Source organism: Hyphomonas neptunium ATCC 15444 (genome assembly GCF_000013025.1).
Classification (GTDB): Bacteria; Pseudomonadota; Alphaproteobacteria; order Caulobacterales; family Hyphomonadaceae; genus Hyphomonas; species Hyphomonas neptunia.
The window spans coordinates 670072-783718 of sequence record NC_008358.1; the positions used below are offsets into that span (position 1 = coordinate 670072).

At 63.0% G+C, this 113647-nt stretch carries 107 protein-coding genes and 1 tRNA gene (2 of these 108 running past the window's edge); 64 read left to right on the forward strand and 44 right to left on the reverse strand.

The features are described from left to right. Positions 1 to 1259, reverse strand: the beginning of a protein-coding gene (locus tag HNE_RS03325) for a peptidoglycan-binding protein (RefSeq protein ID WP_011645695.1). The gene continues 2458 nt to the left of window position 1, outside the view; the window shows 1259 of its 3717 coding nt (coding positions 1-1259); the start codon lies at positions 1257 to 1259; its stop codon lies off the left edge, out of view. 275 nt (positions 1260 to 1534) lie between these two features. On the opposite strand from HNE_RS03325, the gene HNE_RS03330 reads away from it, so the two are divergent. The 6 genes from HNE_RS03330 to HNE_RS03355 all read left to right on the forward strand — a co-directional run bounded on the left by HNE_RS03330 (position 1535) and on the right by HNE_RS03355 (position 9130). Further along, entirely contained in the window at positions 1535 to 2014 is a 480-nt protein-coding gene (locus HNE_RS03330; RefSeq protein WP_011645696.1) for a MerR family transcriptional regulator, read from the forward strand. A gap of 110 nt (positions 2015 to 2124) precedes the next feature. Then, a complete protein-coding gene (locus HNE_RS03335) occupies positions 2125 to 3909 on the forward strand; it encodes an acyl-CoA dehydrogenase C-terminal domain-containing protein (RefSeq protein ID WP_011645697.1) in 1785 nt (594 codons plus the stop codon). A gap of 112 nt (positions 3910 to 4021) precedes the next feature. Further along, positions 4022 to 5197, forward strand: a complete 1176-nt coding sequence (locus tag HNE_RS03340; protein ID WP_011645698.1) for an acyl-CoA dehydrogenase family protein — start codon at positions 4022 to 4024, stop codon at positions 5195 to 5197. A gap of 7 nt (positions 5198 to 5204) precedes the next feature. Continuing rightward, positions 5205 to 5645, forward strand: coding sequence for a PaaI family thioesterase (locus HNE_RS03345; protein WP_011645699.1), 441 nt, complete (start codon positions 5205 to 5207; stop codon positions 5643 to 5645). Between the two features lie 18 nt (positions 5646 to 5663). Beyond that, positions 5664 to 6869, forward strand: a complete 1206-nt coding sequence (locus HNE_RS03350; protein ID WP_011645700.1) for an acetyl-CoA C-acetyltransferase — start codon at positions 5664 to 5666, stop codon at positions 6867 to 6869. A 29-nt stretch (positions 6870 to 6898) separates the two neighbouring features. Continuing rightward, positions 6899 to 9130: a 3-hydroxyacyl-CoA dehydrogenase NAD-binding domain-containing protein gene (locus tag HNE_RS03355; RefSeq protein ID WP_011645701.1), complete on the forward strand. Its 2232-nt coding sequence runs from the start codon at positions 6899 to 6901 to the stop codon at positions 9128 to 9130. 97 nt (positions 9131 to 9227) lie between these two features. Here the strand turns inward: HNE_RS03355 and HNE_RS03360 are convergent, their stop codons facing one another. Further along, positions 9228 to 11957, reverse strand: coding sequence for an Rne/Rng family ribonuclease (locus HNE_RS03360; protein WP_011645702.1), 2730 nt, complete (start codon positions 11955 to 11957; stop codon positions 9228 to 9230). A gap of 431 nt (positions 11958 to 12388) precedes the next feature. Between HNE_RS03360 and HNE_RS03365 the strand changes: the two genes are divergently transcribed. The 4 genes from HNE_RS03365 to HNE_RS03380 all read left to right on the forward strand — a co-directional run bounded on the left by HNE_RS03365 (position 12389) and on the right by HNE_RS03380 (position 17390). After that, entirely contained in the window at positions 12389 to 13597 is a 1209-nt protein-coding gene (locus HNE_RS03365; RefSeq protein ID WP_035590362.1) for an N-acetylmuramoyl-L-alanine amidase family protein, read from the forward strand. Between the two features lie 73 nt (positions 13598 to 13670). Further along, the gene (locus tag HNE_RS17765) at positions 13671 to 15416 is read left to right on the forward strand and encodes a tetratricopeptide repeat protein (protein WP_049755005.1); all 1746 of its coding nucleotides are present in this window, start codon (positions 13671 to 13673) and stop codon (positions 15414 to 15416) included. A 13-nt stretch (positions 15417 to 15429) separates the two neighbouring features. After that, a complete protein-coding gene (locus tag HNE_RS03375) occupies positions 15430 to 16326 on the forward strand; it encodes a 4-(cytidine 5'-diphospho)-2-C-methyl-D-erythritol kinase (RefSeq protein ID WP_011645705.1) in 897 nt (298 codons plus the stop codon). Beyond that, positions 16323 to 17390, forward strand: a complete 1068-nt coding sequence (locus HNE_RS03380; RefSeq protein ID WP_011645706.1) for a glycosyltransferase family 4 protein — start codon at positions 16323 to 16325, stop codon at positions 17388 to 17390. Before HNE_RS03375 ends, HNE_RS03380 begins: the two co-directional genes overlap by 4 nt. Position 17391: 1 nt before the next feature. Here HNE_RS03380 and HNE_RS03385 read toward each other — a convergent pair whose 3' ends face one another. After that, positions 17392 to 18348 carry a polyprenyl synthetase family protein gene (locus HNE_RS03385; RefSeq protein ID WP_083759122.1) on the reverse strand — a complete coding sequence of 319 codons (957 nt, stop codon included), beginning with the start codon at positions 18346 to 18348 and terminating at the stop codon, positions 17392 to 17394. Between the two features lie 239 nt (positions 18349 to 18587). On the opposite strand from HNE_RS03385, the gene HNE_RS03390 reads away from it, so the two are divergent. From HNE_RS03390 to HNE_RS18895, 8 genes are all read left to right on the forward strand, one after another. Beyond that, positions 18588 to 19073, forward strand: coding sequence for a CC0125/CC1285 family lipoprotein (locus HNE_RS03390; RefSeq protein ID WP_049755007.1), 486 nt, complete (start codon positions 18588 to 18590; stop codon positions 19071 to 19073). Further along, positions 19073 to 19279, forward strand: a complete 207-nt coding sequence (locus tag HNE_RS03395; protein ID WP_011645709.1) for a DUF2007 domain-containing protein — start codon at positions 19073 to 19075, stop codon at positions 19277 to 19279. Before HNE_RS03390 ends, HNE_RS03395 begins: the two co-directional genes overlap by 1 nt. Continuing rightward, positions 19276 to 20019, forward strand: coding sequence for a tRNA1(Val) (adenine(37)-N6)-methyltransferase (locus HNE_RS03400; RefSeq protein WP_011645710.1), 744 nt, complete (start codon positions 19276 to 19278; stop codon positions 20017 to 20019). Before HNE_RS03395 ends, HNE_RS03400 begins: the two co-directional genes overlap by 4 nt. 259 nt (positions 20020 to 20278) lie before the next feature. Continuing rightward, the gene (locus tag HNE_RS03405) at positions 20279 to 21166 is read left to right on the forward strand and encodes a glycine--tRNA ligase subunit alpha (RefSeq protein ID WP_011645712.1); all 888 of its coding nucleotides are present in this window, start codon (positions 20279 to 20281) and stop codon (positions 21164 to 21166) included. Positions 21167 to 21246: 80 nt separating this feature from the next. Then, positions 21247 to 21768: a hypothetical protein gene (locus tag HNE_RS03410; RefSeq protein WP_011645713.1), complete on the forward strand. Its 522-nt coding sequence runs from the start codon at positions 21247 to 21249 to the stop codon at positions 21766 to 21768. A 94-nt stretch (positions 21769 to 21862) separates the two neighbouring features. Then, complete coding sequence (glyS, locus tag HNE_RS03415; RefSeq protein WP_011645714.1) at positions 21863 to 23983, forward strand: glycine--tRNA ligase subunit beta; 2121 nt, start codon at positions 21863 to 21865, stop codon at positions 23981 to 23983. Positions 23984 to 24134: 151 nt separating this feature from the next. Next, positions 24135 to 26852: a pyruvate, phosphate dikinase gene (gene ppdK / locus HNE_RS03420; RefSeq protein ID WP_011645715.1), complete on the forward strand. Its 2718-nt coding sequence runs from the start codon at positions 24135 to 24137 to the stop codon at positions 26850 to 26852. A 450-nt stretch (positions 26853 to 27302) separates the two neighbouring features. Continuing rightward, on the forward strand, positions 27303 to 28448 hold the full coding sequence (locus HNE_RS18895) for a cell wall hydrolase (RefSeq protein ID WP_198022810.1): 1146 nt from the start codon (positions 27303 to 27305) through the stop codon (positions 28446 to 28448). Between the two features lie 84 nt (positions 28449 to 28532). Here HNE_RS18895 and HNE_RS03430 read toward each other — a convergent pair whose 3' ends face one another. The 9 genes from HNE_RS03430 to HNE_RS03470 form a co-directional block, all read right to left on the reverse strand. Further along, positions 28533 to 29342: an SDR family oxidoreductase gene (locus HNE_RS03430; protein WP_011645717.1), complete on the reverse strand. Its 810-nt coding sequence runs from the start codon at positions 29340 to 29342 to the stop codon at positions 28533 to 28535. Between the two features lie 55 nt (positions 29343 to 29397). Next, positions 29398 to 30255, reverse strand: a complete 858-nt coding sequence (gene nadC, locus HNE_RS03435; RefSeq protein WP_011645718.1) for a carboxylating nicotinate-nucleotide diphosphorylase — start codon at positions 30253 to 30255, stop codon at positions 29398 to 29400. Next, positions 30252 to 31790, reverse strand: a complete 1539-nt coding sequence (locus tag HNE_RS03440) for an L-aspartate oxidase (RefSeq protein ID WP_049755010.1) — start codon at positions 31788 to 31790, stop codon at positions 30252 to 30254. The genes nadC and HNE_RS03440 overlap by 4 nt, the downstream gene beginning before the upstream one ends. A 13-nt stretch (positions 31791 to 31803) precedes the next feature. Beyond that, the gene (locus HNE_RS03445; RefSeq protein WP_011645720.1) at positions 31804 to 32283 is read right to left on the reverse strand and encodes a hypothetical protein; all 480 of its coding nucleotides are present in this window, start codon (positions 32281 to 32283) and stop codon (positions 31804 to 31806) included. 68 nt (positions 32284 to 32351) lie between these two features. Continuing rightward, positions 32352 to 33494, reverse strand: coding sequence for a quinolinate synthase NadA (nadA, locus tag HNE_RS03450; protein WP_035590130.1), 1143 nt, complete (start codon positions 33492 to 33494; stop codon positions 32352 to 32354). A 236-nt stretch (positions 33495 to 33730) separates the two neighbouring features. Then, the gene (locus HNE_RS03455; RefSeq protein WP_011645722.1) at positions 33731 to 35107 is read right to left on the reverse strand and encodes a tetratricopeptide repeat protein; all 1377 of its coding nucleotides are present in this window, start codon (positions 35105 to 35107) and stop codon (positions 33731 to 33733) included. Positions 35108 to 35147: 40 nt separating this feature from the next. Then, positions 35148 to 36446: a M20 metallopeptidase family protein gene (locus HNE_RS03460; RefSeq protein ID WP_011645723.1), complete on the reverse strand. Its 1299-nt coding sequence runs from the start codon at positions 36444 to 36446 to the stop codon at positions 35148 to 35150. 501 nt (positions 36447 to 36947) lie between these two features. Further along, entirely contained in the window at positions 36948 to 38558 is a 1611-nt protein-coding gene (locus HNE_RS03465) for a DEAD/DEAH box helicase (RefSeq protein ID WP_011645724.1), read from the reverse strand. A gap of 200 nt (positions 38559 to 38758) precedes the next feature. Next, the gene (locus HNE_RS03470) at positions 38759 to 39367 is read right to left on the reverse strand and encodes a superoxide dismutase (RefSeq protein WP_035590348.1); all 609 of its coding nucleotides are present in this window, start codon (positions 39365 to 39367) and stop codon (positions 38759 to 38761) included. Between the two features lie 65 nt (positions 39368 to 39432). On the opposite strand from HNE_RS03470, the gene HNE_RS17770 reads away from it, so the two are divergent. Together HNE_RS17770 and HNE_RS03480 are read left to right on the forward strand one after the other, a co-directional pair. Beyond that, positions 39433 to 40083 carry a squalene/phytoene synthase family protein gene (locus HNE_RS17770; protein ID WP_148205794.1) on the forward strand — a complete coding sequence of 217 codons (651 nt, stop codon included), beginning with the start codon at positions 39433 to 39435 and terminating at the stop codon, positions 40081 to 40083. A gap of 131 nt (positions 40084 to 40214) precedes the next feature. Next, the gene (locus HNE_RS03480) at positions 40215 to 40751 is read left to right on the forward strand and encodes a hypothetical protein (RefSeq protein WP_011645727.1); all 537 of its coding nucleotides are present in this window, start codon (positions 40215 to 40217) and stop codon (positions 40749 to 40751) included. A 9-nt stretch (positions 40752 to 40760) separates the two neighbouring features. Here the strand turns inward: HNE_RS03480 and HNE_RS03485 are convergent, their stop codons facing one another. The 5 genes from HNE_RS03485 to HNE_RS03505 form a co-directional block, all read right to left on the reverse strand. Beyond that, on the reverse strand, positions 40761 to 41738 hold the full coding sequence (locus HNE_RS03485) for a lysophospholipid acyltransferase family protein (protein WP_011645728.1): 978 nt from the start codon (positions 41736 to 41738) through the stop codon (positions 40761 to 40763). Then, the gene (gene lpxK, locus HNE_RS03490) at positions 41735 to 42733 is read right to left on the reverse strand and encodes a tetraacyldisaccharide 4'-kinase (protein ID WP_011645729.1); all 999 of its coding nucleotides are present in this window, start codon (positions 42731 to 42733) and stop codon (positions 41735 to 41737) included. Before lpxK ends, HNE_RS03485 begins: the two co-directional genes overlap by 4 nt. Then, on the reverse strand, positions 42730 to 44019 hold the full coding sequence (locus HNE_RS03495; protein ID WP_011645730.1) for a 3-deoxy-D-manno-octulosonic acid transferase: 1290 nt from the start codon (positions 44017 to 44019) through the stop codon (positions 42730 to 42732). The genes lpxK and HNE_RS03495 overlap by 4 nt, the downstream gene beginning before the upstream one ends. Then, positions 44016 to 44759, reverse strand: coding sequence for a lysophospholipid acyltransferase family protein (locus HNE_RS03500; RefSeq protein WP_051593748.1), 744 nt, complete (start codon positions 44757 to 44759; stop codon positions 44016 to 44018). The genes HNE_RS03495 and HNE_RS03500 overlap by 4 nt, the downstream gene beginning before the upstream one ends. A gap of 71 nt (positions 44760 to 44830) precedes the next feature. Then, positions 44831 to 44905, reverse strand: a tRNA-Val gene (locus HNE_RS03505). Between the two features lie 501 nt (positions 44906 to 45406). Between HNE_RS03505 and HNE_RS03510 the strand changes: the two genes are divergently transcribed. Further along, positions 45407 to 45649, forward strand: a complete 243-nt coding sequence (locus HNE_RS03510; RefSeq protein ID WP_041298761.1) for a hypothetical protein — start codon at positions 45407 to 45409, stop codon at positions 45647 to 45649. Here the strand turns inward: HNE_RS03510 and HNE_RS03515 are convergent. Beyond that, on the reverse strand, positions 45619 to 46332 hold the full coding sequence (locus tag HNE_RS03515) for an HAD-IA family hydrolase (protein ID WP_011645732.1): 714 nt from the start codon (positions 46330 to 46332) through the stop codon (positions 45619 to 45621). The two genes, HNE_RS03510 and HNE_RS03515, sit on opposite strands and share 31 nt — an antisense overlap. Before the next feature lie 80 nt (positions 46333 to 46412). Between HNE_RS03515 and glmU the strand changes: the two genes are divergently transcribed. The 3 genes from glmU to gor are packed head-to-tail and all read left to right on the forward strand — an operon-like array spanning position 46413 to position 49949. Beyond that, positions 46413 to 47798, forward strand: coding sequence for a bifunctional UDP-N-acetylglucosamine diphosphorylase/glucosamine-1-phosphate N-acetyltransferase GlmU (gene glmU, locus HNE_RS03520; RefSeq protein ID WP_011645733.1), 1386 nt, complete (start codon positions 46413 to 46415; stop codon positions 47796 to 47798). Between the two features lie 9 nt (positions 47799 to 47807). After that, the gene (gene rpiA / locus HNE_RS03525; RefSeq protein WP_035590334.1) at positions 47808 to 48509 is read left to right on the forward strand and encodes a ribose-5-phosphate isomerase RpiA; all 702 of its coding nucleotides are present in this window, start codon (positions 47808 to 47810) and stop codon (positions 48507 to 48509) included. Between the two features lie 54 nt (positions 48510 to 48563). Further along, on the forward strand, positions 48564 to 49949 hold the full coding sequence (gor, locus tag HNE_RS03530; RefSeq protein ID WP_011645735.1) for a glutathione-disulfide reductase: 1386 nt from the start codon (positions 48564 to 48566) through the stop codon (positions 49947 to 49949). A gap of 34 nt (positions 49950 to 49983) precedes the next feature. Here gor and HNE_RS03535 read toward each other — a convergent pair whose 3' ends face one another. After that, positions 49984 to 51291, reverse strand: coding sequence for an AAA family ATPase (locus HNE_RS03535; RefSeq protein WP_011645736.1), 1308 nt, complete (start codon positions 51289 to 51291; stop codon positions 49984 to 49986). A 152-nt stretch (positions 51292 to 51443) separates the two neighbouring features. On the opposite strand from HNE_RS03535, the gene HNE_RS03540 reads away from it, so the two are divergent. From HNE_RS03540 to HNE_RS03550, 3 genes are all read left to right on the forward strand, one after another. Beyond that, complete coding sequence (locus HNE_RS03540) at positions 51444 to 52820, forward strand: class II 3-deoxy-7-phosphoheptulonate synthase (protein ID WP_011645737.1); 1377 nt, start codon at positions 51444 to 51446, stop codon at positions 52818 to 52820. A 68-nt stretch (positions 52821 to 52888) separates the two neighbouring features. Next, entirely contained in the window at positions 52889 to 53605 is a 717-nt protein-coding gene (locus tag HNE_RS03545; protein WP_011645738.1) for a CPBP family intramembrane glutamic endopeptidase, BDIM_20840 family, read from the forward strand. Positions 53606 to 53779: 174 nt separating this feature from the next. After that, positions 53780 to 55195, forward strand: a complete 1416-nt coding sequence (locus tag HNE_RS03550) for an MATE family efflux transporter (RefSeq protein ID WP_011645739.1) — start codon at positions 53780 to 53782, stop codon at positions 55193 to 55195. A gap of 31 nt (positions 55196 to 55226) precedes the next feature. On the opposite strand, the gene HNE_RS03555 is transcribed toward HNE_RS03550, so the two are convergent. The 3 genes from HNE_RS03555 to HNE_RS03565 all read right to left on the reverse strand — a co-directional run bounded on the left by HNE_RS03555 (position 55227) and on the right by HNE_RS03565 (position 57530). Then, positions 55227 to 55493 (reverse strand): HU family DNA-binding protein, encoded by a 267-nt coding sequence (locus tag HNE_RS03555; RefSeq protein WP_011645740.1) that lies wholly within the window; start codon positions 55491 to 55493, stop codon positions 55227 to 55229. 99 nt (positions 55494 to 55592) lie between these two features. Further along, positions 55593 to 56504 (reverse strand): hypothetical protein, encoded by a 912-nt coding sequence (locus HNE_RS03560; protein ID WP_011645741.1) that lies wholly within the window; start codon positions 56502 to 56504, stop codon positions 55593 to 55595. 3 nt (positions 56505 to 56507) lie between these two features. Then, positions 56508 to 57530, reverse strand: a complete 1023-nt coding sequence (locus tag HNE_RS03565; protein ID WP_011645742.1) for an NADP-dependent oxidoreductase — start codon at positions 57528 to 57530, stop codon at positions 56508 to 56510. Positions 57531 to 57752: 222 nt separating this feature from the next. On the opposite strand from HNE_RS03565, the gene HNE_RS03570 reads away from it, so the two are divergent. Then, on the forward strand, positions 57753 to 58679 hold the full coding sequence (locus HNE_RS03570) for a Gfo/Idh/MocA family protein (RefSeq protein ID WP_011645743.1): 927 nt from the start codon (positions 57753 to 57755) through the stop codon (positions 58677 to 58679). A 1-nt stretch (position 58680) separates the two neighbouring features. Here the strand turns inward: HNE_RS03570 and HNE_RS03575 are convergent, their stop codons facing one another. The 5 genes from HNE_RS03575 to radA form a co-directional block, all read right to left on the reverse strand. Then, entirely contained in the window at positions 58681 to 59397 is a 717-nt protein-coding gene (locus HNE_RS03575) for an SDR family NAD(P)-dependent oxidoreductase (RefSeq protein WP_011645744.1), read from the reverse strand. A 21-nt stretch (positions 59398 to 59418) separates the two neighbouring features. Continuing rightward, positions 59419 to 60870 carry an amidophosphoribosyltransferase gene (purF, locus tag HNE_RS03580; protein WP_011645745.1) on the reverse strand — a complete coding sequence of 484 codons (1452 nt, stop codon included), beginning with the start codon at positions 60868 to 60870 and terminating at the stop codon, positions 59419 to 59421. A 115-nt stretch (positions 60871 to 60985) separates the two neighbouring features. Then, on the reverse strand, positions 60986 to 61834 hold the full coding sequence (locus HNE_RS03585) for a hypothetical protein (RefSeq protein WP_011645746.1): 849 nt from the start codon (positions 61832 to 61834) through the stop codon (positions 60986 to 60988). 64 nt (positions 61835 to 61898) lie between these two features. Beyond that, complete coding sequence (locus HNE_RS03590; RefSeq protein ID WP_011645747.1) at positions 61899 to 62426, reverse strand: CvpA family protein; 528 nt, start codon at positions 62424 to 62426, stop codon at positions 61899 to 61901. Next, positions 62419 to 63801, reverse strand: a complete 1383-nt coding sequence (radA, locus tag HNE_RS03595; RefSeq protein WP_011645748.1) for a DNA repair protein RadA — start codon at positions 63799 to 63801, stop codon at positions 62419 to 62421. The genes HNE_RS03590 and radA overlap by 8 nt, the downstream gene beginning before the upstream one ends. A 142-nt stretch (positions 63802 to 63943) precedes the next feature. Between radA and HNE_RS03600 the strand changes: the two genes are divergently transcribed. Continuing rightward, positions 63944 to 64393: a hypothetical protein gene (locus HNE_RS03600; RefSeq protein WP_035590129.1), complete on the forward strand. Its 450-nt coding sequence runs from the start codon at positions 63944 to 63946 to the stop codon at positions 64391 to 64393. 36 nt (positions 64394 to 64429) lie between these two features. Next, positions 64430 to 65623 (forward strand): TIGR03862 family flavoprotein, encoded by a 1194-nt coding sequence (locus HNE_RS03605; protein ID WP_011645750.1) that lies wholly within the window; start codon positions 64430 to 64432, stop codon positions 65621 to 65623. A 43-nt stretch (positions 65624 to 65666) separates the two neighbouring features. Here the strand turns inward: HNE_RS03605 and HNE_RS18510 are convergent, their stop codons facing one another. From HNE_RS18510 to HNE_RS03625, 5 genes are read right to left on the reverse strand one after another with little or no spacing between them, the layout of a single operon-like run. Then, complete coding sequence (locus tag HNE_RS18510; RefSeq protein ID WP_148205795.1) at positions 65667 to 66485, reverse strand: hypothetical protein; 819 nt, start codon at positions 66483 to 66485, stop codon at positions 65667 to 65669. Then, positions 66486 to 67250, reverse strand: a complete 765-nt coding sequence (locus HNE_RS03610) for an ABC transporter ATP-binding protein (protein ID WP_011645751.1) — start codon at positions 67248 to 67250, stop codon at positions 66486 to 66488. Next, positions 67247 to 68032: an MlaE family ABC transporter permease gene (locus tag HNE_RS03615; protein WP_011645752.1), complete on the reverse strand. Its 786-nt coding sequence runs from the start codon at positions 68030 to 68032 to the stop codon at positions 67247 to 67249. The genes HNE_RS03610 and HNE_RS03615 overlap by 4 nt, the downstream gene beginning before the upstream one ends. A 6-nt stretch (positions 68033 to 68038) precedes the next feature. After that, the gene (alr, locus tag HNE_RS03620; protein ID WP_011645753.1) at positions 68039 to 69094 is read right to left on the reverse strand and encodes an alanine racemase; all 1056 of its coding nucleotides are present in this window, start codon (positions 69092 to 69094) and stop codon (positions 68039 to 68041) included. Positions 69095 to 69126: 32 nt separating this feature from the next. After that, positions 69127 to 70614, reverse strand: coding sequence for an MFS transporter (locus HNE_RS03625; RefSeq protein WP_233351991.1), 1488 nt, complete (start codon positions 70612 to 70614; stop codon positions 69127 to 69129). 153 nt (positions 70615 to 70767) lie between these two features. Between HNE_RS03625 and HNE_RS03630 the strand changes: the two genes are divergently transcribed. The 16 genes from HNE_RS03630 to HNE_RS18515 all read left to right on the forward strand — a co-directional run bounded on the left by HNE_RS03630 (position 70768) and on the right by HNE_RS18515 (position 82943). Then, the gene (locus HNE_RS03630; protein ID WP_233351992.1) at positions 70768 to 71247 is read left to right on the forward strand and encodes a hypothetical protein; all 480 of its coding nucleotides are present in this window, start codon (positions 70768 to 70770) and stop codon (positions 71245 to 71247) included. Between the two features lie 64 nt (positions 71248 to 71311). Then, positions 71312 to 72514 carry a DUF2336 domain-containing protein gene (locus tag HNE_RS03635; RefSeq protein ID WP_035590127.1) on the forward strand — a complete coding sequence of 401 codons (1203 nt, stop codon included), beginning with the start codon at positions 71312 to 71314 and terminating at the stop codon, positions 72512 to 72514. A gap of 126 nt (positions 72515 to 72640) precedes the next feature. Next, positions 72641 to 73093, forward strand: coding sequence for a Na+/H+ antiporter subunit E (locus HNE_RS03640; RefSeq protein ID WP_233351993.1), 453 nt, complete (start codon positions 72641 to 72643; stop codon positions 73091 to 73093). Beyond that, a complete protein-coding gene (locus HNE_RS03645; protein WP_011645758.1) occupies positions 73093 to 73389 on the forward strand; it encodes a monovalent cation/H+ antiporter complex subunit F in 297 nt (98 codons plus the stop codon). The genes HNE_RS03640 and HNE_RS03645 overlap by 1 nt, the downstream gene beginning before the upstream one ends. Before the next feature lies 1 nt (position 73390). Beyond that, positions 73391 to 73759, forward strand: coding sequence for a monovalent cation/H(+) antiporter subunit G (mnhG, locus tag HNE_RS03650; protein ID WP_011645759.1), 369 nt, complete (start codon positions 73391 to 73393; stop codon positions 73757 to 73759). Further along, positions 73756 to 74373, forward strand: coding sequence for a DUF4040 domain-containing protein (locus tag HNE_RS03655; protein ID WP_011645760.1), 618 nt, complete (start codon positions 73756 to 73758; stop codon positions 74371 to 74373). Before mnhG ends, HNE_RS03655 begins: the two co-directional genes overlap by 4 nt. Next, positions 74373 to 74825 (forward strand): Na(+)/H(+) antiporter subunit B, encoded by a 453-nt coding sequence (locus tag HNE_RS03660; RefSeq protein WP_011645761.1) that lies wholly within the window; start codon positions 74373 to 74375, stop codon positions 74823 to 74825. Before HNE_RS03655 ends, HNE_RS03660 begins: the two co-directional genes overlap by 1 nt. Positions 74826 to 74829: 4 nt before the next feature. Further along, entirely contained in the window at positions 74830 to 75330 is a 501-nt protein-coding gene (locus HNE_RS03665) for a cation:proton antiporter subunit C (RefSeq protein ID WP_011645762.1), read from the forward strand. Further along, the gene (locus tag HNE_RS03670) at positions 75327 to 76865 is read left to right on the forward strand and encodes a monovalent cation/H+ antiporter subunit D family protein (RefSeq protein ID WP_049755014.1); all 1539 of its coding nucleotides are present in this window, start codon (positions 75327 to 75329) and stop codon (positions 76863 to 76865) included. Before HNE_RS03665 ends, HNE_RS03670 begins: the two co-directional genes overlap by 4 nt. Continuing rightward, positions 76862 to 78370 carry a proton-conducting transporter membrane subunit gene (locus HNE_RS03675; RefSeq protein WP_011645764.1) on the forward strand — a complete coding sequence of 503 codons (1509 nt, stop codon included), beginning with the start codon at positions 76862 to 76864 and terminating at the stop codon, positions 78368 to 78370. Before HNE_RS03670 ends, HNE_RS03675 begins: the two co-directional genes overlap by 4 nt. Continuing rightward, complete coding sequence (locus tag HNE_RS03680) at positions 78367 to 78810, forward strand: hypothetical protein (protein WP_011645765.1); 444 nt, start codon at positions 78367 to 78369, stop codon at positions 78808 to 78810. The genes HNE_RS03675 and HNE_RS03680 overlap by 4 nt, the downstream gene beginning before the upstream one ends. Beyond that, positions 78810 to 80585 carry a Na(+)/H(+) antiporter subunit D gene (locus tag HNE_RS03685; protein ID WP_011645766.1) on the forward strand — a complete coding sequence of 592 codons (1776 nt, stop codon included), beginning with the start codon at positions 78810 to 78812 and terminating at the stop codon, positions 80583 to 80585. The genes HNE_RS03680 and HNE_RS03685 overlap by 1 nt, the downstream gene beginning before the upstream one ends. A gap of 170 nt (positions 80586 to 80755) precedes the next feature. Beyond that, on the forward strand, positions 80756 to 81169 hold the full coding sequence (locus tag HNE_RS03690) for a MucR family transcriptional regulator (protein ID WP_011645767.1): 414 nt from the start codon (positions 80756 to 80758) through the stop codon (positions 81167 to 81169). Between the two features lie 147 nt (positions 81170 to 81316). Further along, the gene (locus tag HNE_RS03695; protein WP_011645768.1) at positions 81317 to 81817 is read left to right on the forward strand and encodes a PAS domain-containing protein; all 501 of its coding nucleotides are present in this window, start codon (positions 81317 to 81319) and stop codon (positions 81815 to 81817) included. A gap of 101 nt (positions 81818 to 81918) precedes the next feature. Next, positions 81919 to 82263 (forward strand): helix-turn-helix domain-containing protein, encoded by a 345-nt coding sequence (locus HNE_RS03700; protein ID WP_011645769.1) that lies wholly within the window; start codon positions 81919 to 81921, stop codon positions 82261 to 82263. Between the two features lie 296 nt (positions 82264 to 82559). Then, entirely contained in the window at positions 82560 to 82943 is a 384-nt protein-coding gene (locus tag HNE_RS18515) for a hypothetical protein (RefSeq protein WP_156950302.1), read from the forward strand. Between the two features lie 6 nt (positions 82944 to 82949). On the opposite strand, the gene HNE_RS03710 is transcribed toward HNE_RS18515, so the two are convergent. Continuing rightward, entirely contained in the window at positions 82950 to 83369 is a 420-nt protein-coding gene (locus HNE_RS03710; RefSeq protein WP_011645772.1) for a SufE family protein, read from the reverse strand. Between the two features lie 86 nt (positions 83370 to 83455). Further along, a complete protein-coding gene (locus tag HNE_RS03715; RefSeq protein ID WP_041298769.1) occupies positions 83456 to 84430 on the reverse strand; it encodes a hypothetical protein in 975 nt (324 codons plus the stop codon). Positions 84431 to 84734: 304 nt separating this feature from the next. Between HNE_RS03715 and HNE_RS17775 the strand changes: the two genes are divergently transcribed. From HNE_RS17775 to HNE_RS03750, 7 genes are all read left to right on the forward strand, one after another. Further along, a complete protein-coding gene (locus HNE_RS17775; RefSeq protein ID WP_233351994.1) occupies positions 84735 to 86198 on the forward strand; it encodes a sensor histidine kinase in 1464 nt (487 codons plus the stop codon). Positions 86199 to 86289: 91 nt separating this feature from the next. Further along, positions 86290 to 86601, forward strand: coding sequence for a hypothetical protein (locus HNE_RS03725; protein ID WP_011645775.1), 312 nt, complete (start codon positions 86290 to 86292; stop codon positions 86599 to 86601). Positions 86602 to 86628: 27 nt separating this feature from the next. Next, the gene (locus HNE_RS03730) at positions 86629 to 86979 is read left to right on the forward strand and encodes a DUF1491 family protein (RefSeq protein WP_233351995.1); all 351 of its coding nucleotides are present in this window, start codon (positions 86629 to 86631) and stop codon (positions 86977 to 86979) included. A 97-nt stretch (positions 86980 to 87076) separates the two neighbouring features. Beyond that, complete coding sequence (locus tag HNE_RS03735) at positions 87077 to 87481, forward strand: hypothetical protein (RefSeq protein WP_011645777.1); 405 nt, start codon at positions 87077 to 87079, stop codon at positions 87479 to 87481. 78 nt (positions 87482 to 87559) lie between these two features. Then, positions 87560 to 87928: a hypothetical protein gene (locus tag HNE_RS03740; protein WP_035590117.1), complete on the forward strand. Its 369-nt coding sequence runs from the start codon at positions 87560 to 87562 to the stop codon at positions 87926 to 87928. 71 nt (positions 87929 to 87999) lie between these two features. After that, positions 88000 to 88356, forward strand: coding sequence for a hypothetical protein (locus HNE_RS03745; protein ID WP_011645779.1), 357 nt, complete (start codon positions 88000 to 88002; stop codon positions 88354 to 88356). 130 nt (positions 88357 to 88486) lie between these two features. Next, a complete protein-coding gene (locus HNE_RS03750; protein WP_011645780.1) occupies positions 88487 to 90088 on the forward strand; it encodes a peptide chain release factor 3 in 1602 nt (533 codons plus the stop codon). Here the strand turns inward: HNE_RS03750 and HNE_RS03755 are convergent. The 6 genes from HNE_RS03755 to HNE_RS03780 all read right to left on the reverse strand — a co-directional run bounded on the left by HNE_RS03755 (position 90057) and on the right by HNE_RS03780 (position 96539). After that, positions 90057 to 90539, reverse strand: coding sequence for a PAN domain-containing protein (locus tag HNE_RS03755; RefSeq protein ID WP_011645781.1), 483 nt, complete (start codon positions 90537 to 90539; stop codon positions 90057 to 90059). The genes HNE_RS03750 and HNE_RS03755 overlap by 32 nt on opposite strands. 80 nt (positions 90540 to 90619) lie before the next feature. Continuing rightward, positions 90620 to 92446, reverse strand: coding sequence for an ABC-F family ATP-binding cassette domain-containing protein (locus tag HNE_RS03760; RefSeq protein WP_011645782.1), 1827 nt, complete (start codon positions 92444 to 92446; stop codon positions 90620 to 90622). 33 nt (positions 92447 to 92479) lie between these two features. Further along, positions 92480 to 93154, reverse strand: coding sequence for a pseudouridine synthase (locus HNE_RS03765; protein WP_011645783.1), 675 nt, complete (start codon positions 93152 to 93154; stop codon positions 92480 to 92482). A 7-nt stretch (positions 93155 to 93161) separates the two neighbouring features. Then, positions 93162 to 94205 (reverse strand): class I SAM-dependent methyltransferase, encoded by a 1044-nt coding sequence (locus tag HNE_RS03770; RefSeq protein WP_049755017.1) that lies wholly within the window; start codon positions 94203 to 94205, stop codon positions 93162 to 93164. Between the two features lie 58 nt (positions 94206 to 94263). Continuing rightward, positions 94264 to 95172: an alpha/beta hydrolase family protein gene (locus HNE_RS03775; protein ID WP_011645785.1), complete on the reverse strand. Its 909-nt coding sequence runs from the start codon at positions 95170 to 95172 to the stop codon at positions 94264 to 94266. A 116-nt stretch (positions 95173 to 95288) separates the two neighbouring features. Beyond that, complete coding sequence (locus HNE_RS03780; protein WP_011645786.1) at positions 95289 to 96539, reverse strand: acetyl-CoA C-acetyltransferase; 1251 nt, start codon at positions 96537 to 96539, stop codon at positions 95289 to 95291. A gap of 418 nt (positions 96540 to 96957) precedes the next feature. Between HNE_RS03780 and HNE_RS03785 the strand changes: the two genes are divergently transcribed. Both HNE_RS03785 and HNE_RS03790 read left to right on the forward strand, forming a co-directional pair. Beyond that, the gene (locus HNE_RS03785; protein ID WP_011645787.1) at positions 96958 to 97377 is read left to right on the forward strand and encodes a TadE/TadG family type IV pilus assembly protein; all 420 of its coding nucleotides are present in this window, start codon (positions 96958 to 96960) and stop codon (positions 97375 to 97377) included. A gap of 1 nt (position 97378) precedes the next feature. Then, positions 97379 to 99109, forward strand: a complete 1731-nt coding sequence (locus HNE_RS03790; RefSeq protein WP_011645788.1) for a pilus assembly protein TadG-related protein — start codon at positions 97379 to 97381, stop codon at positions 99107 to 99109. A gap of 46 nt (positions 99110 to 99155) precedes the next feature. Here the strand turns inward: HNE_RS03790 and dnaJ are convergent, their stop codons facing one another. Both dnaJ and HNE_RS03800 read right to left on the reverse strand, forming a co-directional pair. Then, positions 99156 to 100316 (reverse strand): molecular chaperone DnaJ, encoded by a 1161-nt coding sequence (dnaJ, locus tag HNE_RS03795; RefSeq protein WP_011645789.1) that lies wholly within the window; start codon positions 100314 to 100316, stop codon positions 99156 to 99158. Positions 100317 to 100415: 99 nt separating this feature from the next. Next, entirely contained in the window at positions 100416 to 101714 is a 1299-nt protein-coding gene (locus HNE_RS03800) for a penicillin-binding protein activator (protein ID WP_011645790.1), read from the reverse strand. A gap of 47 nt (positions 101715 to 101761) precedes the next feature. Here HNE_RS03800 and rsmI point away from each other — a divergent pair, with 47 nt between their 5' ends. From rsmI to HNE_RS03820, 4 genes are all read left to right on the forward strand, one after another. After that, a complete protein-coding gene (gene rsmI / locus HNE_RS03805) occupies positions 101762 to 102637 on the forward strand; it encodes a 16S rRNA (cytidine(1402)-2'-O)-methyltransferase (protein ID WP_011645791.1) in 876 nt (291 codons plus the stop codon). Then, positions 102627 to 102995, forward strand: a complete 369-nt coding sequence (locus HNE_RS03810; RefSeq protein ID WP_011645792.1) for a YraN family protein — start codon at positions 102627 to 102629, stop codon at positions 102993 to 102995. Before rsmI ends, HNE_RS03810 begins: the two co-directional genes overlap by 11 nt. A gap of 163 nt (positions 102996 to 103158) precedes the next feature. After that, the gene (locus tag HNE_RS03815; RefSeq protein WP_035590116.1) at positions 103159 to 104907 is read left to right on the forward strand and encodes a hypothetical protein; all 1749 of its coding nucleotides are present in this window, start codon (positions 103159 to 103161) and stop codon (positions 104905 to 104907) included. 52 nt (positions 104908 to 104959) lie between these two features. Then, positions 104960 to 106045 (forward strand): glycosyltransferase family 2 protein, encoded by a 1086-nt coding sequence (locus HNE_RS03820; RefSeq protein ID WP_049755019.1) that lies wholly within the window; start codon positions 104960 to 104962, stop codon positions 106043 to 106045. A gap of 9 nt (positions 106046 to 106054) precedes the next feature. Here the strand turns inward: HNE_RS03820 and HNE_RS03825 are convergent, their stop codons facing one another. Further along, a complete protein-coding gene (locus tag HNE_RS03825; RefSeq protein WP_011645795.1) occupies positions 106055 to 106522 on the reverse strand; it encodes a c-type cytochrome in 468 nt (155 codons plus the stop codon). A gap of 198 nt (positions 106523 to 106720) precedes the next feature. Here HNE_RS03825 and HNE_RS03830 point away from each other — a divergent pair, with 198 nt between their 5' ends. Beyond that, the gene (locus tag HNE_RS03830; protein ID WP_148205801.1) at positions 106721 to 108730 is read left to right on the forward strand and encodes a transglycosylase domain-containing protein; all 2010 of its coding nucleotides are present in this window, start codon (positions 106721 to 106723) and stop codon (positions 108728 to 108730) included. A 101-nt stretch (positions 108731 to 108831) separates the two neighbouring features. Here HNE_RS03830 and HNE_RS03835 read toward each other — a convergent pair whose 3' ends face one another. After that, a complete protein-coding gene (locus HNE_RS03835) occupies positions 108832 to 109911 on the reverse strand; it encodes a GGDEF domain-containing protein (RefSeq protein ID WP_035590113.1) in 1080 nt (359 codons plus the stop codon). Positions 109912 to 110123: 212 nt separating this feature from the next. Between HNE_RS03835 and HNE_RS03840 the strand changes: the two genes are divergently transcribed. The 4 genes from HNE_RS03840 to HNE_RS03855 form a co-directional block, all read left to right on the forward strand. Continuing rightward, entirely contained in the window at positions 110124 to 110705 is a 582-nt protein-coding gene (locus tag HNE_RS03840; RefSeq protein ID WP_011645798.1) for an NnrU family protein, read from the forward strand. Positions 110706 to 110761: 56 nt separating this feature from the next. Then, positions 110762 to 111589 (forward strand): 3-methyl-2-oxobutanoate hydroxymethyltransferase, encoded by an 828-nt coding sequence (gene panB, locus HNE_RS03845; protein ID WP_011645799.1) that lies wholly within the window; start codon positions 110762 to 110764, stop codon positions 111587 to 111589. A gap of 79 nt (positions 111590 to 111668) precedes the next feature. Continuing rightward, a complete protein-coding gene (locus HNE_RS03850) occupies positions 111669 to 112385 on the forward strand; it encodes a hypothetical protein (RefSeq protein WP_011645800.1) in 717 nt (238 codons plus the stop codon). Further along, a protein-coding gene (locus tag HNE_RS03855; protein WP_011645801.1) for a PQQ-binding-like beta-propeller repeat protein crosses the window boundary here: on the forward strand, positions 112382 to 113647 show its 5' portion. Its footprint extends 84 nt past the window's final position; only the first 1266 of its 1350 coding nucleotides appear in the window; the start codon lies at positions 112382 to 112384; its stop codon lies beyond the right edge, outside the window. The genes HNE_RS03850 and HNE_RS03855 overlap by 4 nt, the downstream gene beginning before the upstream one ends.

Below are 113647 nucleotides of genomic sequence, written 5' to 3' on the forward strand. Positions count from 1 at the left end.
CCGATCTCGCTGCGCAGCTGCGTTTCGGTTTCCGCGTCCTGCTCGGCGGCGCGTGTGATCTCGCCGGCCAGTTCCATGCGCGCCGTGTCAACGGTCGAGCGGACAAGCTCCGTAATGTCTTCAAAGCGCGCGTCAAATTCCTTGCGCAGACGGTCGGCCAGTTCCGGGTCTACGGTCTTGGCGACGGCATCAATACGTTCGTCCAGTGAGGCAAAGGTCGATTCAAGACCCTTGAGCGCGGTATCTGTTGTCGTTTCGGCGCGGTTCAGGCGCTCCTGCACGCGCAGGAGCGTTGCTTCCATGGAGGAAAGCGCACCAGAAACATCGTCCTCGACAGCGCTGAGCCGTTCATCCGCCTTCTGAGCATCGCTCAGGCGGGCGGCGGTCTGCAGTTCCAGATCGTCAACACGTCCCTTGATTTCGGCTTCCAGTTCGCTGGCGCGTTCGTCGAGGCGCGTTTCCAGCTGTGACGTCTGCTCGCGGACTTCACCTTCGAGCTTGCCCATCCGTTCGGAGAGGTGGCGGGTGACGCCTTCAGCGCGCTGCTCGGCCTGCTCAACGGCGCGGTCGATGCGGGCAGCGGTTTCCGACAGGCTGCGCTGCACGCGCGTATCGATGCCCTCGACGCGCTCAGTGACTTCGGAGAAACCCGATTCAACGCGCCCCTTGATGGCAAGGGCTTCGTTCTGGGTCAGCTCGGCTTCTTCATAAACGTGATTGGCCAGCTTCCCGAGCGCGGCTTCGAGCGCCTTGAGCGCTTCCAGGTTCTGCTTGCCGGTTTCGTCCTGCTCCATGCGGCGGACTTTGGATTGCAGCGCCTCATGCGTTTCACGCATTTCATCGATCAGGCCTTCGACATGGCCGGCAACGGCCGCGCTGGTCTGTTCGGCATTCTGGATGCGGGCAACGAGGCCCAGAACGGTATGGTCGATGCCGGTGATGGCGAGCGTTGAGCGCGCTTCAGTGGCCTCGATCCGGCGGGAGAGGCGCTCCAGGGCTGAGGCGGCGTCCTGCTGCGGGCGTGGCTCAGCGCGATACTCGCTGCGCGGCGGACGCGGCGGGTTGCGATAGGTCGGATTGCCGTAGGACGGGCCCTCATAGGAGGACCGCATGTCCTCATAATGGGGATCTTCAGCCGACATCAGCAGGCGATTGAGATATTCGCCCAGCGTAATGCCTTCCGCCATGGCGGCTTCCCGCGCTGCCTCGCGGGCTCGCTGATCGATTCCCTTAACGCTCCAGGGCCCCGTCTGGCTCATTGCGCCCACTCCTTGCGCATCGCGCCCCTCCGCCGGGTTAAGGCGAGCGGCCGATTTGTTCACACTTCAGCAGAAATGCGTCCCATTCCCTTAAGGGCGCGTTAATTCTGTTAATTCCGGGGACTAGGCGGGCTGCTTAAAGCTGTCAGATGGCGTGCCAACACTTTCCGTTCGCGTAAGCGGAAATTTGACGTTGACGTGCGCGGAAAGCTGGATAGTCTGCGCTGACTAATAATAAAAAGAACAATAAAAATTGCAAATCAAGGGAGACAGCCATGCACAAGCCCACCTCGTCCATTTCCGCTGCGGAATCACGCACCTATACGATCTCTGAGCTCGCCCGCGAGTTTGGTGTGACGCCGCGCGCCCTGCGCTTCTACGAAGATAAAGACATGCTGCATCCGGCCCGTGACGGCATGATGCGCCTCTACTCCAACCGCGACCGCGCGCGCCTCACCATCATTGTCCGCCTGAAGCGCCTTGGCCTTCCCCTGGCAGACATCCGCGAGATCCTCGATCTTTACGCGCTGAATGACGGCAAACGCGCCCAGACGCGCATGATGCTTGAGAAATTCCGCAAGCAGGCCCGCGAACTCGAAGTTCAGCGCCAGGATATCGATACGGCCCTCACCGAGCTCTACAAAGGCATCGACTGGCTGCAGGGCATTGTCGAAAACCCCGGCCCTTCCGAGGAATCAAAGCGCCAGGCAGCTGCGTATGAGCAGGTTGCCCGCAAGCAGCTCGACGAAGTTTAATCGCCTGCTACTGACAATTTTGAAGATAATGAAGCGCGTTGGAATGACTTTTCCAACGCGCTTTGGCATTGAGGACTCCTGAATTTCTTTTTCTTAGGAGTTTTCCAAAGATGCCCCGTTATGACGCCCCCGTTCGCGACATGCAGTTTGTCCTGCACGAGCTGCTGCAACTGCAGAATTATTCCAATCTTCCTGGCTTCGCCGATGCCTCGCCCGAGACGATCGACCAGATTCTCGATGAAGGCGCAAAGTTCGCCAAGAACGTGCTGTTCCCGCTGAACGCTGTCGGCGACAAACAGGGCTGCAAGCGCGCCTCTGACGCCAGCGTCAAAACGCCGGACGGTTTCCCCGACGCTTACAAACAGCTCGTCGAGAATGGCTGGCCGCTGCTCTCGGCCCATCCCGAGATGGGCGGGCAGGGGCTTCCCCACGCGGTCAACATCGCCTGGACCGAGATGGTCTCCTCTTCGAACATGGCTTTCGGCATGTATCCTGGCCTCACCCACGGCGCGTATCAGGCGCTGATGGCAGGCGGCTCCGATGAGCTGAAAGCCAAGTACGGCCCCAAGATGGCATCGGGCGAATGGGCCGGCACCATGAACCTGACCGAGCCCCATTGCGGCACAGACCTCGGCCTGATGAAGACCAAAGCCGTCCCCCAGGGTGATGGCACCTACAAGATCACCGGCCAGAAAATCTGGATTTCCGGCGGCGAGCAGGACCTCACCGACAATATCATTCACCTTGTCCTTGCCCGTATCGAGGGCGCGCCCGAAGGCATCAAGGGTATCTCACTGTTCGTCGTGCCGAAATATATGGTGAAGGAAGACGGCAGCCTCGGAGAGCGCAACGCCTGCCAGTGCGGCGGCCTTGAAGAAAAGATGGGCATCCACGGCAACGCCACCTGCGTCATGAACTATGACGGGGCGACCGGCTGGCTCGTCGGCGAAGAGCATAAAGGCATGCGCACCATGTTCGTCATGATGAACGAAGCGCGCCTCGGCGTCGGCCTTCAGGGCATGTCCCAGGCCGAGATCGCTTACCAGAACGCGCTCGACTTCGCCAAGGACCGCGTCCAGGGCCGCTCATTGACCGGCGTTCAGGCGCCCGACAAGCCTGCCGACCCAATCATCGTCCACCCGGACGTGCGCCGCATGTTGCTGGAACAGAAAGCCTTCCTCGAAGGCGCCCGTGCGTTCGTTTACTGGATGGCCTTCCAGGGCGACCTGCAACACAAGTCTCCCGACGAAGCCGTCCAGCAGAAAGCCGAAGACTATATGGCGCTGCTCACCCCGGTGGTGAAAGCCTACCTCACCCATAAGGGCTATGAGAGCGCCAATCTCGGCCTGCAGGTCCATGGCGGCTCGGGCTTTACCCGAGAATGGGGCCTCGAACAGATCGTCCGCGATTGCCGCATCAGCCTGATCTATGAAGGCACCAACGGCGTCCAGGCGCTCGACCTCGTGGGCCGCAAGCTCGGCGCAAATGGTGGCCGCGCGGTCTTCTCCTTCTTCGCCGAGATCGACGAATTCATCGCCGAGAATGACAAGGTCGAAGGGCTCGAACTCTATGTCGAAGGCCTCAAGACTGTCCGCGCCCAGCTTCAGGACGGTACGATGTGGCTGATGCAGAACGGCATGAGCGACTTCAACAATGCCGGGGCCTCCAGCCATGACTATCTGCATCTGATGGGCCTCACCGCGCTCGCCTTCATGTGGGCCCGCATGGCCAAGATCGCGCTGGAGAAGAAGGACAGCGGCGACCCGTTCTATGCTGCCAAGCTCGCCACCGGCCGTTACTTTGTCGAGCGCATGTTGCCCGACGCGCCGGCCCATCTCGCCAAGGTAAAGACCGGCGCGGCCGCCATGATGGCGCTCGACGCCGAGCAATTCTGACGCGGTATCCCTGACGCGGCGGCACGGCTGGAGAATCCGGGTCGCCGCGCTTACATGCTTACGTGAACGTAAGCGGCAACTTTACGCCGCGACAAGGATGTGGAGATTACCGATGCATGAGAGCCCCCTGAACGTCCCCAAATCCGCCTGGCGCCAGGACGAAGAGCTCGAAATCTTCGCCGATGCCGTGGGCCAGTTCTTCGAGAAGGAATGTGCCCCGCATGTGCCCGCCTGGCGCAAGGCCGGCATCGTGCCGCGCGAGATCTGGAAGAAGGCGGGCGAAATGGGCCTGCTGGGCGCCTCGGTTCCCGAAGAGTATGGCGGCGCGGGCGGCGATTTCCGCCATGAGGCCATCATCATCGAACAGCAGCAATGGAAGGGTATCGACGGTTTCGGCATCACCCTGCACAACGCCATCATCGCCCCCTACATCACCGCCTATGGCACCGAGGAACAGAAGCAGCGCTGGCTGCCAAAAATCTGCTCCGGCGATCTTGTCACCGCCATCGCGATGACCGAGCCCGGTGCAGGTTCTGACCTCCAGGGCATGAAGACCACCGCAAAGCTTGATGGCGATCATTATGTCATCAACGGCTCGAAGACCTTCATCTCCAATGGCCAGACCGCTGACCTCATTCTCCTTTGCGTCAAGACGGACCCGACCAAGGGCGCCAAGGGCATCTCTATCATCTGTGTCGAGACAGAAGCCGTTGAAGGCGCAGGCGGCTTCCGCCGTGGCCGCAACCTCGACAAGGTCGGCCAGCATGCCGCCGACACGTCCGAGCTGTTCTTTGATGATGTCCGCGTGCCCGCCGCCCACCTCCTCGGCGGGGAAGCCGGGAAGGGGTTCGTCCAGCTCATGCAGAAACTCCCGCAGGAGCGCCACATCATCGGCCTCCAGGGCGTCGGCATGATCGAGCGCGCGATCCATGAGACGGTCAATTATGTCAAAGGCCGCAAGGCGTTCGGCCAGACCATCTTCGATTTCCAGAACACCCAGTTCAAGCTCGCCGAAGCCAAGACCGAGGCAACTGTCGCAAAAGTGTTCGCCGATCACTGTACAGAGCTTCTTCTGAAGGAAGAGCTTGATGCGTCCACGGCCTCCATGTCGAAATACTGGATCTCCGATCTGCAGTGCAAGATCATCGATGAATGTCTCCAGCTGCATGGCGGCTTCGGCTATATGGACGAATATCCCATCGCCCAGATGTATGCCGACGCCCGCGTCCAGCGCATCTATGGCGGCGCCAATGAAGTGATGAAAATGCTGATCGCGAGGACGCTGTAGAGGTATCATGCCCGATCGCCACCTGCTCCGCGAAGTCTTCCCTACGCCTGCGCGCAGCTCGCTGTCCCTCGGCTTTGAGATCATTGAACTGGACGCGAAGGCGATGACCACGCGCGTCCGGTTCAATGGCAGCCCTGACTTCACAAATCCCGCCGGCTATATCCAGGGCGGATTTCTTGTCGCCATGATGGACGATGTCATTGGCATGCTGACGACCGTGAAGGCCGGGACGTCGAAATACCCATCCACCGTAGACCTCCACACGCACTTCCTCCGTCCTGTCCGCGTTGGCCCCATTGAAGTTGCCGCCCGCCTTCGCAATGTAGGCAGGGCAATGATTTTCGCCGAGGCCGACCTCTTCGACTCCCGCGGCAAGGAAGCCGCGCGGGCCACCGCCTCTCTCACGCTCAATCCGGCCAAAGCGCCGGCCAAAACACCCAAATCCTGACCTCCAAAGGAGCCACCCATGCCCGAAGCCTATATCTACGACGCCGTGCGCACGCCCCGCGGCAAAGGCAAATCCTCCGGCGCGCTGCATGAAATCACCGCGCTCAGCCTCGGCACGCAGGTGCTGCAGGCCATCCGTGACCGGAACAATCTCGACACCTCCAAGGTCGATGACGTGGTCTTCGGCTGCGTCTCGCCCGTCGGAGAGCAGGGCGGCGACATCGCGCGTATCGCCGTGCTGAACGCCGACTATGCTGAAACCACAGCCGGGGTTCAGGTCGACCGCTTCTGCGCGTCCGGCCTGGAGGCCTGCAATATGGCCGCCTCGAAAGTCATGACCGGCGAGGCCGACATGGCCATCGGCGGCGGCGTAGAATCGATGAGCCGCGTGCCGATGGGCGCAGCGGGCGGGGCCTGGTCTGCTGATCCGCAGATCGCGCTCAAATCCTACTTTACGCCCCAGGGTATCGGCGCAGACACCATCGCCACCAAATACGGCTTCAGCCGCGATGATGTGGACGCCTTCGCCGTCGAGAGCCAGCGCCGCGCCGCGCAGGCCTGGAAGGAAGGCCGCTTCAAGAACTCGGTTGTTCCCGTCCGCGACCAGATGGGCGGCATCCGCCTCGCGCATGACGAATTCATGCGCCCGGATACCACCATGCAGAGCCTTGCCGCGCTGGACCCGTCCTTCGCGGGCATGGGCGCGATGGGCTTTGATGAAGTCATCAAGCAGCGTTATCCCGAGCTTGAGAAGATCAACCACGTCCACCACGCTGGCAACTCCTCGGGCATCGTGGACGGCGCGTCTGCCGTTCTCTTCGGCTCGAAGGAAATGGGCGAGGCAATGGGCCTCAAACCCCGCGCCCGCGTCCGCGCCATGGCCTCCATCGGCTCGGAGCCCGGCATCATGCTGACCGGCCCGACCTATGTGACCCAGAAGGTGCTCAAGAAAGCCGGCATGAATGTCGGCGACATCGACATCTACGAACTCAACGAAGCGTTTGCTTCGGTCGTCATGCTGATGATGAAGATGCTCGAAATCCCGCACGAGAAAATGAACGTGAATGGCGGCGCCATCGCCATGGGTCACCCCCTCGGCGCAACCGGTGGCATGATCCTTGGTACGGTCCTGGATGAGCTTGAGCGCTCCGACAAGGAAACCGGCCTCATTACGCTTTGTGTTGGCGCCGGCATGGGCACCGCCACGATCATCGAGCGCATCTAGTCACGACACGGAATATTGAGAACACGATCATGAAACTCGAAACATTCAAATTCGACATCGATGCCGATGGCATCGCCCACGCTATCTTCGACGTGCCTGGCCGCAGCATGAACACCCTGACCGGCAAAGCCGTTCAGGACATCATCGCAATCACCCAGGAAGTCGCCAGCAACGAAAAGATCACAGGCCTGGTCATCTCATCCGGCAAGGAAAGCGGCTTCTGTGCAGGCGCAGACCTCGGCGAAATGGGCAACCGCGCCGGCGCCGGTGGTGAGCAGAAGAAAAAGTCCGAAGACGAACTGAAAAAAGAACAGTTCGAAGCCGGCTTTGCCCTCAACGGCACGCTCCGCAAACTCGAAACCTGCGGCAAGCCTGTAGCCGTCGCGCTCAATGGCCTCGCCCTTGGCGGTGGCCTCGAAGTGGCGCTTGCCTGTCATTACCGCGTCGCGGCCAATGACAATCCGCGCATCCAGTTCGGCCTGCCGGAAGCCAAGATCGGCCTTCTGCCGGGCGCCGGCGGCACGCAGCGTCTGCCCCGCCTCGTTGGCGTTCAGGCCGCGCTTCCGCTGATCCTGCAGGGCGAAAGCTTCAATGCCGAGAAGGCCCATTCCATGGGCGTCGTTCAGGAGCTTGCTCCGGGCGCAGAAACGGTCGCCCGCGCCAAAGCCTGGGTGAAAGCGAACCCCAAAGCCAAAGCCCCTTGGGACGAAAAAGGCTACAAGGTCCCCGGCGGCGTTCCGCACAAATCCCCAGGCGCGGGTCAGGTTGCGACCATGGCCAACATGATGCTGGCCTCGAAAACCTACGGCAACTATCCGGCCCAGAAGAACATCCTCTCCTGCATCTATGAAGGCATCCAGGTGCCCATCGATGCGGGCCTGCGTATCGAAACGCGCTACTTCATCAATACCCAGCAGCGCCCGGAAGCCAAGGCGATGATCCGTTCGCTGTTCCTCTCCACCCAGGCCCTGTCGAAAGGTGCAAACCGTCCTTCAGGCTTCGAGAAGGCAGAGCTGAAGAAAGTCGGCATTATCGGCGCAGGCCTGATGGGCGCCGGCATTGCGTATGAGCAGGCCCGCGCCGGCATCCGCACTGTCCTCGTGGACGTGAAGCAGGAAGCCGCCGAAAAGGGTAAGCAATACGCCGTCCGCCTCGTCGAAAAAGACATCTCGCGCGGCAAGAGCACGAAAGAGAAGGGCGACGCGCTCCTCTCCCTCATCACGCCGACCACGGACTATAAGCTTCTGGAAGACTGCGACCTCATCGTCGAAGCCGTCTATGAAGACATCGACCTGAAGCACAAAGTGCTGGCCGATGCCGAAGCCGCCCTCGGCGAAAACGCCATCGTCGGCTCCAACACGTCGACCCTGCCGATCACGCAGCTGTCCACACCGCTGAAGCGCAAGGACAAGTTCATCGGCATCCACTTCTTCTCGCCGGTCGAGCGGATGGGTCTTGTCGAGATCATCATGGGCAAGGAAACCAGCCAGGAAACCCTCGCCAAGACGATCGACTATGTCCTGAAAATCCGGAAGACGCCGATTGTGGTGAACGACAGCCGCGGCTTCTATACTTCCCGCTGCTTTGGCACCTATACCCAGGAAGGCCTCGAAATGCTGTCCGAAGGCATCAAGCCGGCCATCATCGAAAACGTCGGCCGTCAGGCCGGCATGCCGATGGGCCCGCTGGAAGTCTCCGACTCCGTTGGTCTCGACACGGCTCTCAAGGTTGGCCGTGCAACGGCGAAGGCTGTTGGCTTCGATTACAACGAAGCTCCGCTCGGCCGCATGATGGCGTGGATCGTGGAAGACAAGGGCCGCGTCGGCCGCAAGGCCGGCAAGGGCTTCTACGACTATAACGATCAGGGCAAGCCCGACCGGATCTGGCCGGACCTCAATGAGCAGGTCGAAGTCAAGATCGACGAGTGCCCACCCGCCCTCAAGAAAGAGCTGACCAACCGTCTCCTGATCCGTCAGGCGATCGAGGTCTCCCGCTGCTTTGAGGAAGGTGTGATCCAGGACGCGCGCGATGGCGACATCGGTTCCATCCTCGCCTGGGGCTTTGCGCCCTATACCGGCGGCTGCGTCAGCTACATGGATCTCATCTGGGGCGTGCCCGCCTTTGTCGCCGAGGCAGACCGCCTTGCCGAAAAGTACGGCGAGCGTTTCCGCCCCGGTAAACTCCTGCGTGAAATGGCGGAGAAGGGCCAGTCCTTCTACGAACGCTTCCCGCCAGCAGGTGAGAAGAAAGCCGCTGCCTAGGCCACCGCGAAGCTTCGAATAACTTCTAAAAAGAAAAGGCCGGAGCATCGCTCCGGCCTTTTTTATTTCATCCGTTATCGGAAAAAATCGCGAAGGGTCACTTCTTCCCGCGGTTCCACCAGCCCGCTCGCTTCGGAGCAGGGGGCTCTGCCGCAGAGGGAGCGGGCGCACCCTCTGGTTCCGGCGCAGGTTCAGCCTCAACAGCGGCGGCTTTGGGCGGCGCAAAATCAGCCTGGGCCATTTCAGGTTCCGGCTCGGCTTCGGCGACCGGCTCTGGCGCAGCTTCTTGAGCAGCCTCCACAACCGGCGCTTCGGCTTCGGCTTCGGCTTCAGCTTCTGCCGCAGGCGCGGTTTCTTCAGCTGACGGTGTTTCTTCCGGAGCCGGTTTGCTGCCGCGTCCCCGGCGTGAGCGAGATCTGGCGGGGCGTGGCGCGGCCTCTTCAGTGGCAGCTGGCGCCTCATCGGTCTCGGCGGCGTCAGCTGCTGCCTCGGCAGGGGCCGCTTTCGTCTCCGACTCGTCGTCCGTGTCCTGCGTATCGGCAGCTGCCGGCAGGCCGATCGCAGGCTCGTCTTCGGACAGCATCACATCGGCGCTGACAGACAAGCCATCCAGGAAAGCCCCACCATCGGCAATGGCGGCAATGTCACCATTCTCGCCGCGGCCTTCACCGCCACGTCTCCGGCGGCGTCCACCCCGGCGTCCCCGGCGGCGGCGCTTGCGCGCGGCGTCGCTGTCATCGGAGCCCGCTTCCGCGCTGCCATTGGAGGTGTCCTCGCCGTCGTCCTCGTCGTCATCGTCTTCGCTTGCGTCAGCATCAGCGGCTGGTTCGGCGTCGACCACTTCAAGGCCCGTCTCGCGGGCTTCACCGCGATTGCGGCCCCCGCGACGGCGCCGGCGGCGTCCGCCACCTTGCTTGTCTTTGTTTGCAGCCGCAGCGGGCGTTTCGCCGTCATCGTCTTCGCCGGCCTCGTCCTCGATCACGTCTTCGTCGTCGATCTCTTCATCGTCGTCGTCGCGTGCAGACGGCGGCGTCGGCTTCATCAGCGAGCGCGGCGTGGAGCGTTTCTTCGGCTTGGCGTTCGGGTCGCGGTCGGCGTCGATCTGGAAATCGCCCGGCAGCATGTCTTCGGAGGAGTGGATGGAGATCGCAAAGCCCGCGAGCCGCTCGATTTCAATCAGCGCCTCGCGCTTGTTGTTGAGGATATAGAGCGCCACATCGGTTGGCGCTTTCACGCCAATGCCTTTGAGGCCGCCGGTTGCTGCGCGCGCTTCGATGGCCCGGATCAGCTGCAGCGCAGCGGACGGGATCGAGCGGCGGCGGCCCGTGCCGTTACAGGCAGAGCAGGGGTCGGAGGTTGCCTGCAACACGCCCTGGCGGCGGCGCTGGCGGGAAATTTCCATCAGGCCGAACTGCGAGATGCGGCCATGCTGCACGCGCGCCCGGTCCACCTTCAGGCATTCCTTCAGGCGCTTTTCGACCGCGCGATTGTTCTTGTTCTCCTCCATGTCGATGAAATCGATCACGATGAGGCCGGCAAGGTCGCGCAGGCGCATCTGGCGGCAGGCTTCTTCAGCTGCTTCCAGGTTGGTGCGTACAGCCGTCTGCTCGATATTGCGCTCGCGGGTCGATTTGCCCGAGTTCACGTCGATGGCGACCAGGGCTTCGGTCTGGTTGATCACCAGATAGCCGCCTGATTTCAGCTGAACGACGGGAGAGTAAATGGAATCAAGCTGGTTCTCGACTGCTTCAGCTACATAGAGCGGGTCTTCCTCGCGCCATTGCTGAACCTTCTTGGCCTGGCTCGGCATGATGATCTTCGCAAGGTCTTTGGCCTCGCGGTAAGCCTCATCGCCCTGAACCCAGACTTCCTCGATTTCCTTGTCGAACATGTCCCGCATGGCCCGGTGCACCAAGCCGCCTTCGGCATTGATCAGCGCCGGGGCTTCGGAGGAAAGGGTCTTCTCGACAATCTGTTCCCACAGTTTCGAGAGGTAATCATAGTCGCGCTTGATTTCGATCTTGGTGCGCTTGGCGCCGGCCGTGCGCACGATCAGGCCCTGGCCTTCGGGCACATCCAGTTCCGAAACGATGGATTTCAGGCGCTTGCGGTCGGCCGAATTGACGATCTTGCGGGAAATGCCGCCCCCGCGCGGGGTGTTCGGCATCAGAACGGAGTAGCGCCCTGCCAGCGAGAGATAGGTGGTGAGCGCGGCGCCTTTGTTGCCGCGTTCTTCCTTGACCACCTGCACCAGCATCACCTGACGGCGGCGGATGACTTCCTGGATCTTGTAGCGCTTGGAAATCGGCGTGCGCTGGGTCTGCTTCTTGGCATTGCGGCGGGCCGGTTTGGCGGCGCGCGGGGCGGCGTCATCGCCTTCGTCCTCGCCGTCATCGTCGGCAGAGGCGGTGTCTTCATCGCCATCGTCGCCGTGATCGTCGTCCTCGTCGCCCTCATCAGAGGCGCCGTTACCCATCTCGGAGCTCATGCCATGGGGCACGTAAGGGCCATCATCATCGTCTTCGATGGCGGCGGCGGCCTCTTCAGCCGCTTCCTTCAGCAGCAATTCGCGGTCAGCGGCGGGCAGCTGGTAATAATCGGGGTGAATCTCGCTGAAGGCGAGAAAACCGTGGCGGTTGCCACCATACTCGACAAAAGCCGCCTGGAGCGACGGCTCCACACGGGTCACTTTGGCGAGATAGATGTTTCCGCGGAGTTGTTCGTTGCCGGTTGCCTCAAAGTCGAAATCGTCAACCTGGCCGTTGTTGACGATGGCCACCCGCGTTTCTTCGGGGTGGGCAGCGTCGATCAGCATCAATCTGCTCATTAAACAGAACCTTTCGGTCCGGCGCCGCTCGCCAGAGCGCAGCGCGCCTCTGGTTGGCTGGCAGGCCGGAATAGGGGGATAAGGGGAAGGCGCCTTCTGAGCGCAGGGAGCCATATCGCCTAAGCGATCCGGTCAAACCTGCGATGTCAGCGGCACCAATGCACATTTTTCCTGCTTTCCGGAGCGCGCCGCCCGCTTGCCTTTCCGGGGAAGCCGGGCCAGGGCGCACTGTTGGGAAACCGTTGGGCCGACCCTTGACGGCGGCCACAAAAGAATAGTGCCCACTTTTGCCTGCAATTGAAAGAGGCAAATTCCTGCGGCGGGCACTGCAACAGCTAATGCGCGGTCAAGGCGGGGTTAATCTTCCTGTGGGTATCCACTGAGATGACCGCATATTGGGCACTCAACGCCCGTCTCATACCGCCGAGCTGATGCTGACACGTATTGTTTCAGTCCTGTTAATACTTTGCTTTGGCGCCGTTTTTGGCGCCCGCGCCGACGTGTCACAAATCCGCGTTGTCGGTGACGGGGCGCCGACCCGAATCACGATCTGGACGGACGCGCCGGAAGAGGCAGAAGCCTTTGTCAGCGAAACGGCGGGTGTGCGGCGCATCATTTTCCCGCTTAGGTCGAACGGCTATTCGGCTGAGGGTCTCGGCAGCGGCGGGGTCACGGTCTGGCAGCTGAACCCAGGGCGGCTGGAATTCGAACTCGATCGCGCCATGTCCGTCGCGCGCGTCCTGCGCCTGCCGCCGACCGGCAGCGAGATGTCCTATCGCATCATCGTCGATCTCGACACGGTCTCCGACGCCCGCTTCTCCAGCGTGGCCCGTCGGGATCAGCGCCGCCTTGCCAAGGCAGAAACAGACGCGGCCAGGGCCGCTGAAAAACAAGCCACGCTCCTCGCCGGCTCTGCCGCCTCAAGCGCGGGCCGCAAAGCACCGCCCAGATCGTCCAAAGGACATGTCGTTGTCATTGATGCCGGTCATGGCGGGAAAGATCCCGGCGCCATGGCGATCAATGGCGGTAAAGAGAAGGACGTGACCCTCAAAGCCGCCCTCGCCCTGAGAGACCTTCTCGAGGCAGATGGCCGCTATGTCGTCAAGCTCGTGCGGGACACCGACGTCTATGTCGATCACGAAGACCGGGTCACCAAGGCGCGCAACTGGAACGCCGAATTGTTTATCTCGCTGCATGCTGACGCCGCAGGCTCCAGCGCCGTCTCGGGGGCTTCGGTCTATACCATCTCAGCCCGCGGGGAGGGCCGGATCGACCGGGAGGCGAGCAAGAACAACTGGGTTATTCCCATCGAGGATGGCACCCCCCAGCGCCTGACCGGCATTCTCTCCGATCTGGTCAAACGCGAAACCAAAACGCGTTCGGCCGAGTTTGCCGAACTTCTGCTGCCCGAACTGGAACGCGCAGGCCCCGTCTTGCGCAATACCCATCGCAGCGCCGGGTTCTATGTCCTGCTTGCGCCCGATGTGCCCGCAGTGCTGCTCGAACTTGGCTTCCTGACGAATTCCGAAGATGCAAAACGCCTCCAGTCCGAGCGGGGCAGAGCGGCGGCGGCCCTCGCCATCAAGCAGGCCATCGACACCTATTTCGACCGCCAGGATCTCCGCCTCGCGTCCCAATAGGCGGCAATTGGCGCAGGTCCCCGCAGCGGGCGCCCACTTGTCGCTGCGGGCAGATACTGCAAGGGTTTGGCCCATGAAACGCATCCTTCCGCCGCTCCTTCTTGCCAGCCTGCTCGTCCTGGGCGCTTGCGCCACCTCCGGCCCGCGTGGCCCGTCTTTTGACTTCTCCGACGATCGCCCGCCTGAGGCCGCCTCCTACCGGGACTTCATGATCGCGCGCATCGCCTCGCTGACGAATGATCCGGGAACCGCCTCCCGGCGCTATGCCGCCATCATCGACGCCATGCCCGAGCAGGCCTCAATTGCAGAGCGCGCGGTGTTCTCGGCGCTGCTTGCCGGCGACTATCCGGCCGCTGCAGGCCTCTCCAGCCGCGCCCTGGCGGCGGGCAGCGATGCCAGCCTCGTGCGGCTCACCCTCGCCGTTGACGCCATCGTGCGCGGCAAGCCCGAACAGGCGCGGCCTTATCTGGAAGAGTACGCTTACCAGCCCTTCAACCGGAACATCGCCAACAACATCTCCGCATGGCGCGCGCTGAGTAAAAGCGGCCTGACGGCGGCCACACCCTTTCTGGAGCAGGGGCTCACGGGGGACCTGCGCTTTGACAGCCCGTCGATCTACATGATGGGTCTGCTGCAGCTCTCCGGCGGCGCCGATGAGGAAGCCCTGGCCACTTTCGAGCGCGTCTGGTCCTCGGGCGCCCGCCTTGCAATCGGGGTCGAGGCTCATGCCGAACTCCTTGCTGCACGGGGCGATAAGGCCCGCGCGCTGGAGATCATCGAAGCCTTCCGCGCCGAAGTCGGCACCAATGCCGCCCTTGCCAGCCTCGCCCGCCGCATCGAAGCTGGCGAGAAGATCAAGCCGCGCCGTCTCACCACCCGCCAGGGCGCCGCCCTCGCGCTGTACGTTCCGGCCGCCGCGCTGATGTACCAGACCAATGATGATCTCTCCTCGGTCTATTTCGTCCTCGCCCTGGCGCTGGACCCCGACCTGCACGTTGCCCGCTCTCTCTGGGCGCAGGCGCTGGAAAATGGCGGCCGCCGCGACGACGCGATCGCCACGCTGCGTGAGGTGCCTGCTTCCTCGCCTTACTATCCCAACGCTCAAGGCCAGCTCGCCGGCCTCCTCAATGCGCAGGGCAAGAGCGAGGAAGCCCTTCGCGTTGCCGCCGAAGCCCTCGCCGGCACGCCCGATCGCGGCCTTCAGCTTCAGCTGGCCGATCTCTACATTTCCCTTGAACGCTATGGGGATGGCGAAGCGGTGCTCAGCGAAGTGATCGCCTCAGACGGCGAGCGCGAAGACTGGCGTGTCATCTTCGCCCGCGGCGCGGCGCGGGAGCGTCAGGGCAACTGGCCCGGCGCAGAAACCGATCTCAAGCGCGCGCTGGAGCTTCGCCCGGAAAGCGCTACCGTCCTCAACTATCTCGGCTATTCCTGGATCGACCGCGGCGAAAATCTGGAAGAGGGCTTCAACCTCATCCGCCGCGCCGTTATTCTGGAGCCGCTCGCGGGCCATATCATCGACAGTCTCGGATGGGCGCACTACAAACTCGGCCAGTATGAAGAAGCCGTCGATTACCTCGAACGCGCGGTCGAACTGGTGCCCGGCGATCCCGTCCTCAACGACCATCTGGGCGACGCCTATTGGCGCATGGACCGCAAGCTCGAAGCCGGTTTTCAGTGGGAGCGCGCCCTGACGCTTGATCCCACCGAAAAAGACCGGGAACAGATCAATGCCAAGCTCCATTCAAAGCTGGGCCCCGATGCGCCCGAAGCAGCGGCGGAGTCAAAATCTCCGACCGTCACGCAAGACTCTCCCTGAGGGGCGCTTCCGGATGAGCACAGCAGACAAAAGCCTTTCGGGCTGGGCGCCTGCCAAGGTGAACCTCTATCTGCATGTCGGCCCGCCAAAACCCAATGGCCGCCATGACCTTGAGTCTCTTGTAATGTTCTCGGGTTCTGGTGCGGCAGACCATCTGACGGCAGAGCCTGCCGAAGGGCTCAGCCTTTCGGTTGCCGGCCCCTTCGCCGCTGCGGCCGGGGCGGGCGATGACAATCTGGTCCTTCAGGCGGCCCGCGCGCTACAGGCCGCCTCCGGCACGCAACAAGGCGCCCGTCTTTCGCTCAAGAAATGGCTGCCCGTCGCCGCCGGCATCGGCGGTGGCTCCTCCGACGCCGCCACAGCCCTCCGTCTGCTGACAAAACTCTGGGCGCTTGACCCAAACCATGCCATCGCCCTTGCGCCGGGCCTTGGAGGGGATGTGCCGGTAGCGTTGGCGGGGCAGCCATCACTCATGCGCGGGGAAGGGGAGCGCGTCACGCCGCTGCCCGCGCTGCCGCCCGTTTATGCCGTGCTGGTCAATCCCGGCGTCCCATGCCCCACAGGCCCGGTCTTCCGCGACCATGACGCGGCAGGGGGCGGCGCGGGCTTTGCCGAGATTGATCCGCCACCGGAGTTTTCAGGGCCCAAAGCATTCGCCGCCTGGCTCGGCCAGCAACGCAACGATCTGGAAAGCCCTGCCATCGCGCGCGTGCCGGAAATCGGCGCCGTGCTCGAATTCCTGCGCGCCCAGCCCGGCGTATTGCTGGCGCGCATGAGCGGGTCAGGTGCCACCTGTTTTGCCCTCTGTGAAGCGCTCGCCTTTGCGGAGCGCGCAACCGCCGTCATCGCCCATGATGCGCACAAGGCGCATTGGTGGACCGCTGCCTCCCGGCTCGGGGCGGCGCCATGATCGCGCTTTCCCTTGTCTGGGCCGCGGCCCCGCTCATCATCAGCTTTCTCGTCTGCGCGCTTATGATCCGCCTTGGCCCGAAAGACGCGCCTGATGGCGGACGCAAGACCCAAAGCCGCCCCGTGCCCAGTGCCGGCGGCGTCGGGGTCCTGGCGGGCGTTCTCGGCGCGCTTTTCCTCGCCAGCCTTCTTCAGCCCGGCGGCCTCGGCAATCCGGTCGCTACCCTTGCGCAGATCGCGCTCGCCGGCCCCATGCTCCTTGTGCTGATCGCAGGTCTGCTCGGCTTTGCGGATGACAGGCTTAACCTGCCGGCTGGCCGGAAGCTGCTCATCCTCGCTGCGGCCGCTTTGCTCGCGGCGATCTATGGCCCGCATGTCACCCATTTCTGGCTGCCCGGCGCCAATGGGTCGGGCTATGTCCTGCCTGCCTTCCTGGCCATTGCCGGCGCGGCGCTCTGGCTATTCATCATGGCCAATGCGGTCAACTTCATGGACGGCGCAAACGGCATTGCCATGGGCAGCGCGGCGATCCTGCTCGCCGCCCTCGCGGTGATCACCGCCCCGCCCACGGGCAGCGCGCCGGGCATTCTGTTCCTTCTGCTGGTCGCGGCAGCGGCCGCGGTCTGCGGCTTCCTCGCCTGGAATCTTGCCGGCCGCCTCTATGCCGGGGATACCGGCGCTCTCGCCATCGGCGCCCTCATGGGCGGGGCCGGGCTCTCGGCAGGTGTCATCCATTCGGTCTGGGTTCCCGCCACGCTGGCGCTCCCCATCCTCCTGGACGTCATCCTCACGCTCATCTGGCGCGCCCGCCTTGGCCGCCCGCTGATGCAGGCCCACCGCGATCATGCCTATCAGCTCTTTCTGCGCGCAGGCTGGAGCCATCTACAGGTGGCCGGTCTCTGGTGGGGCTTCTGCCTCATCACCTCGCTTGCCGCCATTACTGGCGCACGCAACGGCGCAGGCGTCGCCGCCGCCCTCTTTGCCTTCATGTTCCTTGCAGGTTCAGCGCTCTGGGGCTGGCAGCGCATCGCGCTCGGCCGCCACCTTGCCAGTGAGAACAAATAACTCAGTAAGCCCGGCTTACACAGAAATCGGCCAGGTCTTCCAGCGCGTCCCGGTAGGTCGAGGCGGGCAGGGTGCGCAACGCGCCCTTGGCCAGCGCGGCGTAGGCTTCGGCTTCCTGCACGGTGGCTTCGGCCGCCCCGGTCGCGCGGATCAGGTGCACGGCATGGGCAAGGTCGGAATCTTCCTGCGTTTCCGGGTTCAGCGCCCGGTCCCAGAACGCCCGGTCCTCGTCAGAGCCCCGCCGCCGCGCAATGATCACCGGCAGGGTGATTTTCCCCTCGCGGAAATCATCGCCCACCGATTTGCCGATCACAGAGGTCGTCCCACCATAGTCCAGTGCATCATCAATGATCTGAAAGGCGAGGCCCAGATTCTTGCCATACGTCGCCAGCGCGTCGGAATATTCCTCTCCGCCCGCAGACATCGCGCCGGTTTCGGCCGCCGCTTCAAACAGCGCGCCCGTCTTGGCTTCCACAATGGCGAGATATTCTTCGGTTGGCAGGTCGCGGGTTGCCATCGCTGCCAGCTGGCGCACTTCGCCCTCTGCAATCACGGTCGAGGCCGTGGCCAGCCGGTTGAGAATGTCCAGGCTGTTGGCTTCGACCAGCAGGTTGAATGCGCGCGCAAACAGGAAGTCGCCCACCAGGATCGCGGCCTTGTTGCCCCAGATCGCCTTCGCGGCGGGTTTCCCCCGGCGCAGGTCGCTCTCGTCCACAACGTCATCATGCAGCAAGGTCGCCGTGTGGATGAACTCCACCGCAGCGGCCAGCGCATGGGTCGCGGCATTGGCTTTGCCCACAGCATGAGCGGCGATCAGGGTGATCATCGGGCGCAGGCGCTTTCCGCCTGCCGAAACGATATAGCCTGAAAGATCCGGGATAACTGCCACAGGGCTGGCGGCGCGGGTCGCCAGCAGGCGTTCGACGGCCGCCAGATCGTCAGCGACAAGTGCCTGCATCCGCTCCGTAATCGAGGAAAGCTGGGCCTTGCTCTTCGGTTTTGGGGCGAGGGTCAAACGGAGCACTCCGGCAGGAAGAGTTTGTTATAAGTAAATTTACGCAATTACCCAGCCAAGCTCGACGTGGCACCGGGCCGCACGCCGCAGCCGCCCGCCTTTGAGCGCATTGGCGCAGGCCCGGCAATAGGTTAGCGTGCAACCCATCGACAGGTATGTGCGTTTAGATCGGTATGAAACCCATGAAAACCTTTGCCATTGCCCTTGGGGCGCTCTCTCTCGCAGCCTGCGCAACGACGCCTGTTTACGGCCCCGCCGCAAAAGATGGCGCGATGGGCTATACCTCCCAACAGATCGAAGCGGGCCGCCACCGCATCGCCTACACGGACAAGGACGCCGGCAAGGCGCGCAGTCTGGCGCTGCTGCGGGCTTCCGAGATCACGCTGATGGAAGGCAAGGACTGGTTTGAGGTTACCGCTGAATATACCGATGTCGAGCAGGGCGGCGGGGGCGGTCCCTCCCTCAGCGTCGGCGGCGGCTCGGGCTCTTATGGCCGCTCCTCCAGCGTCGGCGTGGGCGTCGGCTTCGGCATTCCCCTTGGCGGCGGCTCGGGCGGCAAGGCCACAGCCGTCCTCGAAATTGTCACCGGCACAAATCCCAAACCGGACAAATCCACTGTCTATGATGCTCAGTCAGTCGATATGAACCTGCGCGGCCAGATCGACTGATGGAAGAAGTCCTGCGCACCAATGATCCGGTGAAGCTTTCCTATGCCCAGCACCTCCTGACAGAGGCGGGCATCGAGTATTTCGTCGCCGATCAGCACATCTCTGCCGTTGAAGGCAATATCGGCGCCTTTCCCCGACGCCTGATGGTGCGTGAAGCGGAGCTGGCCAAAGCCCGCCTCGCCCTTTCCGGAGTTGAGCCGGGGTGAGCCTGCCACACGCCGAGACGAGCGAAGACACCGTCTATCAGGGCCGGGTCCGCCTGGTTCAGCCTGTCAAAGGATTCCGCGCGGGCTTCGACTCGCTCCTCCTCTCCGCAGCCCTTCCGGTGCTGGAGAAGGGGGAGATGCTGGAACTTGGCTGCGGGTGTGGCGGCGCGCTGCTGCCAGCCGCCTACAGGATGCCAGGGGTGTCCTTCACGGGTCTCGAAGTGTCCCGATCTGTCTCCGATATGTCCCGCAAAGGCGCCGCGCTGAACGGCTTTGGCCCCCGCGTAACCATCGAAAATACCGAAGCGTCAGAATGGGTTAAGTCCCACGAAAACCGCTTCGATGCCGTCTTCGCCAACCCGCCTTATTTTGAGCCCGGAAAAATATCCGAGCCCGGCGAGGGCAAGGCATCAGCCTATATCGAAACGCTTTCGCTGGAGGGCTGGATAAAGGCCATGCTCCACGCCGCAAAGCCGCGCGCCCCCGTCATCCTGGTCCACCGCGCTGCCGAGCTTGCCCGCCTTCTGGCCCAGCTCGACCGTCAGGCCGGCGAGATCACCGTGCTTCCCGTCGCCTCCAAGGCGGGCGAGCCTGCCCGCCGCGTCCTCGTGCGCGCCCGCAAGGGCCTGAAGCGCGGCCCGCTCACGCTCCTGCCGCCCCTCATCACCCACACCGATGATGGCAGCGCCCGAACGCCCGCCGCGCAGGCCATCGTCGAGGGGATTCCCCTGGCCTGGTAGGCCCGATTTTCCTTGAACGCGGCGGAAAAGGGCCCACACTATCCTTAACGCCGCTCCGGCGCGGGGAGACCCTCCCATGTTCACATTGCTCTTTCTTGCCAGCCTCGCCCTTGGCATCTTCATTGCCTTTGTCGGCGCCTTTGGCACGCGCGACCATAACAGCCCCGACAAGAAGAAAGGCTGGTGGTAGACGCGCCCGGTTGCGAACCGCCCCGGTCAGCGCTAGTCCGGCTGGGAAACAGCCCATCGGAAGATCGCAATGTCTGCCCCAAAAGCCCACCCCAAGCCCAATTCCTTTCAGGACCTGATCCTGACCCTGCAGGCCTATTGGGGCGCCCAGGGCTGCGCGATCCTTCAGCCCTATGACATGGAAGTCGGCGCCGGCACGCTCCACCCCGCCACTGTCCTGCGCGCGCTCGGCCCGAAGAACTGGCGCGCCGCCTATGTTCAGCCCTCGCGCCGCCCCAAGGATGGCCGCTATGGCGAAAACCCCAACCGGCTTGGCCACTATTACCAGTATCAGGTCATCCTGAAGCCCAACCCGGCCAATCTGCAGGACCTCTATCTCGAAAGCCTCTACCGCATCGGCATCGACCCCACGGTTCACGACATCCGCTTCGTCGAAGACGACTGGGAAAACCCCACGGTCGGCGCCTGGGGCCTTGGCTGGGAAGTCTGGTGCGACGGGATGGAAGTCTCCCAATATACCTATTTCCAGCAGGTCGGCGGCCTCGACGTGTTCCCGGTCTCCGGCGAGCTGACCTATGGCCTAGAACGCCTCGCCATGTACGTCTTCGGCGTCGATAACGTCTACGATCTGCCCTTCAACGACCCCGCCAGCGAAGTGCCGCTCACCTATGGTGACGTGTTCCTCGAAAACGAACGCCAGCAGAGCGCGTTCAATTTCGAGCATTCCGATGTCGAGATGCTGAAACGCTGGTTCGCCGATTGCGAAAACCAGTCAAACGCCCTGCGCGAAGCCGGCAAACCGTTGCCGGCCTACGACTACGCCCTGAAAGCCTCGCACACCTTCAACCTGATCGACGCCCGCGGCGCCATCAGCCCCACCGAGCGCCAGGCCTATATCGGACGGGTGCGGGATCTGGCGCGGGGCGCGGCCGCCCAATGGGCCGAGCAGCAGGCCTGAACGTCGCAGTCAGCCTATTCACAGCTTACCTGTGAACGTATCGGCCTCCGGCGCGTTGGTGCGGGCCATAGGAGGCTGCAATGAAATCTCTTTCCGTCCTGTCTGCGCTCTTGCTCCCCGCCATTCTTGGCGCGTGCAATCCCGCTCCAAACGCCCCTGAGCCCATCGTCCCACCCCCGCATGTGCCCGAGGTGTCCGGTTCTGCCACCGCAGACGACGTGCCCGCCCCGCCCGCTGCCGACAGCACGCTCAGCCTCACCACGTTTGAGCCCACAACCGTGGAAATCTATTGCAGCTTCCACCGGCCCAGCCAGGACGGCGTTCTGGGTGAGCGCCTCTTCATCACCGAAATTGCCGGCGTACCGGCCCCCGCCGCCATCGGCCTTGAAGGCGAGCCTGTCACGCTCAAGGAAGTCTCCAAGACCGAAGCGGACGGCGCGGAGATCTGGACCTATCGCAATGACGAGCGCCCCGTTGAAATCGAGCTGCGTCTGAAGGAGGTCGAGCAAGGCATGGAATACCGCAATTATACCGGCACCATCCGCATCTCCGACCCCGTAGACGCCAGCGCGATCAACATCGAAGGCAGCTGCGGGGTCTGACCCCCGCTGCGCAATCCATAGACCCGCCCGCTTGACCCCGGCGCCCGTAGCTGTAAGCCGTGCCCACCCCTAATTCCGGCGACTGACAGGGCCTATGGCTGACCTTCTGATCGAACTTTTCTCCGAAGAAATCCCCGCGCGCATGCAGGCGAAGGCGGAGGCGGACCTTCTGGCGGCCCTCACGGGCAAGCTGAAAGAGGCGGGCCTCGCCTGGAAGACCGCCTTTGCCGTCTCCGGCCCGCGCCGCCTCACGGCGGTGGTCGAAGGGCTCGACGCGCGCTCGGCGGATGTGCGCGAAGAGAAGAAAGGCCCCAAGGTCGGCGCGCCCGAGCAGGCCATCGCCGGCTTCCTGCGCGGGGCGGGCCTCACTGACATCAGCGAGGCCTCCGTCGTCTCCGACCCCAAGAAAGGCGACTTCTACGTTGCCTATTCCACCGTGCCGGGCCGCGACGCGAAAGACGTGATCGCGGAAGCTGTGCCTGCCATCATCCGCGATTTCCACTGGCCCAAATCCATGCGCTGGGGCACCGGAGAGCTGCGTTGGGTGCGCCCGCTGCAACGCATTGTCTGCGTGCTCGATGGCGCCGTTGTGCCGTTTGAAGTGGGCGGCATTACCAGCGGCAACGAAACCGAAGGCCACCGTGTCCATGGCCGTGGTCCGTACACGGTCACTGGGTGGGCAGATTACAAATCCCAACTCGAAGGGCAGGGGCATGTCGTCCTCTCCCGCGATGATCGCCGCGCCGCCATCCTGGGCGGCATCGAAAAAGCCTGCGCCAAAGCGGGTCTGCAATGGATCGAAGACAAGGGCCTTCTGGAAGAGGTCACCGGCCTCGCCGAATGGCCCGTGGTCGTCCTTGGACAGATGGACCCGGACTTCCTCGATCTGCCGCCTGAAGTCATCACGCTGTCGATGCGCACCCACCAGAAATACTTCGCCGCAACGCACGCGAAGACGGGCAAGCTCGCGCCAAACTTCATCCTCGTCGCCAACATCGCCGCCACCGATGGCGGCGCAAAGATCGCCGAGGGTAACGCCCGCGTCCTCTCGGCCCGCCTCTCAGACGCCCGCTTCTTCTGGGAAAAGGACAAGGCCACACCGCTCGAAGTGATGGGCGAAAAACTCAAGACCATCGCCTTCAAGGAAGAGCTTGGCAGCCTCGGCGACAAGGTAGAGCGCGTCGCCGCACTCGCCCGCGAACTCGCGCCTGCCGTGGGCGCTGACCCCGGTCTTGCCGAACGCGCCGCGCGCCTCGCCAAGGCTGACCTCGTCTCCGAAATGGTCGGTGAGTTCCCCGAACTTCAGGGCGTCATGGGTCGCTACTACGCGCTCGCCGTCGGCGAAGACGCCCGCGTCGCCGACGCCATCCGCGACCATTACAAACCCCAGGGCCCCAGCGACTCCGTCCCCACAGACCCGGTATCCATCGCCGTCGCGCTGGCTGACAAACTCGACACACTCGTCGGCTTCTGGGCGATTGATGAGAAGCCAACCGGCTCGAAAGACCCGTTCGCGTTGCGCCGCGCGGCGCTAGGCGTGGTCCGCATCAATTTGGAGAATGGTGTGAGACTGAAATTGTCTAACGCTATTCTTAAAGCTCCGCTTGCAGTGAGGCCTGTAGTGAAGGGCGGGCAGTCAGATAGCGTGCGTTCGGCCGCCTCTAAAGCAATTGATGCTCTGATTGATCCGACTCTCCTCTCCTTCTTCGCAGACCGCCTCAAACAAGTCCTCCGCGACCAGGGAAAACGCCACGACCTGATCGATGCCGTCTTCGCCCTCGGCGAGGATGACCTCGTCCTCATCGTCAAGCGCGTCGAGGCCCTCGCCGCCTTCCTCGCCACCGAGGACGGGGCAACGCTGCTGGCGGGCTATCGCCGCGCCGCCAACATCCTCAAGGCCGAAGAGAAGAAAGGCGCGCTGCCCGATGGCCTCAGCGTCGATCCCGCCCTCATCGCCAAAGGCCCCGCCGCCGAGCAGGCCCTCTGGGCGTCCCTGAATGAGACGACCGCCGCCCTTGAAGCGCCCCTGAAGACCGAAGACTTCGCCGGCGCCATGACGGCCCTTGCCGGCCTGCGCGCCCCGGTCGATGCCTTCTTCGAGGATGTGCTGGTCAATGATTCGGATGCCAAAGTGCGCGAAAACCGGCTCGCCCTGCTGATCGCGGTGCGCGGCGCCCTTCACAAGGTCGCCGATTTCTCGAGAATTGAGGGCTAAAGACGGCGCGGCAACCTTGTCACCTTGCGTCAGGGCGCCCCATGACGTTTGCATGACTGGCAATTGCCTCGCGGTTGCAGCATAGGACTTGCAAGCTGGCCGCAAGGTCAGGTGGCCGGAAGATCAAAGTTGAACACGGGGAACGCTTCGTATGGGCAACGCCGCAGTAAAAAACGCTGACGAAACATGGGTCTACGCTTTCGGAGGCGGAACCTCGGATGGCGATGCCTCGATGCGCAACCTCCTGGGGGGCAAAGGCGCCAACCTTGCCGAAATGGCAAAGCTCGGCCTGCCTGTGCCGCCCGGCTTCACGATTTCGACCGCTGTCTGCGTCGCTTACTATGATACCGGCCGGGTTTATCCCGCCACGCTCGACGCGCAGGTCTCTGACGCGCTGGCCGCGCTGGAAGGCAAAACCGGCAAGGGTTTCGGCGATCCGGAAAACCCGCTCCTCGTCTCGGTCCGCTCGGGCGCCCGCGCCTCGATGCCCGGTATGATGGACACGGTTCTGAACCTCGGCCTCAACGAAGCTGTCGCCGCCGGCCTCGCCGGCAAGGCAGGCGACCGTTTCGCCTATGACAGCTACCGCCGTTTCATCCAGATGTATTCCAACGTCGTCCTCGGCATGGGCCATGACGAGTTCGAACACATCCTCGACGACTATAAGGAGCGCGAAGGTCTCGACCTCGATACCGAGTTGACCGCCGACAACTGGAAACAGGTCATCGTGCGCTACAAGGAAGCCGTCCAGAAGGAACTGGGCCGCCCGTTCCCCGAAGATCCGCGCGAACAGCTCTGGGGCGCCATCTCGGCAGTGTTCGACTCCTGGATGTCCGACCGCGCGATCATCTATCGCAAGCTCAACGACATTCCCGCCAACTGGGGCACGGCCGTCAACGTCCAGTCCATGGTGTTCGGCAATCTGGGCGACACGTCTGCCACCGGCGTTGCCTTCACGCGTGACCCGTCAAACGGCTCGCCGATCTTCTATGGCGAATACCTGATCAACGCCCAGGGCGAAGATGTCGTCGCCGGCATCCGCACGCCTGCGCCCATCTCGCGCGAGCGCGCCAATACGCTCGGCTCGTCGGACGCCCCGCTCGAAGAGGCCATGCCGCCGGTCTACAAACAGCTGGTCGACGTCGCCAACACGCTGGAGCGTCACTACAAGGATATGCAGGACATCGAGTTCACCGTCGAAGACGGCACGCTCTACATGCTGCAGACCCGCAACGGCAAACGCACCGCCGCCGCCGCTGTGAAGATTGCGGTCGATATGGTCCGCGAAGGTCTGATCACGGAAGAAGAGGCGCTGCTGCGCATCGACCCCACCGCGCTCGACCAGCTTCTCCACCCGCGCATCCCCAGCGATGACGAGAACAAGAAAGCTGGAAACGCCGCCTATGACGTCGCCTTCAAAGGCCTTCCCGCCAGCCCCGGCGCGGCTGTCGGCCGCGTTGTGTTCGATTCCGAAGAAGCCTTCGCCCTTGCCGCAAAAGGGGAGGACGTGATCCTCGTCCGTGTCGAGACGAGCCCGGATGACATCAAGGGCATGCATGCGGCCCGCGCCATCGTCACCGCCCGCGGCGGCATGACCAGCCACGCCGCCGTTGTCGCGCGCGGCATGGGCCGTCCCTGCGTCTGCGGCGCGTCGGACCTGCGCATCAACACCGCCAAAGGCGAATTCACCGCCCGTGGCCGCACCTTCAAGAAGGGCGACATGATCACCGTTGACGGCGTCAATGGCCGCGTCATTGCCGGGGCCGTTTCGCTGATCAATCCCGACCTCTCCGGCGATTTCGGTGAGTTCATGGGCTGGGCCGACAAGCGCCGCACCCTGAAGGTTCGCGCCAATGCCGAAACCCCGCTCGACACGCGCACCGCCGTCGAGTTCGGCGCTGAAGGCGTCGGCCTCTGCCGCACCGAGCATATGTTCTTCGACGAGGAACGCATCCCCGCCGTGCGCACGATGATCCTCTCCAATGACGAAACCGGTCGCCGCGAGGCGCTCGCCAAGCTGCTCCCGATGCAGCGTTCCGACTTTGAAGAAATCTTCCGCATCCTCGGCGATCGCCCGGCGACCATCCGCCTGCTCGATCCGCCGCTGCACGAATTCCTGCCCCACACCGATGAAGACATCGCCGGCGTCGCCAAGGCTTCGGGCCTGAGCGCCGAGGAACTGCGCCGCCGCGCCGCTGACCTGCACGAATCCAACCCCATGCTCGGCCACCGGGGCTGCCGCCTCGGCATCACCTATCCTGAAATCTACGAGATGCAGGCCCGCGCCATCTTTGAAGCGGCGGTCAACATCTTCAAGGAAGGCAAGCTGAAGCCCGTTCCCGAGGTGATGATCCCGCTGGTCGCCACCCACCGCGAACTCGACATCCTGAAAAAGCTCGTCGACGAAACCGCCCAGAAAGTGTTCGCCGAAACCGGTGTCACGCTCGACTATATGGTCGGCACGATGATCGAGCTGCCCCGCGCGGCTCTCGCGGCAGGGGAAATTGCCCAGGCCGCCGAATTCTTCTCCTTCGGCACGAACGATCTCACCCAGACAACCCTCGGAATTTCCCGCGATGACGCCGGCAAATTCCTCCCGATCTATTCGGAAAAGGGCATCTATGAGAAAGACCCGTTCGTAACACTTGACCAGGAAGGTGTGGGCGAACTCGTTAAGATTGCGGCCGAGCGCGGGCGCAAAACCCGCCCCGACATCAAGCTCGGAATCTGTGGTGAACACGGGGGAGACCCGGCTTCGGTGGAATTCTGTCACCGCGCCGGTCTCGATTACGTTTCCTGCTCGCCCTACCGGGTGCCGATTGCCCGTCTCGCAGCGGCACAAGCCGCCATCCGCGGAGCGAAGAAGTAGCGGATTTCGGGCAGTTGAGGCGCAAAACCCGCCGCCCTTGAACGTTGCATTTGTGCAACAACTTGACAGGAAGATTCTAACCAACGGGACCGCGCGCGGTCCCGTTTTTCTGTTATTTTTCAGATAATTACACCCATATATTCGTGCGTCGCGCGAATCGCCGGATTCGGCTCGGTTCCCAGGCTTTCTGAATTGTCACTCAGGAAACTGGCTGAAATATTGCTAGATAGTTGCGGGTGGGCCAAGTCCCTCCAGTCCCTCCGGGGTCTGGCCGGGTACGTTCGGCCTCTACAAACAGATAAATCTCGGACTCTCCGGGGCATCAGGCAGAACCATAACTGCCAGCCGGGGAACAGAGGAGTGGTGATGTTAAGGTTTCTTAAACCAGGCCGGGCCAGTGTATTCCGGGTTAATGGGCTGCGTGAAAAGCTCACACGGTGGTGGCTTGGAATGACTGATCAGGAACAGAGAGACGTGTTCATTCGCGGCGGCATGATTGCCGTTGTCGCGGTTACGGCGTCCGTGTCCCTTCCGGCGATCGCAGAACAACAGGCCGGCCTGCGCGCCGACGCGGAATTCCGCGCCGAAGCCGAGCGGCTCGCCCTTTATGAAGATGGCGGCCTCGCCGTCCGCACCGCCAGCCACACGCCGTCCCTGATGGACTCGCCCTGGCTGCGTACCGTCGAATACACCCTGAAGCGCGACATCGACTCCTCGATGAGCCGCTATGCCATGCGCGACCGCGATGGCGCCGCACTCGCCTCCCTCGCGTCTTTCCGCCCCGAGCAGATCCAGCGCGCCGAGACCATCGATGCCGAGCTGATGTGCATGGCGCAGGCCGTCTATTACGAATCGGCCTGGGAACCCCTCAACGGCCAGCTCGCCGTTGCCGAAGTCATTTCCAACCGCGTCCGCGACCACCGCTACCCGGACAGTGTCTGCGGCGTGGTCTTCCAGGGCGCGACCCGCACCACCGGCTGCCAGTTCACCTTCACCTGTGACGGGTCGATGGACCGCAACAAGCCGGCCGGCGAAGCCTGGGAGCGTGCCCAGCGTATTGCCGCCCATGTGCTGATGGACCTCAATGAGGACCGCACCGGCGGCGCCACCCATTATCACGCTACCTATGTCGATCCGGTCTGGAATTCGGGCCTGGTCAAGACAGAGCAGGTTGGCCTGCACATCTTCTACCGTTTCCCCCGCGGCGCCGAATGGGCCAGCGTGGAGCGCAACTTTGAAGCCCGCAAGCGCCAGACCGAGCTGCGCCTGGCTGAGCTGGATGCCACGAAGGAAGCCGACATGGCCGCCCTCGACGAAGGCCTCCTCTTCGCAGACGCCTCCACCGCAGCAGACGATGGCTATTACACGATCACGCCGACCGTCGCGCCCGCCGGTGTCACCACCTCCACCCGCACGGTCTCGACCCCGGCCCCGCGCCTGATGTCCATCCAGACCGTGAAGAAGGCCCCCGAGGTCGCGCCCGTCCAGGCAGACGTCGCGCCGCAAGCCGAAGCTGTCGAGGCCGTTCCCGAGCCCGTCGTGGTAGACGAATACCTCGCCCGCCAGCTCGAAGCCGCCCGCGCCGCCGCCGAGTAAGCGCCAGGTCACGGTTCAAAAATTTCAAGGCCGCTGATGAAACGCATCAGCGGCCTTTTTGTTTCCCTCAATTGACCTGCCAGCCTAATCCCGCGCGGGCACGTTCTTGCGGATCGCCTTGCGCACCACGCCCGGCAGCCAGCGCGTCATGAAGCGCGCCCGGTCGGCCTCTGCGCCCACCATGTAATAGATGTCATCGCCGTGCACGGCGTCCCACACCTTCTCGGCAGCCATCGACACGGGATAAACCTTCGCGCCATTCGCTTTCATCTGATCGGACATCTTCTCATTGGCGCCGGCCGTCTTGCCCATCTCCAGGATCGGCGTGTCGACAAACCACGGCATCAGCGTGGTGACCCGAATGCCCAGATCCCGGAATTCTGCGTCGAGCGCCTCGGTCAGCCCCCGCACGGCCCATTTGGAGGCCGAATAAACCGAAAGCTGAGGCGCCCCGACAATCCCGGCGGACGAGGCCGTATTCACGATCCGCGCGCCCGGCGTGGCCTTCAGCAAGGGCAGGGCGGCATAGACCCCGTTCACCACGCCCTTCACATTGATGTCGATGATGAGGTCGGCCTCTTCGGCGGGGATCTCTTCAAACCAGCCATGGCGCCCGATGCCGGCATTGTTGAAAAGGGCGTTCATCTTGCCGCCGGTTGCGGCGCTGAAGCCGTCCATGGCGGCGGCCCAGTCGGCCCGCCTGGTCACATCCAGTTTTGCGACATGGCAATTCTCCGCGCCGATCTCACCGGCAACGGCCTTCAGCCCCATCTCGTTGACGTCATAGAGCCCGCAGAACCAGCCCTTCCGCGCAAAATGGCGCGCCGTTTCTGCGCCGATGCCCGAGGCGGCTCCCGTGATGAAAATCGCCTTGCGGCCGTTTGCGCCTGCCATGTTTTCCTCCGCCAGTATCTTTCACTGACTGTGTCAGCGTCTCTGGCAGAGACTGTCAGACCACATCGAGGCCAAGGTCAAGATTGGGCGCCGAATGGGTCAGCGCGCCCGAGGAAATGAAGTCCACCCCCGTCTCAGCAATTGCCGCTACGGAAGTCAGCGTCACCCCGCCCGAGGCTTCGAGCGGCACGCGCCCGCCGGTAATGGTGACCGCTTCGCGCAATTGCTCCAGGCTCATATTGTCCAGAAGGATCGCATGCGGACCATATTTCAGCGCTTCTTCAAGCTGGGCCAGCGTATCCACCTCAATTTCGATCATCCGCAGATGCCCGGCATAGGCTTTCGCCCGCTCCAGCGTAGCTTCAATCGACCCGCCGCAGGCGGCAATGTGATTGTCCTTGATCAGGATCGCGTCATCCAGCCCATAGCGGTGCGACGTTCCCCCGCCACAGCGGACCGCCCGCTTCTCCAGCGCCCGGTGCCCCGGCGTTGTCTTCCGGGTGCAGACGATGCGTGTTTTCGTGTGGGCCACCGCGTCCACATACTGCCGCGTCAGGCTCGCGACGCCCGAAAGCCGCCCCAGAAAGTTCAGCATCGTGCGCTCCGCCGTCAGGATCGACCGCGCCGATCCCGAAAGCCGCGCCACCACATCGCCGGGCGTCAGCGCGCTGCCATCGGGCTTTTCGATTTCCAGCTTCAGTGCCGGGTCCACAAGGCTTGCCGAATAGGCCGCCACGTCCAGCCCCGCAATCACGCCGGGCTTGCGCGCGGCGATCACCACCGAAAGCTGTGTCTCCGGCGGAATGGTAGCGTCAGTCGTCAGGTCGCCCGCCCGGCCCAGATCCTCGGCCAGCGCCAGGCGGACAATCGGATCAAGGATGATCGGGGAAAGCGGGGGAATATAGGTCGTCATATGACAAGCGCCTCGCGGCTTGTGTGGAACAGGAACTGGCGCTCGGGCGCGCCGGTGTCGGGATAGTCGGACCGGAAATGTCCGCCGCGGCTTTCGGCGCGGGCCAGCGCTCCGCTTGCGATCAGGCGCGCAGCCGTCAGCTGCGGCGCGCCGGGCATGCCTGCCTCCAGCCGCTCGATCAGGCTCAGAAGATCAGTCAGCCCGCCCGCCTCGCGCACCACGCCGCAATGGCGCGACATCGCCTCACGCAGTTCCAGCATGTCCGGGCCGGTCAGGGGCCGCGTTGCGGATGCCGTGCTCGCGCCCGCTTCGTTGAGGTCCGCGTCGCGCAGGCGCCGCGCAATCCGCTCGGCAAAGACGACAGCCTCCAGCAGAGAGTTGGAGGCGAGCCGGTTGGCCCCATGCGCGCCGGTCGAGGAACATTCTCCGCAGACGGAGAGCCCATCCAGCGTCGAGCGCCCCCAGAGGTCAGAGATAATCCCGCCCATATGATAATGCGCGGCGGGCGCTACCGGGATCATCGCGCGGCGCGGATCGATGTTGGCGCTCATGCACGCGCCAAAAACCGTCGGGAAGTGATGCGGAAACTCTTCGCCCACGGCCGTGATGCAATTGAGAAAAGCGCCACGCCCGGCGGCCCGCTCCGCATGGATCGCGCGGGCCACTTCATCGCGCGGCGCAAGCTCCGCCAGCGGATGATAATCTGCCATGAAGGCGCGCCCGTCGGTATTGTGCAACGTCGCGCCTTCGCCGCGCAGCGCCTCGGTCGCCAGCGGGGCAGGGTCACGGCCAATGTCGATGCCGGTCGGGTGAAACTGCACGAATTCGAGGTCGGCCAGCACCGCGCCCGCCACATGCGCCATGGCAATCGCCTCGCCCTGGGCTTCCTTCGGATTGGTCGTCACGCGGTAAAGCCCACCGGACCCACCGGTGCACAGCACTGTCTCCCGCGCGGTCTTCACAAACGCTCGCCCGGTATTCCCGCGCAGCACGACCCCCGCCACGCGGCCATTGGTATCCTGCAACAGAGCCTCAGCCCGCGCGCCCTCGATCAGCTCGATATGCGGGGCTGCCGCCACCGCCGCCACCAGCGCGTCCATGATCGCCTTGCCCGCCAGGTCGCCTGAAACCCGCGCCACACGCGGATGCGAATGTGCCGCCTCCAGCGACAGGGCGAGCTGGCCATCGGGCGTCCGGTCAAACGGTACACCGAGGGCCACCAGGTCGCGCACGCGCGCGGGGCCGTCTTCCGCGATCAGCCGCGCAATCACCGGGTCCACCAGCCCGGCGCCTGCTGCCACGGTATCGTCGGCATGCTGGGCCGGGCTGTCGAGCGGATGCAGCGCAGCGGCCAATCCCCCCTGCGCCCAGGCCGAGGAAGACGCCTGCCCGAGCGGCGCCGGTGAGATCACCAGGCAGGGCCGCGGCGCCAGCTTCAGCGCAAGGAACAGGCCCGCAAGGCCCGCCCCGACGATCAGAACATCTGTCGTGGCGCCCGCGCCGGCATGCAGGCGGTCATCCGTTCCGGAAAGCATCGTGATTATCCGATCAGGAAATGCCGTCATTCGCGCGGCGGAATTCCACCGGCGCTGTGACAGCAGAGACGAGCGCCCCGAACATCCGTTCGTGGGACTGGATCGTCAGCGTGAAATTGTCAGGAACATAGAGCAGGCCTTCATTCTTCGACTCCAGCATCTCCTCGATGGTGGAGCGGATCGACACCTGATCGCCAAAGCGCTGGGCCTCGCAGGACTGGCGCACGACCGAGCGGCCCCACATCGAGCACATCTCCACCGCCGTCAGCTCACAGGCATACCGGTCCTCTGCCTCATGCGGCGACAGGCGCATCGTGCCGGTCATCACGCATTGGCCGCTGCGATAGGGGCTCGTCTGGAAGCTCCAGCTCCCCAGCACATCAGAGGGATCTTTGTCCTTGCCGGAACTCGCACCGGATTTGGCAAGCGACGGGCTCGCCATAAGGCACGCCATCGCCAGCACCATTACAGTGCGTCCACCGAACATCCGCATGGCCACTCTCCTGAACACGCCCGTTGACTTCACTCCGGCCTGCCCCCTCTGGCAAGCCGGTTTACGCACTAGTTTACCAGTTCAAGCTCCATCGGCTTGAGGCCGGTCACGAAATCCAGCGGCCGCTCCATTTTCGGCAGGGCCAGCATCGCGTCGAGCGCTTCTTTCGCCCGCACCCGCACGTCTTCGGGAATGGTCACCTCATGCGTGCCCGTCATCAGGCAGTCATAGATGTTTTCCAGCGTGATGCGCTTCATGTGCGGGCAGAGGTTACACGGCCGGATGAAATTCACGCCGGGGTTCACCGCCGCCACATTGTCGCTCATCGAACATTCGGTCAGCAGCACCACCTTGTTCGGGCGTTTCTCCGACACATAGTTCGCCAGCGCCGCCGTCGAGCCGGCATAGTCAGCGACTTCCAGCACATCCGGCGGGCATTCAGGGTGCGCCAGGATCACGACACCGGGATGTGCTTCGCGCAGCTGCGCCACATCCTCGGCCGAAAACTGCTCATGCACCTCACAGGCGCCCGGCCAGGTGAGAATGCGGATATTCGTCTGCGCCGCCACATTCTTCGCCAGATACTGGTCGGGCACGAGGATCACGGTGTCCGAATTCCATTCCTTCGCGATGGCTTCCACCACCTGCGCGGCGTTGGAGCTCGTGCAGGTAATGTGGCACTCGGCCTTCACCTCGGCGGTGCAGTTCACATAGGTCACGATCGGATAGTTCGGGAATTTCTGCTTGATCAGGCGCACATCCGCGCCGTTGATCGAGCTGGCCAGCGAGCAGCCTGCTTCCAGCGAGGGGATCAGCACGGTCTTCTCCGGCGCGAGGATTTTCGACGTCTCGGCCATGAAATGCACGCCCGCCTGCACGATCACGCTTTGGGGCACCTGTGAGGCCTCGCGCGCCAGCTGAAGGCTGTCACCGCGGAAATCGCCCACCAGGCTGAAAATGTCCGGCGTCATGTAATTGTGCGCCAGGATCACGGCATTCTTTTCGCGCTTCAGCCGGTTGATACCGGCCACGAGCGGTGCAATCGCGGGCCATTCCATCGGCGTCACGAAATCCTGCACCAGCGGATAGAGCGCATCGGTCTCCGCTTTCACGGCGTCATCATAGACAAGGCCACGCGCCTCAGCGGCGGATTTACCGCGCAGCGGGGTAGGGGTAGGGCAGCCGGGACCGGCATCAATGAGACGTGCCATGGAGAACCTCCTTCAACCAATCGAGCCATTTATGCTCGATTTGAGTATAAGTTAGGCCTGAAAAGAAGCGTTTCAAGGGGTAACCTTAAAAACGCTCTGGCTTTCAGGGCTCATTTGCGACCGGTCGGTGAACCTTTTACGCAGTCTGAGCAAAAGGGTATCTAGCGCAGACAGCCCCCCAAGGCAAGGCCACCCGCCTCAATCCTGCCTTTATTGACGCTGCGAACCCTGCCGGGTCAGCAATAGGGATTGCCGGTCCGGCAGGAGGCGGAATAGCCGGTATTGTAGCTGTTCACCTTATTGATGAAGGCGTTGAAATCGGCCGTGTCCTGCGCCCGGCTGGCCGAGCTGCTGGACGATGAATAGCTGGACGAGCTGCCCGTCGAGTAAGAGCTCCCATAGGACGCGCTGACGCCGGCGCTGTAGCCCCCTTGCTGGCGCGCAGCGAACTCTTCCGCCTTCCGATCATTCTCGGCTTTCAGGCGGGCCGCTTGTTCGCGCTGGGTGTCTATTGCCGAAACTATGCGGCAGGAATCCTGATAGCCTGCGGTGCAGGATGTCGCGGCAATTTTGCGGGCTTCCTCGCGCCCCCCTTTGACCGTGCCGTTATAATACATGACGGCGAGGTTGTAGCAGGCCTCCTGATTGAATGGCGCAGTCAGGCACCGGTTGGCAAAATACCGGGCGGCCTGGTAGCGCGCGTCTTCGTCAGCGCCAAACTTCGCCTTGGCAACCGCGAAGGCCTGAAACTGGCAGCCATACATCTCGCCCGCGTCGCAGGCCTTCTTGAGCGGAGGCAGGGCCTCGGCAACCGAGACGGAGACGCCGGGCGCCCCATTCGCGAGGTAGTTGCCGTAATAGGCGCAGGCCTCCATGTCGGCCTCATCGCATAGCTTGCCGAAGAGGGCGACCGCGCCTGAATGGTCGCCTGCCAGCATCTTGTCGAAGGCGGCGCGGCTGGCCACTTCCTTGAGGCGGTCGATGGCTTCGGCCGCTGCGGGCTCGCCTGCCACCTCGGCCCGGTAATAATAGTCTCTGGACAGATTAACGTCCTGAAGGCCGGTCAGCCCGGTTTCGTAGATATAGCCGAGCGTCATCAGCGCCTTGCCTTCATTGGCCTTGGCGGAGAGCTCGATATACCGGATCGCCTTGACATGATTGGGCGGGATAACGCCCTCGCCCATCAGGTGGATCTGCCCGGCATTATAGGCCGCCATCGTGTCGCCCGCTTCTGCGGCGCGCTCATAATAGCCCAGTGCGCGCGGCAGGTCTTTGGTGACGCCCCGGCCAACGTCATAATCAAGCCCCAGGCTGAACAGCGCCATCGAGAACTCCTGCGCCGCCGAAGCCTCGATCCATTTGCGATAAAGCTCCTGCGATGCCGTGGCGGTCGGGCCATCGCGGTAAAGCATGGCGAGGTTGAACTGCGCCTTGGCAAAGCCTGCTTCGGCGGCGCGTTTTATTTCCGGAAACGCTTCTGCGTAGCGCCCTTCCATCATGGCGGTGCGGGCGGCCTGATAGACAGGGTCCTTGTCGTAATCGATCTGGGCGGTCGCCGGCTGCCCCAGGAGGCAAACAAAAGCGGCGGCGATCAGCAGGGCGTTTCGGAGCATGACAGCCTCTCTTTTCCTTCTCGCCGCTTCCGGCGGATGGTTACTCCTTGAACAGATCAATCGCCGCTGTCGTCATCGCTTCCACGCCTGTGGCAATCGCCGGGTCATAGTCCGGGCCAAACAGCGGCGAATGCAGCGAGGGCAGGGGCATCCCGTCAATCTGCGAGGCGGCATATTTGTCGGGGTCAACCGCGCCCAGCCAGAAGATCACACCGGGCACTTCCTCATCGGTACGCGCAAACTGGCTGAAATCTTCCCCGCCCATCACCGGCGGCACAGAGCGCACATTGCCTTCGCCGAGTTTCCTGGCCACGGCTGCCATCGCCCGCTTGGTCAGTTCCGGATCGTTATAGGTCGCCGGCGTATAATCGCTCTCCACCGTAATCTCAGGCTCGGGCGCGCCAAAGGCGGCCGCTGTCCCCTCGGCAATCCGCGTGATGCCATCCAGCAGCATCTGCCGGGTCTTGTCATCATAGGAGCGCACGGTGATCAGCAGTTCGGCTTCATCGGGAATGATGTTGTGTTTCGCGCCCGCCTTGAACGAGCCGACCGTTACAACCGCAGACTCCAGCGGATTGGTATTGCGCGAGACAAGGCTCTGCAACGCGGTAACGATATGGCTGGCGATCAGGATCGGGTCGCGTGTCGTGTGCGGATAGGCCCCGTGCCCGCCCGCGCCTTTCACGGTGATGTCCACACTGTCGACATTGGCCAGCGCATAGCCCGAAGAATAGTTGATCACGCCGGCCGGCGCGCCGGCTGAAACATGCAGGGCAAGGTTATAGTCCGGCAGCGGAAAATCCGAATACAGCCCATCGGCCAGCATCGCCTGCGCGCCCAGGCCAATCTCCTCGGCAGGCTGGGCGATCATCACCAGCGTGCCCTTCCATTTGTCAGCTTCGGCCACCAGCCGCCGCGCCGTGCCCACCCAGACCGTCATGTGAATATCATGGGCGCAGGCATGCATCACCGGGCTCTCAACGCCTGTCCAGGTCTGCGAGACAATCGTGGAGGCAAATTCAAAGCCCGTCTGGTCGGGTACAGGCAGGCCGTCCATGTCCGCGCGGATCAGGATCGTCGGCCCGCGCCCGTTCTCGAACACGCCCACGACCCCATAGCCGCCCACGCCGGGCAGCACCTGCCCTATATCCTTCATCGCCTTCTCGCGCACCCAATCGTCGCCCAGGCCCTCGGTCACCGTAAAGCCCAGCGCGCGCAGCTCATCCGCCATCAGCTTGGACGTCTCCACCTCACGGAACGAAAGCTCGGGGTTGGCGTGCAGCTTCTTGTAAAGCTCCACCAGGCTCGGGTCCGCCGTGCGCAGCTCGCCCTGCGGCATCCCGCTGACGGCGCTCTCGGTCGAAACGCCCGCGCCCTCATCCGGCCGCAGCTCGCGCGGCCCGCCCTCGGCGGCGTCGCGATCATCGCCTCCACATGCGGCCAGTCCCAGCGCCAGTACGGCAACAAGCAAACTCCGGCGGATCATCATGGCAGCACCCCTGTAATCAAATTCCATAAACCAGGGCCAAGCCTAGTCATGATTGTTCCTGGGGGGAAGGGGCCGTCTCCGGCGAAGCGGGGAATGTCCGCCTTCCCTGCTTGCGGGGCCTGGAGGGATCAGAAAATCGCAGTGCGGTTTCCCCGAGAACGCCCCGCAGGGACAGAAGGGGGGTACGGCAAGCGCCCTCCCGATACATCTCAGGTAAAAACCCGGAAATCGCGAACGAGATTATCCGGGACCTTCTCTCCGCACGTTTCCGAAGCCTTCAACCCAATCCCAAACGTAAACCGGCCGCGCCCCAGAGGAGCGCGGCCGGCTAAAGGTGCTGGAAAAAACGCGTTAGCGTTTCAGGAAGTTGGGCACATCATTGCCAAAGCCGACCACACGGTCAGGCGCCGGCTCCAGGATCAGATCGTCATCCTTGCGCTTATAGTCGCGTTGCGGACGTTCGCGTTCGCGGTCACCGCCGCTGCGCTCGCGTTTTTCGGCGCGGGGCTGGGGCGTTTCTTCTGTGCGTTCACGGCGTTTTTCGCCGCGCGGCGCGCGTTCGCGCTTGGGCTTTTCCTGCACGGCGGCGGGCTCTGCAGCCTCCACTGTTTCGGTGGCAACCGTCTCAACCGGCGCATCGGCGACGGCCACATCGCCGTCTTCCTTCTCGCGGCGGCGGCGCGGGGCGCGTTCGCTCCGGTCGCTCTGCTCGGTCCGCTCGGTACGGCCACGGGCGCTGCGGCCACCGCGGTCGCGGTCTCCGCCACGTCCGCCCGTCTTGCGGTCGCGCTTTTCTTCCGGGGGCAACGTTTCGAGTTCTTCCAGAAGGCCCTCCGGCATGAATTCCGGAACGTCCTTCTTGATCATCTTCACCACGAAGCCCCAGGACTTATCGTCCGCAGGCGTCACAACCGTATAGCTCTCGCCGGTGCGTCCGGCGCGGCCCGTGCGGCCGATGCGGTGGACGTAATCTTCATCCTTCGGCGGTGGGCCGAAATTGAACACATGGCCCACATCCGGAATATCGAGGCCGCGCGCGGCCACGTCAGACGCGACGAGCAGTTTCAGCTTGCCATCACGGAAACGCTGGAGCGTTTCGGACCGCACGCTCTGCGGCAGGTCGCCATGGATCGGCGCAGCGTCATGGCCATGCTTGGTCAGCGAGGCAGCAACGATGTCGACCTCGACCTTGCGGTTACAGAACACGATACCGTTCTTCACATTGGTCGCTTCGATCACGCGGCGCAGCGCCGTGCGGCGGGCCTTGCCATCATTGGTCGGCAGCTTGACCACGAATTGCGAAATCGTCTCGGCGGTCTGTGCCGGCCGGGTGACTTCGATCTTCTTGGGATCTTTCTGGAAGGTCTTGGCAAGGCGCTGAATGTCCGTCGGGAAGGTCGCGGAGAACAGCAGCGTCTGGCGGTTTGCCGGCAGCTTGGCGCAGATCTTCTCGATGTCGGGGATGAAGCCCATGTCGAGCATCCGGTCGGCTTCGTCGATGATCAGCGTCTCAACGCCCATCATCAGTAGCTTGCCGCGATCGAACTGGTCCATCAGGCGGCCCGGCGTCGCGATCAGCACGTCCACGCCGCGCTGGAGCAGGGTTTCCTGTTCCTTGAAGCTGACGCCGCCAATCAGCAGCGCCATCGTCAGCTTGAGGTATTTGCCATACTTCTCGAAATTCTCGGCAACCTGCGCGGCAAGCTCGCGCGTCGGGCAGAGGATCAGGCAGCGCGGCATCCGCGCGCGGGCGCGGCCTGTGGAAAGGCGCTGGATCATCGGCAGCACGAAAGCGGCCGTCTTGCCGGTGCCCGTCTGGGCTACGCCGGTTACGTCGCCACCCATCAGGATATGCGGAATGGCTTCGCGCTGGATCGGGGTGGGGATGGTGTAGCCGGACTCGGTCACGGCTTTGAGGATGTTTTCGGCCAGGCCGAAATCCGCAAATGTTGTCTCAGTCAAAGGGGTAGTCTCCGGGATGTCTGGTTGATTTGCCCGGCCGCCCGTATTGGCGGCTCTGTCCTGCAGCTGCTGATCCCCATGACCGGCAAGCCGCAGCCGGGCGAATCCCATGCCCGGAGCGTTTGATGAGCCGCCTTTATATCAAAAACGCCCGCCGGGGAAGGGCGGGCGTTCTTATTTCGTGCAAATTCAGGAAAGGCTTAGGCGCCCGCGTCGGCGAGGTTCTGGTTCACGAAGTCCCAGTTAACCAGGCTGCCCAGGAAGGTATCGATGTAATCGGGGCGGCGGTTCTGGTAATCCAGATAGTAGGCGTGCTCCCAAACATCCATCGTCATCAGGGGCGTGGTGCCCTCTTCTGTCAGCGGGGTTTCGGCGTTCGGCGTCTTGGAGATCACCAGCTTGCCACCCTTGTAGGAGAGCCACGCCCAGCCCGAACCGAACTGGGTTGCGCCCGCCTGTTTGAACTCTTTGACGAAGGCGTCATAGCCGCCAAGGTCGCGCTCAATCAGCTCGGCTGCCTTGCCGTGGGGCTTGCCGCCGCCACCGGGCTTCATCGAGTGCCAGTAGAAGGTGTGGTTCCACACCTGGGCGGAGTTGTTGAAGATGCCGGCCTTGGACTTGTCGGCCGCAGAAATCTTGATGATCTCTTCCAGCGATTTGCCGGCAAGGTCGGTGCCCTCAACGAGGCCGTTCAGGTTGGTCACATAGGCCTGATGGTGCTTGCCGTAGTGGAAGTTCAGGGTCTCTTCCGAAATGTGCGGGGCAAGCGCATTGCGGGCATAGGGAAGTTCGGGAAGGGTGAAGGCCATGGCGGTGTCCTCTTTGCGCGTTTTGGTCTCTTTCGCTCGGAAGCGGTTTCGCACATATGGGGTCCATGTCAAACGAGACCAGACCTCTGACCCAAACGCCTTGGGAAGAAATTGATAAAAGAGTCCGCCGGGTAGACGAGGACCGGTGGATTTCCAGCCGGTTTGCACCCGCTGCCGAGCGCCGGGCCCTGGTTGCGCTCTATGCCCTGGCTTACGAACTTGTAAGGGTGCGCGAGGCGGTTTCGGAAGAAACACTCGGTCTGATCCGCTTTCAGTGGTGGCGCGAAGCGATCGAGGAGATCGAGGCGGGCAAGGCCCCCCGCGGGCATGATGTCTGCCTCGCCATTGCCGAAGAAGTGGTCGCCGGCAGGCTCAAGCCCGGCGCGTTGCAGAAGCTGGTGGATGGCTATCAGCTTGCCTTCCTCGACGCAGACCGCGCTAAGGAACCCGAAGGCTGGCTCGGCCTGACCGCCGCCCATATCCTCAGCCCCGTCCATAACTGGGCCGGTGACCTGCAGGCGGTTGCCCCCGCTTACGCCGCGGCGCGCCGTCATGCGTCCAAGGCATTCGGCCCGATTGTCTCGCCCGCGCCCAAACAGCTGCGCCCGGCTATCGCGCACTACCGCCTGCGCAAGCTCTACTGCGAAGGCAAGACGCCCAACCCCTTCACCAAACGCTTCTCGATCATGAAAGCGATGAATACCGGCGAAGTATGAAAACCTTCGGGCTTTTCCGCGCGGGCAAGATTGCCGGAAAATGAGCGCAGGTGTAATTATCGTCCGCTGACAGCTTTCCTCCGGAAGGCCGCGCGGGGAGCGTGCCGCCAGCTCATTGGAGGAATGCACAGATGAAGTCCGGTTTCCTTGCGCTTTGCAGCGCGCTGATGCTTGCCGCCTGCGCGCCGCAGGCTGATAGCCCCCCTGCCGAGAGCGCAGAAACATCGCTCGCCAGCAGCGTTGTGCGCGGCGCTTATCTGGCTGACATCGGCGGGTGTCATGACTGCCACACGCCCGGCTGGGCGCCGGGTGGCGGGGCCGCGCCAGAGGCGCTGCTGCTGACCGGATCGCCCGTCGGCTATTCCGGCGGCTGGGGAACAAGCTACGCCACCAATCTGCGCCAGTCTGTTCAGACAGCGGCATCGCGCGAAGCGTGGATTGAAACGGCGCAGTCCCGCCAGAGCCTGCCGCCCATGCCCTGGTGGGCCCTCCACCGGATGGAGCAGGCAGATGTCGGCGCGCTCTACGATTACATCTATTCGCTGGGGGAAGGCGGCGGGGATATTCCGGCGCCGGTGCCACCTGGGAGCGTGCCTCAGGGCCCCTTCATCTGGTTTGAGCCTGTCGGCCCGGAGATGCATCCCGCCTCGGCCCCGCTGGCAGAGTAGGCCAACGCCTCAGCTGATCCCCGCCTCGCGCCAGGCTTCCTTGGGCCAGCGGCGATGCTGCCAGAACCATTGGCCGGGGTGGGCGCGCACCTGGTCTTCGATGAAGGCGGTGATGCGCTGCACGGCGCGCTCAATGTCCGCCTCCGGATGACCGGTATCCTCGGGCACGAAAGGCGTGTGGAACTCGATACGGAAGCGGGCAGGGCCCGTGCGCACGGTTGAGACCGGCACAATCGGCACGCCGTATTTCAGCGCCAGCCGGGTCGGCCCCGGCGCGGTCATGGCGAGGTGGCCGAAGAAGGGCACCGCAATCCCTTCATTGAACTTCTGGTCATTCATCAGCGCAACCGGCGCGCCCTTGGCAAGCGCCCGCATCAGCTCGCGCGTGCCGATGCCCTTGGGGGCGTTGACGGCGGTGCCGTAATCATGGCGCAGGTCGGCGATGCGCTTGTCGATATGCGGATTGTTCAGCGCACGGTAGGTCATCACCGCATGGGGAATGCGCTTGACGATGGCCGCCGGCATGATCTCCCAGTTTGCGAAATGCCCGGAGACAAAGACCGCGCCCTTGCAACTGGTATTGATCTGGTCGAGCACATCCAGCCCGATGATCTCCACGCGGCCGGACGTGTAGGGATCAATCTTCGGCAAGTGGGGCAGCTCGCCCGCCGTGCGCCCGGCATTTTCCCAGGCCGCCAGGGCGGTCTCTTCCACCTGCGCCTCGCTCCAGTCCGGAAAGGCAAGGCGCAGATTGCGCTTCGTTGTCTTGTGCTGGGAAAAAAGCGGGCCGATCTTCTTCACCAGCCAGCCGCCGAAGTCTGACGCCTTGTCCGGCCCCAGCATTTTCATCGGCGCCCAGTAAATCAGATCCCAGGCAATCGTTTCCAGCCGCCAGGCGATCCGCTGGCCGAGGGTGGCGCGGTTATCGATGTCCTTCGGGCGGACATAGGCGCCGCCAGGGTTGGAGGGGGGGGGCTGGGTGTTCATGGTTTGCCAGCGCGTTTGAAGATCGGGGCGAGCACGGCGTCAAGCGCTGCGGTGTCCTCGAACACGGCGGTGACCGGCCAGGCGAGGATTTCTGATTGCGCGTCCAGCGGCAGGCGAACGTGGTCTTTGGTGGTCGTGATCAGACGTGCGCCGTGATCGTGAGCAAGGCTGCGCAGGAACTGAACGTCGCCCTTGGTGTAAGGATGGTGATCCCCAAATGGCACCGCATCGGAGACATTGCCGCCTGCCTGCGCAAGACTATCGAAGAATTTCTGCGGGCGCCCGATGCCGGCGAAGGCGACCAGCGGGCCGGGCGGGGGCGCGGCCAGGGGCGCGAGCCGGGCGCGCAGCACGGGCAGGCTGCTGGCAGTCACTTCGGGCGGCACAGGGCCTGCGCCCATAAGGATCACGGCATCGGCGCGGGCGAGGCCCTCGGGCACTTTTTCCCGCAGCGGGCCTTTGGGCAGAACATGGCCATTGCCGAAGGGGGCACCCGCATCGATGACGATCAGGGTAAGATCTTTCTTCAGAGACGGGTTCTGGTGGCCGTCATCCATGAGGATGATCTCGGCGCCGTCTGCCGCCATGGCGCGCGCCGCTTCGGGGCGTTTGCGCCCGATCCAGGCTTCACCGGACCCGGCGAGCAGCAGAGGCTCATCCCCCACATCGCGGGACGTATGCCGGGCGGGATCGACCTTCAGCGGGCCAGGCTCGGCCCCGCCATGACCGCGGGAGAGGCTGGCGGCGCGCAGGCCGGCAGACCTGATCCGGTTACGGATGGCTTCGGTAACGGGGGTCTTGCCCGCCCCGCCGGCAGTGAGATTGCCGATGCAGACGACCGGCACGGGCGCGGCCTCCGGCCGAGCCTTGGCGAGCTTGCGGCGCAAGGCCCAGAGATAGAGCATTGCGAAGGGCGTCAGCAGCAGACGGGTCAGCGGGGCCGCTTCGCGGGATTTCGGATCGAGATCCGCCGACCAGAAATACGGCGCCTTCACCGCTGGCGCTCCCAGTCGCCGTCGCTGCCCTCCAGCAGGGGTTGGGGCAGGAGGGGCAGCAGCGCGCCCAGCGTGAGCAGCATCGGCTCGTCGGCCTCCGCCGTCAGGGCGGCAAGGGCGTCTTCGGGCACAGCAGACGGCTGGCGCAGGAAAGCTGTGAGGGCGCCGGCATCGGCAACAGTGTGCACGAGGCCGCTGGCTGCAAGGCTCGCCATCAGGTCTGCAAAGTTGTGGACATGCGGGCCGGTGGCGACCGGGCGGTTGAGACGGATGGGTTCAAGCGGATTATGCCCGCCGACACCTTCAGTATGGCCGCCGCCAAGATAGACGGCGTTCGCAAGGCGCATCCAGAGGCCCATTTCGCCCATCGTGTCGGCGAGCAGAACGCGGTCGCGCTTGTCGGGCTGCACGCCTTTGGAGCGGCGCGCATGGCGCAGGCCGCGCTGTTTCAGCAGCGCTTCGATTTCCTCACCGCGATCTGGATGGCGCGGGGCGATGATGAGGGCGATGTCTTCGTCCAGCGCGGCGGCAGCATCGAGGAAGATTTCCTCCTCACCGGCATGCGTGGACGCGGCCAGCAGGCAGCGGCGCCCGGCGATGAAATTGCCCGCGATGCGGGTCAGCTCCACCTCGTTGGCGGCAGGTGGCGGCAGGGCAGATTTGAGATTGCCGGCGGCGCGCACCGGCCGGCCGAGCAGGCCTTCCAGGCGCTGGCCGGTATCGAGGTCTGCGGCCAGGACAATGTCGAACCGGCCGACGAGCTGTTGGAAGAGGCCGCGCACCCTCTGCCAGCCTTCGGCCGATTTCTGGGTCATCCGCGCATTGACCAGCGCCGTGCGTGCGCCGCTCTTGCGGGCTTCATGGATCAGGTTGGGCCAGATCTCGCCTTCGGCGAAGACGCAGAGATCGGGCTTCCAGTGCTGGATGAAGCGGCGGGCGGCCTGGGGCGTATCGAGCGGGGCCATGGCGTGGATGGCATTATCCGGCAGGAGCGGGCCGAGGAGGCGGGCGGAGGTCTGGGTCTGGCTGGTGAAGACCAGCATCACGCCGGGGCGGGCCGCAATCAGGCGGCGGCCGAGTTCCAGCAGCAGGCCGCTTTCGCCGACACTGGCGCCATGCAGCCAGATCAGCGGGCCGGGGCGGCGGGGCGGCAGGCGTTTGGCATAGCGCTCATGCAGGCGCAGATAGTCTTCCTTGCCCTCTTTGGCCCGCTGGCTCAGCAGGAAACCCAGGAAGGGCGACGCCGCATAGGTGGCGAGCCGGTAGGCGAACAACGCGGGCGTCATTCAGGGGTAAGCTCCGGCCTTGCAGGTTGAACGGGGTGGCCGGCGAGACTTTCGGCACGCCGGGTTGCCTCATCCATGCCGCGTTGCAGCGCGTCTTGCAACAATTCGGGGGCCGCCTCACGCGGGCAGTCGATGAGATCGCCGAACACGATGGCGCCGCGTGTGAAGGGCAGGGGAATGATGAACCGGTCCCAGCTGTTGAGGCGCGGGGCCGGCCGGGTTGAAATGGCATACGGCAACACCTTTGCGCCGGTGCGCTGGGCGAGCGTCACGGCGCCCTGGCTGGCATTGCGGCGGGGCCCTCGCGGGCCATCGGGCGTCATACAGATATAGTCGCCTTTGCGCAGGCGGGTGGAAGCCTCGGCGATGGCGCGCATGCCGCCTTTGTCCTTGCCGGCCTTCTTCTTGTTACCGGTCGAGCCGCGCACGACATCCAGATCGAGATGTTTGATGGCGCGGGCAACCGGCTCGCCATCTGCCGACAGGGAAATCATCATGGCGCCGCGCCCGCGCTTTTCGGGCCAGTGGCGCACGGCTCTCGTCCAGCCCGCGGGCATGAGGAGGATCGTTTCGTGCCAGCAGGCAACCACCAGGCCGGGGGTATCTGCCGCCAGCGCGGCGCGGGCTTTGGCTTCGCCTTCGATCGTCCAGCGCACCGTGCGGCCAACCAGCGCCATCCACGCCCAGATGACAAATCCAAGCACGGTTACAACAGGCGCGGAGCGGAAAAACGCTTTCATCGGGCGGCTTATACTGCGCTTCGTATTGAGCGCCACGTATCAGTTCAGCAGAGGGTCGCGGGCCGGAAAGATGGTGGGCGATACAAGGTTCGAACTTGTGACCCCTGCCGTGTGAAGGCAGTGCTCTACCGCTGAGCTAATCGCCCGACCGCGAGCGGGGTGCCTAATCTTGCAGCGCGGGGAGGTCAAGCACATATCGCAAAGCAGATGTGCGATAGGCAGAGGCAGAATTTCGTGGTTAAGTACGAAAATATGGATGCATAGTTTGCGAGCTAGCTATGCGGAACTGCATAAATCGGGTGGCGAGTCGGGGCGAACGCCCTTCAGGCGAGTGACACCGGTGGAACTTCGCAGTTTTGCGGCTCCGGCGCAAACGGTTGCAATTAAAAGGGCATTCCCATTCTGAGGAATGCATGATGAACGCCAGATGAATGGCCGTTCATGATGAATATCTGTTCATCTTAGTTGATTAAGATAAAGTTATATAGAATTACCCTTGAGAAACCCTGCAAACATTGTCATCTACCGGACATACACAGACGGGCCGGCAAGGTCCGCGTGATGAACCTTAAGAAGGACAGGCACAGATGGTCCCCCCTTGGACCGTCTCAACATCTAGAACGATAAAATCGCCTGGAGAGAGCAGAGTGAAAGATTGGTGTGACGAAGAAGGCGCTAAGCGCCTCCGTGAAAAAATCAATTCGTATTGGGCAGAACGTGGCTACGAAGTCGATGTCGACCTTGTAGACGCGGGATTTGTTCCTGCGATGCGGAGCGCGCGTTGTGACGTGCGTTCCAATATGGTCAATGGCATGCCGCGCCGCCGTGCTGCCGGTGAAGTGGGCTCTTCCCGCCCGACTTACCGTCCGCGCAATGAGGCGATGGCCTGATCCCTAAGGACTGACAAAGCGTCAAACAGCTGAGCATAGTGACCGATGATGCCATCGGGCGCGATCATCTCAGGCGTTTCCGCTTCGTAGCCAAAGGTCACAAACAGGAAGGGCAGCCCGGCATTCCGGGCTGCCCTTTCATCTGTTCGGCTATCCCCCACGAACAGCGCGCGCTCCGGCGTGCCGCCTGCGGCGCGAACGGCCTCGAACACATGGTCCTGGTGGGGCTTGCGGTTGGTTGCCCGGTCTGCGCCGAGGATGGCGGCAAACCGGTCCGTGAGGCCAAGTTCGCCGATCAGACGCTCGCTGAGATCCTGCCGCTTGTTGGTGCACACGCAGAGTGTGGCCCCCGCATCCAGCAGCGCGTCGAGCGCCTCGGTGCAGCCCTCGAAGGGCCGCGAATCTACCGCGATGTTGGCAATATAATAGGCGATGAACCGCTCGAAAGCAGCGTCCATTTCCGCAGCTGGCAAGGTAACGCCCTGAACCCCGAATCCCTTTTCCATCATGGCGCGGGCGCCATTGCCGATCAGCGTCGCGATGGTGGGCAGGTCGACAGGCTCGAGGCCCGCATCGGTGAGCACATGGTTGAGCGCGCCCAGAAGGTCGGGCGCGGTATCCACCAGCGTACCGTCCAGATCGAACGCGACCGTCCAGCCGTCAAACCTGCCGTTTTCAGCCATCTGGAACCCTCCTTCGCCCTCGCCAAGATGCGGGGTTTCGTCTAGGCGATGGGGCAGAGGAAAGCGAGAGGGAGCCCGCATTGACCGACACCCGCAAACAGCGCGCCGCCGTCATCCTTGCCGCCGGCAAGGGAACCCGCATGAAGTCGCCCCTGCCCAAGGTGATGCATGCCGTGGGCGGCCGCCCGATGATGGACTGGTCGATCGCGCTCGCCCGTCAGGTCGGCGCGGAGCGTATCGTGGCCGTCGTGCATCCCTCGCAGGACGTGCTGATCGCCCATCTCGGCAAGCACCATCCAGATGTGGCGATTGCCTATCAGGACCCACCCCAGGGCACCGGCCATGCCGTGCGCTGCGCAGAGGAGGCCCTGCGCGGGTTCGAGGGCGACCTTGCCGTGCTCTATGGCGACAGCCCGCTGGTGCCGGCCGCGACAATCGAAGACCTGTTCGGGACACTTTCGGACAAAACCGGTCTCGGCGTACTCGGTTTCGAAGCCGAAGACCCCGGCCTCTATGGCCGCCTGATCACCGGTGAGGATGGCAGCCTGGAGGCGATCGTCGAAGCGCGCGAGGCCACCCCGTTCCAACTCAGGGTGCGCCTGTGCAACTCAGGCGTCATGGCAGGCCGCGCGGCAGACATGTTCCGCCTTCTCGCGAAGGTCACCAACTCCAACGCCAAGGGCGAGTATTACCTGACCGACCTTGTCGGCCTCGCCCGCGCCGAAGGCATCCGCTGCGCGGTCGCGGTCTCCGGCGAAGACGATCTGATCGGCTGCGATTCCAAGGCAGACCTTGCCGAGGCTGAAGCGATCTTCCAGCAAAAGCGCCGCCGCGCGCTGATGGAGGCGGGTGTCACGATGGTGGCCCCGGAAACCGTGTTTCTGTCCCATGATACGCAGATCGGCGCTGATGCCGTGATCGAACCGAATGTCGTGTTCGGTCCCGGCGTGAAGGTGGCTGGCGGCGCGCAGATCCGCGCGTTCAGCCATCTGGAAGGCGCCGTGGTGGGCGAGGGTTGCAGTGTTGGTCCCTACGCCCGTCTGCGTCCCGGCACGGTGCTGGCAGCAAACGTTCACATCGGCAACTTTGTCGAGACCAAGAACACCGCCATGGGCGAAGGCGCCAAGGCGAACCACCTCGCTTATCTCGGCGATGGCACCATCGGCGCGGGCGCCAATATCGGCGCGGGCACGATCTTCTGCAATTATGATGGCTTCCTCAAACATCAGACCGATGTGGGCGAGGGGGCGTTCGTCGGCTCCAACTCGGCCCTCGTCGCGCCGGTGAGAATCGGCGATGGCGCCTATATCGGCTCGGGCAGCGTGATCACCAAGGATGTGCCAGACGACGCCCTCGCCGTCGGGCGCGGCCAGCAGATCACCCGCGAGGGCTGGGCCAGGAACTACCGGGCAAAGAAGGCCGCAGAAAAGGCCGCCCGCACCACAGACCAGAACAAGAAGGGCTGATTGCCGGACATGGCTAGCGACACCGAAAAGCAGAATGCGGCCGCCGCCGCGATGGACTTTGTTGAAGAGGGCATGACGATTGGCCTCGGCACCGGCTCAACGGCGAAATTCTTCGTCGAGATGCTGGCCGACGAGATCGCTGATGGCCTGATCGTGCGGTGCATCGAAACCAGCAACCAGACGCGCGAACTGGCGCGCAGCCTCGGTGTGCCGCTGATCCCGTTCGAGCAGGTGGACCGTATCCATCTCACCGTTGATGGCGCCGATGAAGTCGGCCCCGGCGGCGTGCTGATCAAGGGCGGCGGCGCCGCGCTGCTGCGCGAAAAGATCATCGCCAACGCCTCCGATCATATGGTCGTGATTGCCGACAGCTCGAAGGAAGTGCCCCATCTCGGCGCGTTTCCGCTGCCGGTCGAAGTCACGCCGTTCGGCTACACGATTACGGCCAAGAAGGTGCATGACGCGCTGGTCGCCTCCGGCGTGGAGCGCCCGCGTATCGAGCTGCGCAAGGCCGCCGGCAGCACTGATCTTCTGGTCACGGATGGCGGAAATCATATTCTGGACTGCCATTGCGGCCGCATTCCAGACCCCGCCAAGACAGGTGCCTATCTCTCCGGTGTGCCCGGCGTTGTCGAGCATGGCCTGTTCATCGGCATCGCCCGCACGGTGATCATCGGCGAGGAAAATGGCGCCCATATCATTGAATACTGAGGCGGGCGCCTCACATCTGTTGCCGATAACCCGCTGATACCCAAGGACCTTCCCATGACCGACACCGCCTACGACTATGACCTGTTCGTGATTGGCGGTGGTTCGGGGGGCGTGCGCGCGGGCCGGATTGCGGCGCAGGCAGGCGCAAAGGTCGCCCTTGCTGAAGAATACCGCATGGGCGGCACCTGCGTCGTGCGCGGCTGTGTGCCGAAGAAGTTCATGGTGTATTCCAGCACCTATGGCAAACACATCAAGCTCTCTGCCGGGTACGGATGGTCCGTGGGCGACGTATCCTATGACCATAGCGCGTTCATGGTGGCGCTGCACGCCGAGGTCGAGCGGCTGTCGGCGATCTATGACCGCAACCTCAAGAATGCCGGGGTTGATGTGTTCGATGACCGGGCCGAATTCGTGGACGCGCATACGCTGCGCCTGAAGAAATCCGGCAAGACGGTCACGGCCGGGAAAATCCTGATCGCCACGGGTGGCCGCCCCTGGATGCCGTCGGCAGACGAGCTGCCCGGCATTGAGCACGCCATCGATTCCAACGGCGTGTTCGAAATGGACACGCTGCCAAAGCGGATGCTGATCGCGGGCGGGGGCTATATCGCAGTCGAGTTTGCCCACATCTTTGCCGGGCTCGGCGCTGAGGTAACGCTGGTCTATCGCGGCGAGACCGTGCTGCGCGGCTTTGACGATGAGATCCGCCTCGCCGTGCATGAGGGCCTGAAGGAGGCCGGCGTGCGCGTCGTCACCAAGTGCACCTTCAAATCCATCGAGAAAACCGGGGGTGGCCTTATGGTCACCATGAGCAGCGGTAACGAGATCGACACCGATGTGGTGCTGATGGCGGTTGGCCGCCGGGCGAATACGGATGATCTTGGCTGCGACAAGGCAGGCGTGAAGCTGGCCGAGCAGGGCGAGGTGATCGTCGACGAATGGTCGCGCACAAATGTGGAGAACATCTGGGCGGTGGGCGATGTCACGGGCCGCGTGGCGCTCACCCCTGTCGCCATCCGCGAAGGCCACGCCTTTGCCGATACAGAATTTGGTGACAAGCCCTGGAAGATGGATCACTCGAACATTCCGACCGCCGTGTTCACCCAGCCGGAAGTCGGCACCGTCGGCATCTCCGAAGCCGAGGCACGCAAGACGTTCGGCGAGATCGATATCTACAAGACCAAATTCCGCCCGATGAAAAATATGCTGAACGGCGACCAGACACGCACGTTCATGAAGCTCGTCGTGCGTGCCTCTGACCAGCGCGTCCTGGGCGTGCATGTGGTGGGCGAGGACGCTGCCGAGATGATCCAGACCGCCGCCATCGCTGTGAAGATGGGCGCCACAAAGCAGGATTTCGACCAGACCTGCGCGCTGCACCCGTCATCTGCCGAAGAACTCGTCACGATGCGGACCAAATGGGTACCTGAGGGCGTTTGACCTTGAAGCCCCTCTCCCCTGGGAGGGGGCTAAATCAATGCCGCGTCATCGCGTCATTCAGTCCACGGATTTCGAGTGCCACCTGTGTCAGGCTTTCGCGGATCGCTTTCAGCCCGCCGCCGCGCCCGGCATGGATGACGAGCTGCCGCCACGCAGGTTGACCATCCTGCGGGGCTTTCACCGCGAAATGCCCCGAGCGGGGCAGGGCGGCGGTCAGCAGCGCTTTGGACAGCGCAAAGCCCGCCGCGCCATCAAACACGCCATTGCGGGCATCTGCCTCGAAGGTCGATTGTTCATTGCGGTTCACCGCGTTGAACAGGATGCGCAGGTCGGGCCGTTTATAGTCTTCCACCTGGTTCTGGATCACCTGGTTGAGCAGGCGCACGCCGCGCAGGGAATAAATGTCCGCATGCATCGGCGCGATTACGCGGTCGGCTGCTTCCAGCGCGCAGCGCGTCAGGAAGGTGGCGTTGGGGTTGGTATCAAACACGATGAGGTCATACGCGCTGCGGTAATGCTCCACGCAGCGCAGGAAATGCTGCTTCACGGCGGCGAGCGCGTCGGGATCGCCTGAGAAGGCGTATTTGGAAATCTCGAACTGGCCGGAGATGATGTCGAGGCGCCCCGGCGGGCCGTCGCTGCCAAGAATGGGGTGTGCGAACTGATCGCGCGGCGCAGGTGTAAACGGCTGAGTGGTGAGGCCGAGCCAGTTTTCTGCCGGGGAGGCCGCGTCGCGCGCATGCAGGCGCGAGCGCTCGAACAGGGAGATCACCGAGCGGTCCTGCGCGGAGGACGCATCGGCCAGCTCCATCGGATAGAAGGTCTGGGTGAGGTTATATTGCGGGTCGAGGTCGATCAGCAGGACGCGCCCGCCAAAGGCCGCCTGCCAGGCGCCGAACACCTGCCCGGAAACGGTGGTTTTGCCCACCCCGCCCTTGAGGTTCATGACCGCAATGACCGGGCATTTTTTCCGGTAAGCTTCCTGCGTCTCCGAGACGAGCTGCGCCAGCCCGTCCGGCATCGAGGAGGAGAGGCGCAGATCGGGCTGAACTTCCTGTTTGAAGAAGCCGTTCAGACGCGCCTTGTCGACCTGATAGGGAATGCGTTTGAGGCCAAGCGCCTTGGCCGCTTCGACATCCTGGCGCACCCATTTGGAGCGCACAGCCGCGGCCGAAACCAGCACGATGACGGCAAATGCCTTGTCGATCGCCGCATCAGCCTCCTCGCGTGAGGTGTCTTCGCCAGGGTAGAATACCGTAACGGAAGCGGCCCGCAGCGCTTCATGCAATGCGAGCAGGGCGTCCGGGTCTTTGCCCGAATGGCTTATGTATACGTGCGACATGTGGCCCCGCGCCTCATGAATCTTCTGTCTGAATCGGCCTTGTAACGGGCCAACCCGCGATTCCGCCACCTTCTTGCAGTGAAATTATGGTGAAACTTGAGCAATGGGCGCTCATATGTTTTATGCGGCAAAATCCAAGTGAGAACCGAGCAATGACCTGGCATCCTTCCGACTGGCGCAATCTGCCTGCCAAGCACATCCCGCAGGATTATCCTGATGCGGCGGCCCTGGCAGCTGTCGAAACCCGTTTGAGAAGCTATCCGCCGCTGGTGTTTGCCGGGGAAGCGCGCCGCCTGAAGACGCGCCTGGCAGAAGTTGCGGCCGGCAAAGCCTTCCTGCTGCAAGGCGGGGACTGCGCTGAGAGCTTCAAGGAATTCCACCCGGACAACATCCGCGACACCTTCCGCGTCATCCTCCAGATGGCTGTGGTGCTGACCTTCGCCGCCGCAAAGCCGGTCGTGAAAGTCGGCCGTATCGCCGGCCAGTTCGGCAAGCCGCGCTCTGAACCCATCGAGACCATCGACGGCGTGACGCTGCCTTCCTATCGCGGCGACAATATCAACGGCATGGAATTCACGCCCGAGTCCCGCATCCCGGACCCCGAGCGCCTGATCCAGGCCTATTCGCAGTCAGCCGCCACGCTGAACCTCCTGCGCGCCTTCAGCCAGGGCGGCTATGCCAGCCTTGCGAACGTCCAGCGCTGGATGCTCGGCTTCGTTGACCGCTCCCCGCAGGGCGAGCGCTATCAGAAGCTGGCTGACCAGATCTCCGCCTCGCTACGCTTCATGGAAGCGGTCGGCCTCAATGCCGAGAGCGTTCCGCAGATGTCGCAGGTGGAGTTCTATACCAGCCATGAGGCGCTGCTGCTGGGTTATGAGGAAGCGATGACCCGCATCGATTCCACCAGTGGCGACTGGTATGACACCTCCGCCCACATGCTGTGGATCGGCCACCGCACGCGCCAGATCGACCATGCCCATGTCAATTTCTGCAAGGGCGTCAAAAACCCCATCGGCATCAAGTGTGGCCCCGGCATGGAGACCGACGAACTCCTCCGCCTGATCGACACGCTCAATCCCGCAGACGAGCCCGGCCGGATCACGCTGATCTCGCGCTTCGGTTCCGAAGGCGTGAAAGCGGGCCTGCCCCCGCTCGCCCGCGCGGTGAAGAAATCCGGCCGCACGGTCGTCTGGTCATGCGATCCGATGCACGGCAACACGCTGAAAACCGGCACCGGCTTCAAGACACGGCCCGTTGACCGCATCCTCTCCGAAGTGCGCCAGTTCATCGACGTGCTCTCGGCCGAAGGCTGCTATCCCGGCGGCGTCCATTTCGAGATGACCGGCCAGAACGTCACCGAATGTATCGGCGGCGCGCAGGCGATCTCCGAAGAAGACCTCTCCAGCCGCTACCACACCCATTGCGACCCCCGTCTCAATGGCGAACAGGCCCTGGAACTTGCCTTCCTCGTGGCTGAGAAACTCCAGGCCGCTGAAGTCGAAGCCGCCACGGCCCGCAAAGCGGGCTAAAACCCGCCCCGCCTGCATCCAAACCCCTCTGCCGCTGCATCTGAGCAATGGCAGAGGAGGCGGGATGCATGGACGAGCTGATCCGGACATTGATCGAAACCGGCATTCTCGCGGGGCTCGGCCTCGCGGGCGCGCTGGTGTTGCGCAGCGGGTTTCGCTGGCGCTGGCTGATCGCGGCGCTCCTCCTCAACCTTGTCTATCAGGCACTGCTGACGCGGGCCTTCTGGACCATTCCGGACCCGTTTCCCGGCGCAGACTGGAACTGGGCAGGCAAGCTCGCCGCCTTTGCGGGCACGCTGATCGTCATGTCGCTGCCCGCCTTCGGCTGGGCGCGCTGCGGCGCGAGGCTGGATCAGGGGCCCCATTGGCGCGGGGCGCTGTTGATGTTCATGGCGCTCTCGGGTCTCTTCTTCTGGCTCGCACTCAGTGGCGCGGATGGCAAACCAGACGATCTAGAAACTATCGCCTTCCAGTGGGCCCTGCCGGGACTGGATGAAGAGTTCTTCTATCGTGGCACCCTGCTGCTGGCGCTGAATGAAGCCTTCCGCCCCCGGCTGAACGTGATCGGCGCGCCCATCGGCTACGGCGGCGTGCTCACCAGCCTTCTCTTCGGCCTCACGCATGCGCTCGGCTATGAGGCGGGCGCGGTGGATTTTGACCTCATGACCTTCGCGATGACGGGTCTTCCAGCCTTCCTGCTCCTCTGGCTGCGCGAGCGCACAGGCAGCCTCGTTCTGCCGGTCATCGCGCACAACATCGCCAATGGCGCCTCGACGCTGCTTTGATACCAGTCCGATATTCCTCCGCGCGCTGAGCTTTGCCTGGCCCAGGTGTTGCCGTCCCGCATCGCCCGAAAAATCATTATCGGAATATCTTGCCCTCCATTCGCCTTTGAGGCATCACGCCCGGCTGCTCAGAAATCAGGCACTGACCTGGAAAAGACCAAAGGGAGGGCAGTCATGACGGCGACGTCGCGCCTGCCCGCCTGGGCCAGGCCAAAGGATATAGCGGATCTGATCCGCCTGTCGGTGCCGATCGCCGTCAGCCGCATGGCCATGATGCTCATGGGCCTGACGGATGCCATCGTTCTTGGCCAGTATGCGCCGGGCGAGCTGGCCTATGTGTTGTCGGCATGGCTACCCATCAGCATCTCGCTGGGCTTCGGCGTCGGCATCCTCCTGGGCATTCAGGTGCTCACCTCTGAACTGCTCGGAACGGGCAGGGAGGCGGGCTCCGGCCGGGTGTTCCGGCGCGGTCTCTGGTGGGCCGTGGTGATGGGCGCCGTGCTCACGGCGGTGCTCCTGCCTATTTCCGATCCGTTCTTTCACTGGGTGTTCGTCACGATTGCGCCTGCGAGCGATGCCCCGTCGGCTGTCACGCCAGAGATCGTGGCCAGCTCGACCGCATCGGTTACGCGCATCCTCGCGCTTGGGCTTGCCGGGCACATGATTTCCCAGGCCTGTTCGTACTATCTGGAGGCGCTGCGCCGGCCGCTGCTCGTCACGGTCGTGATGTATGTTGGCGTGGTCATCAACCTCTTTGCAAACCTTGCGCTCGTGGCAGGCTGGTGGGGCTTCCCCCAGATGGGCGCCGAAGGCGTTGCCTGGGCCACTACGGGCACACGCTGGCTGATTACGATTGTCCTGCTGATCTTCGTGGCAACGCTGACGCCCGCTTTCCGCCGCTCGCCGCCGGCGGAAAAAGGGGAGTCACGTCGTCAGCTCGCCGTTGGCGTGGGCACGGCCATTTCCAACATCGCCGAATATGGCGGCTTCAACATCACCTTCATCATCGCCACCTGGGTCTCCATCGCGGCCAACGCCGTCTATGGCTATTCGGTACAGGTCATCGGCGTGTGCTTCATGTTCTATCTGGGCATCGCGACAGCCACCTCCGTGCGCGTGGCCGAAGCCATCGGCCGGGGCAGCCAGGAAGAAGTGCGCAATGCCGGGCGGCTCGGCGTTGCGGCGACCTTCGTGATGGGGATCATTCTTGGGGTCTTGCTGGTTCTCCTGAGCGGGCCGATCTCGCGCCTGTTGGTGCGGGAAGATGCGGTCATCGGCGGCATCGCCATAGCGCCCGCGATTGCGGCGCTCCTCTGGCTGGCGGCGGCGGTTACGGTGTTTGACGGCCTTCAGGCAACCGCCTCCTTTGCCCTGCGCGCGCAGGGCATGGTCTGGCTGCCCAGCGCCATCCATATCAGCTCATTCTTCCTGGTGATGATCCCGGTCTGCTACTGGCTGGCCATTACGCTCGGCCGCGGGGCTGCCGGTGTGCTCGAAGGCGCGTTTATCGCTGTGTTCGTGGCGGGGATGGCGCAGTTCATTCTGCTGGAATGGAAAGCGGCGCGCCCCGATGTGGAGCGCGCCGCCTGATCCGGATCAGTCCTCGGTGAGGACCAGAACCTTAGATGTCTTTCAGAGCCGATGCCGGTTTGAAAGCCAGCGAGGTTTTCTCAGGAATTTTGATCGTCTCTTTGGTTGCCGGGTTGCGGCCTTCGCGCGCATTCCGGGTTTTGGCCGAGAAAGTGCCAAAGCCAGCGATTGCAACCTGCTGGCGTGACTTTGCTGCCGCAGCGACGGTCTCAAAGAGCGCGTCAACGGCTTTGCCCGCGTCGCTTTGCGACAGGCCGGAAGCTGCTGCCACCGCTTTGGTCAGTTCACCCTTGTTCATAGGGGTTCTCCTCTAGGTTAAATGACGTTTGCACGCCATTGGGCCGACTTACCCACGATTCGTTACCCGTGAATATGCCGGACGCCCTATAAACACGGGCTAAACCCCGAGAATCCAGCCCTCTTCTTCTGTTACGTGCTGGTTTTGTTCAGGGGAAAGTGATTTGGCTGTGGAAAAAGCCGCCGAAAGTGTCCCTTTTTCGTCCAGATCGGCGTAGTGGCGGGCTATCTGGCGGACCTGGGCCTCGTCGGCCACCTCACCTTTTTCCGGTTTTGGCTTCACGAGAGCGGGGTAAATCTCCGCCATGACCACGTCGATACCCTCCAGAGACCCGGCGGTAAGTGGCTCCGTACCAAGCTCGAAGGGCCAAATTCTGGAGGTCGGCCAGGCTTGCCGCAGCGCATGCACATGTGGAATTCCGGTCAGGGTCTGACTGCCGACAGACCCGGTATAGGCCAGCTGCCAGACCGACTTTGGCTGGCCAATTTTTTTCTCTCTGAGGTAGTTCTCACAGAGGCGATACTCGGCCAGCGCGGCGTCCTTGTATTCAGGGCGGGTGGCCGAAAGCGTGGAGACCACGTCGCGCGCCGGCGCGCCCCAGAACGGAAACGCGCCTTTGGAGATGGCGTAGTTGAGGCCGGCTGCGATGGCATAGCGGGCGTTGGAATTGTCCGGCTTGTCCTTCAGCTTGGCCGCGAGGTGGGCGTGGGTCGCCGCCCAGGGCGCCTGTTTCGACGTATCCAGACCGAGCGCTGCCGCCGTCCCCGCTGGAAAACCCAGCGAGAAGTCGAACCCGATCAGCACCTTGTCGCCGCGCTTTTTCAGCTTGGCGACCATGTCCTCAAGGAAGGCGCGGGCCTTCAGGCGCGTGTCGATATTCACGCCGCGATATTGCAGCTTGAGGCGGGCATCCTTGGCCAGGATGCCGATCCAGATCGAATTGGCGCCGAGCGACGGCTTTGCAGCCGCGCTCCAGTCCACCATGATGTATGCGTCGAACAGGGCAGCCATCGGTTAGCCCAGCTTGACCAGCATCTTGCCGGTGTTGGCACCGGTGAAGAGGCCGAGGAAAGCGGCAGGCGCCTTCTCGATACCGTTCATGACTGTTTCCTCGTATTTCATTTTGCCACTCGCGATCCATTTCGCCATATCGGCATGGAAGGCGGGCGTCATATCCGCGTGGCTCGAGACAATAAAGCCCTGAAGTTTGAGCTGCTTGCCGACGGCCTGGATAATGTTGTGCGGGCCGGTGGGTTTGCCGGTCTCGTTATACTGGGCGATCATTCCGCAGAGGGCAAAGCGTGCCATCGGCCGGGCCGCTTCGATCGCCGCGGAGAGATGATCCCCGCCGACATTGTCGAAATATACGTCGATGCCTTTGGGCGCCGCAGACTTCAGCGCCGCCACAAGACCGTCAAAGCCGCCAGCCTCTTTGTAGTCAATCACATGATCGGCGCCGAGGGATTTGACGACATCGCACTTTTCCTTGCCGCCTGCGGTGCCGATCACCGTGCAGCCCTTGATCTTGGCGATCTGGACAACGGTTGAGCCAACCGCGCCAGCCGCGCCGGAGACAAACACCGTGTCGCCCTCTTTGAGTTCACCCACGCGCAGGAGGCCGGCATAGGCCGTGAGGCCCGGCATACCCGCAACGCCGAGATACGCGCTTTCCGGCAGGCCGATATTCGGCAGCTTCTGCACCATCGCCGCTTGCGGCGCAGCCACCCAGGCTGTGCGCCAGCCGAGCATCGAGTTGACGAGATCACCCGTCTTGAAATCAGGATGGGCCGACGCCGTCACCCGGCCAACCGCGCCGCCTTGCAGCGTCTCGCCAATCTGGAACGGGGGCACATAGCTCTCCCGGTCATACATCCGCCCGCGCATGTAGGGGTCCACCGACATCCAGGTGTTCACGACCTGGATCTCGCCATCCTTAGGGTCGGCCACGTCAACTTCGCGGCTGGCGAAGTCAGATAGCTTGGGCATGCCAACTGGGCGGGCGGCGAGGCTCCAGTCAGTCGAGGTCAGTTTGGACATGGGCGTTCCTTCCTAAGGGGTGTGTTTTTGTGTCCCGAAGTGTCCCGGTTTGTCCCGAGTTGTCCGGTTTTGTCCCACTCAGATGACCTGCCTGACCCGGCATGTGAAGGGGGTGACCCGAAGAAAGCCCGGAGTTTGCCGCAGTGCCAGCCTGCCGCGAAGGCTTGCAGAAGCCGCCCGGCGCATGTCATGTCGCCCATATAAAAAGCGATCGGGGCAGGAATGACCAGGCTCAAGGTAGGCGTCGCGGGCGCCGGTGTTTTCGGCAACTACCACGCTCAGAAAGCCGCCGCCTCAGCGCGCGCAGACCTCGTCGGCATCTTCGATGTAGACCTCTCCCGCGCCCGGAAACTCGCCGATACCTTCGGCACAAAAGGCTATTCCGATTACGCTGAATTCCTCGGCCTCTGCGACGCGGTCGTCATCGCTGTCCCTGCCATCTGGCACGAGAAACTCGCCCGCCAGGCCATCGAAGCCCACTGCCATGTGCTGGTCGAAAAGCCCCTCGCGCTGACCCGCGTAGGCGCGCGCGATCTGGCCGATGAAGCCGCCGCGCGCGGCCGTATCCTGCAGGTCGGCCATCAGGAACGCTTCGTCGCGATGGCCATGGGCGTGCTGGCAATTGAGGAAACGCCGCTCCTGATCGAGTCCGTTCGTTCTGGTCCCCCAACGCCCGGTGGCCGGGCAGGGGATGTCTCGGTGATCTGGGATCTCATGATCCACGATCTTGACCTTGCCGCCATGATGCTCGGCCGCGAGTTCACCCATGTCGAAGCCACCGGCCGCAAGGTCCATTCAGCCCATATCGACGAGGCCGAAGCGGTGTTCGATTATGCCAGCGGTGGCCAGGCAAAACTGCGCGCCAGCCGCGCCGCCGAGTTCCGCGAACGCACCATGCGCGTGGTTTATCCGTCCGGCGAAATCGATATCGATTTCCTCACGCGGCGCCTGAAGAACACGACGCCCTATGAAGTGCGCGTGGACATTGCCACTGACCTGCCAGACCCGCTCGGCGCCGCCGATGAAGGTTTCTATGCAGCGTGTCTCGGCCTCGCGCGCAGTCCTGTGCCCGCGCATGGCGCGGTCGCGGCGGTGGCGATGGCAGAAGCCGCCGAGGCAAAAGCCTTAGCCGGCGCGCCCGCCAAATAGTCTAGTTTGCCGCCACTTCGCGATAGACCACGCGGGCACCCGTGCGGGTTTCTTCCGGCGTCAGAAGTTTCACCAGTTCCTTGGCGACATCATCGGGCGTTGGCAGCGTCATCGGGTCTTCGCCCGGCATGGCTTCGGCGCGCATACCTGTGCGCACGGCGCCGGGATCGAACAGGTTTACCCGCAGAGCCATCTTCTCGCTCTCATCGGCCCAGGCTTTGACGAGGGCTTCCAGGCCTGCCTTGGAGGCCTGATACGGCCCCCAGAAGGCGCGGGGGCGTGGTACCACGCCAGAGGTAATGAACACGGCGCGCGGGCTCTCTGAGCGATGCAGGGAGGGGCCAAGCGCGCGGATGAGATGCGCGTTGGCGGTGAGGTTCACCTGGATGGTTTCCTCAAAGCTGCGCGGGCCGCAGGTTTCCAGCGGACCAAGCGTGCCGAGCAGGCCGGCATTGGCAACGAAACCGTCCAGCTTGCCGAACTTCTCAGCGATGATTTTGCCCAGCGTCTCGATGCCCTTGGTGTCTTTGAGGTCCATGGGCACGAGGACGGCCTCGGAGCCGAGCTTGCGGATTTCATCGTCGAGTTTTTCCAGCGCCGCTTTGGAACGGGCGATGGCGACGACGATATTGCCCTGGCGGGCAAGCTCAAGGCTGATGGCGCGGCCGATGCCGCGCGAGGCGCCGGTAACGAGAACAAGGCGAGGTGTAGAGGTCATCGCGCGGCTTTAGCGCGGGGCTCACACATCGTCCAGCAGGGAGAGCTGACGCTCTTTGTCTGCCTGGGCGCGCTGATGGTCGAGCAGCTGGGTCGGGTAGTCGCCGGTGAAGCAATGGTCGGCAAATTGCGGCTGCATGCCATTGCGGACCGGCTCGCCAATAGCTTTGTAGAGGCCGGGGACAGACAGGAAGCCGAGGCTTTCCACCTTCAGCTCACGGACCATCTCTTCATGCGTATGGGTGGCCGCGAAGAGTTCCGATTTCGCGGCCATGTCGATGCCGTAGAAATCCGGGTTGACGATCGGCGGGCTGGCCGACCGGAAGTGGATCTCGCGGGCGCCGGCTTCGCGCACCATCTGCACGATTTTCTTCGACGTGTTGCCGCGCACGATGGAATCGTCCACCAGGATCACACGCTTGCCCTCAAGCACGGCGCGGTTGGGGCTGTGCTTTTTGGAGATAGCGGTCTGGCGGCCCGTATGGGTGGGCTGGATGAAAGTCCGGCCGACATAATGGTTCCGGATGATGCCCATCTGGAAGGGAATGCCGGAGGCCTCGGAAAAGCCGAGCGCGGCGGGCACGCCGGAGTCTGGCACAGGCACGATCACATCGGCGTCGGCATGCGTTTCGAGTGCAAGCTGGTTGCCCATGCGGCGGCGCACTTCATAAACCGAGCGGCCCTGAATGAAGCTGTCCGGGCGGGCGAAGTAGACATACTCGAAAATGCACGGGCTGGGCGGGCGCGGCGGGAAGGCGCGGATCGATTCGATGCCTTCCTCACTGATGACGACCACTTCGCCATTCTCGATCTCGCGGACAAATTCTGCGCCGATAATATCGAGCGCGCAGGTTTCCGAGGCGAGCACATAGGATTTGCCATGACGGCCGAGGATCAACGGACGCAGGCCGATGGGGTCGCGCGCGCCGATCAGCTTCTTGCCGGTAATGCCGACGAGAGCGTAGCCGCCTTCGATCTGGTGCATCGCATCGACGAGGCGCTCGACGAACTTCTTTTTCGGGCTGCGGGCGACCAGGTGCAGGATCACTTCGGTGTCCATCGTGGACTGGAAGATCGCGCCATTGCGCACCAGTTCCTGGCGCAGGATGCGGGCATTGGTCAGGTTGCCGTTATGCGCCACGGCGAAGCCGCCGGTATCAAGGTCTGCAAAGATCGGCTGGATGTTGCGGGCCATCGGGCGGCCCTGCGTGGAGTATCGGTTGTGGCCGATGGCGGCATGGCCGGGAAGACGCTGGCGAAGGTCTCCGCCGAAACTCTCACCGACAAGGCCCATATGGCGCTCGGAGGAGAAGCGCTTGCCGTCATAGCTGACGATGCCGGCCGCTTCCTGTCCTCGGTGTTGAAGGGCATGAAGCCCCAGGGCTGTCAGCAGACTTGCTTCAAGGCTGCCAAAGACTCCGAAAACTCCACATTCTTCGTGGGGTTTATCGTCATCATGATCGAAAAAGACCATCGGACGTTCCGGCTTTGCTGGTGGGGGCCTATGCCTAAGGCCGGGATATAGGCCGGTTCGACTTCCGGCGAAAGCCCGCCAGTGACATTCCTGTCATCAAATCACAGAGAGTGTCTCAGAATGGCTCTGCCGGCGTGGTGGCCGCATGGCGGAAAAGGATGTCGGCGGCAGAGGGATGCTGCTGCCTGAGGAGGGGCAGGGCCGAAGCGGTTTCCTCTCGCCAGGCTGCCACATCTGCGCTGGCAGGCAGCGCGCGAAGATCAATCCAGCCAGAAGCCGGAATGACGCTTGAGACCGCCGCGTCATCCGTCTGAACGATAAAGACAGGGTTATCCGCCGGTTCACCATCGCGGGCCGCGGCAGCCATATCCTTTTCTCCGGTATGAGCGGGAAGCTGGTCGAGCCCCCAGAAGATCGCGAGCCTGGCGGGGTCTGCTTCGGCAACGCTCGCGCACTGCATTCCCGCGACGCGCACGGGTTGGTCAGCGTTAACGGCGTTCCAGCCGCGCAGCAGTGTCAGCATGTCAGCGAGGGCAGTCGATTTCTGGCCCTGATAGATGGGCGCCTCGCGCACCAGGTCAGCGGCCAGCGTGGAAGTGGCGCCGCCCCGCGTATATTCATTCAGCACGGCGGCGCCATCGCAGGGCACGTCCAGCAGCAGAAGGCTGAGCTTGCCGGACTGGACGAGAGCTTCCGTCAGCGCGCTTTTTAGCGCGGCGTCTTCGCGCGTGCGCAGACCGCCGCCTTCGAAGCTGACCAGATCGGCGCCAGATACGGCGCGTGCGAGCGCCGCAATTCCCGGATCATCGGGAGAGAGCACGGCAACGCTCACTGCCTGGTTTTTGAGTGTATCGGAAACCGCCTCGGGCGCAGCGCGCGTCTCAGCGGGGACAGGCTGGGTGGCACAGGCGGCGAGCAGGGCGGCGGCAAGCCCGGCGAGAAGCGGCGCGCAGATTTGCGTCATGAATGTCCCCGATGGTTGCTGGGCGAGAGACTAATGGGCCTGTCAGACCTGACAAGCGCAAGCGCTATTGCTGACGCAGCGCTTCGATTTCGCGGCCGGCTTCCTCGGCTTCGCCGGTCACCGTATCTGCAATCTGCTCCAGATAGGGATAGCTGAAGCTTTCAGAAATGAAGGGCGGCACGCGGTCATGTTCGACGGCGACGTTCAGAAGCACCGCAAAGAAGACCAGCGCAATGAAGCCGCGGAAAAGGCCAAAGACCAGACCGGCAATATGGTCGAACATGCCAATCTCGCCATTGGTCATGATGGATTTTGACAGGCTCTGCCCGAACCAGGCCACGATCACATAAACGATGAGGAACGCCGTCACGACCAGGATGATGTCAGGCGCCAGCGGATGGGTGCCCTCCGGCATCAGGCCGGCAACCGTCGTGCTGAAGAATTTGCGGGCATAGTAGGCGGCAGCCAATGCGCCAATAAACGCGCCCAGCGTGGCGAGTTCTCGCAGGAACCCGCGCGCAAAGGCCATGATCGCCGAAACGATGATCACGCCCACGACGATTCCGTCAAAAGCTGAAATGTTTTCAAGCATCAGGCGCGTCCGGCGCGAGTAAATCGACGAGGCCGATAAGCCGCGCAATCGGGGTCACCGTCAAGCCGCTCTCTGCTGCTGGGCTGCCCTCGGGAACGAATGCCGTGTGGAAACCGAGCCTTGCCGCCTCCTTCAGGCGCTGGTCCATACGCGGGGCTGGCCTGACGGCGCCAGACAGCGCGATCTCGCCGAAGAACACAGAGCGCTTGGGCACCGGGTTTCCGGCCAGCGATGAGAGGAGGGCTGCCGCCGCCGCCAGATCGCCTGCCGGCTCGGTAATCTTGTACCCCCCCGCGACCGACAGATAGACATCCATACCTGCAAAGTTCACCCCGCAGCGGGTCTCCAGAACCGCCATCAGCATGGCGAGCCGCCCGGCATCAAAGCCGATCACGCTGCGCCGGGGCGTGCCGAACGGGCTCTTGGCCACCAGCGCCTGCACCTCGGCCAGCACCGGGCGCGAGCCTTCCATGGCGGCAAACACCGCCGTGCCGCCCCCGCCTTCATCCTCGGTGGAGAGGAACAGCGCCGAAGGCTCCTTGGCCGGGGCGAGGCCGTAGGTGTGCATCTCGAAAATGCCAATTTCGTCAGTGGGTCCGAAGCGGTTCTTCACGGCCCGCAAGATGCGGAACTGGTGCCCGCGCTCGCCTTCAAAATAGAACACAGCGTCGACCATATGCTCCACCACGCGCGGCCCGGCGATGGTGCCCTCCTTGGTGACGTGGCCGACCAGCACCAGCGCGGCGCCGGACTTCTTCGCCCAGCGCACCAGCTCCTGCGCGCACGCCCGCACCTGCGCGACGGAGCCCGGCGCAGCCTCCAGGCTGTCCGACCAGAGCGTCTGAATGGAATCGATCACCACAAAATCGGGCGCGCCTTCCTTCAGCGCGGCGAGGATCTTGCGCAGGTCTGTCTCGGTGGCGAGCTGGACCGGCGAATTGGCCACCTTCAGCCGCTTGGCCCGTTCCTGGATCTGCGCAGCGGCTTCCTCGCCCGACACATAAACCGTCTTCACGCCATTGCGGGCGAGACGCGCGGCCGCCTGCAAAAGAAGCGTGGACTTTCCGATACCCGGATCGCCCCCGATCAGCGTGGCAGAGGCAGGCACGATGCCGCCGCCGAACACCCGGTCGAGTTCTTCCACGCCGATGACGATCCGGTCCGGCGTCTCTGTCTCCGCGTCCAGCGCGACAAACTCCGCCTTCGGCCCGCGCTTGGTCCCCGTTTTCTCAGCCTTCAACGCGCCGGGGGGGGCAGAGACGGCCTCTTCAACCAGCGTATTCCATTCCCCGCACGCCTCGCAGCGCCCGGCCCATTTGGCCGCAACCGCGCCGCAGGACTGGCAGACAAAAGCGGACGTGGGCGTTTTCGCCATGGGGAATCGGTTTCCATTGGAATTGCAAGGTCAGGAGTCTAGGCGCGGGGCCGGGCGAGCGCAAACGGCAACCCCACCTGAACCGGTGGTTTCCAGACCGGCAAAGACTGTGCAATCTCACCCAAAATGGGGACGACACATCATGATCCGCACACTTGCCTCTCTCGCCTTGCTCGCCGCGGCTTGCCTGCCTGCCCTGGCGGACGATTCTGAAGACGCCGCTGACATGAACGACATCTTCGTGCAGGGACTGGCATCGGGGGCCACGCCGCAAACCGTGAACGAAAAATGGACCTGCGCTGTCTTCTGGAATGTCTGGACAGAATTTGCGGAAAAGGATCTGGGCGCAGAGTTTGTGGCGCTGCTCGATCCCGAGCTGGGCACGGGCCCGGCGCGCGCAGCCTCGGCGCACTGGGAGAGAGAGGCCGTGCTGGCGATGGGCATGGGCATGGGCGAGCTGGACGCCGAAACCGAACTTTATCTGGAGCAGCAGACTGAAAGTGCCTGGGACCTCGCTGAAGGCGTGGTCTGGGGTGACGATTACACCTATCTCTTCATCCTCGGCGAATGCGCCGCGCCGCCTGCGCAATAGCTGGCCACGCCCGCGCCCGCCCGCTAAAGGGGCGGGATGAAACAGGTCGCAATCATCGGGGCAGGGCCAGCGGGCCTGATGGCGGCAGAGGCTGCGCTGGAACGCGGCGCGCGCGTCGCGATCTATGACGCAATGCCCAGCCCTGCGCGCAAATTCCTGATGGCCGGCAAAAGCGGTCTCAACATCACGCATTCGGAAGACGAGAGTTTATTCCGTTCCCGGTATACCGCGCCGGACGCCCGCCTTGCCGCAATGGTGGCCGCCTTCGGCCCGGCAGAGATCACCGCCTGGATGGCTGGGCTCGGCATCGAAAGTTATGCCGGTTCCTCAGGGCGCGTGTTTCCCATCGGCATGAAAGCCTCGCCCCTGCTGCGCCGCTGGCTCGCCCGGCTGGGCGAAGGCGGCGCCACGCTGCACACGCGCCATCGCTGGACGGGCTGGGACGCGGCCGGCGCGCTGGTGTTCGATACGCCCGATGGCGAAATGCGCGTGGCGGCAGACGCCACCATCCTGGCGCTGGGCGGGGCAAGCTGGTCGCGCCTTGGATCAGATGGGGCGTGGGCGGACATTCTGGCCGCGCGCGGCGTTGCGATAGAGCCCTTCGCGCCGTCCAATTGCGGCTTCATGGTGGACTGGTCCGCGCGCCTGCTCGCCGCTCATGAAGGCGCGCCGATAAAGAGTGTTTCTCTGTCGGCGGGCGGCAAGACCCAGCGCGGCGATTTCGTAATCACGCGCGCCGGCATTGAAAGCGGCGCGGTCTATCCGCTCTCGGCGGCATTGAGGCAGGAACTGGCGGGCAGGGGCGCGACCACGCTCCTGATCGATCTTCTGCCGGATACGGACGAAGCTGCCCTCGCTGCGCGCCTCACCGGCGCCAACGCAAAAGACTCCGTTTCAAACCGCCTGCGCAAGGCGGCGCGGCTGGACGCGACAAAGATCGCCCTTCTCAATGAAGTGACCCAAGGCGGCGCGCCCAAAGACCCCGCCGCGCTCGCCCGCCTCCTCAAGGCGCTGCCCCTCATGCTCACCGGCACCGCCCCGATGGACACCGCCATCTCCACCGCCGGCGGCGTCGCCTGGGATGCGCTGGACAACCACCTGATGCTGAAGGCTGTTCCGGACACGTATTGTGTGGGCGAAATGGTAGCGTGGGATGCGCCTACGGGCGGCTATCTGCTGACGGCGTGTCTGGCGATGGGGCGGGGTGTGGGGTCTGCTGGAGGAAATTAGCGAACGGAACGCGGCCCTCGAATACTATTTCGAGCCATCTGCATTAAACCTTCGGGGTTTCAAGCCGTAGAAATACATTAGGCAGATCACCAACTTTTGAGCCGATTAAAACCGAGTAATTCTTGTGCTGCTCAATTAGAACACCAACGACACGAATTTTTCCATATTCGATTTTTGGGGCGCTGAGTTGAGCATCTGATCCTAAATAAAGTACCGGGCCGCCGCTCATTCCGATTAATTTAGGCGAATTGGTTCTGGTGCCATCAGAGAAAAATCCATGACGCTTCGAATGATGAATGAACAAGTGTGTCGAATCAGAAAAGCCGAAGTCTTTAAGTGCGTTTGGGCAAAGCTTTGCGGCGCCTGAAATGAGATAAGGTTGAACCTGAATATGCCGTAAGCGATGGTCTGGTTCATTCTTGGTGCTGGGGAGTCCAGCCGCAGCCAAAATGTGGCCTGAATTGGTGTCCGGAACGCTGTTCAAGCAATCTAGTGCTAAGCCTTCCAGGTTTTTCAACTTATGAAGTAGATTGTTGCTGAGAGGCAAGAAGGCGATGTCAATAATGTCTGTGCTCGGATTTCCGTTGCGGACTACACTTCGGAAAAATGGTTCATCAAGATCGCAGAACCCGGTCGGCGTGAGCAGCTTGAGCGACATTTCACTTTTGTTGTTAAGAACATGTCCCGCTGTAATCAGATATCGATCACTGATGCCGTTGACCAAAAAACAAGTCCCCAAATGGGTTGGCCGCGAGTCGTCGCCAACTCCGTAGATACCGAGTATGAAGTTGTTTAGTTGCTTGGCATTTGCATCTAGCCAACTTTGTAAAACAATTTGAGCTCTGGAGGTATCGAGCGCCATCTAAATCGCCGGCTGTATCGGCCCGTCTGCCCGTCCGTTCACGAACTGGTCGACATATTCATTGCCGCTCGCATAAACATTCGCCGCCGGTCCGCGCCAGATGATTTCGCCTTCATAAAGCATGGCGATTTCGTCGGCGATTTTCTTGGCGCTGGCCATGTCGTGGGTAATGGTCACGGCGGCGGCGCCGAGGCCGCGGACCATTTCGAGGATCAGGTCATTGATCGCGTCGGCCGTGATCGGGTCGAGGCCGGTGGTCGGCTCGTCGAAGAAGATGAGGTCGGGTTCGGAAATGATCGAGCGGGCGAGCGACACGCGCTTCTGCATGCCCCCAGAGAGCTCTGCCGGATAGAGCGCGCCAACATCTGATCCAAGGCGTACTTTCTTGAGCGTCTCGATGGCGCGTTCCTTGGCGTCCTTGCGGCGCATGCCTTCGGAATTGATGAGGCGGAAGGCGACGTTTTCCCAGACGGTGAGCGAGTCAAAGAGCGCGCCGGACTGGAACAGCATGCCGATGCGCGCGCGCATCTTTTCGCGCGTCTTGCCGGTAGCCTTGGTCACGTCGTCCCCGCCGAACAGGATGCGGCCTTTGTCCGGCGTCATCAGGCCGAGCGCCGTTTTCAGCATCACGGATTTGCCAGAGCCCGAGCCGCCGATAATGACGAGGCTCTGCCCGCGCGCGACATCGATATCGACCCCGCGCAGCACCTGGTTCTTGCCGAAGGACTTCTCGACGCCTTCAAGTCTCAGCAGGGGTTCGGTCATAGGCCGATCTCCACGAACACGGTGGACATGACATAGTTGAAGGCAAGGATCAGCACCGCTGCGCCCACCATCGAAAGGGTGGCTGCGCGGCCAACGCCGGTGGCGCCTGCCTGGCTGCGGTCGCCCTGGTAACAGCCCATGATGGCGATTACGCCGCCGAACACGACCGCCTTGATGAGGCCGGCGAAGATGTCATTCAGGGTGAGGAAATCGAGGGTGTTGCGCAGGTAAACCGTCGAGTCGAAGTCGAGCCCGTAAACGCTGACCAGCCAGCCGCCCATGACGCCGATGATGTCGGCCAGCGCCACCAGCATCGGCAAGGTGATAAGGGCGGCGATGAAGCGCGGGGCATAGAGATAGCGGTAGCGGGAGGCTGAGAGCGTTTCCAGCGCGTCGATCTGCTCGGTCACGCGCATCGCGCCGATCTCGGCGGCGATCCCGGCAGAGACCCGCCCCGCCAGCATCAGGCCGGTGATCACCACGCCGAGTTCCCGCGTGATGCCCAGCACCACGATGCTCGGCACGAACTGTTCGGCGCCATAGCGGCTGCCGCCTTCATAGATGTTGAGCGCGAGGGCGGCGCCAATGAACACGGCGGCCAGGCCCACGACGGGCAGGGAGTAGAAGCCGATGCGCACGATCTGGCGCAGGATTTCCCCGCCATACCAGCGCGGCGTGAAGGCGGCGCCTTTGACGCGGCCGGCAAAGACGGCCAGCCGGCCGACTTCCCCGAACAGCCCAAGCGTTGCCCGGCCAATGAGTTGAATAGGGTTCTGCATCATCAGGCCTCAGCGGTAGACACGTTGCACTCTGGGGCCAAGGCCGGTCAGCAGTTCGTAACCCAGCGTGCCGCAAGCAGCCGCCTGAACCTCCAGTTTGGCGTTCTCGCCCAAAAATTCAACCCGCGCGCCCGGCTTTGCGTGTTTGACGCAATCGGTCACGTCCAGAGTGATCAGATCCATCGAAATCCGCCCGAGGACCGGGCAAGGATTGCCCTCCAGCCAGCCCGTGATCTGGTTCGCCCCGGCGCGGGGAATGCCGTCGGCATACCCGAGCGCGCAGGTGGCCAGAATGCGGTCTTCGGGGAGCGTATGTGTCCCGCCATAGCCCACTTTTGTCCCGGTTTGTCCCGAAAATGTCGCCAGAATGCTCGCTTCGAGGATCACGCCGGGCTTCAGTTTGACCTTCTCTGGCGGGGTCGTGCCGCCATAGAGGGCCAGGCCCGGCCGGGTCAGATCATAGGCAAAGCCTTTGCCGAGATAGCATCCGTTGGAATTGGCGAGGCTGGCGGGCGTATCGGGGAAGGCGTCCGAAATCTCGTTGAAGGCCTTCCGCTGCGCTGTATTTGCAGGGTTTTCCGGATCGTCCGCACAGGCCAGGTGACTCATGATCAACACTGGCTGCAACCGGCGCAGCGCGGCGAGATCCTTCTCGCTCATGTCCATCGGCAGGCCGAGCCGGTTCATCCCCGTATCAAAGTGCAGCGCGCATGACCCCTTCGGCGCTGTCCCCCACAGTTTCACGTGCGCTTCACTGGAAAGAACAGCTGTCAGGTCTGCGTCGCGATAGGTGGCCATTTCACTGCGCACCGGGCCGTTGAGCACGAAGATCCGCGCGGCTTTTCCGGCCGCCTTGCGCACGATCAGACCCTCTTCTGCATAGGCAACGAAGAAGGTCTGGCAGCCTGCTATCCTCAGGGCGCGGGCGACGCGCATGGCGCCGAGCCCGTAGGCGTCGGCCTTGACGACCGCAGCCGTTGTCGCGCCTGGATGAAGGGCGTCCAGGGTTCTCCAATTGTCGGCAATATTACCGGTCAGCACGGTGGCGCGGGGCATCTGGCTCATGGGCTCACCGCTAGGCGAGTTTCAGCCCGTTGTCATCCTGCCTGCTTGCCGCCTTCGTTGTGTGCCAGCCAGGCTGAGCCCTTCATATTCCAGACCGGTGTGAAGAAGATCATCCAGAGGATCAGCGCGATCATGCCCCCCGCCGGCACCACGGCAATCTTCTGCGGGCCGAACATGTCGACCAGGAGGCCCATCAGGGCGGCCCCAAACGGCGCGCCGGCCATGAAGCCCAGCTGGTAGATAGAGAGCACGCGGGCGAGCTTTTCCTTGGGCGCGGCATCCTGCACGATTGATCGGCTCATCGCGATCGAGATGCCGGCGGCATTGCCCCAGATAAACACGATCATCAGGAACGCCCAGTGCGGCACCACCCAAAGCATCGGGATCATGGCGGCTGAGGCAATGAACTGGGCAATCAGCAGAAGGCGCCCCTGGCGCTTGATCCGCCGGAAGATCGCCAGCACCACAGAAGAGGCGAAGGCGCCCATCCAGAAGGTGACGAACATGTCTCGAATGCCGGATGAGCCGAAATGATAGACATCGCGGTTGATGATCGGCAGCACCACCAGGAAGGAGCCGATCACGAAGACGCCGACGCCGAACATGAGCATCGTCATGGCCGAGAGCTTGCCATCGCTGCGCACAGCCTTGACCCCGTCCAGAATGTCCCCGAAAGCCGCGCCGATTCCCTTGCGGCCCGTGCGGATCTGCTTCCCGCGCGCCATGAAAAGGGCAAAGCCCGCGCCCAAAGCAAGCGCTCCGCCCTGAGCAATCAAAAGCGTCTCGGCCGAAATCGGGCCAACCGAAAAGCCGCCGAGCCAGGTCGGCATACGGGTCGCCTTGTCAGCATATCCGGCAAGGATCAGGCCGCCGATCTGGGCCAGGAACTGCGCCATGGTGGCAAGTGTTACGCCCAGCTGCAGGGTCACGCCGGAGCCGACGCGCATGCGCCGTTCCACCACTTCGTTCACGATGGCGTCGCGCGCGGGCATCATGAAGGCGCCAATGGTGCCGATGCTGACCGCGTAGAAGATCATTGCCGGATAGCTGAGATCACCGCGCGAGACGGCCAAGGCCAGGAACATCGAGGGCACCGCCGCCAGAAGGTGCAGCAGGATCAGCAGGCGGCGACCATCGGCGCGCTCTGCCACAACCCCGCCGATCAGCAGGAACACCACTGAAGGGGCCGACAGCGCCATGTTTGCGAGGCCCAGCGCCAGACCGTCGAGATGGAGGTGGCTACGCCCGGTGATCAGATAGGGGAACAGGACAAGCTGAAGCCCGAACGCCATGAACCAGCTGCATTGGACGCCGAGATAGGCGGGCAGCTCGATCTTGACGCCCCGGCGCAGCTTCCGGGCGCGCCAGTTGGTGGCTGTAACCAGAAAGGACGCGCCTGCGGTAATCGCTTCGCTGACGCCGCTGACGGGAGACGTCACGCTAACGGTCGCGTCCACAGCGTCTGGTGGGCTGTCAGAGGCGCCCATATCTCCGGCGTCTTTTCCGGTTTCATCTGTCACTGAACTGTCCCCACGCGGCGCATACTCATACAAACCTGCCGATAATGGAACGCGACCGCTAGCAGCAGCCGGGCGTGGTTGCAAAGCCAAGGCTGTACCGATAGGTTTTTTTCCAACTTGTAAACCAAGCGGGCGAGGTCTCTTCCCATGCGGATGTTCCGGCACGCGGTCAGCTGGGGGCTCGCCCTCGCCCTGGCAGCCATGTTTCTCCATCTGACGCTGCATCCCTGGCCGAACCCGGTTCCGGGCGAGGTGAAATTCTTCGATCCTCCCGGCCAGCATACGGTTTTCGCCACATTGGCTGAAAAATCAGGCATCACATTGTTTGAACCGGCCGGCCGGTTTGTCGCGGGCATTCTGGAGCTGGTCGCTGCGATCCTGATCCTTTTGCCGTTCAGCCGGCGCTTCGGCGCTGTGATCGCTGTGATCATCTTTGGAGCCGGTCTCGCCCTTCATCTCTCGCCGTGGCTGGGGAGAGAACTTGTTCTGGCAAATGGATCGGCGGATGGCGGCACGCATTTTCTGGCCGTGGTGATTTTGCTGGCGTTGAGCCTGCTGCTGCTGGTGGTCCATCCGGGCCGGCCGCGCACAAGCCGCGTCCTCACGCCCGCACAATATTGGCGGCAAGCGTAAACGGCGTTCCATTTCTCATTAATCAATTGATGTAATTCTGCTGCGCAACGCCTGAGGTTTGCGCATGGCTGACGCAATAGACTCCATGAAGAGCGCGCCATCGGGCGCGGCTCAGGATGCGCTGCTTCGGCGTATTCTGGATGTTGTGTCCATGCCCGCATCGCGAATACCGCCGCAAGACCGCCAGATGGCGGGCGATATTCTGCTCGACATGCTGTTTCATGCCGGCGAGCGCGAGCGGCTTATGTGCGCAAACCGGTTGGCAGGCAGCCGCGAAGCGCCCCGTCGGCTTCTGCGCTATCTGGCTCAGTCGAACTTTCAGGTTGCCCGGCCTCTGCTGGAGGAGAGCGATGCGTTTGATGACTGCGATCTTGCAGAGATCATTCGCCAGACCACCCCTGAGCACCGTCTGACAATCGCGCGGCGCCGGAATCTGTCGGCGGCTGTAACGGCCGTGCTGGCAGATGTCTCCGAGCCGCATGTCGTGCGTGAAATTCTGGCCAATCGCACGGCCGTGTTTGCCGAAACCACCATGGATAAGCTGATTGCCGCTTCCAGGGACGAGCCGAGCTATTGTCTGCTGCTGGTGGACCGGATCGAGATCAAACCCTCCCATGCCATGGCGATGTTCTGGTGGGCGGATGCGGTCACCCGCCGCAAGATATTGACCCGCCATGCGGCAGAGCGTCAGGAGATGATAACCCTGTGCTCGGACGTGTTCGAACTCGCAGCGGCCGAAGGCTGGCAGGACCCGGTTGCCCGCAAGGCGTTGCAGCTGATTGAGCGGCGCCAGCGCAATCGCGCCGCCATTGAGCGCAGTCCCTATGACAGTCTCGAAAGCGCCGTTCAGGCGGCGGCTGCGTCCGGAATGGACGCGAAGGTTGCGCAGGAGATCGGATACCTGTCCGGCATCAAGCCGGTAACCGCCGCCAAGATCCTCTCTGATCCGGGCGGTGAGGCATTGGCAGTTCTGTGTAAGGCTACAGGTCTCAAGCGCGAATATCTGGGAATGCTCTGGACAGCGCTAAACCGGCCACTGGATCTGGAGCCTGGAGTCGCGCATCCGCAGTTTCTGATTGTCTCAGAGACGTTCGAAGTTCTCTCCGTACTCAAGGCGCAGACCACCTTGCGCTATTGGAACTGGGCTTTGTCCTCCGCTTACTCGCCTGCGGCGCTACGTCACGCGCAGTCATTGGGCGAACCAGCCAATGAAGAGGCTGAATTCTCGACAGCTCAGCGCACCGCTCGCCTCGTCTTCGGGCGCTAGTGTCTTTTTCGGGGCAAACAGGCTTCCCAATCACCTTTCTGGCCTTTAGGTGGGGCATTCACCAAACTAGATCGTTCGGAGCTGAGGGGCGCTGTGGCGTATTTCTTGGGATTACTGGCGGCCTTGGTGGCTTTCTGGCTCGGCAATTCGGGTCATTATAAGCCATTGATGCTCGGTTTTGGCGGCATTTCTGTGCTGCTAACGATGATACTTGCCTACCGGTTGGACATTATCGACCGGGAGGGCGCGCCCTATGTGCGCCTGCCGCAGCTCCTGAAATATTACCCCTGGCTGGCGGTCGAGGTCGTGAAGTCGAACTGGATCGTGATCCGGGCCTGCCTGCGGGCCGACCTCGACATCACGCCAACGCTCGCCAAAGTGAAGACGACCTGCAAGAGCGACCTGGCAAAGGTAACGTTCGCAAATTCGATCACGATGACGCCGGGTACGGTGACTGTGGAGATCGAAGGCGACAAATTGCTGGTGCACGGGCTTTACGAGAACAACACCGAGCCTGAAGGTTTCATCGAAATGGACACGCGCTGCGCCGCTGCGTGCGACCCCAAGGAGATGCGCTGATGACGGCTGCCGCCCTGATCGCCATCCTTATCGGGATGGGCCTTCTGCTTGTGCGCGTTCTCATCGGGCCTACGCTCTATGACCGTATCCTCGCGGTAAACGCCATCGGCACAAAGACTGTCCTGGTGATCGGGCTGCTTGGCTACGTGATGGGCCGGCCCGACTTTCTCGACATCGCCATGCTCTACACGTTGATCAACTTCGTCACGACGATCGCGATCCTGAAATTCTTCCGTTACCGCTCGTTCCAGGTGCCGCTGGCGCGGCGCCCGGATACGGCCAAGAAGGGCGAGTAGGATGGGTGATTTTCTCGCAAACCTCGGAAATTTCTGGGATATTGTTCGCCATCCGCTAGGCGCCGCAGCGTGTCTTGCCGGCGCGCTGCTGTGCGTAGTCAGCGCGATTGGCGTGCTGCGCTTTCCCGATTTTTACACCCGCCTTCACGCGGCCAGCATCACGGACACGTCCGGCGCAGCGCTGGTCCTCATCGGCATGGCTCTGATGGCGCCTCACTGGCTCGTGCTGGTGAAGCTGCTGTGCATTTTCATATTCCTGTTCCTGACCAGCCCCACAGGCAGTCATGCGCTGGCCAATGCCGCCCATGTGGCCGGGCTTCAGCCCCGGATCGGGCGCATTGGCGCGGATACCCCGGAGGATGAGGCATGAGAGAGCTGTTCACCACTGATGCGGGACCGGCCCTGATCAACATCGCGCTTCTGGCGATCCTGTTCATTGTCGCCATTGCCATTGCGCGGCTGCGCAGCCTTTTTGCGATCGTGATGCTGTCGGGTGTCTACTCGGTTGTTTCCGCGGCATGGTACATTGCCGTTGATGCAGTCGATGTGGGGTATACCGAGGCTGCGGTCGGCGCGGGCATGTCGACAGCGGTTCTGCTCGGCGCAATGCTTCTGACCGCGCGGACGGCAAAGCCCGACAAGCCTTTCAAGCGCCTTGGCCCCTTGCTGATCTGCGGCGCGGTCGCCGTCATGCTGATCTACGCTTCGGTCGATCTGCCGGGGCTCGGTGATCCCAATTCGCCTGCCAATACCGGCGCCGGCATGACCTATGTACATGTCAACTGGTACGATACCGGGGTTCCAAACGTCGTGACATCGGTGCTGGCGAGCTATCGCGGGTTCGACACGATGGGAGAAACGGTTGTGGTCTTCGTCGCGGGCCTGGCTGTCGCCATGCTGCTTGGATTTGGAGAACGCTCCCTGGCCGAAACGCTGCGCAACACGAAGAAGCGCAGCGGAAAAGGCAAGGAGGGCGACGCATAATGAAGGGCGATCATCACGTGATTTTGCGCGTCATCGGCAAGTGTTTCATTCCGCTCATCGTGATCTACGGCTTTTATGTCCAGTTTCACGGGGAAGTCGGGCCGGGTGGGGCGTTTCAGGCCGGTGTGGTGCTCGCGGTTGCGATCATCCTGAACTCGCTGACATTTGGTCTTGCCCCCACCATGCGCGCCGTTCCGCCGGTCTTCGCCCGGACGCTCGCGGCCGTCGGTGTGCTGATCTATGTCGGGGTCGGTTTCTGGTCGATGATCCAGGGCGGTCTTTTCCTGGAATATCAGGCGCTGTTTGGAGAGCCGCCCGGAGGTCATGACGGCCAGCATGCCGGCATCATCATTGTAGAGCTCGGTGTTCTGTTTGCCGTGACCGGCGCCATGATCACCATCTTCTATGCGCTGGCCGGGCGCGTAGGCGAAATTCGCGACGAGGACTGGTAAGGCCATGGTCGAATTTGTTCTCGAGCGCGCCGGATACTGGGCGATCATCGGCCTGATGATGATCGGTCTCTTTATTGCGTTCTCGGCGGAAAACCTGATTAAGCGGCTTGTCGGCCTGTCGATCTTCCAGACGACGATCTGCCTGTTCTACGTGTCTTTGGGCAAGGTGAACGGGGGCACTGCGCCCATCCTGCTGCCGGCCGACACGCCGGCAAGTTATGGCGCTGGCCATGCTGCTGCGCCGGGTGCCGACGCGCTGGTCGCAGCGGGCGGTGAGCGGTTCGCCGACCTGCACCATGTTTATTCCAATCCGCTGCCGCATGTCCTGATGCTCACGGCGATCGTGGTGGGGGTTGCCACCCTCTCGCTCGGCCTGGCGCTGATTGTCCGTATCCGCGAAGCCTATGGCACAATCGAAGCCGATGAGGTCCGCGAAATCGATATGGAGACCGCGCTCGCTCAGGAACTCGAAGCAGCCAAAGACATCAATGAGGCTTCGGCATGATGCTCGAATCTGTGCTGACTTCTGCGCCCGCCTGGGCGTTGGCGCATGCGCCGGTATTGCTGGTGGCAATTCCAATGCTGATTGCGCCTTTGGTGGCGATCCTGCCCAGTGGCCGGCTGGCCTGGCTGCTCGCTATGGCGACCACTGCAGTCTCTTTTTACCTCGCCATAGTCACGCTGGGCCTCGTTCAGTCTTCGCCGACGGGCATCCTGTCCTATGAGATCGGCCGGTGGCCCCCGCCGATCGGGATCGAATTCCGGACCGATGCGCTCAATGCGATGATCCTTCTGCTGGTAACGGGCATAGGCTTTCTGGCGTCCGTGTTTTCCTGGCCAACGATTTCGTCGGAGCTTGGCAATCATAACAAGCTCGGCATGTTCTACGCCGCGTTCCTGCTTTGCCTTGCCGGTTTGCTGGGCGTTGCCTCGACCGGGGACGCCTTCAACCTCTTCGTATTCCTCGAGATCAGCTCGCTGGCGACATATGTGATGGTTGCCATGGGCGCCCGGCGGGATCGCCGCGCGCTGCCTGCGGCTTTCAACTATCTGATCATGGGAACGCTCGGGGCGAGCTTTTACATTATCGGCATCGGCTTCCTTTATGCGGCCACCGGCACGCTCAACATGGCCGACATCGCCGACCGCCTGCCCGCGCTGACCGATAGCCGCTCGGTACAGGTCGGTTTTGCCTTCATCATCGTCGGTCTCGGCTTGAAGGCTGCCATGTGGCCGCTTCACCAGTGGCTGCCCAACGCCTATTCCTATGGCCCGAGCTTCGTGACGGTGTTCCTGTCGGCGACCGCCACCAAGGTCGCGATCTATGCGATGATCCGGTTCCTGTTCACGATCTTCCGGCCGGATTACACTTTCGAGCTTGCCAGCTTCTCCTGGATACTTGCCCCGCTCGGCATTGCGGCGATGGTGATCTGCAGCTTTCAGGCTGTGTTCCAGACGGATGTTCGGCGCACGCTGGCCTATTCCTCGGTGGCGCAGGTTGGCTACATGCTGCTCGGTGTATCGCTGGCCACTGCGCCCGGCGTCGCGGCCGGTCTCCTGCATCTCTTCAACCACGCCCTCATGAAAGGCGCGCTGTTCATGGCGATCGCCGGCATCGTCATGACCCATAAAGGCACCACGATCCGCGATTTCGCCGGTCTGGGTCGCACGGCGCCGTGGACCATGACGGCCTTTGCCATCGCGGGCCTCTCACTGATCGGCGTACCGCTGACGGCCGGGTTCATGTCAAAGCTTCAGCTCGGTTACGCGCTGTTTGCCGAAGGCTGGTGGTGGGCTGTGCTGCTGGTTGTGTTCTCCAGCTTCCTGGCCGTGTTCTATGTCGGCCGCATCCTGCAGGCAGCCTTCTTCCAGCCGCCCGATAATCCAAGCAAGATCCACAAGGAGGCGCCACTTCTCATCCTTGTGCCGCTCTGGATACTTGCGCTCGCCAACCTTTATTTCGGCATCGCCGCTGACTTCCCGCTGGGACTTGCCCAGGACGGCGCAGTGGCTGCCCTCGGACTGGAGGCGTTCCGATGAACCCGGAAACCCTCATTGCCTCGATCCTTGTTCTGCCGCTGCTGATTGCGGCAGGCATCGCCGCGACGGGCAAGTTCCCGAATATTCGTGAGGGCGTGACGATCCTCGGCTCGATCGCGCTGTTTGTGCTGGTCGTGCAGCTTGTCATGATGGTGTCTTCGGGCGCCCGGCCTGAGCTCTTTGTCGGGCAGGCAGCGCCGGGCCTGGCGATCGCTTTCAAGGTTGAGCCCCTTGGCGCTCTGTTCGCGATCGTGGCCAGCGGCCTGTGGATCGTGAACTCGTTCTATTCCATCGGCTACATGCGCGGGAACCGCGAGCGTAACCAGACGCGCTTCTACATTTGCTTTGCCATCGCCATCTGCGGCGCCATGGGCGTGGCGACGGCAGGCAACCTGTTCACGCTGTTCATTTTCTATGAAGTGCTGACCCTGTCGACCTATCCGCTGGTGGCCCATAAGGGCGATGCGGCGGCCCAGCGCGGCGCGCGTATCTATCTGCTGACGCTGCTCGGCACATCGATTGGCCTCTTCCTGACCGCGATCATGTGGACCTGGGTCGTAGCGGGCCAGCGCCTGGATTTCGTTGACGGCGGCCTGCTCGCCAATGTCGAGATTTCACCGGCTGTTGCCAGCGCCCTGTTGCTCCTGTTTGTCTTCGGGATCGGCAAGGCGGCGCTGATGCCGTTCCATTTCTGGCTACCCAACGCGATGGTCGCGCCAACGCCCGTATCGGCGCTCCTGCACGCCGTGGCGGTTGTGAAGGCGGGTGTGTTCACCGTCCTCAAAGTGTCGATGTATATCTTTGGGGCGGACCTTCTGAACGCCACGCCCTCGCGTGAATTCCTGATGGATGTGGCCTGTATCACCATTGTCGTGGCCTCGCTGATTGCGTTGACCAAAGACAATCTGAAGGCACGCCTTGCCTATTCGACCATCGCCCAGCTGGCCTATGTCACGCTCGGCGCGATGCTGGCTGACAAGGCCGGTTTCATGGGCGGATCGTTGCAGATCGCGGCGCACGCGGTGGCCAAGATCACGCTGTTCATGTGCGCGGGCGCAATCTACGTGGCCACGGGCCTCACCAACATCTCAGACATGCGCGGTCTCGGCCGCAAGATGCCTTGGGTCTTTGTCGCCTTCTTCATGGCGTCTCTGTCCATTATCGGAGTGCCGCCATTTGCTGGTGACTGGCCGAAATATGAGCTGATGCAGGGCGCAATCGACCGCGGGGCAGACTGGGTGCCGTTCATCCTGATCGCATCGTCGGTGTTGAACATTGCCTACCTGTTGCCGATTGCGATTCTGGGGCTGATGCCGCCTGGGCCGGAAGAGCCTGTGAAGGAATTCAAGCGGCCGGGCGGGGCGCCTGCGCTGACCGTTGCGGCGCCCGTGTTCACGGCGTTCCTCTGTCTGATCCTATTCCTGCTCATTGATCCGATCGGTGACTTCCTCTCGCCCGCCATAAATGCGGCCACAACCACAGTTCAGGAGGCCGCGCTGCCATGAGCAACGACACGACCCCTCCGGTCCGGGATAATTCGGGCCGCTTTGTGAAAACGGCCGCCGAGAAGGTCAACGCCATGAGCCGCACACCCGAGGACGGTGTACACCCCATGTCGCGGGTCCTGTTCGGTTGGACTGAAGCCAGGGGGATTGGCGGGATCATCTTCTGGGGCATGGCGGGGCTCTCGCTCCTGCTCGTCCTGCTCGACCTGTTCATTCCGCGGCACGAGAAGATCGGCATCGCCAATTCGGTTGGTTTTTATGCGATCTGGGGTTTTGCGGCGTTTTCCTTCGTTGTGCTCATGGGCTGGCCGCTCGGGCGGCTGCTGCGCCGGGATGAAAACTATTACGGTGACCTGAGTGGACCGCCGGCAGACATTGATCCGGCGATTGCTGACCGTCTGAACGCCGGCGAGCCTAAAGCCTTTGTGGGAGAAGAATGATGCCGGCCTGGCTTGCAGCCCTCAATCCCGGCTGGCTGATGATCCTTGTGGGTCTCGTCGCCCTGGTTCTCCCATACCGCAAGGTGCGTCAGACCCTGACGGTCGGAACGCCGATCCTCGCGATCGCCATGCTTGTAATGGCGCCGCATGAGGTGGACCTGCTGACCGCAGAAGCGCTGGACATCACCTTCAGCTTCTACCGCGTCGACAGCCTGAACTTCATTTTCGGTCTGGCCTTCCTGATCGCCTCGCTGCTGAACGCGATCTACGCCCTGCATACGAACAACCCGCGCCAGGACGGCATGGCGCTCGCCTATGCTGGCGCAGCAGTCTCTGCGTCGTTCTCCGGCGACCTGATGACGCTGTTCGTTTTCTGGGAGCTTACCGCCATCACGTCGGTCTTCCTGATCCTGCAGGCGGGCACCCGCGCGGCGTATTTTGCGTCCATGCGCTATCTGGTGATCCAGATCCTGTCAGGCGTGATCCTGCTCGACGGCCTTTCTTATGTCTGGCGCTACAATGGAACGCTCTCGCTTGAGGCCTTCCAGAGCTTCAGCGATCCCGGCGCGATCTACATTTTCATCGCACTGGGCATCAAGGCAGCGTTTCCGTTCATGCATAACTGGCTGCAGGATTCCTATCCCAAGTCATCCGTGGTCGGCGCCGTGGTCCTCTCGGCCTTTACAACCAAGCTCGCGGTCTATGGCTTCGCGCGCCTGTTTCCAGGTTTCGATGCGCTGATCTGGATCGGCGCGATCATGACTATCTTCCCGGTCTTCTTCGCCGTCATCGAGAATGATCTGCGCCGGGTTCTTGCGTATTCGCTGAATAACCAGGTCGGCTTCATGATCTGCGCCATCGGCGTCGGGGCAGTTGGTGTGGGCAATCCTCTGGCGCTGAACGGCGCCAGCGCGCACGCCTTCGCGCACATCATCTACAAGGCGCTGCTATTCATGAGCATGGGCGCGGTCCTCTACCGGACTGGCACGACCAAAGCCTCTGAGCTGGGCGGGCTTTATCGCTCCATGCCGTGGACGACGCTGTTCTGCATCATTGGTGGTCTGTCGATTTCGGCCTTCCCGCTCTTCTCTGGTTTTGTCGCCAAATCCCTGACGATGAGCGCGGTTGCCTATGAAGGCGTGTCCGATGCCGGCATGGTCGTGGTCTGGTTGATGTTGCTGTTTGCCTCTGCGGGCGTGCTCGAACACTCGGGCATCAAGATCCCGTACTTTGCCTTCTTCGGCCACGACAGCGGCAAGCGGGTGAAGGAAGCGCCCTTCAACATGCTGCTTGCTATGGGCATGGCGGCGTTCCTGTGTATTGCGGTCGGCATGCCTGCGGTGATCCCCGGCTTTGGCTATCAATGGCTCTACAGCCTGCTGCCGTATCCGATAGAGGCGTCGAGTTATCAGCCCTTCACGCTGGAACACATTCTCACGCAGATGCAGCTCCTCGTGCTCGCCACGTTCGCCTTCATCCTACTCAAACGCTTCGCGCTGTACCCGGCGGAGAAGCCCGGCACCATTCTCGATACAGACTGGCTCTACCGGAAGGCTGGCTACGGGTTCGTTCAATGGTCGGGCACGGTTTGGGGCAAGATGGGGCCTGCGATCTCGGCGATGTTCGGGCGCGTCTCTGACAGGGCCTACAAACGGCTGGAATCGGCTTTCAGTCCGCGCGGCGACCTGGCGCGTGGCGGCCTGTCCGGCGGCGCAGCGGTGTGGACTGCGGTTCTTCTGGCTGCGGTTCTGCTGCTTTCCTTTCTGTCGAGCTGACAATCCGGCCGGCCAGCGCGATTTGCTGGCCGGTTTCCGGGGACCGGCGCTGATGCAGTGATGCAATAAAGCCTCAATGTTGAGGGCCGGACGGCCAGTCTCAAAATTTCTGTATTTGACGTTCGCCAGAGGTGACATACGCTCAGCAAGTAATAGACGGGGTGCTGGGTATGTCTGAAGAAGAGAACGCATCGGTAAGATCGAGCGATTTCGTTGTATATGCTACAGAAATAGTGGCCGCTTACGTGCGGAATAACGCGGTTCAGACCTCTGAATTGCCAGATCTGATTCGCAATGTTCACCGCTCCTTGTTGGACCTTGGAGGGCCAGTGCCAGAGGCGGAGAAGCAAAAACCCGCCGTCACCGTGAAAAAATCCATTCACCATGACTATCTGATTTGTCTGGAAGACGGCCTGAAGTTCAAATCCCTCAAGCGTCACCTCAGATCGAAATATGACATGTCTCCGGATGAGTATCGGGAGAAGTGGGGGCTGCCCGCAGACTATCCAATGGTTGCTCCAGGTTACTCTGCGCAGCGGTCAAAATTGGCCAAGAAAATGGGGCTGGGCCGGCAAGAACGCTAAGAATACAGATAGAGAAAGCATGTCGTTTCAGTATCGAAACGAAATATTCCGCTAACCTGTGTTAATGAAATCCTTCTTTTTGACTTGATCCGGGACTCCACTCGCGCGATAGGTGATTCTTACGAATCACCGCGGGGGTGGCGAGTTATGCGTCAACAGAATGTTTTTGCGGGTGTTACAGACGCCCAACAGGTGCTGCTTCAGCACTGGCAATCGCGTCGCGATGGCGAAGGCCGTGTCGCCAGAGACAACATAGATCCAGGGGCGCTGCGCAGCGCGCTGGCCTGTATTTCCATTGTCGAAGTTGATGAGGCCGGGGAAAGCCGGTTTCGGATTGCCGGGTCCCGGTTGCGCGAAATCTTCGGGGTGGAGGCGCGCGGAATGCGCTTGGCTGAAATCGCCGGAGCGCACGGCGAATGCTACGCACTGGGTTTGTCTGCCGCGCTGGAGCGGGGCGAGCCTGTTGGCGGCGTGATCGAAATCGGCGGACGCATTCACGCCTGGCTGCGGCTGCCTCTGGCGGGCGATGATGGCCAACTCAACCAGGTTCTTTGCCATGACGAGCTGTTGCCCAGCCGTCGCATGCTGCGCCCGGTCCAGAAGGATGCCGGCCTTATCCAACATCCCAAGCCACGCTACGCCGCCTGATCCCCAACGTTTTCAGGCCAGTTGCTTGCTGAAATAGGAAAGTTATCCTACACCTCTCCATCTCGGGTATGGTTTCGCCATAACCCGAAGAGGAGTGGTGAATGGCGGAGTTCAATCCCCAGAGAGATGAAGACAGGGCCTACCTGGCAGGCGCCCTGGTGGCGTATGCGCTTGGCCTGAAATCAGAGGCAGTTCTGTCCGTTGAGCGTGGAAACCCGGTGCACGCCCGTGCCCGGCATATCGCGATGTATCTGACACATACCGGCTGTGGGATGAGCCTTTCTCGCGTCGCCCGTGCTTTCGGCCGAGACCGGTCGACCGTTTCTCATGCCTGCCGCATCATCGAAGACTATCGGGAAGATCCTGACTTCGACACATGGCTCGAACAGCTCTCCAGCGGCTTGCGGTCCGTCGCGTTATTGGGCGTTGCGGAGGCCACGGCATGAGCGGGGCAAATCTGCGGCCGCTCAGTGAGGCGCAGGTTCTCCGTGTGCTGGCATCAGGCGGCATGTTGGTCGCCGCGGGCAGTCACTGGCGCGCCTATCGCAGCCAGGATGCGCGCATGAAGGCCGCTGGACAAATCACGCCCTTAATCGCGCGCCGCCTTCAGTCAGAAGGGATTGTTCGGCCGGATCCGGACAGGCCCGGCCGTTTTATCGCCAGCTGTCTGCATGCTGCGCCGGCAGAAAACCGCCTCCCGCCCCCGGCTCATCTTGTGCGGCCTGGGGCGTCTCGCAAGCCTGTGTCATTGTATGCAACGACCGTCAGCCATGGCGCATCAGCAGCATCTGAACCCGGTGAAAGGGTGCGCCTGAAGGCGGCCGCGCAGCGTTTCCTTGCTGATGTAAGACTGGCTGCGGCCAGTCCGGAATTGCCTCTGCGCCGCGCGGGGCAACCGGCCAGCGCCGATCCGGAAGTGGCCCTCGGCCGGCTGGCTGCTCTGGAGTCGGCAATCGGGCTCAACCTGTTTCGGCAACTGGAATGCCTTCTGGTTGATGGCGCGGCGGAACAGGTCTTCGCGCGGGAAAGCGGACATAAGGTTCACGAAGCTCAAGGCGCCGCGCTCGCTGCACTCAGAACTCTTGCGCGCGCCTATGACCTTGCCGTCCCACGGCGGCGGGCGTGAAGGGGATTAACTTGCGAGGGCCGCGCCTGCATCCCGGCGAATGCGTGCCAGCATCGAGGCTAGCCCATTCGATCGCTGCGCTGTCAGGGCGCCTTTGACGCCGATGTCATCCAGCAGGTTCTCGGCATCGAATTCGACAGCATCTTTGAGGGCGGCGCCGGAATAGAGGCGCACGAGCAGGGCAATCAGTCCGGAAACGATCATGGCGTCGGATTCGGCGCGCAGGCTGATCTGCCCATCCGAAATATCGGTCACCATCCAAACCTGAGAAGCGCAGCCCCGCACCCGCGTTTCTTCGGTCCGCTCCGCAGCTTCCAGGGGCGTATTGTTCTTCCCAAGATCAATGATGTGGGCATACCGCGCCTCCCAGTCATCCAGCCAGGAGAACTCTTCACGGATATCGGCAGCGGCGTCTTGAATGCTCATGGCGGACATCTGGGGTAAGCTGGGCAAAAAATAAACCCCGGCGCGGTGTCACGCCGGGGTGGAGAGAGATGCTTTTCAGGCTGGGTCTATTTGTAGACCGCGCCGAGACAGTCTGCGATTTCCGAAAGGGCATGCTGGCTGATGCAGTGAGGAACTTCGAATTCCTGGCCTACACCGGCAACACAGCCCTGAAGCTGCAGGTTCTGCATCTTCATGCAGCTTTGGACGCTCGGCTCGAGCATCACGCGGCTGAGTTTGGCATCTTCAACAGCGTCGGCGCCCAGAATGCGGAGCGCGGCGACAGATGCGATCTGATTGGCCACGGGCTCCTTGCCGAACTTCACCTTCTTCTTGCCGCCGGTGAAACCCCCGGTCAGGAAGGTAGGCAGCTTGACGGCGGTGGCAACGTCGGATGCCGCCACGACCGCCGTGGTAACGCCGGCAGCATTCGTTTCGGAAAGCGGTACAGCGCCGGCAGGCGTCACGAGCGCGGCGAGAATAAGATTGTCGGCCGACTGGCCTTTGCCCTGAAGCAGTTTGACGGCGTCCGCGCGCTGGCCACCATTCCGGATGCGCGACTTTGCCCAGCCATAGCCTTGCAGGGAATAGCCCTGTTCCTTGACGATGGCCGCGTTGGAATAGAGGCGGGCGAGGTCTTCATCCGTCACCGCAATGGCCGTGCCGACGGCGTCGTCGCCGCCTTTCAGCGAACGGGCATAGCCCCCACCGCTGGCAAAGCTGCCGATGACGCGGTCGCGGCCATAGAACGCTTCAATGTCGCGCACATTTGCGCGGAAGTCGGGATCTTGTGATGCCACGAGGGCGGAATAGGAAATCCAGCCCCGCGTCAGCTGATCGGCGTTATAGGCCCCCAGCGTTTCGAGAGCGGCATCAATGTCGCTCGGCGATTTGAATGGTTTATCGCCTACTTCGTCCGCATCGGACTGGTAGGTCATGTAAACGGCGGCTTTCTCGGAAACCGGGTCCTTGCCCTGAGCCGTTGAAACCCCGGTAAGCCCGGCTACTGCCAGAACCGCAGCGAACACTCGCAATGCAGCCATGTTTCTCTCTCCCTCACGCGACACGCGATAGTGATGCCTTAACTTCCCTGACGGGGGAACCTCACCTTGTCTGTTTGCGACATTACAAATACAGCAGGTGCTCGTTCGGGCTGAAAATGCCTAATAAATCTCTCTGGGGTGTTAACGCTTGGACCCCCGCATGTCGCAGAAGCGATTACAGTTTGTTCACGTTGCCTGGCTCGCTATGTGCGGCGGCAGCGGCCTTGCGGGCCTGATCGCGGGTGCGCCTCTGTGGCCGTTGCTCGCGATTATGGTTACCGCGATCCTTCCCGGACTGGCTGGAATGGCACTCCCGGCGGGTGATTCGCCCTGGCGGGGGCTTGTAGTAATTTCCTGGACCCTGATCGCGCTGGCGGGCCTGATTCTCAGTGGCGGGGGCGGTTCGCCGTTAACCGTACTGCTTCTTGCCGCGCCGCTGGCAGGGCTTCTCGCTGGCGCGCGCCGGATGGCCGCTGAGGCGGGCGTGTTTGCTGCGCTGGCCCTGTTCATGGCGTTAGTGGCGGGCGGTCTGGGCTGGTTACCGGCGCCCGCCCCCTGGGCTGGCGCCTTGTCCGTCCCGTTCGCCTTCTCCGGACTCGTCGTATCGGCACTGATGATCTGGATGCTGGTCCATTCCGGAATGGCGGAAAAACTCCAACCGGTCCTCGAGCGTAGTGAGCGCCTCCCGCCGGAGAACTCCAGCCAGACAGCTCCTACAGCCCCTATACGCGCGCCTCTGCCCCAGATGCCTGAAGCGGGCGTTGCGTTGCTCGACGTGACCCTTGAGGGACGCTTGCGGGCCGTCGCGGGCGACAGCTTCGCCCTCCCTGCATTCCGCCCCGGCGCCGCGCTTGCTGCATTGTTCGCGCCGGACGGCCTGCCGGAAAATTTCGGCATTGCCGATGGGCGGGTGACGGGCGAGGCCACCCTGGTGTCCGGTCAGAGGGTTTTGATAACGGCAGAGACAGGCTCAGCTGGCTCTGCAATCGTTCTGTTTGCGCCGCCGGAGACCGTGGCCGACCCCGCCGAAGATGCCCGCACGGCGTTTGAGACCGAGCTGAAAAAACGCACTGCCTTCTTCGCTTCGCTGGGTCACGATCTGCGCACACCGCTGCATGCGATCCTGGGCTATGCCGAGATCATGCAGGCCGAGCTGATGGGCCCGATGCCGGAAGTCTATGCAGACTATCCCTCGATCATCCACGAAAGCGGCACAGACCTCTTGCTCCTCGTCGATGACATCCTCGATCTGGCGCGCTCTGAAGCTGGCCAGCCGCGGCTCGACCCGGAGCCGGTCGATCTTGCCGCCTCTGCCGAGTCGGTCATCCGCCAGCTGACGGGCCATGCAGACCGCGCCGGGGTCACGCTGAAGCTGAAGGCGCAGGGGGAGGCATGGGCCGAGGCAGATGCCCGCGCCGTGCGCCAGATCTGGCAGAACCTCGTCTCCAACGCGATCAAGTATTCGGGCAGCGGCAAGACCGTAACGCTCGAAACCCGCATTGAAGGGGGCGCGGCCATCCTCAGCGTGCAGGACCGGGGCGCGGGCATTCCTGCGGCCGATCTGGCGCGCATGACGCTGCCCTTCGAGCAGGCAACCGGCGCAAAGCCCGGCACGGGCCTTGGCCTCTCGGTCGTGCGCCGCTTCGCCGAGCTGCATGGCGGCGAACTGCGCCTCACCTCCAAGCCAGGACGGGGCACCAAAGCCGAAGTCATTCTGCCCCGCGCCAGTGAAGCGGATCTGTTGCCGCTCGACGAAGCCGCCGAATAGGCCGCCGTCAGGCGCTTTCCAAAAACCTGTGGCCTCGTCTGGCGAAGCATGTAACCCTCGCGGGGTTATTATCAGCCAAGGGGAATCTCAGATGAGAATGGCAATTGTGGCAGGCGCCTTCGCGTTTGCACTCACGGCATGCGGTGGCACCGGCGGCGCCAAGGCATCGATGGTGAAATCCTGCACGGATGCGGGCGAAGAAGCGGAAATGTGCAACTGCATTGCCGATGGCCTGGAAGAAAGCCTGGACCCGAAAACCTTCAACACTGTCGCCAAGGCTATGGCGCAGGGAGAAGAAAAGGGCGGCGAAGCCATCGAAAGCCTGCCGGCTGAAGAACAGACGAAAATCATGAGCGCGATGATGAGCACCGGCATGACCTGTGCTTTTGGCGGCGCCAATTAACAGGCTTGAGGCGGGACATCTGAAGCCATGATGGACCGCCTGCCAGCCAGACTATGGACGGACGCGCTGATCCGCCGGGCAAGCCTTGCCGGCGCCAGCGCGTTCGTTCTTCAACACGGCGATGATGAACGCGGCGATGTGCTGATCAAGGTCGCGCGCCTTGATGGCACAGCGGCCGCCTATGTGCCCTCCATGAACCTTGAGGGCGAGCGCATCTTCCTCAATCTGGCCGTCCAGGGCATTGGCCCGGATGAGCGCGCCGTGGACGAATACGTCCGCCGCGCAAAGGCCCGCGACAGCGACCTCTGGATCATCGAAATCGAGGACCGCGAAGGGCGCCATTTCCTTACAGAGGCGGTGGAGGAGGCTGCGCCTTGAACGCCGCCCCTTTTCCGGCGCAAGCCTGATGCGACTGTAATCTGGCCATCTTCTGATGAGAGAGGCATCCTTCTGAAACCTCAGGAGGAGAGAGTCCATGAAACTGTTTATTGCCTGCGCGATGGCCGCGCTGATCGTCGCGCCCGCTGCCTTTGCCTGCGAATCCTATGTGGCCGATGTGAACAAGGCCGGCCTTGCCGTGAAAAGCGCCAACAATGAGCGCATGGCCGTCCAGACCCAGTTCGAAGACGGCGAAGCGGGCCGCAGCGAACTGCGCCGCGAAATTGACGCCCAGGGCAACACGCCCGCCCGTCAGGCTGAGCTTGACGGCTACAAGGCCGCCATCCGCAAGGCGGAACTCGCCTGGACCGATCGTCAGCCCGAATGGGACGCAGCCGAAGCTGAACTGATGACCGCGATTGACGCACATGAAGGCGCCTGTGGTGCAAACGCGCGCACCGGCGTGCTGATTGAGGAACTTGGGCTGAAACTAAACCGCTGAAGCCAGCGTTATAAACGGCCTGTTTACCCTAAGCCCCCAATTTGAGCCCTGCTGGGATCAACGGGGGCTTGGGCGGCAATGCTGTTCCTACTCAATGACATCGTGACCGAGATCGAGGCGCCGGAAATGCGGCTCCTCATCCGCGAAGCCGTGTTTGGCGGTGATGTGCAGGGCTTGCGTCCCCGCGAAGCGATGGAGCTGGCGCGCGGACGCCTGCAGGCACTGCATGATCGCGGGCAGGTTCCCGACCAGACCATGGTGGACGACCTGGCCGCGCTAATCATTGCCAAGACCGGCGCCAACGCCGCGCTGTTCCCGGTGCATGACGGCCGCGTGGCCGAAGCGCGCCTGACCATCCTGCCCGAAGCCATTCTCGCCGCCGTGCGCACCCGCTTTGCCGAGGGCCGCGGCAGCGACACCAGCGCCTTCTGGACGCGGGCTGCTTAGAGCCGATCCGCAAGCCGAACGGCAGGAAGTCGCCGATTGCAGACACCCCGATACGACCGTACAGCGAACGGATGGCGAGCGCAGAAACCACCTTTCTATTCATGTTCGGCTTTGAAAGCCCGGGCGAGCATGTCCGGAATGAGCGCAATGGCTGGGATGACGAGTCGACTTGGGCTGTTTGGATTTCAGCCGCCAACTCGGACGCCGCGCTGGCGTGGGGACGGCAAATAGCCGAGGAATTTGTGCGGCAGCTCTTCGTGCGAGCTGGGGTCACCCCAAGGTCATGGATGACCGACGAATTCGCACATTGGATCAATGACGATGAATCTGAGCTGCAGCGTGCCCGGCTGGAAGATTCAATGCCAGTAGTCGCTGATGGACAAATGCCGGATTTGTCTTGGGCGCTTGATTACTGGAGTGATCGCTAACGTCCGCAATGGGCCAAATCGCGACATAACGATTAAGGGCGAAGCCCTGATTTCCCCCGCCCGGGCAGCGAGCCCCTTCATTCCATTCGCCAAATCGGCTAGGGCCTCCGGCGAAGAGAGAACCTGACCCATGTCGCACGTGACTGAAGCCGCCCGGCGGCGCACCTTTGCCATTATCTCCCACCCTGACGCGGGCAAGACGACGCTGACGGAGAACCTGCTCCTCGCAGGCGGCGCCATCCGGGCAGCCGGTGAAGTGGCTGCGCGCGGCGAAACCCGGCGCACACGGTCTGACTGGATGAAGATCGAGCGTGACCGCGGCATCTCGGTTTCGGCTTCGGTGATGACGTTCGAGTTCGACGGCTACATGTTCAACCTGCTCGACACGCCGGGCCACGAAGACTTCTCCGAAGATACCTACCGCACGCTGACCGCTGCCGACTGCGCCGTCATGGTGCTCGACGCCGCCAAAGGCATTGAGCCCCAGACGCTGAAGCTGTTCGAAGTCTGCCGTATGCGGGACATCCCCATCGTCACCTTCATCAACAAGATGGACCGCGAAGCGCTTGAGCCCATCGCGCTGCTCGATGAGGTTCAGGACAAGCTGCAGCTCGATACCTCGCCCCTCTACTGGCCCGCTGCCAGCGGCCAGCGCTTTGCCGGCATGCTCGACCTTGCCCGCAACCAGTTCCTGCAATTCGAGCGCCGCCCTGGCGAACCTGCGCGCATCGGTCCGGCCACGGAAATTTCCGGCGAGTCTGATAGCCTGAAAGCCAACCTCGACCCCTACGTCTTCGCCGAGATGACAGAAGGCATCGAAATGGCGCGCAGCCTGCTGCCGGAGTTTGACCCTGAAGCATTCCGTGCAGGCAATATGACGCCGGTCGTGTTCGGCTCGGCGCTGCGCTATTTCGGCGTGGCGGAGCTCCTCCGCACGCTGCACTCTTACGCGCCCGCTCCCCGCCCACAGAAGGCGGTAAAGAAGGGCACCCCGGTATCCATCTCCCGCGATGACCCGTCCGTCAGCGGATTTGTCTTCAAGATCCAGGCGAACATGGACCCCAACCACCGGGACCGCGTGGCCTTCCTACGCCTCTGCTCAGGCGAATTCCGGCGCGGCATGCGCCTGAAGACCACCAGCGGCAAACAGCTCAACATCCACAATCCGCTGATGTTCATGGCGCAGGACCGCGAGATTGCCGAGACCGCCTATGCGGGCGACGTGATCGGCGTGCCAAACCATGGCCAGTTGCGCGTGGGCGACTCGCTTTCGGAGAATGGCGACATCCAGTTCGGCGGCATCCCGAACTTCGCGCCTGAGCTTCTCCGCCGCGCCCGCGTCAAAGACCCGATGAAGGCCAAACACCTGCGCAAGGCGCTCGAAAGCCTCGCCGAAGAGGGCGTCACCCAGCTGTTCCTGCCATCGATCGGCTCGGACATGATCGTCGGCGCAGTCGGCCAGCTTCAGTTTGAAGTGATGATCGAGCGGATGACGGCCGAATACAATCTCGAAGTCATGTTCGAGCAGGCGCCCTATAACGTCGCCCGCTGGATGGCGTGTGATGATCCCAAAAAGCTCGAAGAGTTCCTTGACCGGAACAAATCAGCCTCGGGCACGGACCTTGACGGCGCGCCGGTCTATCTTGCGAAGAATGCGTGGGATGTCGGCTATGCCCAGGAGAAGAACCCGGACATCCGCTTCACGGCAACGAAGGAACGGGCGCTGGCGTAACGCCGCCCTGCAACTGGCCAGGCTCGGGCACCGGCTGAGCTGCCGGCACCGGCGTTTCTCCCAGAGCTGCTTTTTTCAGCGCCAGCGCAATGCCCGATGTGGCGAGCGGGTTTTCTTCCTTCCGCCCCTGGCCGCGCTTGAGTTCGCAGCGGGCAGGCGAGGCGCCATACGTGTCCACAAACGACCAGGCCTTGCAGCTCAAATCATCATCGCAGGCCGCTTCGCAGGCCAACGAGGAGACGCTGCTCACAACGGCATAGGTCGCGCCAAAGCGGTAGACATTGGGTTCATGGCCCGGTGGCAGCGCCGCAGGCTCATACACCGCTTCCGTCCCCGTCGCTTCCAGCGGCGCGATAGGCGCCACCGAGAGCGTTTTCCCGTCCTTGCCGTCAGCATGGGCACTGGCAGCAAGGCCAAGGCAGGCGGCGGCAATCAGCATGGCAAGGCGCATCGGTTCGGACTCCCGGCATTTATCCGAAGGGCAGGCTACCCGGCCCGCGTTAACGAAGCGTTTGCCTTGAAAGAGGCGGTTCAGCCGTCAAGGCCAGCCCGCTTCTCCTCGATTTCCAGCCATTCCAGCTCGATCCCCTCAAGCTCATCGCGGGCGGTGCCAATGCGGGCAGACTTCTTGTTGAAGGCTGCCGGATCGCGCCCGTAAAGCGCCGCATCGGCGAGCTCAGTTTCAAGCTTGGCGATTTCCGCCTGCAGCTTCGGGATCAGCCCATCGATTTCCTTCTGCCGGTGCTCATCCTTGAAGGAGAGCTTTACCTGCGCCTTGGGTTTTGGCGGGGCCGTGGCCGGGGAAGCGCTCTTGGCCGGCGCCGCTTTCGGCGCGCCCTTGAGGCGGACATCTTTCAGTTGCTCCTGCGCGTCGCTCCAGCCGCCGGCCGTCTGTATCCACTCGCCTCCGCCAATCGGCGAGAGGCAGCTCGTCACGGTCGCGTCGAGAAACGCGCGGTCATGGCTCACCAGGATCAGCGTGCCCTCATAGTTCAGCAGCATGTCTTCCAGCAGGTCGAGCGTCTGCATGTCGAGATCGTTGGTCGGTTCGTCCATCACCAGAAGGTTTGACGTGCGCGCCAGGCCAATGGCGAGGGCCAGCCGGTTGCGTTCCCCGCCCGACAGCGCGCCGACAGGCTGGCGCAGCTGCTCGGGCTTGAACAGGAAGTCCTTGGCATAGGCCGCCACATGGCGCTGATGCCCCTGCACGGTGATCGAGTCCCCGCCTTCCGGGGCGAGCGCTTCCCAGATCGTATCCTTCGCGTCGAGCGTGGCCCGCGTCTGATCCTGATAGGTCACCTGCAATGTCTTGGAATGCTGCACCGATCCGGCGTCCGGCGCGATCTCGCCCAGCAGCAGGCGCACCAGCGTCGTCTTGCCCGCGCCATTGGGGCCGATGATGCCGATCCGGTCTCCGCGCAGGATGCGCAGCGACAAATCGGTTGCGATAACGAGGTCATCCCCCTCCGGGGTCTGATAGGTTTTGAACAGGCCCTTGGCCTCGATCACCTTCTTGCTTAGCGAGTCGCCCGCATCCGCCGTGATTGTGGCGGCAGCCTTGCGATCGTTCAGCGCGCTGCGCACCTGGGCATGCTCGGTTTTCAGCTGCCTCAGCCGGGCAAGGCGTCCCTGATTGCGTTTGCGCCGCGCCGTCACGCCGCGCGCCAGCCAGTGCTGCTCATCTTTCAGGTGGGTCGTCATGCGTTTGAGCTGACGTTCATCCTCTTCCTCGATCTGCTCGGCCCACTGATCAAACTTCACATAGCCTTCCGGGCTTTTCAGCACCTTGCCCTGGCGCAGCCACAGCGTGTTGGTCGAGATATTCTCCAGAAACCGGCGGTCATGGCTGACCACCAGAACAACGCCGTTGAACGCCTTCAGGCGCCCCTCCAGGAACTCGATCATCGGCACGTCGAGATGGTTTGTCGGCTCGTCCAGCAGCAGGATCGTCGGCTCCTGCGCAAACGCCTTGGCGAGCGCGGCCCGGCGCATCTGCCCGCCAGACAGCGTCTTGGGATCAGCGGCCGGATCAATGCCGAACTCCATCAGCTCGGCCTCAGCCATATAGGCCGCCTCCAGCCCGTCGGTCGCATAATCGAGCACGGTGGCATATCCCGCCAGATCCGGCTCCTGCGCGACATTGGCAAAGGTCACGCCGGGCTGTCGCCAGACCGCGCCGGAATCCGGCTCGGCCTGCTGCGAGATGATCTTCATGAGCGTCGACTTGCCCGCCCCGTTGCGCCCCACCAGCGCCGCCCGCTCCCCCTTGGACAAAGCCAGCGTCACGCCCTCGAACAGGGGCGTATTGCCGAAAGAAAGGCGGACATCGGTGAGGGTAATCAGTGGGGGCTGGGCCATGGCCGGGGAGATAGCCGCTGACGCGCGTGGACGCTAGGGGGCAAGCCCCGCACGTTCGGCCTCTGTCAGCAGGCGCCACGCGCCTTCCGACAGATCGCCCAGCTCCAGCGGGCCAAACCGGCTGCGGTGAAGGGCTTCGACATGGTTGCCAGCGGCGGCAAACATCCGGCGCACCTGATGATACCGCCCTTCGCTCAGCGTAAGACGCGCCGTCCGTTCGCCCGTCACTTCCAACTCGGCAGGCAGGCAGGGCTTGTCTTCCCCGCGCAGGATCAGCGATCCTGAGGCGAAAAATTCCTTTTCAAACCCCTCCAGCGGGCGCGCGAGGGTGGCTTCATAGGTTTTGGGAATGTCGGACTTGGGCGAGATCAGCCGGTGGAGCAGGGCGCCATCATCCGTAAACAGAAGAAGTCCGGTCGTGTCCGCGTCGAGGCGGCCAACAGACGAAATCTTCGGGTCACGTTTCAGGAAGCGCGGGGGGAGAAGATCATAGACCAGCTTCCCCTGATCCTGATGGGAGCAGGTATAGCCCGCCGGCTTGTGCATCAGGATCACCATGCCTGGGCCTGGGTCCAGCGGTTCGCCGTCAAACTCCACGTCTTCGCCCCAGCCGGTCACGCGGCCGCGCCGGATGGCCACTTCCATCTCCTTGCGCGAACCATAGCCAAGACTGGCGAGGTATTTTGCGAGCTTGCGGGTTTCGGTCATTGCCCGCTCATTTCTGGCGCTTGGGCTTCTCGGCCTTGATGATCTTGTAGCCGTCTTCGTCATCAAGCATCTCAACGCCGCGGAAGCAGGCAGAGAGTTCGCCCTCATACGGAAGATGCCGGTTGGCCACCAGCCATAGTGTGCCCGAGGGTTTCAGCGTGGCCGCCGCCGCCCGGATAAACGCCCGGCCCAGTTCGGAATTATCCGCGCGGCCTGTATGGAAAGGCGGGTTCATCAGCGCAAAATCATAGGTCGCCCGTGGCAGGTCTTTGAGCGCGTCTGCCCATTTGATCGTACACCGCGCGCCAAACGGCGCCATCGTCTGCTCCTGGCAGATCAGCGCGCGATAGTCCGCCTCGACAAGATCCATACGCTCCACCTTGTCGCAATGGTTGAGAACTTCGCGGCTGAGAAAGCCATTGCCCGCGCCAATGTCGATGCCGATGCCCTTGGTGTATTCAGGTATGCTGTCGGCCAGCAGCTCGCTGCCCGGATCAATCCGGTCCCAGCTGAAAAGGCCCGGCCGGCTCCAGAGGCTCGGCTCGATCTCGCGCGGCGTGTCCTGCGCAATCCAGTCTTCCACCAGCTCCGTGTTCATTTCATCTGCGCGCTTCACCGCCCAGAACGCGCGGCATTTGTTTTTGGTCAGGCTGCCCGCATCGCCCGCGATTTCTGCGAACACCTTTTCGGCGTTCTTGCCGCCAAGTGTATTGGGCAGGCTCGCCAGGATCACTCCGCCCTCCGGCGCCGCCAGCAGGGCGCGGGCATACAGCGCGCGTGCAAAATCGCGCTGGCGCGGGGGCACCACAATCGTCAGCTGCGCCTGCGGAATCTCCACCGAGTCCGGCGCCAGCACATTATAGCCCGCGGCTTTCAGCGCATCATGGGCCGGTTTCATGCTCGTGCGGCAAACGACGCGCTCCTTGGGAAGCTGCGACAGCCAGCCGCCGGGCTCGGCATTCAGCACCAGGATCGGGCCTTCCTCAGGCAGGGAAACCGCCCCCGTGTCGAAGGCCATCAGCAACGTATCAAAAACAACAGTATCCATCATCCGGGCACCGTTAGCCGCCAGAACGCGCGGAGGAAAGATGTCTCGCGCTTCAGGCGTTTCAGCGGCAGCCGTCTGCCCAGCCGATCACCGTGTCGATTAGCGCTGCCCGCGACCAGGAGAAGGAGTGATCCCCCGGCAGCACCACAAGGGTCGTCTCGATGTCCGGCGCCGCCTCATACGCATCCATCAACGGCTGGATCATGCCTTCCAGCGGCGTGCTTTCATCCGCGTCGCCCGCCACAATCAGAACCGACTTGCCCGCAAGCTCGGGCGCCTTGGCGCGCAGGTCAAAGGCCGCGGCATTCGAAAACAGTTCCACAATGGCCGCTTCGCCAGAGAAGCCCTTCAGCATGCTCAGCGTGTCGGTATAGCCCGAAAAGCCCTCCAGAACCTCCGGGTTGGCTGCCATGGCGGCGCCCAGAACGCCGAAATCGGCAGGCGCCAGCCCGGCGGCGCAGGCAACGCGGCTGTCATTGGCCGCGGCCGAAAAGGCCGCAAAGCCGCCCATCGAATGGCCGATCAAAATCAGCTTCTCCGGATCAGTCCGGTAGGTGCCGGCATTGGCGCGCAGGAAGCCTGTCGCTGCGCCGACGTCCTCGACCACATTGCTGAAGCTGAAATTGCCGTCGCTGCCCCAGGCGCCGCGATAGTGGAAGAACATCACATTGAAGCCCTCGCGGCGCATCGCCTGCGCCAGGTCGAGGTTCTTTTCATTGCCCGGATAGCCATGCAGCAGAACCACCGTCGGGTGGGGCCCCGCACCGTCCGCCAGATAGATCAGGCCGTTGAGGCGCGCGCCGCCGCTCTCGAAGTTGAGCTCCATCAGCGCGGGCGGATGGTCCGGATCAATCGCGGCTGGATCGGCGTAACGTCCGGTGAGCGTGGCTTCCGGCGCCAGCGCGACAGGCGTCGTGCAGGCGGCAAGCAGGGCGGTGGCAGCAAGGCTGATCGCGGCAAAAGTTTTCATGGCAGTGTCTCCCTTGCACGGAGGGTATCAGCGGCGGGGCGCGCCCGCCAGCGGCAAAGAAAAACCCCGCCGGCGCAAACCGGCGGGGTCTTCTCTTTTTATCCCTTGCGGGAAGATCAGGCTTCGACGCGCTCGATGATGATCGCAGGGGCCATGCCGCCAGCGGCACACATCGTCACGAGACCATAACGGCCGCCCGAACGCTCAAGCTCGTCCAGCGCGGTGCCGATCAGGATCGAGCCGGTTGCGCCGATCGGGTGGCCCAGCGCCATTGCGCCGCCATTGATGTTCACCTTCTCGCGGTCGAGGTCGAGATCACGGATGAACTTCTCGGCAACAACCGAGAAAGCCTCGTTGATTTCGTAGACGTCGATGTCGGTGGTTTTCAGGCCAGCTTTTTCGAGCACTTTCTTCGCAGCCGCGACCGGTGCGTTGAGCATCAGCGTCGGGCAGTCGCCCATGTTCGCCGTCGCAACGATACGGGCGCGCGGCTTCAGGCCGTGCTTCTTCATGTAAGCTTCCGAGGTGACGAGGATAGCAGCTGCGCCGTCAACCACGCCCGAGGAGTTACCCGCATGGTGAACATGGTTCACCTTGCCTTCGAGCTGGGGATACTTGCGCGTCACCATGTTGCCATAGGTGTTGCCCTGGTCGTCGACCGGAATGTCCATGTACATGCCGAACACGGTTTTCAGGCCAGCCAGGCTTTCCATCGTCGTCTGCGGACGCGGGAACTCTTCATGGTCAAGCGCAAGTGTTCCGTCCACGTTGTAAACAGGAACAACCGACTTGTTGAAGCGGCCCTCGGAAATGGCGCGGGCAGCGCGCTGCTGGCTGGTGACGGCGAGGCGGTCAACGGCTTCGCGGTCGATGCCTTCCAGCGTGGCGATCGCGTCGGCGCAAACGCCCTGCTGTGATTGCGGGTGCTTCTCGCGCAGGCGGGTGTTGCCGGCGTCCATCGTGGGCGGGTTTTTCGGGTCTGCGCTGGCAGCCGTGTAGCTCATCATTTCGCAGCCGCCTGCGATCACGCAGTCTTCCATGCCGGACATGATCTGTGCAGCGGCGAGCGAAACGGTGGTGATGCCCGAGCCGCAGAAACGGTCGAGCGTCACGCCCGAAGCCTTGATGTCGAAACCGGCATCAAGCGCGGCCATGCGGCCCATGTCGGCGCCCTGCGCGCCGCGCTGGCTGGAGGTGCCCCAGATGATGTCGTCGACCGTTGCCGTGTCGAGCTTGTTGCGCTCGGCGATGGCGCTGAGAACGGTTGCGGCGAGGTGCTGCGGGTGCATGTGGGCGAGGGCGCCCTTGCCAACTTTGCCGATGCCGCGCGGGGTGCGGACAGCGTCGATGATATAGGCTTCAGCCATGATGGTACTCCCTGTCTTTATGGATAGGCGCGCTCAAATGGCGTCTGGCTTCAGGCTTACGCGCGCGTAAGGACCATGGGAAGCCGTGACGCCGGGTCAGTCGGCTGCGCCGGTTTTGCCGCCCCAAAATCATCCGGTGGCAGAGCGTAAAAAACAGGATGGCCAGCCGGTTTGGGGCGGTTCTTTACGATCCGGCATCTCAGCAAACGGATTTCATCCCCTGATTTAAAAAGGATTTTCTGAAACTCAAGCGGCCCGGCCGGTTGAAAATTACCCTCTTAGATTGCGTTCTGATTTTTACATACTGGAAAGGCCGGGGTCGGCATCATTGCAGTCATGCCGGTCACTTCCGCATTTGCAACAGAAATGAGGGTCCGGAACAAAAACAAGATTGCCATACAGGCAACGGAGCAGGAAGATGAGATACAGAAGGTTGAAAGAGGAATCCGGGACCGCGGCGCTGGAGTTTGCCATCATCTCTCCGGTCTTTCTGTTTATGATTGCCGGTCTCCTGGCCTATGGCATCTATTTCGGCGCCGCCCATACGGTCCAGCAGATCGCCGCCAATTCAGCGCGCGCCGCGCTCGCCGGACTCGACATGGCCGAACGCGAGCATCTCGCCCGCACAACTGCCTTCGCGTCGGCTGGCACCAACGGGCTTATCCTTCCCGACAGTATGGAAGTTCAGGTCGCGGCGCATGAAGACGAGCCCACACTGATCTTCGTCACCGTAACCTATGACGCCAGCAGCCTGCCCATCTGGAATCTCGGGCCGCCTCTGCCCCTGCCGGACAAGACAATCCGCAGCGTCTCCGTCATCCGGGCGGGAGGGTTCTGAAATGCCGTGCCCCTGCCGCCTCAGCCTTGCCGCTCTCCGGCGCGCGCGGGAGCAGGGCGGCAATGTGGCGATCCTGTTCGCGCTCATCGCGCCGATCGCCACACTGATGATGGCGATGGCCATCGACCTCGGCATGGTCAACCTCCAGCGCCGCAACATGCAGTCGATGACCGACCTTGCCGCCATTACCGCTGCCGGTGACCTGCATAAGGCAGAAACGCGCGTCCTGACACTTCTCTCCGAAAATGGCTTCGGCGATGTCCTGCTTCTTGCTGAAGAGGACCGGCCCAAACGCCTCGATCCACGTTACCCCTCCCGCGCCTGGGTCGAAGTTGTGAAAGGGCACTACACCGCTGATGCCATGCTCCCCCCGGCCCTGCGTTTCGAGGCCGGGGGTGAGCCCTTTAATTCGGTGCGGGTAACAGTGGTTCAGTCCGGCCGGTATTTCATTATGGACGGGATACAGGCGCCCCCCCTGATCACGACATCCGGTGTTGCCTATTCAACAGCGGAGGCGGCGTTCTCCGTCGGCTCGCGTCTTGTGCGGATAGAGAATGGCGCGCTCAACGCGCTCCTCGGCAGTCTGCTGGGCAGTGAGCTGCGCCTCACGGCAATGGATTACCACGCGTTGATCGGCGCTGACATCGCTCTGCTTCAGATGCTGGATGTCCTGGCAACAGACCTTGACCTGACCGGGGTCAGCTATGACGACATCCTGGAGACGCAGATCAGCGCGGCGCGCCTCGCTGCGGCCATCCGCCAGACCGGCATGCTCAGCGTTCAGGCCCGCACGGCGCTTGGCCGGATCGAGGCGCATGCCGGCGCCCTGTCTACCCGGATCAGATTGTCTGATGCGATTGATCTGGGTACCACCGGCAAGCTGAAACCAGATGACACCAGACCAAAGCCCGCTTTGCAAGCCCCGGTCATGGAACTGCTCACTGCCGCCATCACGGCCTCCAACGGCGAGCACCAGGTCGCCCTCGATCTGGGCACGTCGATCCCCGGACTGTTGAAAACCCATGTTGAACTGAACATCGGCGAGCGGCCGCAAAATTCTCCCTGGTTGCGCCTGTCCGGTCCCAACGCCGTCGTCACGACGGCGCAGACACGGCTGAAGGTCGATCTTGAAGTGCCCGGCCTGGCGCTGCTGGCAGGGACCAGGGTCCGTATCCCGCTATACGTGGAAATCGCGTCGGCTGAGGCCCGGCTCCGGAAAGTGTCCTGCCGTGCCACGCGCCCCGGCGAAACCATGGTGACCGTGGCCGCGCAACCCTCCGTCGGCCGCGTAATGATCGGAGAGATCAGCCGCAATGACTTCGAGCAAATGGGCCGCACGATGCGTGTCTCGCTTACAAAGATCGTCGATACGGTGCTGCTGGATGTGCGCGCCAGGGCGGATGCGCGTATCGGAAATGTGAGGTCTGCGGACCTTTCCTTCAGCCAGGCCGACATCGACGCCGGGCGCATCAGGACAGCCACAACCGGCACCTATACCTCGTCGCTGCTGGGCTCCGCGCTGCGAGACCTGGAGGTGCGGGTCGATGCCGGACCGCTCTCTCTGGCGACGCCGTCCCTGATACAGGCGGCCCTGGGCGCGACGCTGACGCCGGTTCTGGAGCCGGTGGACACTGTCGTCTACAACCTGCTCAGCGTTCTGGGCGTCCATCTGGGCGAAGCCGACATCCGCGTCCATGGCGTCACCTGCCAGGCACCCGTTCTCGTTCAGTGATTAATATGTCCGGAGACGGACTGATCGGGAAGATCAGCCGGCGGCTTCAGACCGGGCGTTTCTCATCGCCTTCGCCGCCCCAGAAGCGTTTGATCTTGCCGAGGAAGCCTTCGCTTTCCGGATGGCAGTCAGCGCCCGAGCAGTCGCAGAACTGGCGCAGCAGGTCTTTCTGCCGGGCAGTCAGGTTCTGCGGGGTTTCCACGAACATCTCGACATAGAGGTCGCCGGTCTGGCCATTGGCGCGCACGCTCGGCATGCCCTTGCTGCGCAGGCGCAACTTGCGGCCGGTCTGCGCGCCCTCGGGAATGGCAACGCGGGCCCGTCCGCCATCGATGGTCGGAATGTCAATTTCTCCGCCCAGCGCCGCGGTCGTCATCGGCACCGGCGCGCGGCAATAGAGGTTGGGTCCGTCGCGCTCGAAGATGTCATGCTCGACCACTTCAACGAAGATATAGAGGTCGCCCTTCGGCCCGCCCGATGTGCCCGGTTCGCCTTCGCCGGAAAGGCGGATGCGCATCCCGCTCTCGACGCCGGCAGGGATCTTCACCTGCAGCTTGCGTTCTTCCTTCACCTGGCCATGCCCGCCGCAGGTCTTGCACGGCTTCCGGATGATCTGGCCGCGGCCCTGACAGATATGGCATGTGCGTTCCATGGTGAAAAAGCCCTGCTGGGCGCGCACGCGGCCATGGCCGCCACAGGTTTCGCAGGTTTCCGGCTTGGTGCCCGGTGCTGCGCCCGTGCCTTCGCAGGGGCGGCACGCAACGGCCTGGGGCACATGGATGGTTTCATCCTTGCCGTAAAAGGCTTCTTCCAGCGTGATTTCGAGATCGTAGCGCAGGTCAGCCCCGCGCTGCGGGCCGCTGCGGCGGCGCCCGCCGGCAAACCCGCCGGCACCGAACACCTGGCTGAACAGATCCTGGAAAATGTCTTCGGGGTTACCGCCCTGGCCGCCGAACGGGCTGCCGCCGCCCATGCCGCCATTCTCGAAGGCGCCATGGCCATACCGGTCATAAGCGGCGCGTTTCTGCGGATCGGAGAGAATGGCGTAGGCTTCGCCCACTTCCTTGAACTTGTCTTCGGCGGCTGTGTCGCCGGCATTCTGGTCGGGGTGATACTTCATCGCGAGCTTGCGATACGCCGATTTAAGCGCCTTCTCATCGACGCCGCGTTCGACCCCGAGCACTTCATAATAGTCGCGCTTACTCATGTTATCGTCGCTGCCTGAACTCTTTACCGCCCTGTGCGGGACATTTGGGGCGCCCTCCGGCCCCCTGCAAGGGCCGGAATCAGGCGGGTTTCAGGTCAATTAGCTACCACCGGGCGGGAATTGGGTAATACCCTTCTCCACCACAGAGGCGCCGGAGCCGCCAATCTGCTTCACCGCGAGGCCCCTCTGGGCCGTCCCGTCCAGACGATACCGGAAGAGGCCATTAACCCCCATGAAGCCATTGGGATCGGTCACACCGGAATGCTGGATGGTCCCGGTCGCGGAGAGGTTTACCGCCATCGCGGCGGCGTCATAGGCCGCTGCGGCCAGGTCGCTCGGCGCGCGGCCGTAGATCCGGCGATAGGTCTCCTTGAAGGTCGCCATGCTGTCAGGATCGGGGGTGGCAAAGATGCCGCCTTCCAGGGTGGGCTCGCGCCAGATCGCGCTGTCGTCCCAGGTGCTCGTGCCCATCAGGCGCACGCGGCCCAGATTGACGCCATTATACGGAAGCAGCGGCGCCACTGCGAGCAGCTTGTTGCCGCGCTCGGGGATCATCACGCCGATCCGCTCGCTGGAATTGGCGTATTCCGCCTTCACCACGCTGGCAATCTGACGGGCCTGATCGCCCGCGCCGCCGTCTGCCGGATAGAACGCGCTCGACGCCATGCGCCAGCCATTCTTTGCCGCCTCGGTGCGCATCGCGGTCTCTACCTGACGGCCATACGGGCTGTCGGGGCCCAGGAACACGAAGGTGCGGGTACCCCGGCTGGCCGCATAGGCCATCACGCGGATCACTTCCTCTTCCGGCATGATCGAGGCGAGATACGCCCCGCCGCCGGCCGCATTCACATCGTTGGAGAAGGCCACAACCGGGATCGATTTGCGATTGCCCGCCGCTTTCACGCCGCCCACATTGGCCGAAAAGAGCGGCCCGAGAATGATGTCGGCGCCTTCCTTGATGGCCTCGTCCGCGCGGGCTTCGGCCGTCGAGGCGCGCCCGGCAGTATCCATCGGCATGATCAGGAAATCGGTCCCGGCCAGTTCAAACAGTGCCAGCTCGATGCCCGCCAGCATGCTTTCTGCTTCGGTGCGCACATTCGCGCTCGGATGCGTGAATGGCAGCAGCACAGCGGCGCGCTTCACATCCTTGCCGCGCATGAATTCGGGCGTCAGCCCGCCATCTTCGCGCACAAACGGCTCAAGCTCGATTTCCTCGAACTCCTCCCCGGCCTGGGCGCGAACGGGCTCGCCGGTCACCGGATCGACGCGCGGCTGACCGGTTCCGATCGACACCGGCGGGCGCGCAGGCGCCGAGGCGCAGGCGGTTGCCAGAAGCAGCGAGGCCAGCACAAGGCTTGGCGCCCGCAGTTTCCTGAGTAAGGGTGGCAACAATGTCATCTTCCGATCCTTCCGACGCCAGTTCGAATCCAGCCAAGGGCGACTCTATGAGCGCCGCTGGCGGCGGGCAACAGCCCGTTGCCGTTTCTCCGGGCCTGTATGTTGTTTCCACCCCGATCGGCAACCTCCGAGACATCACCCTTCGCGCGCTGGACATCCTGTCCGCTGCCGATGAGGTGCTGGCCGAAGACACCCGCGTGGCGGGAAAGCTTATGTCCGCCTACGGGATTAAAGCCCGCCTCAGCCCTTACCATGACCATAATGGGGCCGAACGGAGACCGCAGATCCTTTCCCGCCTCGCCGATGGCGGCCGCATTGCCCTGATTTCTGACGCCGGCACGCCGCTGATCTCCGATCCGGGCTGGAAACTGGTGCATGACGCCCTCGAAGCGGGCCACAAGGTCTATCCTGTGCCCGGCGCCTCGGCGCTCCTTGCCGGGCTCGTTGCGTCCGGCCTGCCCAGCGACCGGTTCATGTTCGCCGGCTTCCTGCCGCCCAAATCCGGCGCCCGCAAAGCCGCGCTTGAAACGCTCAAACATGTTCCCGGCACGCTCGTCTTCTATGAAAGCGGCCCGCGCCTGGCCGAAAGCCTCGCCGATCTCGCCGCCGTCCTCGGAGGCGGCCGCACCGCCGCCGTCGCCCGCGAGCTGACCAAGCTGTTTGAAGAAACCCGCCGCGGCACGCTCACCAGCCTCGCCGAACATTATCAAACCGCCGGTCCCCCGCGCGGCGAAATCGTCATCCTCACCGGCCCGCCCGAAGAAAAGACCTCCACGCCCGGTGATCTCGACGCTGCCTTGCGCGACGCGCTCCTCACCATGCCCACCAAGGACGCCGCCACCAGCGTCGCCGAAGCCCTCGGCCTGCCGCGCCGCGACGTCTATCAGCGCGCCCTCCAGCTCAAATCGGAAAATGCCGGCTAAGCGCCAGATTGCCGAGGCAAGGGGGCGCCAGGCCGAGCGCCGCGCCGCGCTCTGGCTGCGCCTCAAGGGCTGTTCCGTTCTCGCCGCGCGCGTAAAACTTCCGGGCGGCGAGATCGACCTGATCGCCCGCAAGGGCCGCCTCATTGCGTTTGTCGAGGTGAAAGCCCGCGCCCGGCGCGATGATGCCCTCGGCGCGGTCAGTGTCCAATCCTGGCACCGCATCGCCCGCGCCGCCGAAGTCTGGATGGGCCATCGCCCGAAATTTGCCGGGTATGGCTGGCGCTACGACCTCATCGCCCTGGCTCCGGGCAGCCTGCCTTATCATCTCAAAGATGCCTGGCGGCCCGGCCTGGCGTAAAAAGAGTTGATCAAATTCCGCGCTTGTCTAGGACTGGCGCTCTGGCGCAATTCCACGGGGACGGGATTTTCGCGATCTGGTTTGAAACTTGCTTTGACGGGTTCAGCCCGCCGTTAGTCTGCGGCGGGATTTCGCCCCATCCGTCATGACTGAGCGAACGAAGATGAAACTTATCAAAGCCTTGCCGGCATTTATGACCCGCTCAGACGCGAATGATCCGATTACGGCAATCGCCCTCGGGGCCGGGGTGAGCCTGATCGGGACAATCACACTGTCCTATGTCCTGGCCGCCATCGCGCTCATCACGGGCATCGGCATCGGGCAGGTCATGTCCGTGCTCATCCTCGGCGCCGCCTTCGGCCTCTCCGTCTGGATCGCCACCTTCGACCGGCCGGATCCGCGCCTGCAGGTCATCGCGCTTGCCGCTTTCCTCATCGGCGCCGCAATCGGGCTCACCCTGCTGCTCCTCGACATCAGCATCGATGGTCAGTGGTATCATTTCCAGGCGCTGTCTTCGCTGGTGGAGGGGTGGAACCCTTATTACGAGCCCTTCGCCATCGCGCCCAGCCTGACCGAGGCGGGCTACACCTCCTGGCCGTCAGAGGTCTATGTGATCTGGCCGGAACACTATCCCCACGCCCACTGGCTGGTCATGGCCCTTCCGGTTAGCGCAGGTCTGCCGATGGAGACGGCTAAATTCCTGCAATTCACCCTGCTCAGCGGCGCAGGCCTGGTTGCCTTTGCGGCGCTGCGCCATGCGGGGTTTTCCTTCCTGGCAGGCCTCTTCGGCGCGCTGGCCCTTATGGCCAACCCCGTCGCCGTCGGTCAGATCCATACAAAGCTCAATGACGGCCTCTTGTTTTCCAGCCTGCTGGCGTTCGGCGCGCTCAGCCTGCTCTGGCTGATTTTCCGGCAGAGGCGCTATCTGGCGCTCGCGGGTCTGGTCATCTGCTTTGCGGTCGGGCTGAAATTCTCCGCCATTCCCTATTTTGTCGTGGCCTGCGCCCTGGTGCTGCTGGCCATCTGGACAATGCGGGACCTGAAAACCTGCCTTCAGCCCGCCATCGTCATGGCCGGGGCAGGGATTATCGGCATCTTCGGAATTGGCTTCTCGCCTTACGTCCAGAATATTGCTGGCTTTGGCCATCCGTTTTACCCGCTGATGGCAGGCGCCAACGCAGAGACGCTCGACATTATCAGGTATGTCGTTCCGCCCGGCCTGGGGGGGCGCACCGGCCTCTCAGCCTTCTTCTTCTCCCTGTTTTCCGAAACCCATTCGGGCTGGTCGCCGGTGGCGCCGGAACTCAAGATCCCGCTCACGCTGCATGGGCGTGAAATCTACCCCTCCGGCGCGGCCGACGTACAACTCGCCGGCTTCGGTCCCTTATTCTCGGGCGCGCTGCTCCTGTCGGCGGTGCTCGCTGGCCTTCTGCTGCTGCGCGAGCGGCAAAACCGCGTCATCCTGCTCCTGCTGGGCATGGCGGTGACTGTATTCGTCCTGACGGCGCTGTTCCCCGAAAGCTGGTGGGCGCGCTATGTACCCCAGCTCTGGCTCGTTCCGGCAGGTATCGGCGTGACCGGCCTCCTGGCAAAAACCCGCCCCGCCAGATGGCTGGCCTGGAGCATCCTTGTCATTCTGCTGGTGAACTCGTCCCTGATGGCGGCAACCAATCTCGCCCGCACCTACAGGCACAATCAGGAAATTGTGACCCAGATGGACCGCTTCGCCGCGGTCGGCCGGGATGTGGTGGTCGATCCCGATCTCTCGCTCGCCCGTGTCCAGGTCCTCAGGGATCATGGCTTCACTGTGCGGGTCGAGACAGTGATAGACCCCGCAACGTGCAGCCCCGGCGAACGTCTCGCCAGCTATGGTCAGGATATTGAAGGCGGTTATCTCTGCATAAAGCGATAGCTGTGTAAGGATGCCCCGGCCGCCAAAACTGGCCGATCAAGCGGAATACCCCATGGCAACCATCGACATCCTCATGCCGGCCTACAATGCTGCGGCCACCATCGAGGCGGCTGTCGAAAGTCTCCGCGCACAGACGGTCTCCGATTTCCGCATCATCATTATTGATGATGGTTCGACGGACGAGACCCCGGCCATCCTCGCCCGCCTCGCCGCGCTGGATCCCCGCCTGGTCGTTATCCGCAAGGAAAACGCCGGCATTGTCGAGGCGCGCAACACCGCGCTCTCCCATGCCGAGGCCGAGTTCATCGCCTGCCTCGATGCCGACGACATCTCCCTGCCGAACCGGCTTGAGCTCACCCTGAATTATCTGCGCGCCCATCCTGAATGTATCGCCGTCGGTGGCCGGGTTCAGCATATCGACGAAACCGGCAAACCCCTGCCGGGCGTCGATCAGCCCGCTGATCCCGAAGGCGCCCGCGTCGACACCATTCCCGCCCGCGATCCCTACATCATCCACTCCACCCTGATGACCCGCCGCGCCGAGGTCGAAGCGGTGGGGCGTTACCGCCATGTGCCTTACTCTGAAGATACCGATCTCTTCTGGCGCCTGGGCGAGCGGGGCAGGCTGGTCATCCTGCCCGAAATCCTCACCCTCTACCGGGTTCACACTGCCAGCGTCTCCAGCACGCTCCATAATGGCCGGGTCATGGCCGTCGGCTGCCAGCTCGGCGCCCGGTCTGCCGCCCGCCGCCGCGCCGGCAGGCCTGATATCGCCTTCTCGAAGGCCGCTTATGAAACCCTGAAAAAACAGCCCGGCCTCGAACAGATGGTCGCGTCCGTTTCGGTAAACTTTGATGAGGCCGACGAAAAACACTTCCGCATGGCCGTCGCGGTCAAGCTGATGGAAATGACCCGCATGCGCCCGTTCGAGCCCGATCGCGCCGATTGCGCCTATATCCGCGATGCCTGGCAATACGCTGGCAGGCTCGATACGGAAAACCGCAACCAGTTCTCCTGGTATCTCACCGTCACCGCCGCCCGCCTCATCCGCGTCGGGCGGCTGGGAGACGCGCTGGCGCTTCTGCCGCCGCGTTTCCTCCCCATCGCCTTTGCCCGCTTCGTGAAAGGGCAGGGCTGAGCGCCCGGCTTATTCCTCCAGCACCGGCGTTTCCTGGATCGACACCAGATACGCCAGCAACACATCCATCCCCAGATCGCCGAACACGAAGCCCGGCATGTCCTCATGGCCGACATGAATGCCCGCCCGGAAGTCCTCGGCGAGGTTTTCCGGCGAATAGAGCGACAGCACATAGCGCAGCGGCGGCGCATCGGCCCGAAGGCTTCCCTCCTGGCCTAGCCCGTGACAGATCGCGCAATGGGTCTGGGCAATCGCCTCGCCATCGGCAATCGAGGCCTCATCCATCGGAATGCCCAGCGCCGCGACATCAAACACAGGTCCGGCCGGTTCCGCCGGGGCCACCTCAGCAGCCTCCACCGGCGGCGCAGGCGCAGGCTCGTTCGAGGGCGCTGCTGCCTCGCGCCCACATGCCGCCAGCATCAGCACGCTCGCTGAAACCAGCAGGATGGGCCGCATGAAAGGGGGGGCATATCGCATCGCTCAGTCTCCTCCGGTCGGGCAATCGCCGGGCCGCATCGGCGCGGTCTTCCGAGCCTTACCCTGCAACAGGGCCGCATCAAGGCAAACCCGTAGAATTCCCTATACCAGCGGGTGCCTTCACCCTGCCGTAATCTTCTATCAGTTAGGCTGCGGGTTTCAGGCAGCTTCAAGAGGTCAGGCCGGGCCGTTCACATCATGACAGATCGTCATCCACCGCCCCGTATGCCCCGTGTGATCCGGGTGCCCGCACAGGCCCTTGCCGCGCGGCGGCTCAGCCCGTTGCGCGTCGCGCTGATCGTCATCGGCTTCCTCGTTCTCTGCGGCGGTGGCTGGGCCCTCTGGAAATGGCAGAGCCTGCATTCAGGCATGCCCAAACTCCCCGAAGTCGCTGATCTCTGGCAGGCCCAGCGCGAACCCGCCATCGAGTTCATCGACAATGAAGGCAACACGCTTGCCGTGCGCGGCCCCCGCTATGGCCGCGCCATCGCCATCGCCGATCTTCCCCGCCACGTCCCCCAGGCCTTCATCGCGGCTGAGGATAAACGCTTCTACGAACATGACGGCGCCGATGAGGCCGCCATCGCCCGCGCCGCCATCTCCAACGCCGCCGCCGGCGAAACCGTCTCGGGCGCCTCCACCATCACCCAACAGCTGGTGAAAAACCTCGTCCTCAGCTCGCGCCAGACGATGCAGCGCAAGGCCCAGGAAATCACGCTCGCCCGCCAGCTCGAGAAAAAGCTCACCAAGGACGAGATCCTCTCGCTCTATCTCAACCGTATCTATTTCGGCGCCGGCCTCTACGGCATCGACGCGGCTTCCCGCCACTATTTCGGCAAGCCCCCGGCGGAGCTCAAAATCCACGAAGCCGCGCTGCTGGCCGCCCTCCCCAAGGCCCCGTCCAAGCTCAACCTGCGCGAAAACCTCGAAGGCGCCAAAGCCCGCCAGCTCTACGTGCTGAAGGAAATGGAGAGCGAACGCTTCATCTCCAAACAGGAAGCCGCCGCCGCGCGCGAAGCGGAAATCAACATCATCGCGCCGCCGAAATATGACCCCCAGCTCGGCTATGTGCTCGATGCCGCCGCCGAGCGTCTGACCACGATGCTGCCCCGCGTGCCGGGCGACGCGGTTGTTCAGCTCACGATCAATCCGAAAATCCAGCAGAAAACCCAGACCCTGCTGACAGAACGCCTCGCCAGGGATGGCAAGGCGCTCGCCGCCAGCCAGGTCTCCGCCATGATCGTGGACCGCAACGGCCGCGTCGTCGCCCTCACCGGCGGGGTCGATTACGCCGCTTCGCCCTATAACCGGGCCACCCAGTCCAAACGCCAGCCCGGCTCCAGCTTCAAGCCCTTCGTCTTCGCCCTTGCGCTGGAAGACGGCTACTCGCCCTATGACGTCTTCAATGACCGCCCGATCACCATCGGCAAGTGGCAGCCGGTCAATTACAGCGGCGAGTATCACGGCCCCATGACGCTGTCTGAAGCGCTCACCCGCTCCACCAACACCGTCGCGGCCGAACTCGGCAATGAAACCAATCCCGAGCGGGTCGCCGCCCTCGCCAAACGCTTCGGCATCGAGAGCGAGCTGAAACCCTTTCCCTCCATTGCGCTGGGCAGCCAGGAAGTCTCCCTTTGGGAACTGGTGCGGGCCTTTGGCGTGTTCCAGTCAGGCGGCTACCGGCTTGAGCCTTACCTGATCGAGCGGGTGACCGACTCGCGCGGCGCCGTCTATTACGAACACCCCGCTTCGGAACGCGAACGTGTGTACCCGGAAGACCTGACCGCCGAAATGAACGCCATGATGATGCGCGTCGTCAGCGCCACCTTCGGCACCGGCGGGCGCGCCCGCATTCCGGGCTGGACCGTCGCGGGCAAGACCGGCACCAGCCAGGAGTCGCGCGACGCCTGGTTCGTCGGCTTTACGGCGGCCTATCTCGGCGGCGTCTGGGTCGGCAATGATGATGACACGCCAATGAAGCGCGTCACTGGCGGCACCCTCCCGGCGGAGCTCTGGTCCGACATCATGGAAATCGCCCATGAAGGCCAGAAACCCGAAGCCCTCTTCGGCGCCAGCCGCGCGGTGATCCTTGATCCGGCGGCAGAGCAGCGCATCACCTTCTATCGCGGCATGGCCCAGGCCTTCGCAGCCGCCTCCGGCTCCTCCCAGACCGCCAGCCGCGGCGGCCCTGTTCAGCAGGCGGAATAGGCCAAAGAACAGAATAGGGGCGGGCCATTTCGGGCCGGCCTTCGAAGTCAGTTCTTGTATTTGAAGATGTATTCCGTAAACGGAATGACTGCTCCCGCGGCTCAGCCAATCCCCGGCGCGCAGACGCGGTTGCGGCCCTTGGCCTTGGCATCATAGAGGCTGGCGTCGGCCTTCTGGATCAGCTCGCGCGCGGTCATGCCCGGCTGATATTTCGCCACACCGAACGAGGCGGTCACGGCGGGCAGGGGCCCGACGCTGCCTTCGGCTTCATGCACGGTCTTGCTGAGCGTATGCTTGATGTTCACCAGCCGGTTATAGGCCGCCATCAGGTCGCTGCCGGGGAAGATGATCGCAAACTCCTCGCCGCCATACCGCGCCACAAGCCTGGGCTCGTTGGCGCTGCCGGAAATCAGCCGCGCAAAATTCTGCAACACAACATCGCCGGCAGGGTGGCCAAAGGTATCGTTGAGCGCCTTGAAATGGTCGAGGTCCGCCATCGCCACGCATAGCGGTTCATGCGTGCGCGCGGCATGGTCCATCGCCTCTTCCAGCGTCTTGTCAAAGGCGCGGCGGTTGGGAATGGCGGTCAGCGGATCGCGCAGGCTCTGCGTGCGCACTTCGTCCAGCTGTTCGCTTAAAGTGGAGATCAGGCTCTGCGACCGGGCCAGGCCCTGGTTCAGCTCCTGCGTCATCGCATTCATGCGCCGGTTTTCCTCGATCAGTCCGGAAACCAGCGTGTTGAACTGCTCCGGCGAAGAGGCTTGAGGCAGGTCCTGCTCCAGCGTCGACAGTGTTTCTGAAAAGGCGGTGTTCTGTTGCAGGCTCGTGCCGAGCACCGAGAGCACTTCGTCAATCTCGTCGCCAATCGCCTGGCTGATGTCATGGGTGGCAAACACGCTCTGTTCTTCGGCCAGATAGGCCTGGAACAGCAGCTCAATGTCATAGGCCGAAATCGCGTCCTGCCCCAGCAGCAGCTCATCAATCTCCGCCACCAGCGCCGGATCGGCATTGGTGGAATAGGCAAACCACACGGCATAGGCATTGGGGAAGGGCGCGGTCTTGTACTTCTCGCTGAGCTGGAACACGCGAACGGCCGCCTTGCAGGCCTCCCGGAAATCCAGGTTTGCCCGTTGCCCGGACGGCGTAGCCAGAGGTGCTCGGTCGATCAGTTGCGCGCCCATTTTGGGTCCATTTCATGCCATCTTGAGTGTCACAATCTACCCAAAGAGGGTTTGAGGACGGTTAATACCGGTTGAGTTGTTTTTTTCTGGGCGCTGTCGAGCGGATGGGCGAGGACATGATTTCCGGGAGCCTCCTTGTGTTCCGGCCGCCCGGCTTCCCCGGCTCCCCCAAATCAAGCTACAATTGTGAAAACCGCCGGGGAGGCACCGCCATGACCTATCTCATCCTGGGGCTCATCATCTTCTTCGGAGCCCATCTGTTTTCCGCCTTCCGCAGCCGCGCGCCCGGCCGGGACATCAGGGAAAAGCTCGGATACGGCCCCTATATGGGCCTCTACACCCTTGTTTCTGCGGTCGGTCTCGGGCTGTTCCTCTGGGGCTTTGGCGCCATGCGGCCTGCGCCGATCCTCTACACGCCGCCCGCCGGCCTCGCCCATCTCAACCTTGTCCTGATGCTCCCGGCTTTGATCCTGCTTGCGGCCGCCTACACGCCCACCGGCCGGATCAGGAAGGCCGTCAAACATCCCATGCTTGTGGCGGTAAAGATCTGGGCGTTTGGCCACCTGCTGGCCAATGGAGAGCTCAATTCGGTTATCCTCTTCGGCAGCTTCCTCGGCTATGCCGTGATCGACCGGATTGCCCTGAAAAAGCGAGGCGATAATGGTCCCGCGCCGGATGCGCCGGTTTCTGCCATGGGCGACATCGCCGCCGTGGGGATCGGGGTAGCGGCTTATCTGTTCCTGCTTTTCTGGTTCCACCCCATCCTGACGGGCATGCCCGCGCTGCCCGCCTGAGCCCGGCCGCAAAGGCATTGCTTGCCCGCCCGGTCCTGACCGGGTAATCGCAGGCCATGTCAAAACAGACCCAGACGACCCGCAAGACCGTCAAGGACATCGCCGCTGCCAAAGGGGCAACGCCACTTGTCATGTTGACGGCCTATGACGCCCCGACCGCCGCGATCCTTGATCCCCATTGTGACATCCTGCTGGTGGGCGACAGCCTCGGCATGGTGGTCCATGGCCTGCCGTCCACGGTTGGCGTCACGATGGAAATGATGATCCTCCACGGCCAGGCCGTCATGCGCGGCGCGTCCCAGGCGATGGTCGTGGTCGATATGCCCTTCGGCTCGTATGAAACCAACGCTGATCAGGCCTTCCTGAACGCGGTGCGGATCATGAAGGAAACCGGCTGCCAGGCCATCAAGATCGAAAGCGGCGCCTATGCTGCCGGCCAGATCGCCCATCTCGTCGAGCGCGGCATTCCGGTCATGGGGCATATCGGCCTGCGCCCGCAGGCAATCAACGTCGATGGCGGCTTCCGCGCCAAGGGCCGCACCGAAGATGAACGCGACCGCGTCATCGCCGAGGCCCGCGCCGCGGCCGATGCCGGCGCCTTCTGCATCGTCATCGAAGGCGTCGCCGAGGATCTTGCCGCCGCCATCACCGCCGAAGTCAGCTGCCCGACCATCGGGATCGGCGCCTCGGCGGCCTGTGACGGCCAGGTTCTCGTCACCCAGGACATGCTCGGCCTGTTCGACTGGACGCCCAAATTCGTCCGCCGCTACGCCGATCTGCGCGAAGTGGTCGATAAAGCCGCCGCTGAATACGCTGCAGATGTGCGCGCCCGGCGCTTCCCCGGCACGGCTGAAACCTACAGCCTGCGAAAACAAGGGTCTTAACAGCGCTGATGCGTTGCAGCCTCCGCATGGGCCGTCTAGTTTGCGCCCGAGTCCCCAACAGTCCCGCCGGAGCCCCAGCGTGAGCGATATTTTCACTGAAGTAGATGAAGGCATCCGCCAGGAAAAGCTGGCGGGGCTCTGGAAGAAGTGGCGCCCCTTTGTCTATGGCGGGGTTGCGGCCCTGATTATCGGCGTGGCCGTCAATGAGTTCGTGCTCAAGCCTCAGGCGGAACAGCGCCGGCAGGAACGCGCTCTGGCGCTGGAAAGCGGCATCCGCGCCCTCGAAGACGCCCGTTATGAAGAGGCCGAAGCGGCCTTCACCAAGATCATGAACGAGGACCCCAAGCTCGCCCCGCTGGCAGCCCATTTCCTCGCCCAGACCAAATATGAAGGCGGCGGCGACGCGGCCGCAGCAGCTGAGCTGCTGGCATCCGTCGGCGGCACCGAAGGCGGGCCTTATGAGCGCCTCGCGCTGCTGAAGTCGGCCTATTTCAAGGCCGATACGCAATCCCTTGAGGAGCTGGAGCTGAGCCTTGGCAGTCTCGCCAACGATGACAGCACGGTCGGCGCCCTGGCGCGCGAGCTGATTGCTGCCAAAGCCTTTGAAGCGGGCGACTTCGCCCGCGCCCGCACGGCGTACAACCGCCTGCGGCTCGACGCATTTGCCCCGCAAGGGCTGGTCCGGCGCGCTGAGATTGCCCTGGCGGCGATCCCTGTGACGGCTGAAACTGAAGACGCAACAGAGGCCGCGCCCACCGAGGCGACCCCGGCCGAGCCGCAGGAGACCGGCCAATGAAGTTTGCCCGCACCATTCTCGTCACAACGGCGCTGTCCGCAGCCCTTACCCTGTCGAGCTGCAGCAGCCTGCCGAGCTTTGGCCGCGGCGCGGCCGAGGCACGGGAAGCAGAAGACAAGGCAGGCCGTCTCGCGATGGTGCTGGATGAGGAGAAAGTGGCACCCGAGCCCGGTCTCGCCGGCGTGCCGATCGAGCTTCCGGCTGCCGTTGCCGTTGACGCCTGGCCGGAGGCGGGCGGTGGCCCGTCGAAATCGACCGGTCACCTGCAGGCTGCGCCCGACCTCCAGATCGACTGGCGCCGCTCCGCCGGCAAAGGCTCCACCCGCAAGGCAGCCCTTACCGCCACGCCGGTAACCGATGGAGAGCACATCTACGTGCTGGATTCCCAGCAGACCGTGCGCGCCATGCGCCTGTCGGACGGCGCCAATGTCTGGTCTGAAAAGCTCAAAGGCCTGTCGAAACGCGACAAGTCCGCCGTCGGCGGCGGGATCGCCGTTTCGGGCGATACGCTGATCGTCGCCAGTGGCTATGGCTATGTCGTTGCCATGGACTCGGCTTCTGGCGAAGAAAAATGGAAACGGGCGCTCGGCGCGCCGATGACCGGCTCGCCGACGGTTGCCGATGGCCGCGTGTTTATCAGCTCCAACAACAACGAGATCTTCGCCCTCGATCTGGCCACCGGCCAGACCCAGTGGAGCGATCAGGCCATTTCCGAAACGGCCCGCGTTCTGGGCAGCTCCAGTGTGGCTGCGGTCGAGGAATTCGTGATCGCGCCTTTCTCTTCGGGCGAAATCATTGCCTATCTGGCCTCGAACGGCCGGCGCCTCTGGACCGACGCGATCCAGCAGGCGGGCGGCTTTACGCCGATTTCCGAAATCAACGACATCGGCTCCCGGCCCATTCTCGGCGCCGGTATGGTCTTTGCCTCCAACCAGTCGGGCGCCACCGTGGCGATCGACGGGCGCACCGGAAACCGCATCTGGAACAAGCCGATCGGCTCGACCCGCGCGCCGGCGCTGGCGGGGCGGTATCTCTTCGTGATGGGGCTGACCGGCGAACTCGCCTGTCTGGATGCCCAGAATGGCGATGCTTTCTGGGTAACCAGCCTGCCGCAGTTCAAGAATGAAGAGAAAAAGAAGAACCGGATCAGCTATACATCACCGATTATCGCGTCTGACCGGGTGATCACTGTGTCTTCAGAGGGGGAACTGCTTGCATTCTCCACCCAGACGGGGCAGCAGACCGCTTCGCTGAAACTTGGC

Coding starts and splice junctions, on each gene's coding strand:
- nadC (WP_011645718.1), bottom strand. CDS start 30,255: ATGACGACCTATATTCCCCCGCTTTCCCCGATCATCCTTGATCCGATT.
- HNE_RS03340 (WP_011645698.1), top strand. CDS start 4,022: ATGCATGAGAGCCCCCTGAACGTCCCCAAATCCGCCTGGCGCCAGGAC.
- ppdK (WP_011645715.1), top strand. CDS start 24,135: ATGGGCAACGCCGCAGTAAAAAACGCTGACGAAACATGGGTCTACGCT.
- HNE_RS03670 (WP_049755014.1), top strand. CDS start 75,327: ATGATGCTCGAATCTGTGCTGACTTCTGCGCCCGCCTGGGCGTTGGCG.
- HNE_RS18510 (WP_148205795.1), bottom strand. CDS start 66,485: ATGGCGCTCGATACCTCCAGAGCTCAAATTGTTTTACAAAGTTGGCTA.
- rsmI (WP_011645791.1), top strand. CDS start 101,762: ATGAGCGCCGCTGGCGGCGGGCAACAGCCCGTTGCCGTTTCTCCGGGC.
- HNE_RS03675 (WP_011645764.1), top strand. CDS start 76,862: ATGAACCCGGAAACCCTCATTGCCTCGATCCTTGTTCTGCCGCTGCTG.
- panB (WP_011645799.1), top strand. CDS start 110,762: ATGTCAAAACAGACCCAGACGACCCGCAAGACCGTCAAGGACATCGCC.
- HNE_RS03440 (WP_049755010.1), bottom strand. CDS start 31,790: ATGCTTTCCGGAACGGATGACCGCCTGCATGCCGGCGCGGGCGCCACG.
- HNE_RS03695 (WP_011645768.1), top strand. CDS start 81,317: ATGCGTCAACAGAATGTTTTTGCGGGTGTTACAGACGCCCAACAGGTG.
- HNE_RS03785 (WP_011645787.1), top strand. CDS start 96,958: ATGAGATACAGAAGGTTGAAAGAGGAATCCGGGACCGCGGCGCTGGAG.
- HNE_RS03710 (WP_011645772.1), bottom strand. CDS start 83,369: ATGAGCATTCAAGACGCCGCTGCCGATATCCGTGAAGAGTTCTCCTGG.
- HNE_RS03485 (WP_011645728.1), bottom strand. CDS start 41,738: ATGAACACCCAGCCCCCCCCCTCCAACCCTGGCGGCGCCTATGTCCGC.
- HNE_RS03395 (WP_011645709.1), top strand. CDS start 19,073: ATGGAAGAAGTCCTGCGCACCAATGATCCGGTGAAGCTTTCCTATGCC.
- HNE_RS03780 (WP_011645786.1), bottom strand. CDS start 96,539: ATGGCTGAAGCCTATATCATCGACGCTGTCCGCACCCCGCGCGGCATC.
- HNE_RS03410 (WP_011645713.1), top strand. CDS start 21,247: ATGAAATCTCTTTCCGTCCTGTCTGCGCTCTTGCTCCCCGCCATTCTT.
- HNE_RS03810 (WP_011645792.1), top strand. CDS start 102,627: ATGCCGGCTAAGCGCCAGATTGCCGAGGCAAGGGGGCGCCAGGCCGAG.
- HNE_RS03500 (WP_051593748.1), bottom strand. CDS start 44,759: ATGAAAGCGTTTTTCCGCTCCGCGCCTGTTGTAACCGTGCTTGGATTT.
- HNE_RS03570 (WP_011645743.1), top strand. CDS start 57,753: ATGACCAGGCTCAAGGTAGGCGTCGCGGGCGCCGGTGTTTTCGGCAAC.
- HNE_RS03825 (WP_011645795.1), bottom strand. CDS start 106,522: ATGCGATATGCCCCCCCTTTCATGCGGCCCATCCTGCTGGTTTCAGCG.
- HNE_RS03480 (WP_011645727.1), top strand. CDS start 40,215: ATGAAGTCCGGTTTCCTTGCGCTTTGCAGCGCGCTGATGCTTGCCGCC.
- HNE_RS03550 (WP_011645739.1), top strand. CDS start 53,780: ATGACGGCGACGTCGCGCCTGCCCGCCTGGGCCAGGCCAAAGGATATA.
- HNE_RS03470 (WP_035590348.1), bottom strand. CDS start 39,367: ATGGCCTTCACCCTTCCCGAACTTCCCTATGCCCGCAATGCGCTTGCC.
- HNE_RS03380 (WP_011645706.1), top strand. CDS start 16,323: ATGATCGCGCTTTCCCTTGTCTGGGCCGCGGCCCCGCTCATCATCAGC.
- HNE_RS03535 (WP_011645736.1), bottom strand. CDS start 51,291: ATGTCGCACGTATACATAAGCCATTCGGGCAAAGACCCGGACGCCCTG.
- HNE_RS03460 (WP_011645723.1), bottom strand. CDS start 36,446: ATGCCGCAGGGCGAGCTGCGCACGGCGGACCCGAGCCTGGTGGAGCTT.
- HNE_RS03515 (WP_011645732.1), bottom strand. CDS start 46,332: ATGGCTGAAAACGGCAGGTTTGACGGCTGGACGGTCGCGTTCGATCTG.
- HNE_RS03755 (WP_011645781.1), bottom strand. CDS start 90,539: ATGCGCCTTGCCATGCTGATTGCCGCCGCCTGCCTTGGCCTTGCTGCC.
- HNE_RS03605 (WP_011645750.1), top strand. CDS start 64,430: ATGAAACAGGTCGCAATCATCGGGGCAGGGCCAGCGGGCCTGATGGCG.
- HNE_RS03575 (WP_011645744.1), bottom strand. CDS start 59,397: ATGACCTCTACACCTCGCCTTGTTCTCGTTACCGGCGCCTCGCGCGGC.
- HNE_RS03615 (WP_011645752.1), bottom strand. CDS start 68,032: ATGATGCAGAACCCTATTCAACTCATTGGCCGGGCAACGCTTGGGCTG.
- HNE_RS03375 (WP_011645705.1), top strand. CDS start 15,430: ATGAGCACAGCAGACAAAAGCCTTTCGGGCTGGGCGCCTGCCAAGGTG.
- HNE_RS03430 (WP_011645717.1), bottom strand. CDS start 29,342: ATGGCAGGCGCAAACGGCCGCAAGGCGATTTTCATCACGGGAGCCGCC.
- HNE_RS03770 (WP_049755017.1), bottom strand. CDS start 94,205: ATGATGGATACTGTTGTTTTTGATACGTTGCTGATGGCCTTCGACACG.
- HNE_RS03685 (WP_011645766.1), top strand. CDS start 78,810: ATGCCGGCCTGGCTTGCAGCCCTCAATCCCGGCTGGCTGATGATCCTT.
- HNE_RS03495 (WP_011645730.1), bottom strand. CDS start 44,019: ATGACGCCCGCGTTGTTCGCCTACCGGCTCGCCACCTATGCGGCGTCG.
- HNE_RS03840 (WP_011645798.1), top strand. CDS start 110,124: ATGACCTATCTCATCCTGGGGCTCATCATCTTCTTCGGAGCCCATCTG.
- HNE_RS03590 (WP_011645747.1), bottom strand. CDS start 62,426: ATGCTTGAAAACATTTCAGCTTTTGACGGAATCGTCGTGGGCGTGATC.
- HNE_RS03630 (WP_233351992.1), top strand. CDS start 70,768: ATGTTCCGGCACGCGGTCAGCTGGGGGCTCGCCCTCGCCCTGGCAGCC.
- HNE_RS03760 (WP_011645782.1), bottom strand. CDS start 92,446: ATGGCCCAGCCCCCACTGATTACCCTCACCGATGTCCGCCTTTCTTTC.
- HNE_RS03765 (WP_011645783.1), bottom strand. CDS start 93,154: ATGACCGAAACCCGCAAGCTCGCAAAATACCTCGCCAGTCTTGGCTAT.
- HNE_RS03365 (WP_035590362.1), top strand. CDS start 12,389: ATGCTGACACGTATTGTTTCAGTCCTGTTAATACTTTGCTTTGGCGCC.
- HNE_RS03360 (WP_011645702.1), bottom strand. CDS start 11,957: ATGAGCAGATTGATGCTGATCGACGCTGCCCACCCCGAAGAAACGCGG.
- HNE_RS03385 (WP_083759122.1), bottom strand. CDS start 18,348: ATGCAGGCACTTGTCGCTGACGATCTGGCGGCCGTCGAACGCCTGCTG.
- HNE_RS03610 (WP_011645751.1), bottom strand. CDS start 67,250: ATGACCGAACCCCTGCTGAGACTTGAAGGCGTCGAGAAGTCCTTCGGC.
- HNE_RS03700 (WP_011645769.1), top strand. CDS start 81,919: ATGGCGGAGTTCAATCCCCAGAGAGATGAAGACAGGGCCTACCTGGCA.
- HNE_RS03445 (WP_011645720.1), bottom strand. CDS start 32,283: ATGCGGATGTTCGGTGGACGCACTGTAATGGTGCTGGCGATGGCGTGC.
- HNE_RS18895 (WP_198022810.1), top strand. CDS start 27,303: ATGACTGATCAGGAACAGAGAGACGTGTTCATTCGCGGCGGCATGATT.
- HNE_RS03545 (WP_011645738.1), top strand. CDS start 52,889: ATGGACGAGCTGATCCGGACATTGATCGAAACCGGCATTCTCGCGGGG.
- HNE_RS03830 (WP_148205801.1), top strand. CDS start 106,721: ATGACAGATCGTCATCCACCGCCCCGTATGCCCCGTGTGATCCGGGTG.
- HNE_RS03555 (WP_011645740.1), bottom strand. CDS start 55,493: ATGAACAAGGGTGAACTGACCAAAGCGGTGGCAGCAGCTTCCGGCCTG.
- HNE_RS03355 (WP_011645701.1), top strand. CDS start 6,899: ATGAAACTCGAAACATTCAAATTCGACATCGATGCCGATGGCATCGCC.
- HNE_RS03405 (WP_011645712.1), top strand. CDS start 20,279: ATGTCTGCCCCAAAAGCCCACCCCAAGCCCAATTCCTTTCAGGACCTG.
- HNE_RS03790 (WP_011645788.1), top strand. CDS start 97,379: ATGCCGTGCCCCTGCCGCCTCAGCCTTGCCGCTCTCCGGCGCGCGCGG.
- HNE_RS03645 (WP_011645758.1), top strand. CDS start 73,093: ATGACGGCTGCCGCCCTGATCGCCATCCTTATCGGGATGGGCCTTCTG.
- HNE_RS03635 (WP_035590127.1), top strand. CDS start 71,312: ATGGCTGACGCAATAGACTCCATGAAGAGCGCGCCATCGGGCGCGGCT.
- HNE_RS03820 (WP_049755019.1), top strand. CDS start 104,960: ATGGCAACCATCGACATCCTCATGCCGGCCTACAATGCTGCGGCCACC.
- HNE_RS03725 (WP_011645775.1), top strand. CDS start 86,290: ATGAGAATGGCAATTGTGGCAGGCGCCTTCGCGTTTGCACTCACGGCA.
- HNE_RS03455 (WP_011645722.1), bottom strand. CDS start 35,107: ATGCTCCGAAACGCCCTGCTGATCGCCGCCGCTTTTGTTTGCCTCCTG.
- gor (WP_011645735.1), top strand. CDS start 48,564: ATGACCGACACCGCCTACGACTATGACCTGTTCGTGATTGGCGGTGGT.
- HNE_RS03565 (WP_011645742.1), bottom strand. CDS start 57,530: ATGTCCAAACTGACCTCGACTGACTGGAGCCTCGCCGCCCGCCCAGTT.
- glyS (WP_011645714.1), top strand. CDS start 21,863: ATGGCTGACCTTCTGATCGAACTTTTCTCCGAAGAAATCCCCGCGCGC.
- HNE_RS03330 (WP_011645696.1), top strand. CDS start 1,535: ATGCACAAGCCCACCTCGTCCATTTCCGCTGCGGAATCACGCACCTAT.
- HNE_RS03745 (WP_011645779.1), top strand. CDS start 88,000: ATGGCGAGCGCAGAAACCACCTTTCTATTCATGTTCGGCTTTGAAAGC.
- HNE_RS03560 (WP_011645741.1), bottom strand. CDS start 56,504: ATGGCTGCCCTGTTCGACGCATACATCATGGTGGACTGGAGCGCGGCT.
- alr (WP_011645753.1), bottom strand. CDS start 69,094: ATGAGCCAGATGCCCCGCGCCACCGTGCTGACCGGTAATATTGCCGAC.
- mnhG (WP_011645759.1), top strand. CDS start 73,391: ATGGGTGATTTTCTCGCAAACCTCGGAAATTTCTGGGATATTGTTCGC.
- HNE_RS03655 (WP_011645760.1), top strand. CDS start 73,756: ATGAGAGAGCTGTTCACCACTGATGCGGGACCGGCCCTGATCAACATC.
- nadA (WP_035590130.1), bottom strand. CDS start 33,494: ATGGCACGTCTCATTGATGCCGGTCCCGGCTGCCCTACCCCTACCCCG.
- HNE_RS03665 (WP_011645762.1), top strand. CDS start 74,830: ATGGTCGAATTTGTTCTCGAGCGCGCCGGATACTGGGCGATCATCGGC.
- HNE_RS03345 (WP_011645699.1), top strand. CDS start 5,205: ATGCCCGATCGCCACCTGCTCCGCGAAGTCTTCCCTACGCCTGCGCGC.
- HNE_RS03800 (WP_011645790.1), bottom strand. CDS start 101,714: ATGACATTGTTGCCACCCTTACTCAGGAAACTGCGGGCGCCAAGCCTT.
- purF (WP_011645745.1), bottom strand. CDS start 60,870: ATGGTCTTTTTCGATCATGATGACGATAAACCCCACGAAGAATGTGGA.
- HNE_RS03835 (WP_035590113.1), bottom strand. CDS start 109,911: ATGGGCGCGCAACTGATCGACCGAGCACCTCTGGCTACGCCGTCCGGG.
- rpiA (WP_035590334.1), top strand. CDS start 47,808: ATGGCTAGCGACACCGAAAAGCAGAATGCGGCCGCCGCCGCGATGGAC.
- radA (WP_011645748.1), bottom strand. CDS start 63,801: ATGGCGAAAACGCCCACGTCCGCTTTTGTCTGCCAGTCCTGCGGCGCG.
- HNE_RS17765 (WP_049755005.1), top strand. CDS start 13,671: ATGAAACGCATCCTTCCGCCGCTCCTTCTTGCCAGCCTGCTCGTCCTG.
- HNE_RS03335 (WP_011645697.1), top strand. CDS start 2,125: ATGCCCCGTTATGACGCCCCCGTTCGCGACATGCAGTTTGTCCTGCAC.
- HNE_RS17775 (WP_233351994.1), top strand. CDS start 84,735: ATGGCACTCCCGGCGGGTGATTCGCCCTGGCGGGGGCTTGTAGTAATT.
- HNE_RS03540 (WP_011645737.1), top strand. CDS start 51,444: ATGACCTGGCATCCTTCCGACTGGCGCAATCTGCCTGCCAAGCACATC.
- HNE_RS17770 (WP_148205794.1), top strand. CDS start 39,433: ATGTCAAACGAGACCAGACCTCTGACCCAAACGCCTTGGGAAGAAATT.
- HNE_RS03390 (WP_049755007.1), top strand. CDS start 18,588: ATGAAAACCTTTGCCATTGCCCTTGGGGCGCTCTCTCTCGCAGCCTGC.
- HNE_RS03735 (WP_011645777.1), top strand. CDS start 87,077: ATGAAACTGTTTATTGCCTGCGCGATGGCCGCGCTGATCGTCGCGCCC.
- HNE_RS03740 (WP_035590117.1), top strand. CDS start 87,560: ATGCTGTTCCTACTCAATGACATCGTGACCGAGATCGAGGCGCCGGAA.
- HNE_RS03350 (WP_011645700.1), top strand. CDS start 5,664: ATGCCCGAAGCCTATATCTACGACGCCGTGCGCACGCCCCGCGGCAAA.
- HNE_RS03660 (WP_011645761.1), top strand. CDS start 74,373: ATGAAGGGCGATCATCACGTGATTTTGCGCGTCATCGGCAAGTGTTTC.
- HNE_RS03775 (WP_011645785.1), bottom strand. CDS start 95,172: ATGAAAACTTTTGCCGCGATCAGCCTTGCTGCCACCGCCCTGCTTGCC.
- HNE_RS03690 (WP_011645767.1), top strand. CDS start 80,756: ATGTCTGAAGAAGAGAACGCATCGGTAAGATCGAGCGATTTCGTTGTA.
- HNE_RS03680 (WP_011645765.1), top strand. CDS start 78,367: ATGAGCAACGACACGACCCCTCCGGTCCGGGATAATTCGGGCCGCTTT.
- HNE_RS03585 (WP_011645746.1), bottom strand. CDS start 61,834: ATGACGCAAATCTGCGCGCCGCTTCTCGCCGGGCTTGCCGCCGCCCTG.
- HNE_RS03715 (WP_041298769.1), bottom strand. CDS start 84,430: ATGGCTGCATTGCGAGTGTTCGCTGCGGTTCTGGCAGTAGCCGGGCTT.
- dnaJ (WP_011645789.1), bottom strand. CDS start 100,316: ATGAGTAAGCGCGACTATTATGAAGTGCTCGGGGTCGAACGCGGCGTC.
- HNE_RS03815 (WP_035590116.1), top strand. CDS start 103,159: ATGAAACTTATCAAAGCCTTGCCGGCATTTATGACCCGCTCAGACGCG.
- HNE_RS03730 (WP_233351995.1), top strand. CDS start 86,629: ATGATGGACCGCCTGCCAGCCAGACTATGGACGGACGCGCTGATCCGC.
- HNE_RS03600 (WP_035590129.1), top strand. CDS start 63,944: ATGATCCGCACACTTGCCTCTCTCGCCTTGCTCGCCGCGGCTTGCCTG.
- HNE_RS03750 (WP_011645780.1), top strand. CDS start 88,487: ATGTCGCACGTGACTGAAGCCGCCCGGCGGCGCACCTTTGCCATTATC.